At 34.9% G+C, this 85,261-nt stretch carries 72 protein-coding genes, 1 rRNA gene and 1 riboswitch; of the genes, 22 read left to right on the top strand and 51 right to left on the bottom strand.

From position 1 onward, the window contains the following. Window positions 1-101 (bottom strand): 16S ribosomal RNA (locus tag SM124_RS19615); the annotation flags it as partial. A gap of 649 nt (window positions 102-750) precedes the next feature. Between SM124_RS19615 and SM124_RS19620 the strand changes: the two genes are divergently transcribed. Beyond that, window positions 751-2,094: a flavin monoamine oxidase family protein gene (locus tag SM124_RS19620; protein ID WP_322448235.1), complete on the top strand. Its 1,344-nt coding sequence runs from the start codon at window positions 751-753 to the stop codon at window positions 2,092-2,094. A gap of 51 nt (window positions 2,095-2,145) precedes the next feature. Here SM124_RS19620 and SM124_RS19625 read toward each other — a convergent pair whose 3' ends face one another. The 3 genes from SM124_RS19625 to SM124_RS19635 all read right to left on the bottom strand — a co-directional run bounded on the left by SM124_RS19625 (window position 2,146) and on the right by SM124_RS19635 (window position 5,099). Beyond that, window positions 2,146-3,561, bottom strand: coding sequence for a SpoVR family protein (locus SM124_RS19625; RefSeq protein ID WP_322448236.1), 1,416 nt, complete (start codon window positions 3,559-3,561; stop codon window positions 2,146-2,148). A gap of 188 nt (window positions 3,562-3,749) precedes the next feature. Next, window positions 3,750-4,079: a DUF3889 domain-containing protein gene (locus tag SM124_RS19630; RefSeq protein WP_322448237.1), complete on the bottom strand. Its 330-nt coding sequence runs from the start codon at window positions 4,077-4,079 to the stop codon at window positions 3,750-3,752. 21 nt (window positions 4,080-4,100) lie between these two features. Beyond that, on the bottom strand, window positions 4,101-5,099 hold the full coding sequence (locus SM124_RS19635; RefSeq protein WP_322448238.1) for a M14 family zinc carboxypeptidase: 999 nt from the start codon (window positions 5,097-5,099) through the stop codon (window positions 4,101-4,103). A 193-nt stretch (window positions 5,100-5,292) separates the two neighbouring features. On the opposite strand from SM124_RS19635, the gene SM124_RS19640 reads away from it, so the two are divergent. After that, window positions 5,293-5,544 carry a YhdB family protein gene (locus SM124_RS19640; protein WP_322448239.1) on the top strand — a complete coding sequence of 84 codons (252 nt, stop codon included), beginning with the start codon at window positions 5,293-5,295 and terminating at the stop codon, window positions 5,542-5,544. A gap of 75 nt (window positions 5,545-5,619) precedes the next feature. Here SM124_RS19640 and SM124_RS19645 read toward each other — a convergent pair whose 3' ends face one another. From SM124_RS19645 to SM124_RS19660, 4 genes are all read right to left on the bottom strand, one after another. Next, window positions 5,620-6,153 carry an NADPH-dependent FMN reductase gene (locus SM124_RS19645; protein ID WP_322448240.1) on the bottom strand — a complete coding sequence of 178 codons (534 nt, stop codon included), beginning with the start codon at window positions 6,151-6,153 and terminating at the stop codon, window positions 5,620-5,622. Between the two features lie 131 nt (window positions 6,154-6,284). Further along, window positions 6,285-6,929 carry a response regulator gene (locus SM124_RS19650; protein ID WP_322448241.1) on the bottom strand — a complete coding sequence of 215 codons (645 nt, stop codon included), beginning with the start codon at window positions 6,927-6,929 and terminating at the stop codon, window positions 6,285-6,287. Window positions 6,930-6,943: 14 nt separating this feature from the next. Further along, window positions 6,944-8,062: a GAF domain-containing sensor histidine kinase gene (locus tag SM124_RS19655; RefSeq protein ID WP_322448242.1), complete on the bottom strand. Its 1,119-nt coding sequence runs from the start codon at window positions 8,060-8,062 to the stop codon at window positions 6,944-6,946. A 206-nt stretch (window positions 8,063-8,268) separates the two neighbouring features. After that, complete coding sequence (locus tag SM124_RS19660) at window positions 8,269-10,008, bottom strand: phospho-sugar mutase (protein WP_322448243.1); 1,740 nt, start codon at window positions 10,006-10,008, stop codon at window positions 8,269-8,271. Window positions 10,009-10,401: 393 nt separating this feature from the next. On the opposite strand from SM124_RS19660, the gene SM124_RS19665 reads away from it, so the two are divergent. The 3 genes from SM124_RS19665 to SM124_RS19675 all read left to right on the top strand — a co-directional run bounded on the left by SM124_RS19665 (window position 10,402) and on the right by SM124_RS19675 (window position 12,050). Continuing rightward, window positions 10,402-10,998 (top strand): TetR/AcrR family transcriptional regulator, encoded by a 597-nt coding sequence (locus SM124_RS19665; protein WP_322448244.1) that lies wholly within the window; start codon window positions 10,402-10,404, stop codon window positions 10,996-10,998. Between the two features lie 144 nt (window positions 10,999-11,142). Continuing rightward, window positions 11,143-11,583 (top strand): disulfide oxidoreductase, encoded by a 441-nt coding sequence (locus SM124_RS19670; RefSeq protein ID WP_322448245.1) that lies wholly within the window; start codon window positions 11,143-11,145, stop codon window positions 11,581-11,583. Then, window positions 11,580-12,050 (top strand): thioredoxin family protein, encoded by a 471-nt coding sequence (locus SM124_RS19675; RefSeq protein ID WP_322448246.1) that lies wholly within the window; start codon window positions 11,580-11,582, stop codon window positions 12,048-12,050. Before SM124_RS19670 ends, SM124_RS19675 begins: the two co-directional genes overlap by 4 nt. A 39-nt stretch (window positions 12,051-12,089) precedes the next feature. Here SM124_RS19675 and SM124_RS19680 read toward each other — a convergent pair whose 3' ends face one another. Further along, window positions 12,090-12,485, bottom strand: coding sequence for a YhcU family protein (locus SM124_RS19680; RefSeq protein ID WP_322448247.1), 396 nt, complete (start codon window positions 12,483-12,485; stop codon window positions 12,090-12,092). Between the two features lie 532 nt (window positions 12,486-13,017). On the opposite strand from SM124_RS19680, the gene SM124_RS19685 reads away from it, so the two are divergent. Then, window positions 13,018-13,938, top strand: coding sequence for an RluA family pseudouridine synthase (locus SM124_RS19685; protein ID WP_322448248.1), 921 nt, complete (start codon window positions 13,018-13,020; stop codon window positions 13,936-13,938). 92 nt (window positions 13,939-14,030) lie between these two features. Here the strand turns inward: SM124_RS19685 and SM124_RS19690 are convergent, their stop codons facing one another. The 4 genes from SM124_RS19690 to SM124_RS19705 form a co-directional block, all read right to left on the bottom strand. Beyond that, a complete protein-coding gene (locus tag SM124_RS19690) occupies window positions 14,031-14,288 on the bottom strand; it encodes a GlsB/YeaQ/YmgE family stress response membrane protein (protein ID WP_322448249.1) in 258 nt (85 codons plus the stop codon). Window positions 14,289-14,736: 448 nt separating this feature from the next. After that, the gene (locus tag SM124_RS19695) at window positions 14,737-15,135 is read right to left on the bottom strand and encodes a VOC family protein (RefSeq protein ID WP_322448303.1); all 399 of its coding nucleotides are present in this window, start codon (window positions 15,133-15,135) and stop codon (window positions 14,737-14,739) included. Between the two features lie 12 nt (window positions 15,136-15,147). Continuing rightward, window positions 15,148-15,906, bottom strand: a complete 759-nt coding sequence (locus tag SM124_RS19700; RefSeq protein WP_322448250.1) for a phosphosulfolactate synthase — start codon at window positions 15,904-15,906, stop codon at window positions 15,148-15,150. Then, window positions 15,903-16,595 carry a 2-phosphosulfolactate phosphatase gene (locus tag SM124_RS19705; protein WP_322448251.1) on the bottom strand — a complete coding sequence of 231 codons (693 nt, stop codon included), beginning with the start codon at window positions 16,593-16,595 and terminating at the stop codon, window positions 15,903-15,905. Before SM124_RS19705 ends, SM124_RS19700 begins: the two co-directional genes overlap by 4 nt. A gap of 256 nt (window positions 16,596-16,851) precedes the next feature. On the opposite strand from SM124_RS19705, the gene SM124_RS19710 reads away from it, so the two are divergent. The 4 genes from SM124_RS19710 to SM124_RS19725 all read left to right on the top strand — a co-directional run bounded on the left by SM124_RS19710 (window position 16,852) and on the right by SM124_RS19725 (window position 21,360). Further along, a complete protein-coding gene (locus SM124_RS19710) occupies window positions 16,852-17,562 on the top strand; it encodes a phosphoadenylyl-sulfate reductase (RefSeq protein ID WP_322448252.1) in 711 nt (236 codons plus the stop codon). A 26-nt stretch (window positions 17,563-17,588) separates the two neighbouring features. Then, window positions 17,589-18,755 carry a sulfate adenylyltransferase gene (sat, locus tag SM124_RS19715; protein WP_322448253.1) on the top strand — a complete coding sequence of 389 codons (1,167 nt, stop codon included), beginning with the start codon at window positions 17,589-17,591 and terminating at the stop codon, window positions 18,753-18,755. After that, complete coding sequence (gene cysC / locus SM124_RS19720) at window positions 18,748-19,341, top strand: adenylyl-sulfate kinase (RefSeq protein ID WP_322448254.1); 594 nt, start codon at window positions 18,748-18,750, stop codon at window positions 19,339-19,341. The genes sat and cysC overlap by 8 nt, the downstream gene beginning before the upstream one ends. Before the next feature lie 246 nt (window positions 19,342-19,587). After that, complete coding sequence (locus SM124_RS19725; RefSeq protein ID WP_322448255.1) at window positions 19,588-21,360, top strand: SLC13 family permease; 1,773 nt, start codon at window positions 19,588-19,590, stop codon at window positions 21,358-21,360. An 81-nt stretch (window positions 21,361-21,441) separates the two neighbouring features. Here SM124_RS19725 and SM124_RS19730 read toward each other — a convergent pair whose 3' ends face one another. The 4 genes from SM124_RS19730 to SM124_RS19745 form a co-directional block, all read right to left on the bottom strand. Beyond that, complete coding sequence (locus tag SM124_RS19730; protein ID WP_322448256.1) at window positions 21,442-23,169, bottom strand: DL-endopeptidase inhibitor IseA family protein; 1,728 nt, start codon at window positions 23,167-23,169, stop codon at window positions 21,442-21,444. A gap of 86 nt (window positions 23,170-23,255) precedes the next feature. Beyond that, entirely contained in the window at window positions 23,256-24,632 is a 1,377-nt protein-coding gene (locus SM124_RS19735; RefSeq protein WP_322448257.1) for a HAMP domain-containing sensor histidine kinase, read from the bottom strand. Next, a complete protein-coding gene (locus SM124_RS19740; RefSeq protein ID WP_322448258.1) occupies window positions 24,632-25,336 on the bottom strand; it encodes a response regulator transcription factor in 705 nt (234 codons plus the stop codon). Before SM124_RS19740 ends, SM124_RS19735 begins: the two co-directional genes overlap by 1 nt. 147 nt (window positions 25,337-25,483) lie before the next feature. Then, window positions 25,484-27,139 (bottom strand): M20/M25/M40 family metallo-hydrolase, encoded by a 1,656-nt coding sequence (locus tag SM124_RS19745; protein ID WP_322448259.1) that lies wholly within the window; start codon window positions 27,137-27,139, stop codon window positions 25,484-25,486. A 229-nt stretch (window positions 27,140-27,368) separates the two neighbouring features. Here SM124_RS19745 and SM124_RS19750 point away from each other — a divergent pair, with 229 nt between their 5' ends. Together SM124_RS19750 and SM124_RS19755 are read left to right on the top strand one after the other, a co-directional pair. After that, the gene (locus SM124_RS19750) at window positions 27,369-28,670 is read left to right on the top strand and encodes an NCS2 family permease (RefSeq protein WP_322448260.1); all 1,302 of its coding nucleotides are present in this window, start codon (window positions 27,369-27,371) and stop codon (window positions 28,668-28,670) included. A 106-nt stretch (window positions 28,671-28,776) separates the two neighbouring features. After that, window positions 28,777-29,352, top strand: coding sequence for a YitT family protein (locus SM124_RS19755; RefSeq protein ID WP_322448261.1), 576 nt, complete (start codon window positions 28,777-28,779; stop codon window positions 29,350-29,352). A gap of 67 nt (window positions 29,353-29,419) precedes the next feature. On the opposite strand, the gene SM124_RS19760 is transcribed toward SM124_RS19755, so the two are convergent. The 14 genes from SM124_RS19760 to SM124_RS19825 form a co-directional block, all read right to left on the bottom strand. Beyond that, window positions 29,420-30,292, bottom strand: coding sequence for a hypothetical protein (locus SM124_RS19760; RefSeq protein WP_322448262.1), 873 nt, complete (start codon window positions 30,290-30,292; stop codon window positions 29,420-29,422). 158 nt (window positions 30,293-30,450) lie between these two features. Next, window positions 30,451-31,986 (bottom strand): sensor histidine kinase, encoded by a 1,536-nt coding sequence (locus SM124_RS19765; protein WP_322448263.1) that lies wholly within the window; start codon window positions 31,984-31,986, stop codon window positions 30,451-30,453. 55 nt (window positions 31,987-32,041) lie between these two features. Then, a complete protein-coding gene (locus SM124_RS19770; protein WP_322448264.1) occupies window positions 32,042-32,695 on the bottom strand; it encodes a response regulator transcription factor in 654 nt (217 codons plus the stop codon). 157 nt (window positions 32,696-32,852) lie between these two features. Beyond that, window positions 32,853-33,755 carry an aldo/keto reductase gene (locus SM124_RS19775; RefSeq protein WP_322448265.1) on the bottom strand — a complete coding sequence of 301 codons (903 nt, stop codon included), beginning with the start codon at window positions 33,753-33,755 and terminating at the stop codon, window positions 32,853-32,855. Between the two features lie 317 nt (window positions 33,756-34,072). After that, window positions 34,073-35,389, bottom strand: coding sequence for a protoglobin domain-containing protein (locus SM124_RS19780; protein ID WP_322448266.1), 1,317 nt, complete (start codon window positions 35,387-35,389; stop codon window positions 34,073-34,075). 130 nt (window positions 35,390-35,519) lie between these two features. Then, a complete protein-coding gene (locus SM124_RS19785; RefSeq protein ID WP_322448267.1) occupies window positions 35,520-36,053 on the bottom strand; it encodes a protoglobin domain-containing protein in 534 nt (177 codons plus the stop codon). A 185-nt stretch (window positions 36,054-36,238) separates the two neighbouring features. Then, on the bottom strand, window positions 36,239-36,556 hold the full coding sequence (locus tag SM124_RS19790) for a nuclear transport factor 2 family protein (RefSeq protein ID WP_322448268.1): 318 nt from the start codon (window positions 36,554-36,556) through the stop codon (window positions 36,239-36,241). A gap of 106 nt (window positions 36,557-36,662) precedes the next feature. Next, on the bottom strand, window positions 36,663-39,530 hold the full coding sequence (locus SM124_RS19795; RefSeq protein ID WP_322448269.1) for an ATP-binding protein: 2,868 nt from the start codon (window positions 39,528-39,530) through the stop codon (window positions 36,663-36,665). After that, on the bottom strand, window positions 39,520-39,882 hold the full coding sequence (locus SM124_RS19800) for a response regulator transcription factor (RefSeq protein ID WP_322448270.1): 363 nt from the start codon (window positions 39,880-39,882) through the stop codon (window positions 39,520-39,522). The genes SM124_RS19795 and SM124_RS19800 overlap by 11 nt, the downstream gene beginning before the upstream one ends. Beyond that, window positions 39,879-43,145, bottom strand: coding sequence for a hypothetical protein (locus SM124_RS19805; RefSeq protein WP_322448271.1), 3,267 nt, complete (start codon window positions 43,143-43,145; stop codon window positions 39,879-39,881). Before SM124_RS19805 ends, SM124_RS19800 begins: the two co-directional genes overlap by 4 nt. Next, entirely contained in the window at window positions 43,142-44,554 is a 1,413-nt protein-coding gene (locus SM124_RS19810) for a glycosyltransferase family 2 protein (protein ID WP_322448272.1), read from the bottom strand. Before SM124_RS19810 ends, SM124_RS19805 begins: the two co-directional genes overlap by 4 nt. A gap of 3 nt (window positions 44,555-44,557) precedes the next feature. Further along, window positions 44,558-45,595 carry a HEAT repeat domain-containing protein gene (locus SM124_RS19815; protein ID WP_322448273.1) on the bottom strand — a complete coding sequence of 346 codons (1,038 nt, stop codon included), beginning with the start codon at window positions 45,593-45,595 and terminating at the stop codon, window positions 44,558-44,560. Window positions 45,596-45,597: 2 nt separating this feature from the next. Further along, window positions 45,598-47,217: a diguanylate cyclase gene (locus SM124_RS19820; RefSeq protein ID WP_322448274.1), complete on the bottom strand. Its 1,620-nt coding sequence runs from the start codon at window positions 47,215-47,217 to the stop codon at window positions 45,598-45,600. A gap of 318 nt (window positions 47,218-47,535) precedes the next feature. Further along, entirely contained in the window at window positions 47,536-48,552 is a 1,017-nt protein-coding gene (locus tag SM124_RS19825) for a phosphotransferase enzyme family protein (RefSeq protein ID WP_322448275.1), read from the bottom strand. Between the two features lie 202 nt (window positions 48,553-48,754). On the opposite strand from SM124_RS19825, the gene SM124_RS19830 reads away from it, so the two are divergent. Next, window positions 48,755-50,011: an ATP-binding protein gene (locus SM124_RS19830; protein ID WP_322448276.1), complete on the top strand. Its 1,257-nt coding sequence runs from the start codon at window positions 48,755-48,757 to the stop codon at window positions 50,009-50,011. A 69-nt stretch (window positions 50,012-50,080) separates the two neighbouring features. Here SM124_RS19830 and proC read toward each other — a convergent pair whose 3' ends face one another. Then, window positions 50,081-50,890, bottom strand: coding sequence for a pyrroline-5-carboxylate reductase (gene proC / locus SM124_RS19835; protein WP_322448277.1), 810 nt, complete (start codon window positions 50,888-50,890; stop codon window positions 50,081-50,083). Between the two features lie 400 nt (window positions 50,891-51,290). Between proC and SM124_RS19840 the strand changes: the two genes are divergently transcribed. Continuing rightward, window positions 51,291-51,980, top strand: coding sequence for a DNA-3-methyladenine glycosylase (locus tag SM124_RS19840; RefSeq protein WP_322448304.1), 690 nt, complete (start codon window positions 51,291-51,293; stop codon window positions 51,978-51,980). Between the two features lie 83 nt (window positions 51,981-52,063). Continuing rightward, window positions 52,064-52,717 carry a spore coat protein gene (locus SM124_RS19845; RefSeq protein WP_407691428.1) on the top strand — a complete coding sequence of 218 codons (654 nt, stop codon included), beginning with the start codon at window positions 52,064-52,066 and terminating at the stop codon, window positions 52,715-52,717. 67 nt (window positions 52,718-52,784) lie between these two features. Here the strand turns inward: SM124_RS19845 and SM124_RS19850 are convergent, their stop codons facing one another. Continuing rightward, complete coding sequence (locus SM124_RS19850) at window positions 52,785-55,835, bottom strand: efflux RND transporter permease subunit (RefSeq protein WP_322448278.1); 3,051 nt, start codon at window positions 55,833-55,835, stop codon at window positions 52,785-52,787. A 386-nt stretch (window positions 55,836-56,221) separates the two neighbouring features. Here SM124_RS19850 and SM124_RS19855 point away from each other — a divergent pair, with 386 nt between their 5' ends. Together SM124_RS19855 and SM124_RS19860 are read left to right on the top strand one after the other, a co-directional pair. Then, window positions 56,222-57,052 (top strand): DUF2935 domain-containing protein, encoded by an 831-nt coding sequence (locus SM124_RS19855; protein WP_322448279.1) that lies wholly within the window; start codon window positions 56,222-56,224, stop codon window positions 57,050-57,052. An 81-nt stretch (window positions 57,053-57,133) separates the two neighbouring features. Beyond that, on the top strand, window positions 57,134-57,859 hold the full coding sequence (locus tag SM124_RS19860; RefSeq protein ID WP_322448280.1) for a DUF421 domain-containing protein: 726 nt from the start codon (window positions 57,134-57,136) through the stop codon (window positions 57,857-57,859). Between the two features lie 102 nt (window positions 57,860-57,961). Here SM124_RS19860 and SM124_RS19865 read toward each other — a convergent pair whose 3' ends face one another. The 8 genes from SM124_RS19865 to SM124_RS19900 form a co-directional block, all read right to left on the bottom strand. Next, the gene (locus SM124_RS19865; protein ID WP_322448281.1) at window positions 57,962-60,259 is read right to left on the bottom strand and encodes a glycoside hydrolase family 65 protein; all 2,298 of its coding nucleotides are present in this window, start codon (window positions 60,257-60,259) and stop codon (window positions 57,962-57,964) included. A 95-nt stretch (window positions 60,260-60,354) separates the two neighbouring features. Continuing rightward, a complete protein-coding gene (locus SM124_RS19870; RefSeq protein WP_322448282.1) occupies window positions 60,355-61,188 on the bottom strand; it encodes a carbohydrate ABC transporter permease in 834 nt (277 codons plus the stop codon). Window positions 61,189-61,203: 15 nt separating this feature from the next. Continuing rightward, window positions 61,204-62,418 carry a carbohydrate ABC transporter permease gene (locus tag SM124_RS19875; protein WP_322448283.1) on the bottom strand — a complete coding sequence of 405 codons (1,215 nt, stop codon included), beginning with the start codon at window positions 62,416-62,418 and terminating at the stop codon, window positions 61,204-61,206. Window positions 62,419-62,538: 120 nt separating this feature from the next. Continuing rightward, entirely contained in the window at window positions 62,539-63,804 is a 1,266-nt protein-coding gene (locus tag SM124_RS19880) for an extracellular solute-binding protein (protein WP_322448284.1), read from the bottom strand. Window positions 63,805-64,052: 248 nt separating this feature from the next. After that, window positions 64,053-64,370 carry a hypothetical protein gene (locus SM124_RS19885; protein ID WP_322448285.1) on the bottom strand — a complete coding sequence of 106 codons (318 nt, stop codon included), beginning with the start codon at window positions 64,368-64,370 and terminating at the stop codon, window positions 64,053-64,055. A gap of 151 nt (window positions 64,371-64,521) precedes the next feature. Next, entirely contained in the window at window positions 64,522-66,030 is a 1,509-nt protein-coding gene (locus SM124_RS19890) for a glycoside hydrolase family 32 protein (protein WP_322448286.1), read from the bottom strand. A gap of 75 nt (window positions 66,031-66,105) precedes the next feature. Then, the gene (locus SM124_RS19895) at window positions 66,106-66,723 is read right to left on the bottom strand and encodes an NUDIX hydrolase (protein WP_322448287.1); all 618 of its coding nucleotides are present in this window, start codon (window positions 66,721-66,723) and stop codon (window positions 66,106-66,108) included. 25 nt (window positions 66,724-66,748) lie between these two features. Continuing rightward, window positions 66,749-67,312, bottom strand: a complete 564-nt coding sequence (locus SM124_RS19900) for a flavin reductase family protein (protein ID WP_322448288.1) — start codon at window positions 67,310-67,312, stop codon at window positions 66,749-66,751. A gap of 161 nt (window positions 67,313-67,473) precedes the next feature. Here SM124_RS19900 and SM124_RS19905 point away from each other — a divergent pair, with 161 nt between their 5' ends. Together SM124_RS19905 and SM124_RS19910 are read left to right on the top strand one after the other, a co-directional pair. Then, complete coding sequence (locus SM124_RS19905; protein ID WP_322448306.1) at window positions 67,474-68,994, top strand: GGDEF domain-containing protein; 1,521 nt, start codon at window positions 67,474-67,476, stop codon at window positions 68,992-68,994. Beyond that, on the top strand, window positions 68,987-69,484 hold the full coding sequence (locus SM124_RS19910) for a hypothetical protein (protein ID WP_322448289.1): 498 nt from the start codon (window positions 68,987-68,989) through the stop codon (window positions 69,482-69,484). The genes SM124_RS19905 and SM124_RS19910 overlap by 8 nt, the downstream gene beginning before the upstream one ends. Before the next feature lie 100 nt (window positions 69,485-69,584). Here the strand turns inward: SM124_RS19910 and SM124_RS19915 are convergent, their stop codons facing one another. Both SM124_RS19915 and SM124_RS19920 read right to left on the bottom strand, forming a co-directional pair. After that, entirely contained in the window at window positions 69,585-70,997 is a 1,413-nt protein-coding gene (locus SM124_RS19915; RefSeq protein ID WP_322448290.1) for an ATP-binding protein, read from the bottom strand. Beyond that, window positions 70,987-71,691: a winged helix-turn-helix domain-containing protein gene (locus tag SM124_RS19920; protein WP_322448291.1), complete on the bottom strand. Its 705-nt coding sequence runs from the start codon at window positions 71,689-71,691 to the stop codon at window positions 70,987-70,989. The genes SM124_RS19915 and SM124_RS19920 overlap by 11 nt, the downstream gene beginning before the upstream one ends. A gap of 225 nt (window positions 71,692-71,916) precedes the next feature. Between SM124_RS19920 and SM124_RS19925 the strand changes: the two genes are divergently transcribed. Further along, window positions 71,917-72,981, top strand: coding sequence for a lactonase family protein (locus tag SM124_RS19925; RefSeq protein WP_407691429.1), 1,065 nt, complete (start codon window positions 71,917-71,919; stop codon window positions 72,979-72,981). Between the two features lie 690 nt (window positions 72,982-73,671). Here the strand turns inward: SM124_RS19925 and SM124_RS19930 are convergent. The 5 genes from SM124_RS19930 to SM124_RS19950 form a co-directional block, all read right to left on the bottom strand. Then, window positions 73,672-74,640 carry a siderophore ABC transporter substrate-binding protein gene (locus tag SM124_RS19930; RefSeq protein ID WP_322448293.1) on the bottom strand — a complete coding sequence of 323 codons (969 nt, stop codon included), beginning with the start codon at window positions 74,638-74,640 and terminating at the stop codon, window positions 73,672-73,674. A gap of 125 nt (window positions 74,641-74,765) precedes the next feature. Further along, window positions 74,766-75,524 carry an iron ABC transporter ATP-binding protein gene (locus SM124_RS19935; RefSeq protein ID WP_322448294.1) on the bottom strand — a complete coding sequence of 253 codons (759 nt, stop codon included), beginning with the start codon at window positions 75,522-75,524 and terminating at the stop codon, window positions 74,766-74,768. After that, window positions 75,518-76,468, bottom strand: coding sequence for an iron chelate uptake ABC transporter family permease subunit (locus SM124_RS19940; RefSeq protein ID WP_322448295.1), 951 nt, complete (start codon window positions 76,466-76,468; stop codon window positions 75,518-75,520). The genes SM124_RS19935 and SM124_RS19940 overlap by 7 nt, the downstream gene beginning before the upstream one ends. Next, a complete protein-coding gene (locus tag SM124_RS19945; protein WP_322448296.1) occupies window positions 76,461-77,411 on the bottom strand; it encodes an ABC transporter permease in 951 nt (316 codons plus the stop codon). The genes SM124_RS19940 and SM124_RS19945 overlap by 8 nt, the downstream gene beginning before the upstream one ends. Before the next feature lie 246 nt (window positions 77,412-77,657). After that, on the bottom strand, window positions 77,658-78,098 hold the full coding sequence (locus SM124_RS19950; protein WP_322448297.1) for a MarR family winged helix-turn-helix transcriptional regulator: 441 nt from the start codon (window positions 78,096-78,098) through the stop codon (window positions 77,658-77,660). A gap of 294 nt (window positions 78,099-78,392) precedes the next feature. On the opposite strand from SM124_RS19950, the gene SM124_RS19955 reads away from it, so the two are divergent. Beyond that, window positions 78,393-79,421, top strand: coding sequence for an STAS domain-containing protein (locus SM124_RS19955; RefSeq protein WP_322448298.1), 1,029 nt, complete (start codon window positions 78,393-78,395; stop codon window positions 79,419-79,421). A 136-nt stretch (window positions 79,422-79,557) separates the two neighbouring features. After that, entirely contained in the window at window positions 79,558-80,388 is an 831-nt protein-coding gene (gene pgoN / locus SM124_RS19960; protein ID WP_322448299.1) for a glyoxal/methylglyoxal reductase, read from the top strand. 233 nt (window positions 80,389-80,621) lie between these two features. On the opposite strand, the gene SM124_RS19965 is transcribed toward pgoN, so the two are convergent. The 3 genes from SM124_RS19965 to SM124_RS19975 form a co-directional block, all read right to left on the bottom strand. Continuing rightward, window positions 80,622-81,860 carry a hemolysin family protein gene (locus tag SM124_RS19965; protein ID WP_322448300.1) on the bottom strand — a complete coding sequence of 413 codons (1,239 nt, stop codon included), beginning with the start codon at window positions 81,858-81,860 and terminating at the stop codon, window positions 80,622-80,624. A gap of 82 nt (window positions 81,861-81,942) precedes the next feature. After that, complete coding sequence (locus SM124_RS19970) at window positions 81,943-82,566, bottom strand: protein kinase family protein (protein ID WP_322448301.1); 624 nt, start codon at window positions 82,564-82,566, stop codon at window positions 81,943-81,945. A gap of 135 nt (window positions 82,567-82,701) precedes the next feature. Then, window positions 82,702-84,690 (bottom strand): methyl-accepting chemotaxis protein, encoded by a 1,989-nt coding sequence (locus tag SM124_RS19975; RefSeq protein WP_322448302.1) that lies wholly within the window; start codon window positions 84,688-84,690, stop codon window positions 82,702-82,704. Between the two features lie 71 nt (window positions 84,691-84,761). After that, window positions 84,762-84,845, bottom strand: a riboswitch (cyclic di-GMP riboswitch). Window positions 84,846-85,261: the final 416 nt, after the last annotated feature.

An 85,261-nucleotide genomic window follows, 5' to 3' on the forward strand; every position in this document is an offset into this window, starting at 1 on the left:
CCGCTAAGTTTCAAAAGCAAGCTTTTAAAACTTCGCTCGACTTGCATGTATTAGGCACGCCGCCAGCGTTCGTCCTGAGCCAGGATCAAACTCTCCAATAAAGAGTAAGATTTAGCTCTTAAAATAATAAGATTAAACGTTGACGTATGATTCGTTCAGTTTTCAAAGAACAATCTTGGGTTACCTTCTCTCGAAGACAACTTTTATACTATAACATCCGCTTTACTTTTTCGTCAATAACTTTTTTAAAAAAGAATTGTTAAGATAGCGGAGTATCATCCTAACATTCTCAGTACTATTAGTCAACAAGTTATAAGTAAACACGAAAAAGGAATATCAGCTACAATTAGGAATTCCAAACTATTTCCTCTGCAGCAAGAATCTTATCTTAACAATTTAGCTCAACATATTCAACTGCGTATTTCTGGAAATTATCACTGTAATCACTGAATCTTAGAATAAAGAAGGAAAACAATTCACCTAATCTTGTTTACCTTTTATTCTTTAATATACTTATGCTACTTTCCCTAACTTTTCATTATTCTCGAAAAGAACCTATCAATCATAGCAACTAACACTACGACAACATAGAACGTAACTTTTCCATTTGCACAATTAATCCTGTTTTATTTTTCATTCCTTAGTTTAATAAATACAAAAACAATCCAATCTAAATACATATCATTGTTCTAACAAAACATTCGAAATTAAACACTTCTATATCCTAAACATTATAAATGGTGATAATTAATGAGAAATGCTTTGGATGTTTTAATAATTGGGGCAGGCTTATCTGGTCTATACTCGGCTTTTATCCTCAGCCAACAAGGAATAACAAATTTTAAAATCATTGAAGCCCAGGATCGCATAGGCGGTAGGGTTCATACCTTAAAATTAACGGATCAACTTTTTGTGGATTTAGGCGGGCAATGGATTAGTTCAAAACAAAAACGTATTTCTAGTCTTGTAAAAGCATTTCAATTTGAAACCATTCAATCCACGGACCATTCAACCTATGATTTATTAGGTAGAAGGAAAACTAGCTATGTGAAAATTCCTCCTATACCATTTGGTGGGTTATATGAATTATGGAAAACAAGGAACACGTTTAACAAGTTATTAAAAGAAATCCCATCTGTGCCTCCCTTTCAGTCTGAAACTCTCACTAAACTTGATCAATTTTCAATGGAGCAGTGGTTAAGTGAGCATATAAAAAACAAAGGTGTAACATCTTTTTATAAAATGATGGCACTAGAAGGAAGCTGTATGGAGCTGGAACAATTATCGATGCTTGATGCCCTATGGTGTATTAAAACTACAGGTTCGATCAAAAGTATGATGTCCGCGGAAGAGAAATGGCTTAAAAAGGGAACACAAGTGATTGTGGAGGAACTTGCCCGTCCATGCTTAGATAAAATTGTGATAGGTTCCCCGGTAAAAAAAATTATTTATAACGAGGACATGGCCATTGTCGAGACTAGTAAAGATACCTTCCAAGCAAAAAAAGTGATTCTTACTGTTCCTATACACCTTATTAATAAAATTTCATTTTCTCCACCGCTTCCGAAAGAAAAGTATAGACTTATCAGTTCACTCCCTTCCTCACATGTTATTAAGACCATTATTATGTATAATCAACCTTTTTGGAAAAAAGACAGTTTTAGAGGTACTTATCTTTCTGATAATAAATGGCTTCAACTAATTGTTGATACCTCTCAACATCATTTACAATATGGTGTCTTAACTTGCTTTACTACAGGCCCGAATGCTATTGAATTAAGAACATTTAGCATGGAACAAAGAAAGTCGACTATCCTACATTATTTAGAATCCCTATTAGGACTAGGAGCAAGAAACCCCATCGAATACATAGAGAAGGATTGGGATAAAGAAGAATGGACACAGGGAGGATATGGAACCCACTTTCCTCCAGAGATCTTATCCAATTATGGCGGGGCATTATTTACACCAATTGGTCCATTGCATTGGGCAGGAACAGAAACTTCAACGGAGTGGAGACTATATATGGAGGGTGCTTTACAATCAGGGGAAAGAGCTGCCTTAGAAATCCTTGATGAATTTCAAGAGAAGTAAGTAAATCTTAACTTATAAAAAGACCCACTCCTCTCAGTGGGTCTTCATTACTTATAAATACTTCCGATGAATACCTTTCCCATCATACGTATAAAGCATATTCCTACCTTCTATCACCGTTTCCATATGGACACTTCTTCCCCAAAGCTGCTGGATATACGGCATAACTTTCTCTAAATACTTGGTGTCCAACTCTATCCCTTCATACGAATGCTTAATATAGAGTTCCCCATTTTTTAAATAGTCCCCATCGGTTACGGTTAAATAAGGGAATCCACCATTTACCCTCATGTTCACTAATTGATCTCTCACATTTTCCCATGCCTTATCCACAACTTTATAGTCCTTACCTTGCTTTTGGAATAGATACATGTCTTCTCTCATGACCAAATCTTTTGTAAGGTAATTCCTTAAAAACGAAATATCTGATTCAATCTCACGTACTTCAAACATTTTTTCCCGGCCTGAGTTTGGCTTTACTCCACGCCTTTTCATTTCCTCTGTTGGATTATCGTAACGTTCTTCAATATCTTCAAAGATTTTTAAGCCCAGATAATACGGATTGATGCTCGTTCTTGACGGTTGGACTACTCCAGCGTTTAGCTTAGCAAATTCTAATGCTTCAGCCGAGGTTAAATCCATCTCGCGTAGAATTCTTTGATGCCAGAAGGAAGCCCAGCCTTCGTTCATGATTTTCGTTTCAAGCTGTGGCCAGAAATATAGCATTTCTTCTCTCATCATCGTTAAAATATCACGTTGCCAGTCTGTTAATTCCCTACTGTAACTCTCTATAAAAAGCAACAAGTCCTTTTCAGGCTGAGGAGGAAATTTTCGTTTCTTTTTCTTTTTATCCGATTTACTGTTTTTCTTATCGTCTAGGTTCCACAAGTCATCATATGGACTCGTTTGAGTTTGCTCTTCTTCCTCATATTCTGTATCTTCTAACGTCCAAGATAATTTAGGACGCATCAACGACGGATCAATATGTTCCTCAATTGCCAAAACGGCATCTAGAAATTTTTCTACCTCTTGTTTCCCGTGTTCAATTTCGTATCTTCTAACCCTCTCAGCTGTTGCGGACATACTTTCCACCATGTCACGCTTAGTATTTTGAAAACGTATATTATTTTTGAAGAAATCACAGTGAGCTAGAACGTGAGCAACAATGAGTTTGTTTTGGATTAATGAATTAGAATCTAACAAAAAGGCATAACAAGGATTAGAGTTTATAACAAGTTCATAAATCTTTGATAAACCAAGGTCATAATGAAGCTTCATTTTATGAAATTGCTTTCCAAAACTCCAATGGGAAAATCGAGTTGGCATTCCGTATGCTCCAAATGTATATATAATATCTGCAGGGCAAATTTCATATCTCATCGGATAAAAATCTAAGCCAAACCCTTTGGCAATATCAGTAATTTCTTCAATAGCATATTCGAGTGCCTTACGCTCCTCTTCTCTCATTCGTTTCTCCCCCTTAATATTAATCACGAGGCAACTAAGCAGTAGGAAAGGTAAAAAGTTATTAACAAATAGGAAAAGTACTTATCACAATGTATGAAAAAAAACTATAAATGATGAATTAGCCGTTTCAAAAAGAGAAAATTGCTCCATAAAAAAAGGCTATCCTCACTAGAGAATAACCTTTTTGCTTACTGATTTTGTTCTATTAAAGAAATATATAGATTTTTATCGTTTTTAGGATCATGTGACACTTTAACAACAACCACTTGAGGCTTTCCAGCTTTCATTACTTCAAATCTAAATGAATCAACTACCAGTTTTTCAGGAGATGTTTCTCTGCCTAAGTATTTATACTCGACCACTTCTTCACCAGGATAATCTTCTTTAACTACCGATGTAGCAATTCTTCCATATTTCGCATAACCTGGCTGTTGTTGCTCTGCATTTACTACTGGTACTAATAAAGAAACAGTCAGCAAAAGTGTAAACATTACTGATAGAACTCGTTTTAACATCATGTTACCTCCAGATTTTTTTTATTATTTTCTCTCTATAATCCTTTTTGATTCACGAGCTAACATAATTCCAACGAATTTATTTCTAGACCACTCTTCTTGAAAGGTTAAAAGTGGGGGATTCGTTTCTTTTACAATTGGACAAATCTCAATTGTCAGTGCTGGCCTATGAAAATTAGTGATAAACCAATCTGTGTATCCACCGCCGGACGCTTTTTTAGAAGGCTTCGCTAATCTATAACCGGTCAAATTTGATGTCTTTTTAGCAAAGATGTAGTCTCTATCTAAATGTTTTCCATTTTTGTATTCCCAATATATTTCTCGGCCGGAGGAATGATAAGCTACAGCAAGCAGCGGCTTTTTTTCTTTTGTAAAATCGGTCATTATTTTCACTTCTCTTGCTTGAACCGGCTTTCTCCCTTTATAAAATTGGTAAGATGGAAAAGCTGGCTTTTCGTTTAACTGGTCCCAGCCAGCAGGGTATTGTCTATTCAAATCAATCCCTTTTCCATTTGCTTTCCATCTTGAAAAGTCTTCCTTAAACTGATTAATCATTAATAGTCTCAATTGGTAATACTTTGGAAACTCTTCTATAAATCCTTGTTGAATGGTAACTCCATCAGGGTTAAGCATCGGTATAAACCAGATTGATACCTCATCTAAGATGCTAGTCGAATACTCTCCATAATCCTTCCCTTTTGAATAAGATTTTGTATATTCCTCTAACATCTTCATGATTAACGTTGTTGTAAGCCATTCTCTCCCATGATGGGAACCAATTAGAAAAATACTCTTTTTCCCCTTACCTAGCTTTGCTGCGTAAATTTTTCTTCCAAAATGACTTTTACCGATTACTTTAACCTCTAAATTTTTATGATACTTTTTCTGAATTGCTCTAATATCTTCTTCAAGTTTTTTATATGTATATATAACAGTTGGATCTACGATATCTTTTTTATCAGCCAAAGAGATACTTGGAAAAGTTAGAATTATAACCAAAGTCATGAACCATATTTTTTTCATTTGAACACCTTTTTCCCTCTTATTCAAATATTTAATGTGCCAAATAACGAAATTTATATTCAAATTTTTGAGAGTTAGATTTATTCAGGTAAATGTTGAAAAGCTTGATATATCAAAGTGTCAACATTTGCAAAGTGATTTTCTTAACGTTACTACATACAATAAAATCAACTCCTTAAGAGGAGGAGAGACGATGAATCAAGATTATGACCGAGCGTTATATTATACCCATCGATCAGAATGGGATAATTTATTGATTTTAATGGTCCGAACAAAGGATCAGTTCCTTTCGAAGAAGATTGAACACTTCCTTCACGCCTATAACTTTGAAAAAGACTATACAGTAATTGAAAAACATTTATATTCTTTACTTCGTTACATCGACCATGCAAACGAAAATTTGGCAAAAGATGACTTGCTTGATACAACTTACACCATGGGGTAATGGTTCAAAAAGAATTCCACCAAAAAAAACACGGTTCCTATTGGAATCGTGTTTTTTAAGGTTTCTATCAAATCGTTATTTCTTTATTTCCATTTGTGAAAATGCTTGAACATACATTTTTAATTCAGAAACTAAGTTATCTACCATAACAGCAGAATCTTCATTTAATCCATCCTCTTCATAATTAAAGCAATGTGGATCTAACACTAATTGTCTAGGAATGACATTTGCGTACACGCCTCTTCCTACCGTTCTCATATTATTTAAAGCGTTAATCCCGCCTTTGCCTCCACCAGCAACAACTAATAATGCCACTGGCTTATGAGCAAATTGATCACTTCCTAAAAAGTCAATGGCATTTTTTAACGCTCCGCTCATACCGCTATGGTACTCTGGAGAAGCTAAAATAACTCCATCTGCTTCTTTTACCTGTTCACGAAGTTTCTTTACAGATGCTAGTTGACCTTGAGACTCTTCACCATTATATAAAGGAATATCACTTGTACTTAGATCAAGTAAATCCATTTGATATTTTCTTGCCATAAATCTTGTAGCAATTCCAGTTCTCCCTTTTTGACGGGGACTTCCATTTATAATAAGTAATTTCATGATAATCTCTCCTTTTCTATACTCTCATTATAAGGTAGAGATCGACTTAGTAAAATCAGATATAAGGGGGAACTTTTCCTACTTACATGGTCTAATAGTTATTCGTTCTATCTACGACTTAAGTTGTAGTTTTATGACTGCACTATGCCGTTCCTTACCGCATATAGGGCTGCTTGTGTACGATCTCCTAAATTTAGCTTGGCTAATACATTTGATACATGTGTTTTTACTGTTTTCTCCGTTATAAATAAGGAAGTTGCTATTTCTTTATTGCTTTTACCCTTAGCAATCTCTTTTAACACTTCAATTTCTCTTTTTGTTAATTCTTCAAGTGATTTTTTTTCATCGTCTTTTTTATTCGTTAAATGAGATAATAAATGAGAAGTAGCCTTAGGATGGAGTTGATTCTCACCATTCTTTAGTTGGATGATTGCCTTAACTAATTCATCCGGCTCGATGTCTTTCAATTGGTATCCTGATGCCCCTGCTTCTATAGCTGGGATTACGTGATCCTGATCTGAAAAACTTGTAAGAATCATGATTCTCACTTCTGGTTGCTTACTCTTAATGACTTTCGTTGCTTCTATGCCGTTCATAATTGGCATATCTAAATCCATTAAAATCATATCTGGTTTAAGTGATTCTGACATTTGAATGGCTTCTTGACCGTTTTTTGCTTCCCCTACCACTTCAATTTCTGATTGTGTTTTTAGAAAAAAAACAAGACCTCTTCTAACAACATGATGATCGTCTGCAATTAACAGTTTTATCGTCATCTTTCTCCCCCACCTTAGTTCGGAATGTGTATCTCTATAGTTGTCCCATCACCTGGCTTACTTTTTAAAATAAAGGTTCCACCCAAAGCTTCTGTACGGTCTTTCATGCTTTTTAAGCCCAGTGAAGGAAGCTCTTTATTTTCATCATAGTTGAATCCGCAACCTTTATCCGAGATCAACATTTTTACTTTTTGATTTTCAGAAATGAACTGAAGAGTAATATTCAATTCACCAGAGTGCTTTTTACAGTTGGCTAGTGCCTCTTGACCTATTCTCCAAAGGGTTTCTTCCGCCTTACATGGTAGACAGACAACCCCTTTAACCTCACTTATTACTTTTAGTCCCAACATTTGTCCATAGGCATTTAAGGCACTAATTAATCCATTCTCTAAGCCCCGGGGTCTTAACTGCCAAATGAGTGCCCGCATTTCACTTAAAGCTTCCTGTGACAAATCACGTATATAGGAAAAAGTCTCTTTAACATCCGGGTCGTTTGTCATTTCCATTCCGCCCCTTGCTGTAAGGCTTAACGAAAACAAAAGTTGATTAACTGAATCATGCAAATCACGAGCTAGGCGGTTTCGTTCAGCTGTTAAGGCATTTTCTTGTTCTCTAATCGTTAACATCATTCTTTTTAAAGCCGACCCTATTTGAAAAGCAATTGCTTCCAACAAATCTAATTCCTTTTTGGTGAAATGGACCTTATGTGGAGAGCCTACATTTAAGATTCCAAATTTCTCTTGACCAACTCTAAGTGGAACTGAGGCATGATGGGTTAAACCATTTGTTTCTCCTGTTTTATACTCAATGGCGTCTTCAATTCTTTTACATTCAATAATATTTGTCGCTTTTTCTAACCTGCCATCATTATATCGATCAATGCACCAACAATCCCCGTTACACATAGGTTCACAATTACTAATAGATAAAGCTGGCGGCAATGTTTCTTGAGCACTTAACACGTATTTTCCTTTATCATCAATTAAAAAAATCCAACCGGTTTCTAACCCAGTAACATGCAATAATTTTTTCAGTACTTCACTTAATGTTTGGTTGACTGCCGTACCTTCATTTAAAAGCTCCGCAATCTCTTTTAAAATTTGAACTTCGGAAAGGCCCTGCTCCCGTATCACTTTTATTCCTCCTAAAAAAGGATTTTTTTCCATTATAACTTGTTTTTTGTTTCTTGACCTTAGTCATTTGCATGAAGATTCCTACAACTAAAGTAGGAGAATGGGAAGAATGATATAGGGGATATTTAAGAAGTAAAAATGTTTAGAATTCAAATATTTCAAAAAAAAAAAACAATAAGGGTGATCTAAAAAGATCACCCTACTGTTTAGTTTACTTCTGTTATGCTTTTCATTTTCCCGTCAACCGTATTCATAAAACCGTCTTCAATCTCTTTTAACTTTTGAATACTTTCTTCTAATGTACCGCTATTTACTCCAAAGTAAAACTTAATTTTCGGCTCGGTACCTGAAGGTCTTAAACAAACCCAAGAGCCGCCTTCAAAGTAGTACTTTAATACATTAGATTTTGGTAAATCAATGTTTTCTTCCTTACCTTCCACTACTCGAATACTAGTTAAATAATCTTCATGTTTAGTCACTTTTAATGTCCCTAAAGCAGTTAATGGTTCTCTTCTAAAAGAAGCTAAAGTTTGTTGAATGGTTTCAGCTCCTTCTTTCCCTTTTAAAGTAAGAGAACGAAGGCCTTCTAGATAAACACCGTACTCTCTAAATATTTCTAGCAGTGCATCATACAAGGACAAACCTTTTTTCTTATAATAGGCACAAGCTTCTGTCGCCAATAAAGCTGCTTGCACAGCATCTTTATCCCTAGCAAAATCACCTATTAAATAACCATAACTTTCTTCATAACCAAATAAATATTGATATTCACCCGTTTTTTCATATTCATTTATCTTTTCAGCAATAAATTTAAAACCAGTTAATACATCGATGGTTTTAACACCAAAGGAGGTAGCTATTACCTGTCCTAGCTCGGAGGTAACAATCGTTTTTAACATCACACCATTTTCAGGAAGTGTTCCTTTTTCTTTTTTATTCGTTAATATATAGTGAAGTAGCAAAGCACCCGTCTGATTCCCTGTTAATACAACATACTCGCCCTCATTATTTTTCACAGCAATTCCAAGACGGTCAGCATCTGGATCCGTTGCGATTAATAGATCTGCATCCACTTTCTTACCATCTCTAATCGCCAACTCAAATGCGGCAGATTCTTCTGGATTTGGACTTTTAACTGTTGAAAACTCAGGATCCGGAAGCTCCTGCTCTTTAACAATCTGTACATTTTTATAACCTAATGCTTCCAACCCTCTTCTAACCAACTTATTTGCTGTTCCGTGTAATGGAGTGAATACAATTTGAATATCTGATTCTTCACCAATTGACGGATTTTCTGAAATGGTTAATAGCTTTTCCAGGTAAGCCTGGTCCACTTCTTCTCCAATCATTTTAATTAAACCGCTCTCTAGAAAGTCTTGTTCATTTCCTACTTCAAGTAAAAGCTCATTTTCAATCTCATTCACTTTGGATATAACGATATCAGCACTTTCAGGTGGTAATTGCCCGCCATCCGGCCCGTACACTTTATACCCATTATATTCAGGTGGATTGTGGCTTGCCGTAATAACAATACCTGAAAAGGCGTTTAAATAGCGTAACGCAAAGGAAAGCTCAGGAGTTGGTCTCAATTCATCAAATACATACGCCTGAATTCCTCTAGTAGCTAATGTCTTAGCTGATTCCATGGCAAACTCTTTAGATTTATGACGAGAATCGTATGCAATCACTACACCACGTTTTTTTGCTTCCAAACCAAATTGCTCTATGTATGCTGCTAAACCGGCTGATGCTTTTCGAACCGTATAAAGATTCATTCTGTTCGTTCCCACACCTATTTCTCCACGCATTCCACCCGTACCAAATTCTAGGTTTTTATAAAATGCTTCTTCTTTCTCTTTATCATTAAGTTTTTCTAGTTGAGTTCGTAACTCTTTATCTAATGATTCATATTGAAGCCAAGTATCAGCTACTGTTTTCCAGTTCATTTTATACCCTCCTAAGGTTATTCTCCCTAATCTTTATTTAGTTTAATAAAGAGGAAAAGCTCTCGGGTCAAACACCATTACCACTAAAAAGAGCCTTTACTCATAAATTCTCTCTTTTAAAAGAGACTCCTGTAAAAATGATTCTCATAAATGTGACAAATATCGAGTAAACCTAAAAAAATCCAATACCTACTTAATATACTGTTTAAGCTCACATGATAGAATAAAAAAGATACGAAATCATTATACCTAACATTTTAACTAGAAAAAATCATTTCAAATATTTTCACTTCGATTGAACCTCTATGTTCACAATATCTTTATATATTACCCTAAGCTGAGAAATTTGAATAAATACTCTTTATTCCTTAGAATTAATAAAGAGGTGAAAAAATGAACGGGTTTGAGCGTAGAAAACTGAATAAAATGAATCAAATAAGACAAGCCGCTTTTAGCTTGTTTACAAAATACGGGATACAAAAAGTGAACATACAGGAAATCTCCAAGAAAGCAAATGTTTCTCAAGTCACCATTTATAATTATTTTGGTAGCAAGGACGAATTAGTTTACGATGTAATGAATAACTATTTGGAGAACCAATTAACAGACTTTATTCAATTAACACAAAGTCCTCTCTCTTTTGAAGAAAAAATGGAAAAACTCATTCATTTGAAAATAGAAAGCACTAAAGAGCTCAGTCCAGAATTTTTGAAGACCATTCTTACGGAGAACCCACAAGTGGCCAAGCTCTTTCAGGAATTTGCCTATAGTAAAACCATGCCTCTTCTATATGAGTTTTTAGAAAGCGGAAAAGATAGCGGCATTATTTCAAAAGACCTATCAAAAGACACCATTTTGTTTATCCTTAATTCATTAACAAATAGCGTCATAAATCAAACAAATCTTTTTCAGTCATCCGAACAAATTAATCGTTTTACAAAAGAGTTTATGCAGTTTTTCTTTTATGGATTAACAGGTAAAAAAGAATGACCTTGTGATGTAGTTAATATACAAGTAAACTAATTGGTCTTATAATAAGAAAATGTGTAAGAGTTCTGTTGAATTTAACCCTTTTCGATAATAGGGCCTAGCAGTAGATGTCTCTTACTTACTTAACTATTTAAGGAGAAACATATGGCGCAAAACAAAAACGACAAAAGAGAAAACATCCTATTTATTGCATGGGCCTCATCAGTGATTGCTATGTTTGGAAGTTTATATTTCTCTGAAATTCGTCAATACGAACCTTGCTTGCTTTGTTGGTATCAAAGAATATTAATGTATCCTTTCGTTGTCATTCTTGGAATAGCCACTGTAAAGAAAGATTTTAAAATCGCATTTTATACAATGATTTTATCCATTATTGGTGCTGGTATTTCACTCTATCACTACTCACTTCAGAAACTAGCTTTCTTAGCTGATACCGCTCCAGCATGTGGACGAGTGCCATGTACGGGTCAATACATTAATTGGTTAGGATTTATTACAATCCCGTTTTTAGCATTAGTTGCATTTATCATTATTTTTGTATGTAGCTATATGATTTGGAAAAAGACGAAGGAGGAAACACAATGAAAAAAGTAGCAATCTTCCTAGCTATTATCATTGCATTATTCGTAGGTGTTAGTTTTTTAACTAAAATGCAAAATGAGGAAAAAGTGGCTGATAATCCATACGGTAAAGACACCTTACACCCAGAAACCGTGAAACTATTAGATGACCCAAATTACCAAAACTTAATCTTACCTGATGAATTAGATAAAAGACTTGAAAACGGTGAAGATTTAACTGTGTATTTCTATGCTTCTACTTGTCCACATTGTCAAAGAACGACTCCAATACTGGCTCCTTTAGCTGAAGAAATGGGAGTAGATGTTGTTCAGTTTAATTTATTAGAATTTGAAAATGGTTGGGATAAATATTTAATCGAATCTACTCCAACACTTGTACAATTCAAAGGTGGTAAAGAAACGGCTAGAATCGTTGGCTACCACGAAAAACCAGAATTTGAAGCTTGGTTAAACGAAAATTCCAAGAAATAAAATAAAACCGCCTACAAATTCTTTGTAGGCGGTTTTATTTTATACTAGCAATTCATTAGCTGCTTTTGTATAGACACTAAATACGTTACGTTCAAAGTTGTTTTCCTCAATAAACTGAGAAAAATCAAAAGGGAAGAAAAGTCCATACTCTTTAAGTGTAGTCACATTTTTACAAAAAATATGCTGGTATTTGTGGGATGGCTTTGTCTCTAGAATAGAAATTATAGTTTGTAAACTAGTGATGACATGATAAGCTTCCTTTAATGTACCAAAATACTCAAAGTGTCTTGAAGTTGTATGTAATACCTTTAAACGTCTAAAACTGTCTATTTCATTGTCCGAGAAGTAAAGAGGAAAAATGTTACTATAAAAAGAATTTACTAATTCCCTTATCTTTTCTTCTTGGTCTGGTGTAGACGCAAAAACAATCTTCACTAATAACCCACCTTTGGTAATCTAATCGTAATAATATAAAATAAGAATAACACAAAAATTGATTTTAGAGGGTGGTAATTATCCCCACGTACCAGGTATTTTCTTACATTTAAAGAGACTTAGTGATTATTTTGTAAAATTTTCTTAATGAATACACAAGTCTTTCTGCCCATTTATTGTATATTTAAGCTAATATTGAGTCAATTTTTGTTAATAATCTAGGCCTTTACAAAAGAAGTTAGTTCTCTTTTGTTTGGATGTTGATTTCCGCTCCTGGTGCTAACTTTCCGCGGGGCGGTCGGGGAGCCTCCTCGGTGCTGTCGCACCTGTGGGGTCTCCCCTGGACCGCTGCTCCCGCAGGAGTCAAGCACCATCCGCTCCAATCAACACGGTTAAATAATAGGAGTAGCTTAGTTAATATCAAAACCTACTTAGTTAACATTATTCTTTAGACTGAGCCAATATACTCTATGGATATATTTACCTGGCCAACAAAAATTATTTGAATTCATTCAGTAGGATAGGAGTTAGTATGATAAAAACGAGTAAAAAAGGAGAATGGTTTGAGTTAGTTATTCCAGAGGAGTGGAGTAGCTATACGTTAGATCAATTATTAAGAGATCATTGGAAGGTTTCTAAAAAGCAAATTCATTTATTTCGTATGGAAAAAAATATTCTTATAAATGGACAACCACCTCAATGGAACCGTCCACTACAAACGGGCGATCCGTTATCAATTAAATTGTTCACACCCGAGGACTATGGGGTAATCCCACAAAACATAGATATCGATATTCTTTTTGAGGATGACCACCTGTTAATTGTGAATAAACCTGCAGGCATTGATACCCATCCTAACCAACCTGAGCAGTCCAATACCCTTGCTAATGCAGTTGCTTTTTACTTACAAGTAAAGGGAGAAAACCGACAAGTTAAACATATACACCGTTTAGATCGAGATACAACGGGTGCTATCCTTTTTGCCAAACACTCCTTGATAGGTTCCATTTTAGATAAAATGCTTGAGGAAAGGAAAATCAAGCGAACTTATTTGGCCCTTGTACAAGGATTGCTAAATAAGAAAAGTGGAACTATCAATGAACCGATAGGAGCTGACCGTCACCATCCAACTAGGAGGAGAGTTTCTCCACGTGGGCAGCATGCGGTTACTCACTTCACCGTTATAGACCGTTATAATAAAGAGAAAAGGACACTTGTTAAGTGCCAGCTAAATACAGGAAGAACACATCAAATAAGAGTCCATTTAAGTCATATTGGTCATCCATTATTAGGGGATGACTTATATGGAGGAACTAGAATTTATAAACGTCAGGCACTTCATGCAGTTAAAATGGAGTTCAAACATCCATTAACTATGGAAGAAATCGAATGTCATGCCCCCTTCCTTGACCAACCACCTATTTTCAAGAACATTGATCCTTATTCTATATAGAGAAGAAGCGTGTGCCTTCCATTGACACACGCTTCTGTTATGTGTGGACTTTATTTTTTTAGCCATAATAATGGTCTTTCTTCTTTAATCAGTTAAGTGGTTTTACGCATACCTCTCATAATCAAGCTTAGTAAAAACACTAAGATAATTGCTCCAATGAGGGCAGGTACAATGGAAAAATCGGCAACTTCAGGACCTCTGTTTCCAAAAATTAATGAACCTAACCACGCCCCAATAAATCCAGCAACAATATTTCCAATCACTCCGCCTGGAACATTTCTACCGGTGATTAAACCAGCTAACCAACCTATGATACCTCCAATAATTAAAGACCATAGTAAACTTAACATAGAATCAACCTCCGTTTTTTATTTGGATTAGAAACATTCGTAAGCTTGTTGTGCTTGTACTGTTTTATACCACCTGAGAACCTCCTTAAACATTCGACCTCTTAAACGCCCATTTAAAAGGTGGGACCCTTAGGATTACCCTTTAAAAAGAAAAGTTATACATCAAAATAATTCATTATAGACTCCATCAGAGCATTCTGATCCCTAAAAAACACCAAAGAGCGTCCACAAAACTGTGTGGACGCTCCATTTATATAAACGGTTAAGGTAACCGATATTTTAACTTGTTATTTATTTATTTATTCTCTTCCCGATTAAAAATTGTCCAAAACAAAAATTAGCAAAGATTTTTGTTTCTGAACGCCCAATTTTTCTACACTTTTAAAAGCATTTATAATTGACAATAAGAAGAAAAAAGTGGTTTTACTTGAACCACTTTTAGCAACTCCTAATAAACCATTTCAACATCATGATAATATTTAAATTCTAATAAATTATTCGAAGGGTCAATCAAGAAAAAAGTGACATGCTCCTCTCTTTTACCTTCAAACCTTACCATCGGTTTTTTGAAGAATGGAAGGTTATTCTCCGTTGCATATTGTAATAATTGATCAAATTCGCTACGATTCGTAAAAGTAACTCCATAATGGCGCGGATACATTTTCGGTTCTAAGTCGATTCCCTCTGGATTCAAATGACAAACGACTTGATCGCCAAAAAAGTTAAAAGTGACTCTGTCATCGTATTGTCTGGCAAGCTTACAACCTAATTTTTCATAGAAATCCTTTGTTTCCTCTAGCTCTTTACATGGGATGGCTAGATGGAACACTTTATTTGTTTCTCTCATCATTCATCACTCCTAAAATAAATGGAAAGTATCTGACCTGAGTCCTAAGCGAAGAGTTTCTAAAGGGATAGGATGGGAAAAAGGAATATTAGCAAGGTTTGCATTTGGCCCCACTAAAGAGATAAAATACGTTTGCATTTGTTTGGTTGGTGCCTCAAAAATAATATTTTCTACAGAGAGGGAAGACGAAAGAATAGCATCAATAATGTTCCCTTTAATATCCCCGTTACTTGCGCAAATGCCACTTGTTCCACTCTCCCTTGCCTCTGTAATTACTTTTGTAGATCCAGCTTCAAGGTCTTCTTGGATATATTCAAGCCATTGCTCCGAACTAATTTGGCTAGAGGCAGCACTGTCTTTATGCCCCACTTCACTTAATACATAAAACTCTTTTGAAAATTCTGAGATGTATTTGGCTTTTTCTTTGTTTGATAGTGGGTAAGTTCCATTTGAGATTTCAATGTATTTACAATCGTGAAAGCGGCAGTAATCGTAGTATTCTGTTAACTTATGTTGACTCAGAAACTTTTCAAATAATGTACCACCAAAAAAATAGTCAATAGCGTTCTCTTTTAAACAAGCAATTTTCTCTTCTAAAGTTTTAGTAACTAATGAAGTTCCCCAGCCAAATTTCACAAAATCAACTAACTCTGAATTAGAAAGAATGGTATCTTTAAAAGACTGTAGTGGAACTCCATTATCAATTAACACGGTAATTCCAGACGTTCTTGGCTTTACATTTCGTATGGGTAAATCTAGTTTTACCTTCATACATCAATCCTCTCAATCGTAGGTATTTCATTTTTCATATTCACTCTCATCACAAAGCTACTTTCTATTTCCTTTGTACAATAAAGCAAATCAGTAGAATTGAATTCAGGCATAGTGGAGTCAAAGAACTTCTTAGCTACCTCTGATTCATTAATTCTCTTAATTACATGTTTGGGAGTTACGTTCTCATTACCTTCAAGCAATCCCTTAATATACTCAGCACAAGCAAGATCATCATCACTAGTAGGATGAGATGCAATAATATGGACAGTAGAATCTTTTTTATCTCTTAAAAGCTTTTGAATATATCTAGCTGTTGTTCTTGCGTTAGAAAAGCCAGTCACAAACACATCATCTGCGTTAAGTGAGTTCAAGGTTGCCTTTACTCCGTTTGTCGTTCTTTGGACGAGCGTTTTCCTTCTTACTTCCTCATGTTGTATACGATAGGGAGAGTTATCTAATTGAAAACCTTCTATAGGTAAGCCTTTTATTTCTCCAGCCAACAGATAATCTTGATGATCATTTTTTATTTGGAAAGCCTCTTCAACCGATTTTACCAATAATATTTTATCTACTCCCTGTAGGAATGCATGATGCGCAACGGTGAATGCTCGGATTACATCAATCACAATATTCACAGTAGAATTCTCTAACTCTATCTCATTTCCTTGAACAATCTGTATATCCATTTTCACCCTCCTTACGAAAGACAACAAACCATTCGAAAACAGCCTTAACTAAAAACAAGTATATTCACCCAGCACCATAAAGGTACCTAGACCACTAGCAATTTAATTAGGCTATTTTATTTCACACTCTCTATAAAATTGAATAATCTGCCTATAGGTCTTTTAAGAGTATTAGGCTGTTTTATTAACCACTCGCGACAAAATTATCTCAAGTCACTTCAATGATCAACAGCCTGTTACATTAACAAAAAAGGTGGTGAAAACATTGTTAACATATGAAACATGGGATAACAATGAAGCCCTAAAAATAAATAATGAGTTAAAAGATTTTATGAATGTTCTTAAGTGGGCCTACCAGGAGTACCAAGACCAAATTGTTTATGCTTGCAGTTTTGGAGCAGAAGGCATGGTGTTAATTGATTTAATATCAAAAATAAATAAGAATGCTAGAATCATTTTTTTAGATACAGATGTCCACTTCAAAGAGACGTATGAATTAATTGAAAAAATAAAAAACAAGTACCCTACTTTAAAGATTGAGCTCATTAAACCTCGTTTAAGTTTGGCAGAACAAGCAGAACAATTTGGTGAGAAACTTTGGGAGGTAAACCCTAATCTTTGCTGCAAACTTCGAAAAGTAGACCCCCTCTCTTTGCAATTATCAGGAGTTCATGCATGGATATCTGGTCTAAGGAGGGATCAGTCTGATACTAGAAGGAATGTTCAATATATAAATAAAGATGATAAATTTAATATCATTAAAGTTTGTCCATTAATCCATTGGACCTGGGACGATGTTTGGAGCTACATTCGGATCAATCAACTACCTTATAACGAACTTCATGATCAAAATTATCCAAGCATTGGCTGCAAGACATGTACCATTCCAGTTGAGGATGAATTAGATTCTAGAGCTGGCAGATGGGCTAGTACAAACAAAAAAGAATGTGGCCTACATCAGGCTTAACACTCACTAGTGGAGGGTTGGAATTAATGACGAATATACAACCACATGGTGGAAAATTAGTACAACAATTTAAGCCCCTTAAAAAGGTGGACCCGGCACTGTATGGAATCGAACTAGATTCTGTGTCCCTTAGTGACTTAGAGTTAATTGCTATTGGAGCATACAGCCCCCTTGTTGGTTTTTTATGTAGAGAAGATTACGATTCAGTTGTCACCTCCATGCGCCTAACAAACGGTCTTCCTTGGAGTATCCCAATTACACTACCAGTAAATGCGGAAGATTCCCTTAATATCTCTCTTGGAGATGACATTAAACTAATGAAGGATGGAATGGTATACGGTAAGATGACCGTATTAGATAAATATATTCCTGATAAAAACTTAGAAGCCCAATTAGTCTATCAAACGACAGACCTTAACCATCCAGGGGTAAAAAGACTTTTTGAACGTCCCTCCATTTTTCTAGGTGGACCTATCACTCTTGTGAGAAGGCCCAAGAAAGATAAGTTTTCCGAATATTACTTAGATCCTTCTAAAACAAGAGAGAGGTTCCAGGAGCTAGGCTGGAAAACGATTGTTGGATTTCAAACACGAAATCCTGTACACCGGGCACATGAATATATTCAAAAATCAGCATTAGAAACGGTCGATGGTTTATTTCTCAACCCACTAGTAGGCGATACAAAATCTGATGACATTTCTAGTGATGTTAGAATGGAGAGCTATCAAGTCTTACTAGAAAACTATTATCCAAGAAATCGAGTCTTTTTATCGGTCTTTCCTGCTGCGATGCGCTATGCGGGTCCAAGGGAAGCCATCTTTCATGCATTAGTAAGGAAAAACTATGGTTGTACACATTTTATTGTAGGAAGAGATCATGCCGGGGTTGGTAATTACTACGGAACATACGATGCTCAAACGATTTTTAATCATTTTACAAAGGAAGAAATCGGCATTGACACATTATTCTTTGAGCACAGCTTTTACTGTGAAATATGCGAAAATATGGCGTCTTCCAAAACATGTCCCCACGAAAAAAGACATCACATACATTTATCTGGAACCAAAGTAAGAGAATTGCTTCGAAACGGGGAGAGACCACCAAAAGAGTTTAGCAGAAAAGAAGTTGCCGACATTCTCATTAAAGGAATGCGTGATCAACTGGTAAAATTCGGGGTAGATTCTTATGAGTAATCATATTGTTTGGCACCAGACTATTATAAGTAAAGGGGATCGGCAATCGATAAAAGGACATAAAAGCTGTGTACTCTGGTTTACCGGCTTATCCGGATCGGGTAAATCTACACTCGCTAATGCAGTAGAGCTTAAATTATTTGAGTTAAAAAAACACAGCTATATTCTAGACGGAGACAATATCCGCTATGGCCTTAATAAAGGACTTACATTTAGTAAAGAAGACCGCTTTGAAAACATTCGCAGAATTGGTGAAGTAGCTAAATTATTTGTCGATAGCGGCCAAATTGTAGTAACTGCCTTTATATCCCCATTCCGTGAAGAAAGGGAAAAAGTAAGAAATCTTTTTGAAGACGGAGAGTTTATAGAAGTTTTTGTTGATTGTCCATTAGATGAGTGTGAGAAACGAGATCCTAAGGGACTTTACCAAAAAGCAAGATCAGGAGAAATCAGAGAATTCACCGGCATTGATTCACCATATGAGGAACCCTTAAATCCCGAAATCACCATCCAAACAAAAGATTGCACCATCGACCGAGCAACCGAGATCATAATCAACTACCTAAAAGAAAAACAAATTATTTAACCGTAAAACTTTGCCAACGTAAATTATTAATCATTACGTTGGTTTTGTTTTTATAAGGGTCGCTACCTACATCGAAAAAAGATAGGCTAGCTCATTAAGAACAAATACACAATAGGTACATATCTTGTAGGGAATATTTCAGAGAAAAAAATCGTTCACCTTTTCTACCATTCATGCAACAAGCTTCTAAAAAATTGCTAGATAGAAAGAATCACTTGAAAAAATGTTTAAGAAAGAGGAAGGTAGATGACTGTTGAAATCATTACTGTCTTAGCTATTGTGGGTGTCATGCTCATTTGTCTCATTAGGGAGGTTTTCAGACCTGATTTTATTGTATTATGCGCTTTAGCATGCTTAATGTTATTTGGGATTCTATCCCCTGCTGATGCAGTTAAAGGTTTTTCAAATGAAGGAATGTTAACCGTTGCTTTGTTATTTATAGTAGCAGGTGCAGTCCAACAAAGCGGAATTTTCACCAAACTAGCAACAGTGCTAATGGGACATGGTGATAAGCCAAGATCCTCTCTTGCTAGGATGATGCTACCTATTTCGGCCCTTTCTGCATTTTTAAACAATACTCCCATTGTTGTAATGTTCACCCCAATTATCCGGAAGTGGTGTAAGGAGAGAAACATTTCTCCATCTAAATTCCTTCTTCCACTTTCATACGCTACTATTTTCGGTGGGACCATTACACTCATTGGAACTTCAACAAACTTACTAGTCCACGGCTTAATGATTGAAAATGGCATGAAAGGTTACTCTATGTTTCAATTAGCTATCATTGGGATTCCCGCTGCAATCTTAGGTATTTTATTTATGTGTACCATTGGTTATAAAATTTTACCTTCAAGAAAAAGCTCAGAGGAATTATTTCAGAATACTAGGGAGTTCCTATCAGAGCTTTTAGTAGAATCTCACTCTCCTGTAATTGGTAAGACCATTGAACAAGCGGGTTTACGCAGGTTAAACGGTATTTACTTAATTGAAATTATTCGTGCTGATGGAGAAAAAGTGGCTCCAGTAACGTCTCATCATAAAATTAAAAGTGGGGACCGCCTAATCTTTACGGGGTTAATTTCAACCATTGTTGAACTTCAGACAATGAAGGGATTAAGAGTAGACACAGGTTCTACTATTGAACTTGAGGACTTAAAAAATGGAAATCAAATATTACTTGAAGCTGTTATATCCCATCAATCCTCTTTAGTTCATAAATCTATTAAACAAAATAGATTTCGAATGAGATATGGCGGCGGAGTGATTGCTGTTCATCGGAATGAAGAACGGATTAATAATAAGGTAGGAGACATTGTACTACAGCCTGGAGACACATTATTAATCTTAGCAGGTAGGGATTTTATTAATCGTTGGGCTAGTTCAAAAGATTTTTATATATTAAATCCTGTTGAAAGTCCAGATGTAATGGACTATAAAAGTTCCATTATCTCCATTGTCACGTTAATCGGTATGGTTTTACTAGCAGCTTTTGAAATCCTTTCTATGTTTAAAGCGGCAGTATTGGCAGTACTAATCCTTTTCTTTACAAAAGCCATTACCATCGAATCTATTAAAAAATATGTCCAGCTTAATGTCCTGCTCCTCATTGCAAGTTCCTTTGGTGTCGGGATAGCTATTGAACAATCTGGAACTGCATCATTATTAGCAGAGACACTCATACATTATACAACCGGATTGGGTTTAATTGGACTAATCACGATATTATATTTAATAACAACTATATTTACCGAAATCATTACTAATAACGCAGCAATTGTATTAATGTTTCCCATCGCACAAGCAACCGCTCAACAACTAGGCGTTGACCCTATACCGTTATTTATGGCCATTACCATTGCAGCTTCAGCCAGTTTCGCAACACCGATTGGATATCAAACCAATTTAATTGTTTATGGTCCTGGGGGATATCGATTCTCAGATTATTTAAAAATTGGTGTTCCTTTAAATATTTTATATTTATTGGTTACCGTGTTTATTTGCTACTTTATCTTGCTATAAATATGACAAAAAACAAAAAGGACAATGAGATGTCCTTTTTATGTTGCATTCTTTTTGAAAACAACATTAAATATTAAACTTCTAAAAAGTACTTGGAGCCGAAGCGATTCTCCAACCATCTATCGTCTTTTTGAAGACCATTTGTTTTACTTCATAAGTAAAAGTATCTGAAATCGGAACTCTTAAATCAAATTGTATTTCAGTTCCAAAATCCCTCACTTGTATGACTTTTGCATTCTTCCTTGCTAGCATAGAGCCCCCATCCGCGTTAGGCTGTGCCATCCTTCCATTATGTTCAATAATGCGGGCACTATCCATAAAGGATTGAATAGCATCTTTCGTGTAGTCACTAGATAAATAATTTGTAAACTTCTCTAGAGTGTTTATATCTTCCCCTAAATAACGGTAATCCGTATCCTTATAAGGAAAGTTTTCTATTTCCCCAGACTCATTACTCGCTCCACCCATTGAAATGTGTAGATATTTTTCATAAGCATTCATTAGTCTGTTAATCACAATTTGGTCCTCTAGACTGTTAAATTTCGTAAAAGACGATCCTAGACGGACACTTTCAATGATATCTTCCATTACGGCCAAGGACTCATTAAATACTTCATACCCTTTACTACTACGGTTTTCAATAAATGGATGTTCGCTTGCCCTTCGTACCCCGTAAAGATGCTGTTCGGTTTCATGAATGACACTTAAAGTTGTATCATCTAAAGTAGGGGTAAAATGTTTAGAGTAGATTTCAATCGCAAATAGGAGGCCTTTTTTGTTTTGGTCATTTACATAAACGCTCAGGATGTATTCGTTCGATTGTCCTTCCACACCTTCAATAGAAATGTATGGATAAATGTTTCTCGGTATATTCAAAGTGAGATCTGCATCCTGGACATAGTATTGAACATCCTTATCCTTTAGTTCATCTATTTTATTTAAAATCGTTGCTTGAAGAGTTTGGAACTCGCTTCTTGAAGGAAAGAGCAAATCCAATGTCATCCCCTGCTCCACTGCTTTTATGGCTTCCTCCGGCTTATTAGCTTTTAATAGTGCGTCCGCTAAATAATACCAATAGTAAGGTGCATCCGGTACAGACGTCACCCTATCTTGATAAAAGTTAGCTACCTTTAAAAAATAAGAGGGATATAATTCTGTATCGGATAAGAATTCTCCCTTATTCCATCTCAGAATATCCACCAGGTAAACCTCAGCTAATTCCCTTTTCCAAACAGCTAATCTAAAGCTTCCAGCTGATTCTTCTTCTGATTCTATTAAATCTAATTCATGATAGTTAACCTGACTAAGCTTTTTTAATTCGTTATCATCCCAACTATAAATATCTAAAATATTACCAGCAGAAACTCCTACTTTCCAACCAAGAAGTAACTCTACTACCCCATCCCCTGTTATATCGGAAGCACTAGCCCAACTAATCTCGTAACCAATCCCTTTTATATGCTGAATTTCTTTCCATCCTGCTCCCTCTTTTTGTAATACAACCGCCCCAAGCTTATCAGCGTTCAATGCTGATTTGTAAAAAGTAATCAGCTCGTTTAAGCCATCATTGTCTAAATCTGCTTGAATAACCAAGTCAGTTCCTACCGGCTCATTAGGTACAGATAAATAGGTTCCCTGCGGAATAAATGCTTTTACTTTTTGAACCATATCCCCTTCAAGGTCACTACTAGCTTTAGCTTGCTTTGGTGCTTGAATTAAAGTAACAGGCTCAGGGAAGAAATTGCACCCACTTAAAATCAAAAAACTAACTAGAATAATAGCAGTTAAATATTTGTTCTTTTTCTTCATACGAAATCCCCCATTCTTCTTCTTTCACTTTACTTTTTTAAGAAGAAGAAGTCGTTAATATTTGGTTACATATGGTTACGAATCTATTACAAAGGCAATTTAATGATGACAGACGTTCCTTTTCCTTCCTCGCTCATTAGGTCAAATGTTCCTTTATGAGCAAGAACAATCTCCTGGCAAATCGCTAAACCTAGTCCTGTTCCAGAGCCTTTCGATTTGCCTTTATGGAATTTTTCTTTTACGAGTTGAAGTTCATCCACAGGTATTCCCATTCCTGTATCCATTACTTTTATTATTCCCATGTCGTTTTCTTGTGTTAATTTTAAGGTAATCCTCCCACCTTGAGGAGTAAATTTCAAACCGTTATCTAGTAGGTTAATAAATACTTGTTTTAGTCGATTTTCATCTCCCTTTTTTAGAGAAATGAGTTCAAGAGGAATATCCGTAATTAGTTTTAACCCTTGTCTTTCTGCTCTTGGCGCTAACTGGTTTGACACTTGCTGCAAGAGTTTTTGTAATGATACTTCTGTAAATTTGTATGGTACCTTCCCAGAAGATAAACTGGACAAGTCAAGCAAATCCCCCAATAACATAGACAAACGATCACTTTCCGTTGAAATAATCTCAAGGCCTTCTTTAAAGAGCGGTTCATCTGTCATGGACTCCAGTGTTATGGCCCATCCTTTTACCGAAGTTAAAGGAGTCCTTAATTCATGAGACACAGAAGCAATAAACTCGTTCTTAAGTTTCTCATGTCTTTCAATTTCTTCTGCCATAAAGTTTAAAGTATCGGCCAGTTTTCCAATTTCATCATTTTTTCCTTTTGGTATTCTCGTATAATATTTACCTGAAGCCATTTGTTCTGCAGCCAAAGTGATACGGCTTAAAGGGTTGGTAATCGTTCTAGCTATAAAATAACTAATAAATGCAGCTAAAAGAATAACAATAACCCCAATCCCCAATAAGGCGATGGCATTTTGTTTGAGAACTGTGTTTATCTGCACCATTGATGTTGTAAATCGGATTACTCCAATAATACTACTATCAACCATGATTGGTTGTGCAACGGTTAATACACTCTCTCCATTAAGGTTTCCTGTCCAGTATCCTGTCTCACCTGTAAGAGCCGTATTGACATCCTCAAAGTTCCCTTCACTTTTTGTAAACTGATCAAACGTATCAGCAACAATTTGACCTTCAGTATTTATAATTTGAACTTGGGTGTTCACTAAAAAGTTATAACGATTTAGCAATGCCTGAGCCTTTGAATCTAAGTCCCCCTTTAATAACTCTTGTTCATAAAAGGAAATAAACATCGTTCCTTGATCTCTTAAAGTTTGCTTTACACCACCAAGGTAATACAAGCGCAACGAAGACAAAATAATACTTTCAAACATTAGTACAGTCAAAATTATTAGTAATAAATAACTCCAGACTAACCTTTTCTTGATTCCATTTTTCATTATTCCGTACCTGTTTCACCAAAACAATATCCGTAACCCCATATCGTTTTCAAATAGGCTGGATGTGATGGATCGTCCTCAATTTTTTCTCTTAATCTGCGGATATGGACATCTACCGTTTTAGGATCTCCAAAATAATCGACTCCCCATATATCATCCAATAATTCATCTCTCGTTAGGGGTTCATTTATTTTTTCAAAGAATAGTTTTATTAATTGAAATTCTCTTGCTGTGAGCTTTAGAAGTTTACCAGATTTATAAAATCTTTGAGTTTTCGTTTCTAAAATGTATGGACCTAGTTTCATTTTCTCCTGTTTGTTAGAATTGCTGCTGTTTGCTGTTCTCCTTAATATGGTGCGAACTCTTGCGACAAGCTCTAAAGGATTAAAAGGCTTAACGATATAGTCATCAGCCCCAAGTTCAAGCCCCATAATTTTATCCATATCTTGACCTCTAGCAGATAATATAATAATAGGTAGGTTAGGATAGTCCTCTCTTAATCTAGAACAAATTTCAAAGCCATCCATATCTGGTAACATTAAATCTAATATGACTATGGAAGGTTCTTCATTTTTAACCAGTTGAAGGGCACTTTTCCCTTCTCCAGCTTCAAGTACTTCATAATTTGATCTTTGCAAATTAAAGCTGATTAATTTCCGTATAGGTAATTCATCTTCAACTACTAATACTTTACCTGCTGACATTTATTAAGACCTCACTATACTGTTAATTTTATTTTTTCCATGTACAAAAAACAGCATTTATCATTAATTAGACGGAAATTAATGGTAATTAGTTTCGTTTATAAATAACAAAAAAAGCTAAGGTTTAGTCCTTAGCTTAAGCTTAATTTAATTCATTTTATTTAATATGTTCATGGTTACGTTTCTGATTAATTTTGGGAGCACTTCAAAGGTATAGGGTTTGTATACTCTTTCGGTCCATTTATGGCCTGATTTTCCGTATACTCCAAAGTTAATGGCCGGGATGCTTAGAAGGGTCATATCTTTTAAAGGTAAAGGAAATAACTGTTCCATTCCTGGGAAGTTTGCTATTAAAGATTGAATATCTTCATCCGTACCATCAAAAGAGAGGAAACTACCATCTGATAAGTATGGAAAATATCTTCTTAATTTAAACTGCTCCCCTATCTCCTTGCTTAATTCTTTTTTTATTACATTATATAGTAACTGGTTTCTTTCTTTTTCTAGTTGAAGGAAATTAGCTGGTAAATATGGTGGTGCATAGAATAAAATTACCCTCGGCCTCTTCTCCGGATCAGCATTTTGAAGGGCTTCTACCATTTGGAATGCAACCATGCGATCATCTAAGATGTCCCTATTCGCTTCATTAAATGCCACATTCATGATCTTTTTCGTTTCAATTCCAAGACCTTCTAAATAGGCAATATAATCCTCTAGAGAGATTACATCTACTTTAAAGTCTAACTCCCTTTCAGGTAAGTCATTGGTCTGTCTGAATTTCTCATAATTATCGGCCTGTCTAATTTCTATGGAGCGACAAGTGTGTTTAGAAATAGATAACAAATCATCCATGACAGCCTTAGGTGATTTTTCGTAAACAAAATAATTAAAATAAACTTTGGCACTTACAGCTGTTTGAACGTCATAGCTTTTTTTATCATCCCTTAAGTAAAGGCAGCTTGGAGGAAGTACTAGCTCATCATCCAGCTGTTCAACCAACTTAAAATTTTGGCTGATTTCTCTAACTAGCTCTGAACCAATAAGTGTAGGGTCAATAGCTGTTAGGCTGTCCCCAACATGTGCCTCCCTTCCAAAGATATAAAAGCACGGAAGTAATTTACCTGCTGTTCCTGTATAAATGTACTTCATTTCATCATGGTCAAAGAGAGGTGAGATAAAATCATTGTTAATGGCTGTTATGTATTCTAGATTTAAATGTTCTTTTAGCCTAATGAGTTCCTTTAAAGCCGAACGAATGCCAGTGTGTTGGCTTTCTTCATCCGGATTAAACATAATCAATATATTCCCCTTTAATTCCTCTAAATTCTCCGTAAAATAAAGTGCATTGACTAAATGTACGGCAATGCCACTCTGCATATCTAGAGAACCTCTACCAAATAACCAGTCACCTGATTTGGCATCTTTTTGAACCTCTTCATCTCCTTCATAAGTAGAAAAATAGTCTTGCAACTCATCTGGTTTATGTGCAATAGACTGAATGGGACCAAAATCTTCCGTACCAACTGTATCTAAATGAGCAAAATATATAATCGTTTCGGCTGTATGTTCCTTACCTTTAATAAAGGCAAAAACATTCTCTCTACCAAGTTCATCCCCAATGTTCTTTTTCCAAACTTGTTCAGGGTTAGTCTGAAAATAAGGAAAGGATTGAAGCACCTCAAATAACCAATTTGCTTTAAGAGTTTCTCCTTTTGTTCCGTTATAGCTTTCTATTTCTATTAGCTTACGAGTTAGAAATTCAACTTGTCTTTCTGTTGTTAAATGCTGTAATTCTGAGTACATATATTTCTCCTATTTTGTTATGTAAATTTTTTTTGTTTAAACTTTGATAAATACAAAATCCAGAAACATACTATAGGTTGAATACACAAAATATATCCCTAAAATTTGTAAAAATAAAACTACTATTTATAAACTTTGTAGAAATCTTGAAAAAACACTTGAAAAATGTCGAAAAAACGAATAATATTTAGTTTGTGCTTTTTATTCGTTCGCCTTTTGGAGGTATCAGATGTTTAAACTACAAGAAAATCAAACAAATGTAAAAACGGAAATCTTAGCTGGTATAACTACCTTTTTAACAATGGTTTATATTGTAATTGTTAACCCTATTATTTTATCAGATGCAGGTGTTCCTTTTGAACAAGTATTTACAGCTACTATTATTGCTGCAGTAGTTGGAACACTTTGGATGGCTCTTGCTGCCAACTATCCAATCGCTGTTGCCCCAGGAATGGGACTGAATGCTTACTTTGCTTATTCGGTGGTAGGAACTCACGGAAATATTACCTATCAGACTGCATTTGCTGCAGTATTTATCTCAGGTATTATATTTATTATTCTTTCATTAACACCGTTTCGTAAAAAGTTGATTGAAGCCATTCCTGAAAATTTAAAGCATGGTATTACTGCTGGGATTGGACTTTTTATTGCTTTTATTGGTTTAAGATTAACAGGAATTATTACTTCACATCCAACGAACTTAGTCGGTCTTGGTGATCTTCACTCACCATCTGCTTTTCTAGCATTAATTGGTCTGGCAATTACATTGATACTAATGACCCTTAAAGTAAATGGAGCCATGTTCATTGGAATGATCGCAACTGGAGCAATCGCATTCTTTACCGGTCAATTATCTTTTGATGAAGGGTTTGTTTCTTTACCTAAATTACCTGAAGGCTTAATGGTGGTTAATCCAATTACAGCACTAGGTGATGTAATTCAACACGGATTATACGCAGTAGTATTCTCATTTTTATTAGTTACTATCTTTGATACAACAGGTACGATGATCGGGGTAGCTCAACAAGCTGGGCTGATGAAGGGTAAAACAATGCCTCGTGCACGTCAAGCGTTACTTGCGGACTCTATTGCTAAAACTGTCGGAGCAATGGTTGGGACAAGCCCAACTTCAGCTTACATTGAATCATCAGCAGGTGTAGCTGCAGGTGGTCGTACTGGTTTAACAACAGTAACGGTTTCGATTTTATTTATCATCTCAGCATTTTTCGGTCCACTTGTTGGAGCTGTATCAGGGATATCAGCTATTACCGCTCCTGCATTAATTATCGTAGGAAGTTTAATGATGGGAAGTATTTCTCATATTAAATGGGACGAATTAGATGAAGCATTCCCTGCATTCCTTATTATCTTAAGTATGCCGTTAACATCAAGTATTGCAACAGGAATTGCATTAGGATTCATCTCTTACCCAATTATGAAGATTGTAAAAGGAAAATGGCGTGAAGTGCATCCATTAGTTTACTTATTCGCTGTATTGTTCTTTTACCAAATTGCATTTTTACCACATTGATGTTAAAGCTGGCTCTCTGATGAGACCCAGCTTTTTTTGTCATAATCACTTCTAAATCCTTGTCCATTTCATATTTATATACCAGTAGACAAGTTAGGGTGATGTTATGTTAGAGAAATTACTTGCTATGATTGTTGGAAGCTTTATTATTGCAGTAGGTATTAACGGCTTTATTATTCCACACCACCTATTAGATGGAGGAATAATTGGAATTGGGCTTATTATTCATTACTACTATGAACTCCCAACTGGTGTTAGCATGATTATTCTTAGTATTCCACTGTATTGCCTGGCTTGGTTTTATGAGAAAAAGTATTTTTTCTATAGCTTGCAAGGTCTTTTAGTTTCTTCTATCCTCATTGATTTATTGTCTTTTTTAAGTAATCGATTTGAACTAACCATCTTACCTAGTGCTGTTATTGGCGGACTCCTTGTTGGCTGTGGAATAGGTTTAATGCTTAGATATGAAACCAGCACAGGTGGAACGGACTTATTAGCCCAACTGCTTTCAAAGGTTGTATCCTTAAATGTTGGAATGATCATCTTCATTATTGATGGTATCGTTATTCTTTGCGGTTTAAAACTAGTTGGCTTAGAAAAATTTATGTATTCATTTATCACGATTATTTTTGTTGGTTTAATGACAACTTTCACACTTACTAGAAAAACTGAACTACAGTAAAACAGATACAATCTAATATCTTGTATCTGTTTTTTATTAGTTATACAGTGAAGTCAACAGAAACATTTTAGAAAAATGCCTTATAAAAAGTGAATTGATATTGATATTGTTTGGATGACTCATGAACGATAAAAGTGGCTCGAAGCTTTGACAACCTTTTTCTCCAGTTACTGTCTTCTATTGAACTGTTTGATAGGAATGTTTTACCTTCACCGTTGATAGTAATGTCAATCTCAGCATCTGACTCCCGAAAAATGATGCTTAATTCACTAGTTTTTGAGTTTTCCATTAATTCATGAAAAAAGTCCTGACCTAGCCTAAAAAGCTGAATTTCCACTTGAATAGGGAATCGTTCAATATCTCCTTTCACTTTGTATGGAATATTGAACATTTTCTTTTGGCTAAGATAAGCTAAATAGGATTTAACCGTTGCTACTAGTCCTAAATCTTCTAAAATTAATGGATAGATTTCAAATGCTGAATCCTTGACCTTTTTGATTGTCTCATCTACTATTACTGATAAATTTGTTAATTGGTTTTTAATTTCATCTCGAAATTGGAGCTCTTGTAATTTATATAAACTTAAATATAAACTAAACAGAGTTTGACCAATGGTATGGAAAATTTCTTCCGAGATCTGCTTTTTATAATGTTCTTTTACATTTAATTCTATCGAATCAAAGTCAATCTCAGTAATAGGTATGAATACCTTCGATAAGGTCAACTGTTGTTCCTTTGTTTGATGGATAATATCCTTAAGCACATCACTAACAAGATTGAGCTGTTTACAACTTCTACGAATTTTTTCTGCCTCGTAACCTTGACCTTCTTTTAGATAATCTAATATATACTGAATTTGCAATAATATTTTCTCGTTTAATGAGACAGCGTCTTTTAAGTAATTATTAATTAAATCTACTTCAATAAGGTTCATTCCCATGTGGGTCTCTCCCCCTTCCACTATACTCATTATTGTACTTATATTTGTTTTTTTCTAATATAGGGGGATTCCCTATCGTATGAGGAGAAATCCCCTATCCTTTTCGTTACAGCCATCAAAATGCTTAATCGAAATAGACAGAAAAGAAAAGAACCTCATTAATTTTGAGGTTCTTCTGCATATTGAATCGGGATTTCAACTTCTATGATTGTCCCTTTGTTAATTTCTGAATGAACGAAGAATTGCCCACTTAGTAATTGAGCACGCTCTTTCATACTGTATAAGCCTATTCCTTTACCCTCTTTATTCAAGACTTCTTTAATATCAAATCCATCTCCATCGTCTTCTACATACAAAATTAAATTGTCATCTTCCACTCTTAGTTCAACTTCAATTGTAGTTGCTTTTGCATATTTTGCGATATTATTAAGTGATTCTTGATAAATTCGATAAATGGCTGTTTCAATTTCAGGCAGCAGCCGTTTTGATACTTTTTCTGCTTTTAAATTTATTTTTATCTGATGTGTCTGTTCAAACTGATCTTTAAATGATTTCATCGCAGGCAACAAGCCTAAATCATCTAATGCACTCGGTCGCAATTGGGTTGCAATCCTTTTTACTTCTTCCATGGATTCACCCGTCATTTGCTCAATTAATTGAAGCTCTTCCTTTAGGTGTTCACTTTCTTTACGTTTCCGAATCATTTTTAAAGACACTAATATACTGTATAACGCTTGACCAATACCGTCATGTAATTCCCTAGATACCCTTTTTCTTTCTTCTTCTTGTGCCTGAATCACTAAAGTAGATAGTTTTTTTTCATTTTCAATTAACTTAGTTTCAGCTTCTTTCCACTTCGTTTGGGCACGTTCTTTTTCTACAAATATTTCTTCAAACTGAGGAAAGAAAATTCCTTTCATCAAATAAAAGTATCCTAGTACTTTATAGATATGTCCAAGGAGATTCATCATGCTATGAACATTATTATATAAGGTGAAAACTAACTCCCCTAATAATAGAAAAACTAGTCCACCAACAACCACTAACATGTCTTCCTTCTTTGTAATGACATACTTCTTAATAATTAATACCATAGTTATGAGATGAAACACACTAATGACATATTCTAACAAAACCTTAAATGGTGTTACCCCTTGGCCCTCAATAAGTAGAACTGGTAATTTTTCAGGGATGCTAACAACACCCGTTATGATCATTCCTGTTATGATAGAAGCACTTAGAAACAATAGATTCTTATCTGTGTTCCTTATAGTAGAGTCCTTTTTACGAGAAAATACAAATGCTAAGCCTATGCTCTCTATTAGTCTCGCAATGATCCAAAACCAAGTTGCCTTTGAAAGAGTATTAGCATCCTGGAAAAATGGCATTCCTTTATATAATAAGGTGTGAGCTAAATCAAATGCACCAACTTGAAAGAACAAAATACTTACAAAAAGCCTATGCTTAGAGGGTGCATGCTTAAACGTTAACCATCCCTGAAAGAATATAATGAATGAAACGAAGATGCTAAAAAACTCTAAAATGGTATGTAAGATTAAAAAATGAGGATGGGTATTTTCTAGATAAGAATGACTCAATCCTTGAATGATTAAAAATAATAAAACAGCTGTAATGGCTAGTATAACCGTGTTTTTTTCAAGCTTGTTCAGCTTATTAATACTCTCCAGTAACATTCTCTTCTCCCTCAAAAATTTAATGAGATTTCATTCACTAAAAAAAGAGTAGAGTCTACTCAAAGTCAAGTAACCCATGTTTTAGTGCGTACTTAACTAATTCTGGTCTCGTTCTTAAATTTAATTTTTCCATGATTTTAGATTTGTGCGCCTCTATTGTCTTTACTGAAAGATACAAGGTCTCAGCGACTTCCTTATTGGAGTAACCTTTAGCAAGCATAGACAAAACTTCTTCCTCTCTAGAAGTTAATAACGCGGTTCCGTCCTCAACTAGTCCAGATGCAATTTGATCTAAGTAGCTTTCAATTAGTAATTTTGTTGCTTTAGGATATAAATAAGCTTCACCACCAAATACTGTTCGTATCGCTGTTACTAAATCCATATCCTCAGCACTTTTTAAGATATAACCAGAAGCCCCTGCCTGCAAGACTCGAAATATATATTCTTTGTCATCGTGCATTGTTAACACAATAATGTGAACTTCAGGACAAAGCTCTTTAAGTTGTTTTGTTGCAAATAGCCCATTTTTTCCTGGAGGCATATTTAGATCCATAACGACAACATCAGGTTTCAGTTCAGTTGTTTTTTGAACGACCTCTTCACCATCCATTGCTGTAGCAATAACCTTCATATCTCCTTGACTATTGATTAGCATAGTGATTCCCGAACGAACAATAGCATGATCATCAGCAATTATTACACGTATCATATTCCGTCCCCTTTATCCTAGGTAAATGTTACTATTTTACCCCTAGTATATCAGAATATATTAGTTTAAAAGTTACTATTTAATTTGAAATTATTAATACTTTGCAACACTTTTAAAATTTATTTACAAAAAAATCGACCTCTTTGGGCCGATTTCTTTATGCTACCTCTTTTCCTAGTGAGGCAATCCATATTTTAAACCATTGCTGGCGTGTTAATGTGATATTCACAGCATGAGCTGCTGATTTTATTCGTTCTATTTTACCTGATCCTGCAATTGGTATGATTCGTGCCGGATGGTTTAACAGCCAGGCAAACATTAATTGATCTAGTTCAGTAACACCAATTTCTTGGGCAACTTCTTTTAGAGCCTTTAAAATTCGGGTAGACTTTTCATCAATCCCATTAAAAATATTCCCTCCAGCTAACGGTGACCATGCCATTGGAGCCACTCTTTTTTCGAGGCATTGTTCAATGGTTCCATCAAGGAAAGTGTCAATATGACCGACTGAGATTTCTACTTGGTTCGTTACTAGTGGAAATGGAAGATAGCTACTAAGCATATTAAACTGAGAAGGTGTAAAGTTTGAAACACCAAAATTCCGAACCTTGCCTTCATCTTTTAGTTGAATAAAAGTTTCAGCAACTTCTTCTGGATTCATATAAACATCAGGACGATGGATAAGCAATACATCAATATAGTCTGTTTGTAGCTTTCTTAATGAATTTTCTACACTTTTATTTATGTGATCCTTACTAGTATCGTAATACTTTACTTCATGCTCGGGATATTTATCAGACAATAGCTTGATTCCGCATTTAGTGACAATTTCCATTTGTCCTCTTAAGGATGGCTTTAGCGCTAATGCTTCCCCAAATAATTCTTCGCATGTATAGTTCCCATAAATATCTGCATGATCAAACGTCGTTATCCCTAGCTCTAAACATTCTTCAATGAAGCGTAGTATCTGCTCCTTACTCATATTCCATTCACTCAATCTCCACAAGCCGTGTACAATTTTTGAAAAAGATAAGTCTTCTGTTAATTTTATTCTGTCCATATTACTCTCCTATGTATAAGAAGTTTTTATCAGCAATAACTTTAACCGAAGCACCGTTTAATTGCAAATTATTAGAAAAGCGCAAGCGCCCCGTTTAGCGACGTATGGACTGGAGCGCCTCGACTGAGATAAAGGAAACACGAAGAGCGATAGCGATTCGTTGTTGACTTATCGTAGGGAGAGGAGCGAAGTCCACTAGTCGCTGGGCGCTGGAGCTAGACAGTTGTCTAACTTCAAATAGCTTATACTTTCTATAAAATTGAAAAGTGCCAGGCACCTGAAATGTTATTGAAACATTGGGTGCCTGGCACTTTCTATTATTCTTGTATTAGACTTTTACTAACTTCTCTTAAGCTATCAATAGAGGCAGAAATTTCATGGGTTGCCGATGAAATTGAGGAAAGAGCATGAGATACTTCTGTAATTTCCGTTTCCATAAGCGAATTTTTCCCTTGGCTATTTTTCATATCTTTAATAATAATATCAAAGTACTCATTTGCCCCTACCATGCCTTTGATTCCTTCATCAACAATATGATTAATCTCACTAAGTTTCTCGGTAACATTAGTAATTTGGTTATTGTTCATTGAGATTAATCCCGTTACTTTAGAAACAGAAACCTTTGTTTCTTCAGCTAATTTTCTTACTTCACTAGCAACAACTGAAAATCCTTTTCCTGACTCCCCTGCTCTAGCCGCTTCTATGGCTGCGTTTAGTGCGAGTAGATTAGTCTGTTCTGCAATGTTTGTTACGATTCCTACGATTAGGGAGATGTCTTGTGATATGGACTGCAAACGTTCTAGCTCTTTTGAAATATCGATTACTTTTGAATTAATGGTTTGCATATGTTCATTTTGATTTTCAAGTTGCTTTTTGCCTTCTATTGATTTCAAACTTGTATTCTTTGAAAGTTCTGTATTGTCTTTATAGATGGACGAAATTTGATCAGCCTGAGCTGCAAGTTCTTGGATTGAATCGTTCGTCTGTTCCATCGCTACAGACAAACTTTCCACCGTTTCATTTAATCCCGTCTTAACAAAATTTTGTTTTTCTTCAAATTCATTTCTTAAACGTTCGTTTTCCTTTTCATATGCCTCTAAAACTAGCTGCTGTTCTATACTAATTAATTTTGTAACTGTACGAATCGCTAAGAGAATGTCATCCTTCGAACTGTACTCTTCCTCAATAATAGAAATCAACGACAGAAGTAAGTCTTGAAAAGCACACATATACCACTGAGTTTCAAGTCCTATCCTTACATGCACATGTGCAATCCTTATTCTCTTTTCTACGAACTCAGCGTCTATTTTTCCATCAAATAACTCGATAAGATGCTTACGTAATGTTTGCTTCAGTCGATCTACCGTACTATTGGAGCTGATAATATTCATTAGTGAGGGCTGATTTTCAAGGTTTTTATAAAAACCAGCCACTATTGTATCTATGTTTTTTTGTACAAAAGGTTGTAAAGTCTTAGCTACTTTTAAATCAAGCTCATCTAGTTGAATCATTTTCAGCTGGGTTTTTAGATTATTTGATAAACTTGTTACACCTAATACCCCTGCTGATTGTAAAGATTGCTCTAGTAAACTCTGTTTATTAATTCTTTTCTTTAAAAATGTCGTTCTTCCCAAATCAAATCCCCCTATGAAGTCATTACCCATCCATAATTTTTATGAAATTTTAGCAATTTTCAACTTATATATAGTATAAAACAAATTTACCATATTACATGTAGCCGGTAAAACGCTTTTAGCTAAATTTTCACGATACTAAAGAACTATGTTTTTCCATATAAAGATGAACGAGCATCAATTCAAAGCTTATGATTCTTGTAATTGCCCTCGGTAGATGAGAAGGATTTGTATCGTTTAGTTTAATAATATTCCCTTTTTCGAAAATGTATTTAAATAATTCTGCAATACATTTAAAATAACCGGCTAACTCTAAGCCAAACTTTTGATGATAGAGTGCTAATTTCTTTCTGCTATTAATAAAGTCTGTATCAATTCTCCCAGAAAAAAGTTCATAAATATGACTTCTTAAAAAGTTTTTAAACTCATTGATATGTTGTAGAGACTTTGAATCACTAATGGCTAATTGATTTACGTACTCTTCCACAATGTAAAATATATCGTCTTTCATTAGGGGGCTTAAACGGTTGATTAATTGTAAATCCTGTTCATCTAGATGTATCAACATTAACTGAATTAATATATCAGCTGGTAAGGAAGGATCTATATAGCATCCGTCTTGGTTACATGTTTCACGTTCCGAAAACACCATCCGTTTATTCATCTCAGGTTCCTCCTAATTAAAAGTATAATATTACAGAGATCGTTCACATTTTTGTCAATTTCATTTTCTCTTTTTTAACGTTTTATTTATATAGGGGAACTCCCTAGCAATATTGAAAAAATTCCCTAATAAAAAAAGGCACCAGAAATGTCTAATAACATTTCTAATGCCTTTTACTCCTCATATTATAAGAACCAAACTTTCGTAATGATGTCGTCCTTTATTTCATAGATCGCTGTTGCATGAAAAGGTTCTTCCTTTCGCCCGGTAATCTTTTCATGATCAATAACATAAGGATGTTGTTCGATACGTTTCACAATCTCAGCATTCATATTTGGGTATGTATCGAACAACTTCTTGTAATGCACTCTCATCTCTTCATTTGAAGACATTCTAACGATATTTGGAAAAGCATATACATGGACATCTTCAGAGTAACATGCCATAAATGCATCTATATCTTTTTCGTTATAAGCCTTCAGCTGTCTTTCTACTACATTCATCTTTTAAACACCTTCCAATCTCTTCTTTAACTATCTACTCACTAGTATCTACAATGATTAACCTTAAAAAAGATTACGAATGCAACATACACCCGTAATCCTTTCGTTATTTCTCTTGCTCTTGCGGAACAAGTATCTGACCCTCTTTACCTATGTTTAAGAGGGTTTGCATAATCGCTCGTGATAATTGACTTGGTTTATATGGTTTTACTAAGAAATCAATTGCTCCTAGAGAGAAACCTTTTTCTTTCTCATCTAAAGCGGTTGAAACGATGATTGGAATATTTTTAAGCTGCTCATCACTCTTGAGTTGATCCATGATACTCCAACCGTCTATACTATCTTCCTCTAACATGATATCTAGAACGATTGCATCTGGTATCTCTCGTGTCATTACTTCTAAAGCTTCTAATCCTCTAATGAAATGCTGGACTTTAAATCCACTATCAAGTAACTCTTGAGTAATTAATTCTCCCAGACTCTTGTCATCTTCAATGACAAATATTTTGTACCCAGAGTGAATATTCCTTTTCTCTGTGTCAGTTTCTTTTCGTTTACCTTCTACGATTGGAAACGTTAATGTGAAAATACTTCCCTCACCATATTTAGAGGAAACATTTACTTCTCCCTCGTGAGACCTCATAATTTCTTGAACAATCGCTAATCCTAGTCCCGTCCCACCGATTTTCCTTCTATCAGAATTGTCGATTCGATAAAACTTTGAAAATACTTTAGTCAAAGCTTCCTCCGGTATCCCAAGACCATGATCTTCTACGTCTACCGTCAATTGACCTTCCTTCTCATACATTTTAACATGGATATCTCCACCATTTGGTGAATACTTAATGGCATTACTAATCACGTTTGTAAATACTTGTTCAATTTTTGACCGGTCCCCAAGGATATAGTCATTTTCCGTTAAGGGAGTAAAAGTAATATGGTGGACGTTTGTGTTGATTTGTAAGTTACCTATAACCTTATGAATAATAGGTGAAAGTTCAACATACTTCTTTTCATATGTTTGCTTTCCTGACTCCATTCTTTGGACATCTAAGAAATCATTAATTAATGCCGTTAAGCGTTTTGTTTCATTATAAATCGTGCTAAGGTACTTTTGCTGTCTATCCGGCTTTAATTGGCGATTGATTAATAGCTCTGTAAATCCTAAAATACTAGCTAATGGCGTTCTTAACTCATGACTAACTGTACTAACAAACTCTGATTTCATCTGGTCAACTTCAAATTCTTTCGTTATATCCCGATAAACAACCACTGTACCTACCCGTTTATCACCTTCGTATAATCCTTCAGAATAAACTTTAAAAACTTTATTTTCGGTTTTTCTCTTAAAAGTAAAGGTTTCTTTGTCCAATATTGCGTCATTTGAAATAGCTCTATTTATAAAATGGAAGAATTCTTCCCCACCTTCCATTGTTTCAGTAGCTACTTGAATCCAGTATTTCAACGGCTGCCCAACCAAATCAAGACCAGATTGGAACATATCACATAATTGTTTGTTGACCTGTAGAATGGTACCGTCTGTATCAACTAGTTGAATGCCCTCTTGTATTGTATTTAAAATGTTCTGATTAAGTTCTCTTGCCGTTTCAGTCTGTTCATACATAGAAATTTTATCTAATGAAATACCGATTTGTTTAGCAAGAGCCTCATATTCATCCATTGATTTCTCAGCGAATGCCCCAGAGAGCCTACTAAAAACCAAGATTGCACTTACTTCATTGGTAGATGACAGAACAGGGATATAGAGATCATAGCTAAACCCTACTAACTGATGAAATCCCTTTTCCTCTGCTACCATTTCTCTTTTGATCGTAAAAGGCTTCTTAAAAATTATCAGTCTCTCATTTAATCCACTCTTCAAGTTGTCTTTAAATTGTTTCACTCCAAGTTTAGATACACCGAAAGAGGCATAAGTGTCTTCATTTAACATTAAAATTAACCCTTTATCGGCCTCTATAATTCTACTCATGTTAATAACTATACTATCTAAGACTTCTTGCTTATTAAGAGAGTTAGATATTGTATTCGTTAGCTCATTTCTCTGTTCAAGCTTTTGCTCATTTTCTTGAATCGCTTCTAATACTTCTTCTAATTCAGTTTGCTGAGCTTGAAGCTCATCTTGCTGAGCAATCAATTCCTCATTTTGAGCAAGTAAATCTTGTTCCTTTTCCTGAACACTATTAATCATCTTTTTAAAGGCAACTGATAAAGCTCCTAGTTCATCGTCTCTATTAGAGTCCACCTTAATGATTCCATCATTTCCTTTGGCAATTTCGTTAGCTGCAAAAGCAAACTCTGAGAGAGGCGCCCCCACGTTTTTTACCATGATCCGGATAATGACAAAGAAAATAAATAAAATTAATAGGATAAATAAAATAAAGGCAGTTTGGACTAATGACTGATTATTAGTTAATTGTAAAACCTTACCGTCAAGCTGTTTATTTATACTGTTAATCTCTTTTGTTAACAAATCCTGAAATTCATTGATTCTTTCAGTTGCACCGTTATTAGCGATTTCCGTTACTTTATCTTTTTGACCCATTTCAAAATATCTAACTGCTTTTGGAAAGGTTTCAATAAAATAATAATCCGTAAATTCCCTAAGTTCTTTTAAAAAAGTCTTATCCTCATCAGTTGTTGATGTTTTTTCTAAGTCTTTGTAAAGCTTACGAATCTCAGGATGCTGTGCAAAAGTACTACTCTTTAACGATTCACTTCCAAATGCAACATATCCCCGAGCATCAAATAAAGCAATATTGAGTGACTGGTCAATCTCCACGAGTATTCTTTCTTTTTTTACTAGTTCGGCACGCTCTTCAAAATATTTATTATTCAATTGTTGCTGAGTTAAATAAATAATGGCTGTTCCTACCAGAAAAAATAAAATAAAGACACCTATCAAGGCAATAAATTGCCTTGATAAGCTTTTCTTGAAATATTGATTAATTTTCATCTAATATTTCCTCAATTTTCTCTAGTAGTTGTAACGGACTAAATGGCTTGGCCATAAAATAATTTGCCCCTGCACTTAATACTTTTTCTATTTCAAATTCCTGACTTTTTGCTGAAAGCATCATGATTTTAATATCAAGGTTGGTTTCTCTAATCTTTTCTATTAATTCAAGGCCAGTAAGAATTGGCATCATATAATCTACTATTAATAAATCGTACTCATGGTTTTTAAATAAATCTAATGCCTCTTGTCCATCAGATGCTTCGTCAACTTTGTAATCCTCATCTTCTAACGTATCAACAACTAACATTCTTAATACTTCTTCATCTTCAGCTAATAAGATTCTTTTCACTTTTTACTCTCCTCAACGTTGATAGTCTTGTATGCATCCTTCATGATATGATAAGAAGCCTTTAGCCTTTCATGATAGGTTGGCTGTTCCCACTCATCCCAAGTATAAAGAACAGTTTGACTAGATTGAATGACATCTCCATCTCTTTGAGGATATACGGAACTAATAGAATTATTATTTGATGTCACTACCGCAATCTGAATTCCTTCCATATTTACACTACCTTCTAGTCCATCTTTCCAAAAGTCACCGATTACTTCCTTCGTGCTAGGATCCTTAACATTTAGTAATAACCATGGGATTCTAAGTTCAATTGTTTTCTTATCATTGCTAATACTAATATCGGTAAGGGAGTCATGATTTTCACTCTTTATGTTTCCATCCCCAAACTTTAGCTGTCCTGTTTCGTAGGATTCAAAAGGGATCTTTTCTTTTGAGCTCGGTATCACCATTTCCTTATTTAAAGCTAGGCGAACAGGATGGAAAACTCCATTATCCTTCTTATTCGCATATTTTTCACGTGGGATCATTTTTAACATATTCCCATAGTGATAGTAAAAAGAATCGTAATAACTATCAATCAAAACTCTCGAATCATCTTCACCCGCTAGTTTCACTAAGAAGTCAATTCCAAAGTCTGTTTTTACTTGTTGATTATTATTTATTGGTACAGATGTCTGACCTTGACCATCTATCGTATTTAATAGAAGATAAGTTTGATCCTCTTGTAAGTTAATATTCTTGCTATAGTCGACCCTAGCGTATAAATATCCCTCATCAGACGTTGCGAATACCCTTTGAATCATATCATCATTTTTATTAGACTCATAGATTGGTTTTAGCCTTTTCCGTTCCCAATCATGTTTGTTCCCATCTACGACTATAGAGGATTCAAACTCACCTGGCTCAAATTTTAATAGCCCGAAATTTTGTTCATTAGTCTGAACATTCATCCAATACGGGCGTCTATCAGGATTATCATAATCCATCGTATTCCATGTTCTCTTAAACCACTCATCTTGCCATGCAAAAACGAGTCCTCCACCATATCCTTCAGAAACAATAGATTCAAATAATTTTCGATTTATTATGCCCTGCTCCTCTTCAGAGTGGAACCCTTGATTCTTTCCATGAACATTTTCATGTGTCATCCCTCTTGAAGAAGGTACTCCAAACTCAGCCACAATAACAGGCATTTCATGGGGAACGATTAAATCATGTAAATAACCAGCATAGTTATTTTTCTCACCTTGTTGATCAATATAGTTTACATATTTCTCTTCATAATTTAAGAAATCAGGATAATACGGATACACATGATAGGATGCAAAAAGCCCACCATTAAACTTGTCTGTTTTCTTTATATGGTTTGGGTTTACCTCCACCATATCTTCAGTGTCAGACGGTTCAGCTGGATGTCTTAATAAATCCGTTGTCACCCAGTTAGTAAAACTCATCGTATGCTGCCATTTATACTGCTCCGTTTCATAGCTTGCAGTATAATCCATCATCTCAGCTAACCATGCTTCAAATGGAGAAGCATTTTTTGTACTAAAATACTTGCCCATGTATGGTCCTATATTTTTGTGCTTTTTATTCGTTTGCAAAACTGCACCTGGATCCCACTCAATTCCTATCATAAATCCAAGTACATAAGGAGAAATATCATAGCTGTATTCACCTGAAGCATGTCCTCTCCTAGCAGGAATATTAGCCTTACCATGAACAATATCCACCATGTCTTTTAATTCTCGCTTAAAGTCAGCCGTTACTTCTTTCGAGAAAGCATCCTGAGTTTTTACTAGATTTTCTTCATTGACCCAAGCTCCGTGGAACAGATACAATGGTTTCTCTGCCATTTGATTATATTCATAAAAAGCTTCGTAAAAATCAGGTGGATGTAATGTATAGACCCTTATCGCATTTGCATTCATGTCCCCAATGGCTTTAAACCATCTAAAGTATTCATCCTTTGATATGGCTGTTTCTCCAGGGAAGTAACCTGGTTTTGCGATCCCCATATTTACTCCCTTAACAAGGAGATCCTTCCATTTACCGTCCTGCTGTACTTGAATATAAGTATCGTTCGTTTGACTGTTAAAATGAATTCCATCTTTCTCAACAACTGCGTTTGGCAATGTTCTATCATTCTTGTGAAGACCGTTCGATAATATGGATTTCATCATCGGAACGTATGCGCTCCAATAGAAAGAACTACTAGCTGAAAATTGTTTTTTCCAAAAAGAAAGTCCCCTAGTTTGATAGATATCAGGTACTTCCCCTTCATCAGCAAAATCTCCGGCAAAATAGTAAGAAGCGAACTTCGAGTTTTGATGGAAAGTGACAGCAGGAAATTCAGAAGGTAATCCATAGCCTTCTAATTTATTTTTTCCTTTATCCGTTAATGGTAGCTCATAAGTTGCTAAAATTTCATCGCTATTTCTTGCTTCAATAATGTCAAACCAATACTGATACTTTGATTCAATTTTTAAATCAAAATGATTACTACCTGTCTTGGTATGTTTAAAATTGACTCCTCTGTCCTTTAAGTCCTCTTTCTCAAGTACAACAACATAATCATCTTTACTAACAAAAACGAATCCTTCACCCGAGAATTCCCATTTGTCACCAGATGCCATGTAGTTCTCCTTAACCCAAACAGGAACCTCTTTGCTATTCAAATCCGAAAAATATCTACCAATCCAACCCGTCCAATCTACATTTAGCACATTCGATATTTTTTCCCGAGCTGAGTTAGAGGTTGGACTCGCAAAGGTGTTAAATTCAGCAATTAGTGTTTTCCCTTTACTATGAATTAGCTCATCTGTGATTTGATTAATTTCTTCTTCTTCTAAACCGCCATATAAATGATTGGAGCGTTCACCTAACTCGTTATCTCCATAAAACTCTTCTTCATACACACCATATTGGTCTGCAATATAGATTACATCGTACTTATCTAAATTTTGTGGCAATGGACGAATTTCGTACTCTTTTTCGTCTTTTGGAACAAAACCACGATAATCTACTTTAGATGAATATCTCTGATTATTGTCCTTCACATACTTTTCATTATTAAGGATCCAGACTAATCCTTTATGTTCTCGATAAGTATCGTCAGGAACCGTTTTGTTTAGTATTAACACTTCTAACTGATTTGAAGGCTTAATAAACCATAACCAGAAAGGGCTAGTGATTAAAAGTGTGACTAGAAACACAATAGTAAACACGATCCACTGTGACTTTGTAAGTAAATTCTTCATTTAGATACACCTTTTCTTTGCATTTCTCCCCAACTTTTATCACCAATGATCATTTGCCAGATTCCTTCACAGCGCCATAAAACAGTTAAAGGGCGGTACCATAGTGTTTCTGTTATTGAGTAGAGGAAGAGTTTAATCACATCTATTACTCGCGGATATTTCCTCAAACTCCATTCCTCAAGAAGGACCGAAGCCATAGAAAATAAGGAGCCATATAGGCAAGAAAGTAAGAAAATAATGATAGCAAACTCTAAATATACTCCTCCAAAAAATAAAGAGAAAATAATATATAGGTACCCAAACAGCTCTATAATTGGTCCAAAGAACTCAACAATCCAAAAGTATGGAAAAGAGATCATCCCAATAGCTCCGTATTTGGGATTAAAGGTAAGCCCTCGGTGATTCCAAAGGCTTTCAAATAACCCTCTATGCCACCTTCTTCTCTGCCTTCTTAAAAATTTTATATCCTCAGGCACCTCAGTCCAGCAGACTGGGTCTGGAACATAAACAATTTTTTTATTTACCCCTTTTTCTTTAATCACACGGTGAAGTCTAACAACAAGCTCCATATCTTCCCCAACTGTATCTGTTTTATATCCTCCAGCCTGAACAACCCAATGCTTAGAGAACACACCAAACGCTCCAGATACAATTAAAAGTAGATTATGTCTACTTAGACCAATTCTACCCATTAAGAATGCTCTCAAATATTCAATAATTTGCATAACCACAAGAGGGTCTCTTGCAAGCCCAATTTTTATAATATTCCCATTCTCTATATGACAACCATTTGCTATTCGAATACTCCCACCAGAGGCAATAACCTCTTCATTAGAATCAATAATTGGTTTCATCACTTTTAAGAAAGCGTCCCTTTCTAACACAGAGTCGCCATCAAGTGAGCAAATGTATGGATAATGCGAGAAGTTCATTCCCACATTTAATGCATCTGCCTTTCCACCGTTCTCTTTATCAATTAAAAATAGTTTTGGTAGAAGTCTAGATTGATAGATTCCTTTAATCGGTTTGGTTTCGACTTGTTTACGTACTACCTTTTTGATTTCAACCATGTCGTACGTTTCAATCATTTTTTGTAAAGTGGAATCTTTAGAACCATCATTTACAACAACAACCTCAAAGGTAGGATAGTTGATGCTAAGCAGGGACCGAACACTTTGAATAATTCCAGCCTCCTCATTATAAGCAGGAACAATAATAGAGACTGGCTTCGTATAAAAATCATTCATATATTCTTCGTATGCTTGGTCCCGGTCAAGTTGGTATTCTTTTCTTAGCTGAAGCATGGAAATAAAGAGAATCGTTGAGTAAAAAACAATTACAATGACCATATAAATCGCGATAAATGCGGCAAAGATAGTAAAAATATCTGTCCATATTAGGTTAAACATCCATCAATCTCCTTTATTAATCCATTCCCAAGCCATGTCCTTAGCAAAAGGATCCTTTGATGTCTGTAGGACATTTTGTAGTAGTTTTTTTCCATTTGGAAATAACAGTAATGATTGACCCGCTTGAGAACGGACCCACCAGCTTGAATCATGTAACAACTCAATTAGTATAGGAATGAGTGAGGACTCCTTTAGGGTACCAAATAACTTGGCTACGACCACTCTTTCTTGCCATTTCTCCGATTGACTAAAAGGAATATAAATTTGATAGTCCTTTACATAACCAATGGAAGCTAAAGCCTTAAGTGCTCTTAAACGCACCTCTCCCCTATAATTCTTACAAATCGATTCGATAAAACCCAAATAATGCAATTCCTTTCTTATACTAATAACTTCAAGAATGGCACATTGTAATGTTTCATGGACTTTGTGAAAGCTAAGTAAGAATTGCTCTAGCTCAAGCTGGTTTAGACGAATAAGGATGTTACGATATTCATAATCGGAGAGACTTATCTGGCCACCTTCTAACAGGTTATATAAACCTTTGTACTGGAAGGCAGCAAGGGTTCTAAGTGCAATGACTATTTCATCCTTAGTAGTCGTCTTTCTTTTAATGAGATTCACTACCTCTTCTTCAAGACTAAGCATTTTAAAATCTTCAATATGATATAAAGCATTCATCCGTTCACTCCAGCGCCTACTTTTTAAACTATCGGAGTAATAATCCTTTAAGTGGAGCTCAGCAACGGTAGCCAAATTTTTTATTTCATGTTCTCCCTCTAAAATCTCAAAGAATTTCTTCAATAACTCCTCGACTGCTTTAAGCTTAAGGGGAGATTTTGAATTCAACGAACGGGAGATGTTTCCTTCCATTATATAGTTGAAAATAATCGGACTAAATACTTCTTTATGATGTTCAATCTCTTTTCGGTTCTTAATTTCAATGGATTTTCTAATGATTAAATAGAATAGTAATGATAGCAAAGCTGCAAAAATAAATATGGTTGCACATAGTAGTATGAAGATTTCTGTTGAGAGCATATTTATTTCATCCTATTAATCAGCAAGTTAATTCTAGCTTGAAGTTCTGTTATGCTAAACGGTTTTGTTACATAATCATCTGCACCTAATTTTAAGGCACTTGCAATATCTTGATCACTTTTTCGGCCAGTTAACATCAAAATATGATACTGATTCGCATTTTTAGACTGTTTCACTTTTTGTAATACTTCGATACCATCCATTACAGGCATCACTCCATCAAGAATGAGGAAGTGCTGGCCTTTTTTATCGTTCCTTTTTGACTCAAAATATTTTAATCCATCCTCAAACACTTCAATATCAAGTTCTATATGATCAAATTCCATTGATTTTAATATTTTCATTAACATAGTTCGAATAATGGCATCATCATCTATAACAGAGACATTCAACACCTTCTTCTTCATTCCATGCTGTAAAGAGTTTGCACTCTCAACCCTTGCCCGACCATTCTCTTTTGCCATATATAGAGCCTGATCAGCTGTTTTAATAGCGGATTTTAAATCGATGTTCCCATCAAGCACCATAAAAACACCAGCAGAAAATGTAACAAAGAACGATTGACCATTTTCCTTAAATTCAATTTTCGAGAATTTTTCAATGAGTCGAGTGAGTACCTCCTTTGCCTCATAATCTCTTGTCCTAGGAAAAAGGATGATAAATTCTTCCCCACCATATCTAAAAACCGTATCGGAACTTCGAGTACTATCATTTAAAAATTGGGCAAAGGATGCTAATACTCGATCTCCCGCAATATGACCGTAAGTATCATTCACCTTTTTGAAAAAATCTAAGTCTAAAACAGCAATTGTAAAATAAGTATTTAATCTCTTTAATTCATTCGTGCTCCGGTTGAACGAATCTTCAAGGAACTTTCGATTGTAAACTTGCGTTAGCTCATCAATTAACACAGATTGATCAAATAATTGTTTCCTTCGAAGATGACGGTTCACTCGTACAATAAATTCCTCTATATCAATCGGTTTTTTAATAAAATCATCTGCTCCTAATTGATAGGCCTTTATTCTTGAGTTACGATTGTTCTCTATACTTATCACTATAGTAGGAATAAATTTCTTACTATTATGTGATTGCAGTTCTTGTAATAGTTCAAATCCACTCTTTGTAGGTAAATTAATATCAACAATTAAACAGTCTGGATGCATATCAAAATAATTCTTGGTGGCCTTCGTTGGCTCTGTATTTGTAATAACCATCCAACCTTGTTCTTCCAAAGCATCTTTAAGTAAAATTAACATGGAGACATCATCATCTATTACCTGGATAAGAGGTAAAGATTCATCTCTGTTAATCGTAGGCTTCTCTTCTATCTCATGAAAATGCTCATATTCGTAACTTAACCCAATTAATTCATATAGAAAATCTCTTAGCTCTTCTACCTTCCAGCTAACTTCTCGATTTTCAGCTACTAGCATCAACTGAGAAGCAATTTGCTCTAATCCACCTAATTGAAGGGTTCCTGAAGTCCCCTTCAAAGAATGTAAAAATCGATTAACTTCCTCTTGATCCACCTCATTAGATGGATTCATTTCAAACCATTCCGTTAGCTGATTTTTAATTTTCTCAAACAAAATGGATTTATATTTATCTAAGTTCACCATATACACCTCATCATACAGACATTTACAATTTATAGTCCGAAAAAGCTATATACCATTAATCCAAAAATAGTTCATTTGTTAACTTAACAAGGTTTCTTACTTAATATCGTAATAATTAATTTTAATCTTATTAAACGCTTAAAACAAGCAAGTGTATGTGAAAAAAGACCGGAAATTCTTGCATTCTTGTTTAGGACAAAACTACGTAAATTTCATTGTTTTTAACAATTAAAACAACCAATAATTTCACTAATTTTCGTATTTTTTCAAAAAAAACCCAACTATAATGTTTCCATTAAAGTTGGGTTTTAAGAAGAATTATTTTATATTATAATTGTCCACAAATTGCTCGAACGGGAAATCAACAATAGGGTAATCTTTTTCAATAACAACTTTAAGGTGGTTTAGGAAATCTTTCTCTCCTTCTTCCAACTGATCAAGGTCAACGGATTGTAGAAGCACGATATACTGAGTTAAATGCCTTAATCTTAAAAAGTCAGGCAATTGTTTTAACCAGTCAAGATCCAGCTCATTTTCAGATAAATAACCCGTTAAGAAACTTTTTAAGAACGAATCTACAAATTCTTGATCATCCTCATGTTCCTTTAATGGTCTCCAATAAGCATAGAATAAAATAACAGCAATATCATTAATGAAATAATTGTAGGCAATATCATCAAAATCAAAAAGATTTATATGATTATTTGAATCCACATAAAAGTTCAAATGATGAATATCTCCATGAATCACTCCATATGAAACTACAGTCTTTGGTAATTCTTTTATTCTATTAATTAATGCCTTAGATTTTTCTAACACGATATCTTGTTCCATTGGTATATATTTTTCAATTTGAAGATGTTCTTCTTCATGCCACTCATTTCTTTTATAAGTTGCATCGTTTAATTGATAGTTTTTCGTGAGCCTATGAAGTTGTCCAGTAATTCTTCCCCATTCTTCAAATAGGTCTTTATTCCAGTGACTTTCATTAGGTAATTCACCAACAGCTTTTTCATAACAAATGGCCATAAAGTAAGACACTTCATCTCCAATCATTTCAATTAAATTACCTTGCTTGGAAGGAATAGCCCTTGATACCCGAACTCCGTTATCCCCCATATAGTTCAGCCATTCCACTTCACCATAAATATAGTTTGATGTTCTACGCAAGCTGTGAGTGATTTTTAAAATAAAATCTTGACCATCTCTTTCATACTCATATACGAAGCTATCAAAACCCCCAAGCATGTTAATATCTTGAATACTAACCTCATATCGATCACAAAAACCTCTTAAAATATCTTCATTAAATAACATTTCTATCTCTTTTAACATAATATTTCCATCCTTTAATTGGTAATCCATTAAAGATTACCTAACATTCGTTAGTATGTCAATTGCATTACTGCTGCTGATCACTTGTAATACCATTGTAATAATTAGTCGGAATTTGTCTGACGAAGTGGCTTGTTGTGGAATCAAACCTTTAGGTAAAATTGGGTAAAAGTAACTAATTTTTACATATTGGAGATCTTATATGGATTATATGAAGGACTTGTTATTGAATCTTTTAATATTGTTATCCACCATGCTAATTTTCCAAGTAGCTGTTACCGATCGATATCGGTCTTTTTATGATAAAAATAAATTAAAACTACTATTCTTTATAGCTATATTTCAAATGATATTGGCGATGGTCTTTACTATTCAAATTCAAGGACAGTTCATATATGATTTTCGTTTAATACCCATTTTACTAGGTGGTTTATATGGCGGACCAAGAGTAAGTATTTTTCTATTTCTATTTTTACTAGCTATCAGGATGCCTATTGGAGGTGCAGGAGTTTATAATACCCTCTATGTTTTTGCCCTGGTAACCATAACGACTAGTTTACTATCCTCTATGTATAAAAGATGGAGAACAAAGGATAAATTACTGACCGTTATGCTTTTAACTATTCTCTTTTCTGCGGCTTCTTTCGTATTTCCAATATTCTTTATGGGATTTGACTTTGACCCATATTTTATCTTCATGTTTGCAATTACACAAACGATCGGAGCAGTTATGATTGCCTTTTCGAGTGAATTAATTATAAAAAATCATTTGCTCCACATGGCTGTTTTAAAGTCCGAAAAAATGGAGGTAATCTCTCAGCTTGCTGCAAGTATTAGCCACGAGGTTCGGAATCCTCTTACTGTTACTCGAGGATTTTTACAGTTATTAAAGGATCACAATATTGAACCTATCAAAAGAAGCTATTACTTAGATACCGCTTTAGAAGAGCTAAACCGAGCTGAAGTGATTATTAGTGACTATCTTACTTTTGCCAAACCCCACCCTTCTGATATAAATACTATTTATATAAAAGATGTTATTAATAAAGCTGTGGAACTAATCATTCCTTATGCCAATCATTATTCTGTCAGAGTCCTATTAGATGGAAAAGAAGATGCGCCCGTAAAGGGAGACGCTTCAAAAGTCCAACAATGCTTAATTAATATTTTAAAAAACGGTGTGGAAGCAATGCCTCAAGGTGGAATTTTATCTATTCGTTTAGATATAACAACTAACTTCTGTTACATTCATATCGTTGATAGTGGCATCGGTATGACAGAAGAGGAAGTAGCTCGTTTAGGTGAACCATATTTCTCAACAAAAGAAGGAAAAGGAACGGGTCTTGGTATGATGGTTGTCTTTCGAATTATTGAAGGAATGAATGGGAAAGTTGAAATTAAAAGTAAAGTTGGGAAAGGAACACATTTTATTATTTCTATTCCAACTATAAAGATTTGATATGATTTCTATAAAAAAAACAGATGCTGGTTAACATCTGTTTTTTCACTAAAAGAAATGATTTAAAAGCTATTTTTGACTAAGTGACTGGACCTTGTTCGTACAGCTTTCCATTGCACTTAACACCGCTGAACGTAAGCCCTTTTCTTCTAGGGTAGCAACAGCTTCAATGGTTGCCCCACCTGGAGTACAGACTTGGTCCTTTAACTCACCTGGATGTATTCCTGTTTCTAAGACCATCTTTGCTGCACCAAGTACGGCTTGAGCAGCTAGTTTATATGCCTGATCCCGAGCAATACCTTGCTTAACACCGCCATCGGCAAGTGCTTCAATGAACATATATACATATGCTGGAGATGACCCGCTAATGGCGGGAATACTGTCCATTAACCCCTCTTCCACTTCTTCCACTTTACCGAAACAGTTAAAAATGGTAATCAAATCTTCCCTTTCTTCAGTTGATACATAAGGATTATATGTAACAGCACTCATTCCTTCTCTTACCAAAGAAGGAGTATTAGGCATCGTTCTAACCGCTTTAATTTTTCTGCCAAATAAATTCTCAAGTGCTTCAAGTGTAATGCCCGCTGCAATAGTAATAATCACAGTGGTATAAGATAATGAATCTTTAATTTCCTTGATTACCTCTTGGTGTTGGTCCGGTTTAATAGCTAACACTAAATAATCAGCCCAACTAGCCACTTCCTTATTTTCAAGTGCAGTATGTATTGGGAAAAGTTCTTCTATTGTTTGTAAACTGTTTTCAGTTTTTGTACTTACTTTAATTTGGTCAGCGTTAATATTCCCTGAACCAATAATCCCCTCTATCATGGCCTTAGCCATCTTCCCACAGCCAATGAATCCTATGTTTTTATTCATTCATATCTCACATCCTAAAATCGTCGCTTTTGCTATTATACTTGAAAATGGTTACATAATGTATTTTGGAATGTTGAAAATAAAACTTTAAGGCTCCTTGTATAATATTTTCTCTATCAAGATGGACTTATAAACTCTGCCCGTTGATTTCCGCTCCAGACACTTGCTTTCCGCAGGGAGGGATGGGAGCCTCCTCGGCTTACCGCCTGTGGGGTCTCCCATTCCCTCTAATCCTGCAGGAGTCAAGTGTCCTCCGCTCCAATCAACTCATCTATATATTATTAATTACTTTTTTAAATTAATTCTTGTATTACCGTTACTTTAATGTGAGCGATATGAGTATTTATATCATTACTGAATTAAATAAAGTTAAAGGAGGTATCAGCTAATTTTGAGTAACATTATTCCGATTACATTAGATAATGGCATTATTGTTGATTTTACTGTTAAAGATATAGAATTTTACAGGCAACCGACTCTTGAGCTAGCTAAATCTCTCCTTGGATGTCTGTTAGTAAAACAAACAGAGGAAGGCACAGCTTCAGGGTATATTGTGGAAACGGAAGCATACATAGGGCCAGAGGATCAAGCCGCACATAGCTACTTGAATCGTCGAACGAAAAGAACGGAAATCATGTTTGCTGAAGCTGGATCTGTTTATACATATGTCATGCATACTCATTGCTTAGTGAACGTAGTTAGTGGGGATATCGATAGACCTGAGGCCGTGTTAATAAGAGCATTAGAACCTCATAGTGGAATTGAATTAATGAAGAAACGGCGTAAGATGCTAGCGGGGAAAAACCTAACTAATGGACCCGGTAAATTAACAAAAGCATTAGGTATTACAATGGAGGACTACGGTAAAACCTTTCTGAAATCTCCACTAACCATATGTGAGGGGTTTACTCCTGAAGGAATTTCTGTAGGAAAGCGAATTGGTATTGAAAACAGCGGGGAAGCGAGGGATTATCCTTGGCGCTTTTGGGTTGCAGGTAACGAATATGTATCTAGACATACAAAGGAAGCATATGAAGTGTTGTCTTTATTTTATGCTGGTATATTTCAGCTAAAATTTACTAACATCTAATCTGTATGATGCTAAAGCACATTCTACATAATAGAGACGTATGGTTTTTACTGTACAAAATACATCGGTGGGGGTAGAGACGCATGCAACAACAAACAAACATGCAAACGGCTGGTACGAACAACATGATGGGATCAGGTTCAATCGCTTCTCCTGTAAATCACGGTGCACACGAGGTACTTGATGTTCATGAAGTACTTTCTGGAACACTTGGTGCCCTTAACTCTTATTTAATGTTTGAACAACAAATTAAAGACCCAGAATTAATGGATATTTTAAACCGTCAGCGTCAATTCATTACAGATCAATATAATGTCTTGGTTGAATGTTTTAAAACTGGTCAGGACCCTTCTCATCCTACGACTAGCTATATGATGAACCAGTCTAATGATGTTATTTATGGTTTAAAACCTTCTCAACCTACTAAACCGAACCAACAAGCATCTGAAATCGGAGACAAATGTATCTCTTCACTTATGCTTAGCTGTATGAAAACGACGGCTTCATCAATGACGATGACTGCCGGTGAAGCAACAAATCCAATTGTTAGACGTGTATTACAAGATAGTATTCCTAACTATTTAGAGATGGCGTACGAAATCTTCTTATATCAAAACAAACATAAATATTATCAAGTTCCACAACTAAAGGAACAGGATATGCAGCAAATGATTAATGCATATGCACCTGCGAACGGAACTCAAGGAATGAATCCTCAAAGTAATATGATCCAGTAGTAAAAATACACAAAAGAGGCTCTACTTCACTTGAGTAGAGCCTCTTTAAATTAAAACTTAACCAATTTTATGCTACCTCTGTTACATCAGCAGATTCTAATTTACTGCCCTTTCTTTTCTTACCAAAACCGCTACCGATTGATCCAAAAATTCGATAAACAGCTGGAATTAACAATAGTGTAATTAAAGTAGCAAACATTAACCCTGAAATAATAACCGTTGCCATAGGAGCTTGATAATTTCCTGAGGTTCCCGATGCTAACGCTAACGGTAACATCCCACCAACCGTTGTTAAAGTTGTCATAAAGATTGGACGAATTCGGTTTTTCCCCGCCTCCACTAACGCATCTTGAACATTATACCCTTCATTTCTAAGTTGATTCGTTCGATCAATAAGAAGGATAGCATTATTTAGTACAATCCCAATTAACATAATAATCCCCATACCGGACATAACACTTAATTCACGTTGAGTTAAAAATAATCCAAGGATAACTCCAACAATCGTCATTGGTATAACTGACATAACAACAACTGGGTGTATTAAGTGGTTAAACTGAACAGCCATAACCATGTAAACTAAGAACATTGCAATACCTAGTATTAAAATCATTTCGTTCATTAATTCTTGTTGTTGCTGAAGGTCACCAGCAACAGAAACAGAATATCCTTTTGGCGCATTAAAATCATCAATCGCTTTTTGAACATCACGGTTAATAGCCCCTAAATCTCTACCTTTAATATCTGCAGAAACAGAGATATATCTTTCTCCATCTTGATGAGTAATCTCATTTGGTGTATCCACAGCTTTTAATTCAATAAAAGTAGATAATTTTTTCTCTCCATTTGCAGTAGGAACTTTTAGGTCGAGTAGCTTTGTTTTATTATCCGTTTCTTCTTCCCATTTAAGGATGACTGGAACATTTTCCTCGTTAACCGCTAATTCACCAACAGGCATTTTCAACATAGCTTGCTCAATAAATTGTTTAATCTGCATTTGAGTAAGACCAGCATCTTCTATTGCCTTTGGTTTTAATTCAATTACTTGTTCTATAGAAGTACGTTCAATTGAACTTTTTACTCCTACAATTCCTTTAATATCCTTCAAATCATTAGAAAAATCATTAGCAAGAGCTTTTAATTCCTCAAAATTTTCGCCTTTAATGATTACTTGAACCGGATAGCCTCCACCACCGGACATTGCCGCACTAACTCCAGTTACAGGGTGAGATTTTTCAAGTTCTCTTAATGAGCTAAGAATATCTTCATTTACCTCTTTTTGTTCTCTTGTAATATCTTCTTCCTTTGTCATATTAATAACTGTATAAAGCATGTTTCCATTATCCATTACATAGTTCGATTCTACGTCTTTAATGGACAACAACGTCTTATTCATTTCCTCTACTAATTCCTCTTTTTCATTGTTTGACAAACCTGTATCAATTTGAACCATATACTCCGCATAACGATTTAACATATCTGGCATAATGGTCATTGGAATTTTCGTCACCAATAAAAGAGAACCAGCAAACATTAAGAAGAAAATCCCTATAACAGCAAAGCTATATCGTTTCTTCTTTACAACCCAAGCTACTAAATTACTGTATCCTTTTAGAAGAGCGCCTTCTTTTTGATTTCCTTTGGCTGTTTTTCCTAGTTTTAAAAATTTCTCTGATAACGAAGGAATGAGTGTAAATGAAACAACTACAGAACTAACTAAAGTAATAGCTACAACTGCGGATAACATTATCATAAATTGACCCATTTCCCCACCTAGTAAACCGATTGGTAAAAATACTACAATCGTTGTTAACATAGACGAAATAACGGCTGAAGCTACTTCTTTCGTTCCCTCAATAACGGCTTCAAAACTTTTAATCCCTTGCTCTTTCTTTCTATATATAGATTCTAAGATTACGATAGATGAGTCTACCATCATCCCAATTCCCAAACCTAAACCAATTAATGTAAGAATATTAAAGCTATAATCGAATACCCACATGGAAGCAAAAGTTAACAATACTGATGTAGGAATAGAAAGCCCAACAATTATGGTTGCTCTTATGTTTCTTAAGAATAACAGTAGAATAACAACTGCAATTACCCCACCAATAACGATATTCGAAGTAACACCGTCAATGGACTCTTTCACATAATCAGCTTGTGCCACCATTTCATTTAATTCAAATCCTTGAATTAGCTTTTCGTCTCTAATCTTTTTAATTTCAGCACGTACTGCTTCGGCCATCTCAATTTGAGTAGCATCAGAAACTCTGCCAACTTCAACAAAGATAAATTCCTTTGATCCATTTTTCCACACATTAGATGACGCTTCTAAAGGTTTCATCGATACGTCTGCAATTTCTTTTAATTCAATATATCCCGTTTGTGTAGGAATTTTTATTTTTTTAATGTCTTCAACATTTTCTAACTTTGTGTTCCATCTTAAAGAGGAAGAATCTTTTTCAGCACTTAGCTCTCCAAGGGTTGCTTCCGTATTTGATTGTTGGATAATACTTAGAACTTGTGAAACATCTAGAGAGTTATCATTAATTTTGTTTCGTTTAATTTCAATCGTGATTTCATGTTCTTGTATTCCTGATAAATTTACATCTCTAACTTCCTTTAAATCTTCTAATCTTGGTTCTAAAACGTTTTTGGCAAATGAAGTGATTTCTTCCATGTTGCTCCCGGACACATCCATAAAGAAGTCATAGCTTTGACTAGTTCCATATTGTCCTGAGAAAACGTCTTTAACCCCTGACATGTCAGATGTTGAGGATGTTACCACTGACTCTAATTCCTTATATAGCTCTTCTCCTCTGCCGCTCTCAAAGGTAACATCTAAGTTAATTCTGCCAACATTGGTTGTTGAAGTTACCTCTTCAACCCCATCTATTCCTTTTATTTGTTTCTCTAAAGGGGTGGTAATTGTTCTTTCTACTTCAATTGCTGCCATATCTCCTGCATCAATAACGACATAAGCTCCGTCAAATTCTAGTGATGGTAGTAATTCCTTATCTAGTTTTAATACAGAATAACTCCCCACTAATAGAACTAGCACGGTCATTAAACCAATCAATATTTTTCTATTAACAATAAATTTAATTAAATTCATCTCTGTTCCTCCCAATATTATATAAACAAAATTACCTATTACTTTTAAACTATACCGTCCTCAAAAAACACACTCAGTTTAGAATTATATACATAATATGGGTATTATGTCTATAATTACATAAACTTTAATTACTACTTATATCCCGATATTCTCCTTTCATTTGGTCACCTTCATCTAATCATTATCTTATCCGACAAAAGGATTTCCAAAAACATCCTGTAGCTTTATCTTTTTCTAAGACCTGAGACTTACTTGGTTGTCAAACCGATTAAACTATCGAACTTCAAAAGCTTACATAACTTTTAAAGATAGATGGAATGAAACAAAATTTTTCTAATAAGGATTAATAAAAGTATGTAATCCGCAATAGGGAGGAAAATTAAATGGCTTATGTACCAATCAATCCCCTCGAAGAGCATCAATTTTGGTTAGAGATATTAGAGGACCATGCTTACTTTATTAGAGATTACCTATCCCCTGCCGAAACGGTATGGGTCAATCAAGCACAGCAATTTATTTACTGGTTTCAGCAGGTTCAAAGGGAGTTAGCTAATTTAAGACCTGGAATGGCCCTGAATTCACAAGAAATGATTAATTTTGCCAAAAGGGCATATGAGGTTTCTTCTCAATATTATCTTTTTGAAGGACATATGTTGAATCTCCGACTTAATAACCAAGTAAACCTAAATTTGACACCGTCCTATCTTAATGGAACATTGAGCGAAAATAGGGAGTATTTAAGAATCTTACAGCATTACATAGTGGGATCAGACTTTGAACCACTTTCTTTTACGGCCTTACTAGATCTATGGCTTCAAGACCAGCTTGGTCACGTATTACTAATTACTAGAATGCTTGATGGGGTGGAGTTTGATATTATTCAGCAAGCCAATGTCCTAAGAGGTGAATTCTCTCAACATATTGTTAAGAATACCGCTATGAAAGGTTATTTACTTTTCGCTCAACAGGGCTTCCCTATTCAAATCAGATTTGCACATGAAGTAGCTGCTTCGGTTGTAAAATTTAATCTAATCGTTCAAAGAACCATTCAGCTTTATAAAAATAATGCCCTAATTAACCAATCCACTTTACGATTTTTAGAACACCATTTCCCGGAATCCTGTTATTTCATGAAAAAGCTTTCCTACTATGCACCGCAAATTGAATATCCAGCATGTGGTTTAAGTAAGAAGGATTATCGTCAGTTAAAATAGGGAAATTTCACCTCATACCGTCTTAAATCTTGGTAGATTGGTCAACCTACTAATATTTAGGAGAATATGGGGTGTTTTTAATTGGATCATGTCATAGATTTACTAAAAGTACTGGGAAGAATTTATACCATCTTACCTTTATTATTAGTGGTTACATTAATGATGGGAAAACGTTCAATAGGAGAGCTTCCTGTCTTTGACTTTTTAACCATTCTTGTATTGGGCTCGGTTGTGGGGGCAGATATTGCGGATCCTGCTGTAAATCATCTTTTTACTTTTATTGCTGTAATTGCCATTGGACTTCTTCAATATTTCGTATCAAAACTGAAAATTAACCATAGAAAAGTTGGCAGATTACTAACCTTTGAGCCGACCATTGTGATCTATAAAGGTGAATTTCAAGTGAATAATATGAAAGAAATAAAATATTCTCTTGATAATGTCTTACAAATGCTACGTGAGGAAAATGTATTTAATGTTAGTGATGTGGAATTAGCTATTATTGAAGCAAATGGAAAACTGTCAGTCAAACTAATTCCTTCAAAGGAGGTTACGAGAGTAGAGCATCTTCACTCCACTTCAAAAAATAATGGCCTAGAACTTCCCGTTATCATAGATGGAGTGTTATATCAAAATGTATTATCTTCATTAAATTTAAATGAGCAATGGTTGAAAAAACAACTTTTCAATCAAGGAGTAACCGATGTTCAATCCGTCTTTTTTGCCTCAGTGAATCAAGCACATGAGATTCATTTTTCTTTAAAGGACGATAAAAATAAACCTACATATCCTTTAATCCTTCATTAGCATCGGGCATTTAAGGGAAAAGTTGCTTTTAATAACGTAGAAAAGTGGAACGAGTATATTAATTCCTCGTCCCACTTTAATTAGTTTCGAATTATTTTTTTGTCAGCTTCGTAATGGTACCTCTAAAGCTTTATCTCCGCTCACCTCGTAAGATTGCTCATAAATCATTACTTCTAAATTGTTTCCTTCTTCAATCGTTACGTTTACGTTGTTTTTATCAATTGATATTTTAAGCAGTCGACCTTGAAATTGAAGGGAAAATGCGAGAGAATCCCACTGTTTCGGAATAGACGGATTAAAATAGATCCCAGATTCTTTCACTCGCAGTCCAGCAAATCCAAATACAATGGCCATCCATGTTCCACCCATGTTCGCCATATGGAGACCATCTTTTGTATTTCCATGGGTATTATCAAGGTCTAGGCGTGCAGTCTCAATAAAGTAATCATAAGCCTTGTCATAATATCCTACTTTTGCAGCCATGATGCTAAATACACATGAAGATAAAGAAGAATCGTGGGTTGTAATCTTCTCATAATAATCAAATGATTTTTTAATGACCGACATATCTTGCTCGTCCTCTAATAAAAAGTGAGCAAGGACTGTATCCGCTTGTTTACATACTTGATAACGATACAATGTGAGCGGATGGTAATTTAACAACAATGGATAATGATCCTCCGGTGTATGTTCAAAATCCCAAATTGCTTTCTGTAGAAAAGTATCATCTTGGGGGTTAATATTTAAGCTTTCATCAAAAGGAAGATACATTTTCTCCGCAGCTTCTTCCCATGAAGACTCTTCATTTCCTCCGATATTTAAACGCTTTATTAATCCTCCGTATTGCTCCGGATATCTTTCTTTTAATAATGACAATGATTTAGCCGCCCATTTTAAATTATGCTTAGCCATTACATTTGTATAATAGTTATTATTTACAATACATGTATACTCATCCGGTCCTGTCACGGCATCAATTTTAAATTTCCCATCATGATAATGTCCCGTATCTATCCAAAGTCTTGCAGTCTCAATCAATACTTCCGCTCCAAAATCCCTTAAAAATTCAAGGTCATTTGTTGCTAAAAAATATTGAATATAGCTATAAGCAACATCTGCACTTATGTGATATTGAGCCGTTCCTGCCGGAAAATAAGCGGAACTTTCTGATCCGGAAATGGTTCTCCATGGAAAAAGTGCTCCTTGTTTATGTCCCATTTCTTTCGCACGGTTTCTAGCTCCATCCAAAATCGAATAGCGATATAATAGAAGTTGTTTGGCCAAGTCCGGTTTAGTCATTAAGAACACTGGGACCATATATATCTCTGTATCCCAGAAATAATGTCCTTCATATCCTTCACCTGAAAGACCTTTTGCAGAAATGTTCGAGTAACGATCACGTCCGGCTGATTGCAATAAATGATAAAGGTTAAAGCGTAGTCCCTCTTGGAGAGATTCATCCCCTTTAATCTCGATACCAGCATGTTTCCAGAAATCTTTTAAATAGTTTTCTTGGTTTTCCAACCAATGGCTAAAAGTTTGATTTCCAATCTTTGCATGAAGTTCAATAGCCGTCTGAATGGGATGATCGCCATGTCTTAACGTATCCGTAAAAACACTAGTTTTTGTAAAAGTAACCTTTTCTGCTAAATCAAAGGTAAAGATCGTTTCGATGGACTGTGTGCCTTCTTTATGGTTGATTTCTCCTTCTACAGACAGCTGATAAGAAGCAGCACATGCCGCTCTTAGCTTAGAACGATAGGTCTCCACTTCAACGGCGGCAACACTTCCCTCTAACTTACTTTCTGTTACCTCTAGCCTTTTAGCATGTCCTGAGGCAACACGAGGATCATTTTTATCAACAAAATTAGAAACATCCCCATTTACATTAGAAAAAATTTTAACAATCCCATTAAAGTTTACTGGTTCTACTTCTATTTCTTGAATAAAAAACTCTAAATGATTGAACGAAACTAATCTTTTAAAATGAATTTTCACTTCTTTTCCAGATGGTGATTTCCAGTGTATATGTCTCTCCGAATAACCTTTATCAAAGTGAAGTGCTCTTTCATAAGAAATTACTTCACCTGACTTCCCGAATAGGGAAAACCACTCTTCCTCACCATCATGAACAAGTGCCACTTTTATCGTTTGACTATCAATAATATTCAAAAGCTTTTGCTGCGTTTCCGGAAATGCATAAAGCTTCTCACCATAAGTAATATCCGTAATATCATGGAATGCATTTATGTAAGTTCCACGTATGGTCTTTGCTTCTTCTGTATAACCTTCTTCAAAGTTACCTCTAACACCTAAATAACCGTTCCCAGTAAAATATAAGCTCTCTTCTGTTAACAGGTCTTCAACATTCAATCTATTGGACTTAATACTCCACGTCATTAATAAGCCACCTCTATTGTTAATCAATCTCCACTGCTTTCAATATCTAACATTTTTTATCGTTTGTCTGAAAAGGCATTACAGAACTCCATAGATTATTCTTTTACCCCACCAGATGTAAGTCCAGATACAATCTGCTTTTGGAAAAATAAGACGATTATTAATGTTGGAATGGTAACAATCGCCGTAGCTGCTGCCACCTCTCCCCAAAGAATTTCAAATTGTGTTCTCAAAAAAGAAATAGCAACAGGGACCGTATGATACCTTTGATTTGAATTGAGGGTAATCGTTAATAAAAACTCATTCCAAGCTGAAATAAACGTAATAATAGCTGTGGTAAAAACACCTGGTGCAGCTAATGGGAAGACGATTTTATATAGAGTTTGGAATGGTGTTGCTCCGTCAATTCTTGCCGACTCCTCTAATGCAAGCGGAATCTGGTTAAAATGAGTAACCAATATCCATACGGCCATCGGTAGTGTAATGGTTGAATAAGGTAGGACAATGGCATAGCTGTTCAGTAAGTTTAAATCAAGGAACATATTATAAACTGGTCCTGTAATAATCATCTGTGGAAACATAGAAACAGCTAGTATTAATCCAAGCAGGATGTTCTTTCCTTTAAACTCAAAACGTGAAATGGCATAAGCAGTAAAAGTCGCTACTACTATAACATAAACAGTCGTTACAGTTGCTACGATTAAACTATTTTTAATTCCATTTAATATTCCTTTTTCAAATAGTACGGTAATGTAATTTCTTAAAGTTGGATCTTGAGGGATGACCCTGAATGCCCCTTCTCCAAAAATTTCACCTGATGTTTTAAACGATGTAATAAAGATCCAGAAGAAAGGAAAAACCATGATAAATAAATACAAGACCACAAATATACCAAATACAAGCAAGAGTTTTCTCTTCGATGACTCCATGTTGATTTCCTCCTCCTAGCTTTTCTCCATTAGATTTGCCCCAAGTATTTTCACAAACAGTATGGCAATAAGAGCTACACATACAAACATAAGCATAACGATGATTGAACCGTATCCAAAGTTGGTTTGGCCAAACATCACCTTGTATGTATAAATCGATAAAGTTTCGGTAGCTCCTCCTGGTCCTCCACCCGTCAAAACGAAAATCAAATCAAATACTCGGAAAGCATCTAGAGTACGGAAGAGCAATGCAACTAAAATAGAAGGTTTTAACAACGGTAAAGTGACAAGAAAAAACGATTGTATTTTTGTTGCTCCATCTATTGAAGAAGCTTCATATAAGGAGCCAGGGATGTTTTGTAATCCAGCTAATAATAACAAGGCCATATAAGGAGTGGTTTTCCATACGTCAGCTAAAATAGTCGAAAACATCGCACCTGTACCCGATAATAATAAATCTCTTGAATCTCGTACAAGACCGATATTTTCGAAAAATAAAGCAACGATTCCACTACTTCCATCATATAAGTAACTCCACATGAGAGCGGCCACCGCGGTAGGGATTGCCCAAGGAATTAATGATGTCGTACGAATAACCCCTTGTCCAAAAATAGCTTTATTTAAAATTAAAGCTAAACCAAGACCTAAGATTAACTCAAAAAATACAGACACCACCGTAAAAATCAACGTGTTTCCTAATGCAATTCCAATTCTAGAATCCGAAAAGGCACTTGTAAAACCTTTTAGGCCAACAAAGTTGGATGGAATGATACTATTCTGAAAATCATCTACTAATGCAGGTAAATCCTCTTGATAAATAAGCTCATACTTCTCATTTAGCGTGGCGACTAATGAAGAAACATCTTGATGAAGGTTCTCTATTTGTTCTCTCTGTTCCGCACTAATGGTAATAACGCCTTGCTCTTCTTTAAATTGAGTACTTACTTCCTCTATTTTAGAAATGGCATCATTTACACCCGCTTGGTCATTTGAATCTGTAATGTTCGTGAGTTCCTCTTCTAAAAACATGGAAACATACATCTGTGTTTCATTAAATAAACTGACATTGAAGCGTTCGCTTAAATATAGTCCGGCTTTTTGTTGGTTATTTAATTGGTAGTCAAAGAAGGTATAGGACAATGATTGAATGACTGGCCATAAAGAGAAGACCCCTAATAATAAAATCGTTGGAAGGATAAACAAAAATTCCTTAAACCCCAGCTTTTTCATCCTTTTCACCCTTTCCTAAGCTATTATCAATGCTTAAACAAAGAGGTCTGACCCAAACTAATAGGGTCAGACCCCTCTACAAACCAATCGGGATACAGTCAAAAAATTATAATGAAACGGTTATTCGGTTTTAACAGCCTCTTCGATTGCACTACTAGCATCATCTAGGCCTTCACCTGAGCTTAAATACTTGTGTGCCTGTACTTGAATTGTATCGGAAACTTTTGAATAGTTAGGTGAAACTGGACGAGCAATTGTTGCCTTAAGGGCATTCTGGAATCCTTCATAAGTAAGCATGTCGTTTGCTGATTTTACTTCCTCATCATCTAATAAAGCGTTGTAACCAGGTAAATATCCACCTTGAGTAGACATGATTTTTTGCCCTTCAGGACCTGCCGCAAATTTTACAAATTCCCATGCACCATCTACATTTTTTGAACTTTTATTAATACTTAATAACCAACCTCCAACTGCTCCGCCGTTCGGAAGTGGTGCAATCCCTACATTATCAACCGTTACATTTACTCCCTCTTCTTGGCCTTTAATACGTCCAAATTGATATGGCCAGTTACGTGCAAATACAGCTTTTCCTTGTTCAAAGGTTGTATGAACTTCACCTTCTGTAAAGTTTAATATGTTCTTTGGAGAAAACGCAGCTGTTGAGAACTTGCGCATCGTTTCTAGTCCACCACTGATATCAGAATATCCTTTTGAAAACTCTGTTACATTTACTGTTAATCCTTCATATTGCTTAGACTGGTAGACAAAACCAGCATCTGTTCCACCTTCACCTGTATACTTTTCAGCCATTCCATATAGATCGTCATAAGTATAGCTTCCACTATCTAATTTAGATGCATCTTCTTTACTAACAATATCTTTTCTGTAGTACAGTAAACCTAAGTCAGGGAAAAATGGTAATGTATATTGCTTACCTTTATAATTCCCAGAGGCCATTGAACCAGCATTGAAATCCTCTTTGTTCATATCGCCTTCTTTCATGCGTACATCTATCGGTTCTAAGTATCCAGCACCAGCAAATTCACCTGCCCACACAACATCTAGAGATAAGACATCATATTCTGATGAACCTGCTGAAAGTGAATTTAGTAATTGGTCATGCATTTGAGCTGAGTCATTCGTCATTTCAACCCACTCAATATCGTATTTATCATTTTGTTTATTAAACTCTTCAATTAATGCTTTTGTTGCTGGGGTATTATCATTTTGAGCAGCAAACTTTAATGTGACCTGCTCTCCCCCTCCTGCGTTATCACCTTGGTCGCCTGTATTTTCATTACCATTATCCGTTGCCGTATTACAGCCAACTAAACTAACGCTCATCGCTAACATTATAGCTAGCCATTTTGCCTTAAAACGTTTCATCCTTCTTCCTCCTAATTTTCTAAATTTAATAAGGTAAGATGTTACTTTATAAATTTCAATTGGTCATTCTCCCTAAATTGGAAGAATAAACTGCCTTTTTTACTATTTCCCTATTTTTAAAAAATATTTAGGGTTTCTTTAAAACCGGAATTAATTAGAATACCTCAATAAAAAAACTGACGCTACGCACCTCCAAATATGGAGATACATAGCGTCAGTCATTTGTAGAATAAAATTATTACTTATTATTATGAGATAAAAGAGATAACCACATTTTGTGGTAAATCATTTTCACTATATACTTCTTTCTTAATTCTTTCACAAGAAGGCATTTCATAAGAAAAGTCTTCAATTTCTTCAGGGACGATTCCATCTTTTTTTAATTGATCAAATACTTTTTGAAGGGCATCATCTGTTTCAATCTTATCTCCATTTGCTAGCTGGAAACCCTCTACACATGTTTGGACAATCTGTTCATTGATTTGTTCGTGGGCAAAAACCATTTTTGCATCTGCCATCTTTTCAACTTCTTTATTATCAAGTTCAATAATGGTCGTTATATTCACTATAAGCACCTCCTATAGGTTCACTCATATTATAAAAAATCAGTCGGACAAATTGGCTACAAATCCCATGATTTCACTATTTATTCAAAGGTTTTTGACAAACAAATGACTTTTAGTATAAATGGTTTAAAACTTAACCTAGACTGCCTCATTATTCTTCGTTACAAACGTAAGGCTTTATACTCTTATTCAAATTCCATTTATTTAAATGTGTAACTTCCACTTCTTGATCACTAAACAACATGATTCCTAACGATTTTTTTTCAGGATAAATTCGCCCTGTCATCGTTTTAGCCCCATCATTAATAAAAACTTCTATTGAGGAACGGTCTACAAAAAAATGGAGGTGAAGCTTGTTTTCTACTAAATTTACCGGAGCTCGTCTAACGCCTTTTGGCCCTTTCCCTGATTTGTTTCGGTCAAATGTAAACATTCCCTCTGAACGATTATATGTAAATACTGTTTCCTCTGTTTGGTCCTCATCCACTCTTAGCTTAATTCCAAACTCATTTGCTCCTTTTGCATCGATAACAAGTTCTAATTCATAGGAGTCCCCTTCAAAGCCTTGAAGTCTATGTTCTCCCAATATTAACTTATTTCCTATACTATCCCCTTGTTGTCTGAGGGTTTTCAGCTCCGGAACAGGGCGGCTGACGATTTGACCTTCTTCAATGGTTAGCACCCTTGGAATGGTCATAGCACCTGCCCACTTATGACTTTGCTCAGGCATTTCGCTTTCCCACATTGCCATCCAGGCTATCATGATCCTACGCCCTTCTTCATCTATTGCTGTTTGTGGTGCATAGACATCGAAGCCGTAGTCTAATAATTGAAATTCTCCGTGTTCCAGTATTCCTTTTTCATAATCCAATTTCCCTAAAACATATCCGGATTGATGCAAGTTGTGATACAAATATTCTTCCTCTTTCATTCCTTGAGGAGACATCATCAACACATCATAATCATCTAGTGGAAAGATATCAGGACACTCCCACATATAACCAAAGTTACCTTCCCCTTTAGCTGCAACATTGATAAAGTCCCATTTAATTAAGTCTAAAGAACGATAGAGAAGAACTTGTCCAACATGATCTTTTGTTCTTGAACCTAATACACAATAATAAACCTCTTCATGCTTCCAAACCTTAGGATCTCTAAAGTGAAATGGATGGATATCTCCCTCTGGTGCCTGTTCAATAACTGGATTCTCGGAAATTTTTTCAAAATGAATACCATCTTGACTAACGGCCAAACATTGGACCTGTAATAAATCAGTATCATGGTTATTACCTGTCCATACATTTCCTGTATACATTAAATAAAGCTTACCATCTTTTTCGATTGCACTTCCGGAAAAGCAGCCATCCTTATCATAGTTTTCACTAGGAGCTAAAGCGATCGGTAGGTGTTCCCAACTACTTAAGTCTTTGCTTTTAGCATGCCCCCAGTACATGGGCCCCCACTCTGGAGAAAAAGGGTGATGCTGATAAAATAAATGGTATTCTCCATTAAAATAGCAGAACCCATTTGGATCATTCATCCAATAGGACGGTGGAGCCATATGAAAGTTCATACTCCAATGATTATCCTCAACACTTTTTCTCGCTTCCTCTATTGATTGATGGGCCAATTTGATTAAATTTTTATGTTTATCGTTCATCTTTTTCACCTCATGTTTAAACTGCTTGTTGTATATAACAATATAGCAAATATAAGCTAACTTATAGAAATGAGTTTAACTATTTATTCTTTCTAGAAAGTGTTTGAGTATTTTCGCTGTTAATCCCCAGATTACCCTATCTTCATAGTAGTAAAAATACTCTTCCATCTGTCGAGTTTGCCAATTATAGTCTTCTCCGCCGCTAATTAATTCGTATGGAAAACCTTGATTTGGTTCTATTTTAAAATTAATGAAGTGAACATCCGGTTTCATCGTTTTTAAAACGGAGAGTGGGATCGTAAATATTTCTTCTACTTCATCTTTATTTGGAATAATGGAATGTTCCTTTTCAATCACACCAATATATGGATAGATAATTGTTCCAAAAGGCGAAACCATATAATCTAATGGTAATATGTCACGGATGGATTGCTCCTTTATTCCTAACTCCTCTGATGTTTCCCTGACAGCCGTATGTTGTTCGTCTCGATCACTTTTGTCTAGTCTCCCACCTGGAAAACAAATTTCACCAGGCTGTCTCCTTAGCTTTAAGGAGCGAACTTCAAATAGTATATGAGGTTCTTGATTAATTTCAACTAACGGGACGAGAACAGAGAACTTTGTAAATCCTTCACTCCCAAGTATTTTAGGAGCCCTTGTATTAATTTTAGATACAATATTGCCTATTTCCATCGTTTCTCCACCTCGTTTACATAATTTATTTTTCACTCATGCGGTGTTCGATAAAGGGACTATCTACTGTAACAGCAGAATAAGTAGAACGGCCAATATACAATGGTATGGACAGTTCTTTAAAATTAGGAAGACCGTTCGTTAAAAACTTCTCTTCATCACGGTAAAATTGGACGATCTCTCCTACAAAAAAGTCGTGATCCCCATATGTATTTCTATCAAGTGTTTTACATTCATACGCAACATAGGCATTTTTTAAGATAGGTGCACCCGTTTCTACACCTTCTACATAATCCATGTTTCCAATATCAAACTTATCTACATCTTTCCCTGAAAATACACCTGCTTGCTGAATAAAGCCAGCATATTCAAGTGATAGAAAATTAATAGCAAAAGCTCCTTCTGCTTTTAACAATTCAAAAGTATAACGTTCACGACCTATTGCAACTCCATAAATAGGTGGTTCGTACGAAATATAGGTATGCCAGCCTGCAGCCATTATATTTTTTTCATTTTGGTGATTTACTGTAACAAGTGCTACCATCCCAGGATAACTGTGCATAACAGTTTGATTCACTCGTTGTAACATTTTATCGCCTCCTACATTTTATTTATTTTTTCTATCTCTTTGCTACAAAACGATTCACCTTTAAAAATTTTTTATAATATTTTTAAATAGACTATTTTCCTATATTAAAAACTTGGTAAAATTAATTATATAGAAGATGGATTTGGGGTGTCATTTTGGAGATGTACGTTCTCTTTTTATTCTTATCAATTGTTCTAGCTTTATCAATTAACCTAATTCGTTTTCATTTTAATCCAATTACAAACAAAATTATATTTACCTTTTCCTCATTATTCCTAGTAGAGGTTTATGCAACATTCATTGATGTAAGCCCTCTCACTTGGATGTTATTAATCTTTATTTTTAGTTCATCATATGCTTTTCAAATATGGGGAGGTATCGGCTCGGCTAGTATTAGTTACGCATTCCTACACCTTCAAATAGGTGAGGAGTTACTAGTGTTACCACTCTATTTGTTGTTTGGTGTAGTTATTGGATTTGCCGTTAAGTACATTAATAAACAAAAAGAAGAGAATGATCAGTGGAATAAGGTACTTTTAAAACAATCTAAATATTTCCACGTTTTCAGTGAAGTCAGCGTCCGAATGCAACAAACGCTACAAAGAGACAAGCTCTTAACGACCATATTAACCTCAGTTACAGCTGGTCACGGTCTTGGGTTTAATAGAGCTATGATTTTTCTCCATAATGAAGAGACAAATACACTAACCGGAATCCTTGGTGTTGGTCCAATGGATATTGAATCAGGTTACAACGTTTGGGAAGCGATTTCAGCTGAAAAACTAAAGCTTAAAGATTTAATTACATACAATTTTCAGCATAATTTAACCGACCCAGAGTTAAATAGTATATTAAAAACAATTGAAATTCCCTTTGATAAAAACAACATTTTTGGCCAAGCTCTCTTAACTCATCAACCGATACTAGTCGATCGAATAAATGAAAAGGATGAGATACAAGTATTCTTTAAAAATATTTTTAACACAAAAGAATTTGCCGTTATTCCGTTGATCACTCAAGGGAAGAACATCGGTATCTTATTCATTGATAATATTGTAAATCAAAAACCCATTACTTTACTAGAATTAGAGTATGTTATCCCGTTAGCGAACCAAGCAGCTATTGCCATTAATCATACAAGCCTTTATAACCAAATTGAAGAAATGGCTTTAAAAGATGGATTAACGGGTCTACATAATCAACGAGCTTTTCAGTCTATTTTTGAACAGTATTTTCAAAGTATCTCAATAACTAATCCACTTTCACTAATTATTTTCGATATAGACTATTTCAAAGTCTATAATGATAAAAATGGGCATTTACTAGGAAACGAAGTCTTAATGCAACTAGCAAAAGTATTCCACCAATCAATTCGTACTGGAGATTACTCTTTCCGCTTTGGCGGTGAAGAGTTCGTTGCCTTACTACCCAATACCACTCTTGAAGAAGCCTACCTTATTGGTGAGACTATCAGAAAAAATGTTGAACAAACTGTTTTTCCAGGTGAAGAAAAGCAACCTACTGGTACACTCACCATAAGCTTAGGAATTGCTTCTACTGAAAGTCTAATGATTCAGTCTAAAAACGATTTGATTGATGCAGCTGACCGTGCTCTATACAAGGCAAAGGAAACAGGTAAAAATAAAGTAGTTTTATTAAAGGAGTATGTTCCTCATGAATAATCTATATTTTTTAATAGGCATATTACTCTTTTTTCTGACGATGATCCTATTCAGCTCACAGTTTTACATTTTTGCTACTAGGAATTATACAAAAGCGGTTAGTAAGAGATTAGGATTTAAAGTGAAGGAATTACATTATTCCTTGGATCAAATTATTTATTTTATCTCATTACCTAGTAACTTACCTGAGGTTAGAAATGCAAAAATAGAGGATTTAGTAATAGAACAAGATTATTCCTGTTACCTTTTTCCTAAATTAAAGGGCATAAAAATTTGGATTCATTCAAATAAGAATCGATTAGAACTTGGTTATTTACCAATTGAAAACTTTAGATTACCTTCTCTCGATAAATGGGAAAACGAAGGTAAAATATCAGATGAAACTAATTTCAAGATTAGTATTTGTAAGCTTATCCACCCTAAAACCATTAAGGAAATTCGTGAAGAAGTATTTAAGCAAATACAAATAGGAAGATATGAAATTTCTTGATTGTCTTAGTTTTACTGACAAGATAAAGAAAAGAACCATAAACCAAAAGTGGCAGAGTTCAATTAAGACTCCGCCACTTTTGGTTATAATTAAGCAGTGGTTACTTCATCAGAGGCAACCTAATGGTAAACTTGGCGCCTTGATCTATCTTACTTGTAACCTCTACTTGCCCATCATGTAAATCAATTAACTTTTTCACAATCGACAACCCTAGACCAAACTCTCCATAAGGAATGGTGGTCCTCGATAAGTCTGCTTTATAGAATCTTCTCCAAATGTTTTCAATATCTTCCGGATTAATACCTATGCCCGTGTCTTCAATTTCAATGACACACTCCCGATTTTCCGCTCTTCCTTTCAACCAAATGGTCCCGTCTTGCGTAAATTGAATACTATTTTTCGTAATGTTAATTAAAATTTGTATCAGTCTATCATAGTCGGCATAAACCGTAATCTCTTCATGAACATCAATCATAATTTGATTATTCTTATCTGCTGCTTGACTTTCTAACTGTTCTTGAATGATTTCAAAAGCCTCTAGCAACTGAATTTCTTCCTTAAACAATTTTACTTGATTGGATCTAATCTTTTCATAGTCAAGGTTTTCGTTTACTAATCGTATTAACCTCTTTGTTTCTTTACTTACTAATTGAATGCCTCTTTCCTTTTCAGACTCTGGAATCATATCACTACGAAGTCCCTCAATAACGCCACTAATTGTGGTTAAAGGCGTTCTCATCTCATGGGAAACATCAGCCATAAACTGTCGTCTACGATTCTCTAAGCTTTCAATTTCCTCCATTGAGGCATTCAACTTTTTGACCATTTGATTGAAGTCTTCTGCTAATTCTCCTATTTCGTCAAAATTACTAGAGGGAACACTTACATTATAATTCCCAGCTGATACTAGTGAAGTAGCCTCCTGAATACGTTTAATACGATTCACATGTATTCTGGATAAGATTAAACTTAATAAAAATGATATAGAAAGAGCGATTAGAATGGTGTATATTAAAAACTGATTAAAATCCGTAACCATTTCCCTTGATCCACTTATAGGAGAAGTAAGTAATATTCCCCCAATAAACTCTCCATTGACAATATAAGGGAGAGCCACCAAAGACACTTCTTGTTCAAACCTCTTTAAGTCCTGTCTAACTACAACGGTCTCTCCATGGGTAATTTTCTCCCATTCATCTTCGGTTAACTTCATCGCGGGGGCATGCTTACCAGTGCTAGGGTTTAGAATTTTAGCATTTAAATCAAATACACTAAAGTGAATATTTCTACCGATAAGCACATTCTCATATTGATAAATAATTTGCTCCGTCCTTAGTCTGCTAAATTGTATATCCTTTAGGATGTTCTCACCGTAAGTCATCAGTTCTTCTGTTTTGTTTTCATACACAAGTCTTTCAACATAGTGAGAAAACAACAAGCTTAAGATTAAAAAAGCTACCACAATGATGCCTATATGACTGCTAAACTGTTGATAAAAATATTTAATTCTCATCTTCCACCCTAGTTTCATCAAACTTATACCCTATTCCCCAAACCGTATGTAAAAACGGCTGAGTGGCTGTACCTATTTTTTTTCTTAAACGTTTGATATGAACATCTACGGTTCTTTCATCTCCATAAAACGAATAGCCCCACACTCTTTCTAAAAGCTGTTCCCTTGTAAAAACCTGGCGAGGATGCTGGATGAAATAATAAAGCAAATCAAATTCTTTTGGGGTTAGATTCGTCACCCTTTCTCCATTAAGGGTTACTTCTCTAGATTCCTTACTAATCTTAAAATGCTGAGTTTGTATTAGACCAGGCTCAACACTTTCCTGACTTGAACTATTATATCTACGTGTAACAGCTCTAATTCGGGCCATTAAAGCTAAAGGACTAAAGGGCTTGGTTACATAATCATCTGCTCCCATTTCAAGACCTAACACTTGGTCGGACTCGCTATCTTTTGCTGTCAGCATAATAATCGGAACATGGCTACCTTCCATTCTAATTTTCCTACAAAGTTGAACCCCATCCATACTAGGTAACATCCAGTCTATAATTAAGGCATCCCAGTTATCCGATTTAAACTGATTAAACCCTTCTAAGCCATCATGAACAAAGGTTCCTTCAATTCCTTCCTTTGCAAAAAACATCTCAATCATTGAACAAACACTTTCGTTATCTTCTATCACTAATATTTTCATTCACTTCACTCCGTGTTCAGTACAATTAAAAAAGTCTTATTTCCTATAACTTAAAACTATTTGTCTTGTTTATCAACTAATAAACTAAATCTTCCCCTTTTGTTAATATCTACGAAATATATCGGCCATAGTTTGTTCATAACTATTTTTGTTACGAAAGGGATTCTTTAGGAAATAATATTGAAGATTACTTATGTTATGATAAAAGAAATCATTTTTAGGAGGATTTACAGCATGTCTCAAAGTTCGTATATCGGCTATGTCGGTACATATACCAAAGGTGAAAGTGATGGGATTTATTCTTTCACTTTAGATAAAGAGCAAGCAACAATTAAAAATGTAAAACTAGCAGCTACAATTGACAACCCTACCTACTTAACCATCAGTGAAGACAATCAATCTTTATATTCGGTTGTTAAAGAAGGTGAGTCAGGCGGAGTCGCAGCGTTTTCTCTAAAGAGTGCAACGGGAGAACTCCAGAAGTTAAATCAGCAAGTGTTAGAAGGGGCACCACCTTGCCATGTTAGTGTTGGAATTGCTAACCGAAATGTGTTTTCTGCAAATTACCATAAAGGAACAGTAGAATCCTATTTGGTCAGTGAAGATGGAACCATTAATCTTCCTTCCTCCATTGTCTATCACCATGGCTCTGGCCCAGATGAAAGACAAGAGAAACCACATACCCATTATGCAGCATTTACACCTGATGAAAAATATGTCGTGGCTGTTGATTTAGGGACTGATCAAGTTATATCTTATAGCCTTAATGAAGGAAACCTTGTAGAAAAAAGTATATTTACAGTAAAACCTGGAAGTGGTCCTAGACACTTAGTTTTCCATCCCTTAAATCAGTCACTTGCTTATTTAATGACAGAATTTAGCTCTGAGGTAGTTGTGTTAAAGTACCACTCAGAGGATGGACATTTTACGGAGATTCAAACGATTTCTACACTTCCAACCGATTTTACTGAAAATAACCAAGGAAGTGCAATCCATCTATCTTCTGATGGACGATTTGTTTATGCTGCTAATCGTGGACATGATAGCATTGCTGTATTTTCTGTGAATGCTGACAATGGAACCCTTACTTTTATTGAGCATACCTCTACTTACGGCAACTGGCCGAGGGACTTTGTATTAGACCCTTCCGAAGACTTCCTAGTTGCGACAAATCAAAACTCCAGCAACCTTGTCCTTTACTCTCGAAACAAGGAAACTGGATTACTTACAATGTTACAGTCTGATGTAAAAGTACCAGACCCTGTTTGTGTTAAATTTATTAAGATTTAACGATTAATAAGCCTCGGATGTTAAGCTCCAAGGCTTTTATTATTTTTTAACAAGTGGATCACAATAGCTATAAAAATGGATAGAGTGGTAAACATGAGAAAGGTATTAATATTAAAGTATTGATTATTCACATGAATAGACATAAAACTCGTAATCTGATTAATGTATTCCCAATCAGTGAAGCCGAAGTTTTGTTTATAAACTTCCGCTAGAAAATCTCGATAATTACGAAAACTAATCGTTTGGTAGAGTGTTCCCCCAATTATATGTAAAAGGATTACTAGTAGCCCTAGTTTCATGTGTTTGGGTTTAAACATATATGAATTTAGTATTTGTATCCACAAATACACACTATAACAAAATAAAAATACTAGCCCTATCAAGATAATTATGGCAGGATTCCCATTTCCAGAAGACTGTCCTGCGTTTGGAGTCATGAAATTGCAAAACCAAAAAAGTAACATCCCTATCCCCTTGACTGCTAATAGTAGAAGCTTATGTTTAGTGATAATTAGTCCCCCTTAGAGTTAGGTTAAAATTTTACAAACGCTGTAAAAAGTACTTAATGTAATATTCGAAATGAAAGATCGATAAACCTTTTTGACAGAAAAAAAAGAGCTGTAAAAATCAGCTCTATAAATAAAACTACCTGTCATGATCTTCAAACAGGTAGTTTTCATAATAGTTCGTTTACTCTAGACCTTTTTCAATTTCCTTAACCATTTCAGCTACAGAAATTAATCCGCCACCTGATAAGTACCAGAAATCTGGGCTTAAGTATACAATATTGTCATTTTTGAATGCTTTTGTATTTTTCACTAAGTCATTTTCAATCGTTTGTTGACCTGAAGACTGACCGCCTACAGCTGCTCCTCTATCAATTACAAATAGATAATCTGGATCTTTTTCTACAATATACTCAAAAGATACCGTTTGACCGTGTTGTGATACTTCAATTTTTTCATCTGCTGCAGCTACACCAAATACATCATGAATGACACCAAAACGAGAAGCTGGTCCATATGCACTTAGGTTTCCTTCATTAGCTAAAATAATTAAACCATTCTTACCACTAGCAGTGGCTTTCTCTTTTAAAGCGTTGATTTGTGTTTCTACACTAGCAAGCTCAGTTTCTACTTCTTCTTCTTTACCAAAGATTTGACCTAGTGTTTTTGTGTTTTCAGTAAAAGAATCCATATATTTCGATGCATCTAGACCCATAAAGATCGTTGGTCCAATTTTGCTTAACTCTTCATATGCCTCTTGTTGTCTTCCAGAGATGATGATTAAGTCAGGTGATAACTCACTTATTTTTTCAAAATCTGGCTCTTTTAAGCCTCCAACATTCTCATATTTAGAATCTGCATATTTTGATAAATATGTAGGAATATTCATTTGAGGAACACCAGTAACTTCTACACCAAGCTTATCTAAAGTGTCTAAAACTCCAAAATCAAATACAACCACTTTCTCTGGGTTTTGCTTAACAACGGTTTCACCTAATTGGTGCTTAATTGTAATTTCTTCTACCTTTGACTCTTCCGTTTTTGTTTCACTACCAGTTGAACCGCTAGTTTTTTCACTTGAACTATCTGAACCACATGCTGCAGTAATGATAGTTAATATAGCAATAATGCAAAATAACATTATTTTTTTCATTTTATACACCTCTATCATTTATTTATATTTATATTGATGGCATTATTCAGTAGAGATATCTATTTCAGGGCCCTAATTGAAATATCAAAACTCTCCTAGTTTAGGCCGTCAATGAAATACCAAGATCAAGAATAGAAAATACACACTTTCTTACAATTAAACTCTTCAATTTGAATGTCCATCCCATACACTTCTTTTAAAGTTGGGCTGTTAATAATACTCTCTGTACTACCTTCTTTCACTACTTTTCCATCTTTTAAAGCTACAATATAGTCAGAGTATGATGAGGCAAAATTGATATCGTGTAAAACAATAACCACTGTTTTCCCCAACTCATCACATAGCCTTCTAAGTACCTTCATAATTTGAACCGAATGTTTCATATCCAAATTATTTAGAGGTTCATCTAATAGGATATATTCTGTGTTTTGAGCAATAACCATTGCGATATAAGCTCTTTGCTTTTGACCACCACTTAATTGATCAAGAAATTTATCTTGCATCTCAGTCAATTCCATATAATCAATAGCTTCTTCTATATGCTTTTTATCTTCTTTTGTCAGTCTTCCTTGTGAATATGGAAATCTACCAAAAGAAACTAATTCCTTAACCGTTAAACGCAAATTAATATGATTAGATTGTTTTAATATTGAGATTTTTTTAGCTAAGTCATTACTTTTCCACTTGCCAATCTCTTGGCCATCAATTAATACTTCACCCGTTTCCCTAGCAATCAGGCGACTAACGATTGAAAGGAGTGTACTTTTACCAGCCCCATTCGGACCGATAAAAGAAGTAATTTTACCCTTAGTAATTTTCAAAGAAACATCTTCAACAACCATTTTGTTACCATATTTTTTTGAAATATTTCTCACTTCTACCATGATTTACTCTCCTTTAACAATAGGAATATGAAGTATAAGCCACCGACAAAGTTAACAATAACGCTTAAAGTTGTTGAGAAGGTAAACACTCTTTCAACGATTAGTTGCCCTCCTACTAAGGCTACAATGCTAATTAAAATGGAACCTGTTATGAGCAACGAATGTTTATATGTTTTTAGAAATTGATAAGCAACATTAGCTACTAATAAGCCTAAAAATGTAATTGGACCTACTAATGCGGTTGATACAGAAACAAGAATGGCAATCACGACTAATAGCCTTTTGACGATGTAATCATAGTCAACCCCTAGATTAATCGCTTGTTCTTTACCAAGAGCCAATACATCTAGATATTTTAAAAATTGAAAGCTATAGATAGTTGCTAAAATCACTGTCCCTGTTGCAATCATTAATACATCCGTGTTTACATTATTGAAACTTGCAAACATTCGGTCTTGAACTATTTGAAACTCGTTGGGATCAATCAATACTTGTAGAAAAGTAGAGATACTTCCAAAAAAAGTCCCAAAGATGATTCCTACTAATAATAGAAAGTAAATATTATTTCCTTCCCTCTTAAAGAGAAGTCGATACAGTACACCGGCGAATATTACCATTAATAAAACAGAAATCATAAAGTTCACATTTTTGTTCATAACGGTTAAGCTAGTTGAACCCAAAACGAAAATGAGAAAAGTTTGTATCAATAAGTAAAGAGAATCTAAACCAATAATACTTGGTGTTAAAATTCGGTTGTTTGTAACTGTCTGGAAGATTACTGTAGAAAAAGCAATTACCGCTCCAGTTAAAACGATTGCAAATATTTTCTTTCCTCTTCTAGGTAGCACGTAATCCCAGTTAGAACCTAAATCTATAAAAAGGAATGCCAGTACCAATAGGATAGCTAATAAACTTAAGGAAATTATTTTTAATTTATTACTCATATGCCTTTCTCCTCATGATTAAGTAAAGAAATATACCGCTTCCAATTACTCCTACGGTTAATCCAATTGGAATCTCGTAAGGATAGATAATGACTCGACCGAAAATATCGCAAAACAGTACGAATACAGCTCCTAACAAAGCAGTATGAGAAAGGCTATTTCTCAAGTGATCACCACGATACATCGTGACAATATTCGGAATGATTAGGCCTAGGAACGGTATCATTCCTACCGTTAACACAACTACTGTTGTAACTAAGGCAACAATGACTAATCCAATATTCACTACCTGCTGATGATTAAGTCCTAAATTTTTCGAAAACTCTTCTCCCATTCCGGCAATCGTAAATTTGTCGGCATAGAAATAGGCGATTAAAACGAGCGGTATACTTAAGTATAAGAGCTCATATCTACCTTGAATCATCATAGAAAAGTTCCCTTGTAACCAAGAAGACATATTCTGAATGAGGTCATTTTTATAAGCAAAAAAAGTAGTTGCTGAACCAACAATATTACCAAACATGAGTCCTACTATCGGAATAAAGATAGCATCTCTATATTTAATCCGGTCTAGTATTTTCATAAAAATGAAGGTTCCTAGAAGTGCGAAGACGAATGCAACCAACATTTTTTGAATAGGACTTGCTGAGGCAAACAGCATTAAGGATACTAAAATTCCAAATCTGGCAGAATCCATCGTACCTGCTGTAGTTGGAGAAACAAACTTGTTTCTCGTTAGCTGTTGCATAATCAATCCACAAATACTCATACTTATTCCTGCAATGATGATACTCATTAACCTTGGAAATCTACTAATTAATAAAATTTCTAATTGTTCTTCACTTAATTGAAATAAATCAAAAGGAGTAATATCTTTAACTCCGATAAAGAGTGAAGTAATCGATAATAAAATTAGTGCTATTAGCAAGTAACGTTTTTTCATTTTTAGTAACCCTGCCTCTTTATTCACAGAAGGAATGCAATAGATAATCATTCTCATTTGAAAACAAAAAAAATTACCTCTGTAACCAAAGAGAATCATTATCATTTAAATCCAAAAAAAATTTCATACCTTCTATAATTAATATGATAATGATATTCATTATCATTTGTCAACAGTATTTGTTAAATTATTTAATATTTTTTAATAATGATATTGTTTAAACAAGTATACGTTTACACAAGAAAACTATTTCAAGTTTTCTCGTATTTGATCTAAAATGGCTAGTGTACGCTCTAGGTCTTGCTTACTTATACCAAATGAAGCTTCATCGATTGTCTTAAGGGCTAAATTTTCTAAGCCTAATTGAATCCTTTTTCCCTCTTCAGTTAAATAAATTAAGTTAATTCTTCGGTCCGTTTGATGAGGGCGGCGCATAACTAGCCCCCGCTTAATTAAATTATCAATTAGCCTCGAAACACTTGCTTGGTCTCTCTCGTTGATTTGTGCTAAGTGGTTCTGAGTTTGGCCATCCTGCTCGTAAAGCCGGCTTAAAATCTGCCACTGTTCATAGGTCACATTGAAATCGTTTTCTTTAAAATTTTGATTAAGCCTATTTGACATTAAACGTGAAGCATGGAAAAGTTTATATCCTAGAGATTCATCTAACTGATACTTGTTAAAACTCATCATTTTCTCCTTAAACTTAACTGTCCTACTTTATATTATTTTAATATACTTGTTCATGCAAGTATATTTTTGTGCACATTTTTAGTCTATTCGTTTAATAAAAGTTCATGCATACCTAACTGTAAATAATCCTGCATAAACTACGTGTTTCTTGAAATATAATCAAAGAGTAAAAATTTGTTAACATCATTTATAAAATTTAAGGGTTTAATTTAATTGTATTCAGGGTAAAGGTTATCTATTTAAGATTGATGATATATACATACTATCAAGCTATGAAAGGTGATTTTACATATGAGTAACGAAAATACTTTAAATTCTAAAACGTGTATTGAAGGAATTAATTTTGAGTGGCAAATAGAAAATGGGAGATTTTTATTTGAAAAGGATGATGCCGTTTTATTCTGGATTTCCACAGCAATGAAGTCTTTTTTTGACACGTTAGAAGAAGTTGCTGGTCAGGATGCATCAGATGTCGTTTTAGAAACAACGGGATTTAGACAAGGTTTGGTAGTTGGAACCTATTTTAAAAGTTTAAATAAAAGTCTATCAGAAATTGCTGATAACCTAACACTTATCTATGGATCTGCCGGATGGGGTTATTTTACTATCACACAAATTGATAAGGAGACTACAACGGCAACATTAAGATTAAAAGATAGTTGGGAGTACAAAATAAATAGAGAACAAGAGAAAGAGAAATCCGGAAATTTTCTTCCTGGTCACTTCGCCGGCTTACTTACTGGACTATTTGAAACCAACATGGGTTATAGGATTCTAAATGACCAATTGAACGGTCATGACTTTACTGAAATAGAGTTCTTTCCTTCAATTAAAACGGTAGAGAATAATATTCATGATTTAGCACGACGTAAGCAAGCTTTACAAATTCAACATCTGGAAGAAGCTGTTGAAAAAAGAACGAGAGAGCTAAATGAGTTAGTCAATGAACTCTCATCCCCTATTATCCCTGTGCTAGATGGAATAGTCGTTGTTCCTTTACTGGGAAAATATGATGAAATTCGTTCAGAAGTGGTGATTCAAAAGACTTTAACCAATCTACCAAAGCTACAAGTGGATTATCTTGTTTTAGACTTGACCGGCTTGAGTAAAAATATCTGCAGTTATACGGTTGAATTTCTGAATAAGCTTGCAAGCGCTGCATCACTAATTGGTACAAAAACGATTCTTGTAGGTATTTCTCCTGAATTAGGAATTGCTATTTCATCTACCAATTTTGAGCTATCAAAATTTAATTGTTTTACTAATTTACAGCACGGAATATACTATGCCTTGTCTCAGCAAGGTCGACAAATTCTATAATAAGCAAAAAAATTAATATTACCTAACTTTTATGAGAAAATATTCTTGTTGCAAGTTATATCTGTATACTTTATCAATTAACCAGATATATTTGAGGACGACAATAGACTTTGTTTAATATTCAGGAGGAGTTAGTATGCCAAACAGTTTGCAGGACACAACTACACTACATAATGGAGTAAAAATGCCTTGGTTTGGTCTTGGTGTATTTAAAGTCCAAGAAGGTGAAGAAGTGGTTGAATCCGTAAAGGCTGCAATTAGAAATGGCTATAAAAGTATTGATACTGCAGCTGTTTACAAAAACGAAGAAGGTGTGGGCCAAGCGATTAAAGATTCTGGCGTTCCACGTGAAGAACTTTTCATTACAACTAAGGTTTGGAACTCTGACCAAGGCTATGAAAACACCCTTCAAGCTTTCGAAACTAGCTTAGAAAAACTAGGTTTAGATTATCTTGATTTATATTTAATTCATTGGCCAGTTGCTGGTAAGTATAAAGATACTTGGAAAGCTCTTGAAAAGCTTTATAAAGATGGACGTGTTAAAGCGATCGGAGTTAGTAATTTCCATGTTCATCATCTTGAAGATCTTTTAAGTATTGCTGAAATTAAACCAATGGTTAACCAAATCGAATACCATCCACATCTTACTCAGAAAGAAGTACATGATTTCTGTAAGAAAGAAGGTATTCAGCTCGAGGCTTGGTCACCACTTAAACAGGGTGTATTATTGGATGAGCCTGTCATTGTTGAAATTGCTGAAAAGCATCAAAAGTCTCCAGCACAAATCATTTTACGTTGGGACCTTCAAAACGAAGTAGTAACCATCCCTAAATCAATTAAAGAAACTCGTATTATAGAAAATGCTGATATTTTTGATTTTGAGTTAACATCCGAAGATATGGAAAAAATTAGCTCACTGAATAAAAACGAGCGTATTGGACCAGACCCTGATAATTTTAATTTTTAATAACAATAGTAAGAGGTTGCTAAAAAATTTAGCAACCTCTTTTATTTACTTGATAAAATATATAGGTTCTCTGAAGTTAGACTACTGTCTAGCTCCAGCGCCCAGCGACTAGTGTACTTCGCTCCTCTCCCTACGATAAGTCAACATCGAATCGCTCACGCTCTTCGTGTTTCCTTTATCTCAGTCGAGGCGCTCCAGTCCATACGTCGCTAACCGGGGCGCTTCCGCTTTTCTTAATCAACAGGTGCAACCTTCTTTTTTATTTCCACCTGTAAAATCTTATTAGATTCAATTTTCTTAATTTCAAAGTGTAAATGATGGTATTCTAGAGTATCTCCCTCTTTTGGAAAATGACCGAATTCTTTTAATAAAAAACCAGATAGCACATCTTCCTCTTCCGGAATTTTCACTTTAAAAACTTCATTCAAGCGACGCAATGCTAGTTTTCCATTACAGATAATCTGGGAATCTGTTAGTTCATAAATCAAAATCTCTTCGTTTTCATCTGTTTCATCTTTAATGTCTTGGCCAATCATAGCCTCGATGATGTCTTCGTGAGTGATGATTCCTCGATTCCCACCATATTCATCAAGAACAATGGCTATATGCTTACGTTCTTTTAGCATTAATTTAAATACTTTATCAATCGCATGGAATTCAAATATGAATAGTGGCTTCTTATCCATAAAGTCACTAAGATTTTTACTAAGATCTAAAGACCAAGATAACAATTGCTTTGAATGAAACACTCCAACAATATTATCCATATTATCTTTATATACAGGATATCTCGAATAATTATTTGCGAGGATAATATCCCTAACTTCTTCATAAGATGATTCAACTGGGACACCTACAATATCCGTACGTGGAGTTTTTAAAGCATCACGAACATCTAATTCATGAAAATCTATAACCCCTTTTATTCTCCGAGTTTCCTCATTTCGAAATGTCCCCTCAGAAGCAGCAATGTCAACCATCGTCATTAACTCTTCTTTAGAGAATGAAGTTTCTTCCTCATGCCCCTTGGAAATTATTTTGATAATAGCTCTTGTAAATTTTGATAATAAAAAAGTAAATGGTTTTAATAAAAACATTAAAGCTCGAATGACCGGAAAAACCATATAAGCTATCTTTTCAGAAAATGTTGCTGCTATGGATTTCGGTAGTACCTCTGCAAAAATAATGAGAACGACGGTTAAAACAGCAGTGGCAATCCCTACATTAATTCCATAACTTAAGGCAATTATGGTCACTAAGGTCGGTAACATGATATTCGCTATGTTATTTCCTATAAGGATAGCAGTAATAAATTCATCAGGTTTAGAAACTAAATCTAACAGTCTTTGCGAACGTACGTCATCGTTTTCAGCTCTTGTTTTTATTTTCATTTTATTAACAGCGGTTAAGGCTGTCTCACTTCCAGATAAGAAAAAAGACATAAATAAGAAAAACAAAATGGCTATAAACACTTTTATCCTCCAAAAATCAATTTTTACTATTAAGCTTAGTATTACATATACTCAATTTATTTATCAAAGCCTACGCATTTTTTTACTTCTGTATTAATAAAAACTGCTTGTATCTTTTCTTATAAAAAAAAGCAATAAGGTTTAATAAGTACTTGGGTATTTTTTTAGGGAAAAAGGAGTACTGATATAATCGTTCAAAAGCCATTTTCAAATGAACCCACTGGGAGCACTCCTTAGTTTGTTTAAAACGAGCAACATCAATAATTTTAATCCTTCCACCTGGTGAAACTAGTATATTCCTTAAGTGAATATCGGATGGATTTAAACCTTCTTGCTTTGCCAGCATAAGTGCTTGATCAATTTCTTTAATATAACTAGACCTTATAGTAACACCTTTTACAAGACAATTAAAAAGTGTTTCACCCGGAATGTAATCAATGACAATGTAATTAGTCCCCGATTCATATAATTTAGGATAATAAGGTATTTTGGACAATCGATTATATATTTCAGCTTCTTCACAAGCTAACTCACTAAATCTTGGATAGTAAACCTTCATTACTTTACTTGTCGACAAAATTTTAAATACAGCAGCACTTCTTCCTTTACCAATAAAGAGTAAATTCTTATTTAGATCATTCAGTACAACACTAGTACCCTTGCGATTAAATTTTATACTACTCGCTAATTCACTGAATGACTCCAAGGTTATTACTCCTTTCAAAAAGCTATAATCCTTCTTCTTATAAAATATGACTTTCTATACTGGATTCATGTATTAGTTTAACATTTTTATAGTTATATTATAATAAATAGCCCCGATTTCTCGGAGCTAGCTTTATTACTGAATAGTAAACTTATTAAGTTCCTCTCTCATTTTTCTAGAGAATGCCTCAAGTTCTTCAGCTAAATTATTTAGCTGTTCCATGGATGCTGCTGTTTCTTCAATTGATGCCGAAACTTCTTCTGTGCCTGCAGAAGTTTCTTGACTAATGCCCGTTATATTTTCCATGTTTCGAAGTAATAAGTTTTTTTGAGAAATAATCTGCTTCACTGATTCATTTATTCCCTCAATATTGGTTTTACTAGATGAAATCGTCTTTCTAATGTCTTCAAAGGCTTCTTCTGTTTCTTTAACAGCTTTTCCTTGTTCTTCAACAATCTCAATGTTTTGGTCCATTAGTTGTACCGTTTGCTTCGTTTCTCCTTGCATGAATGAAATAATTTCAGAGATTTCCTTTAAAGCTCCCTCAGATTGTTCGGCAAGTTTTCTAACCTCATCAGCAACAACAGCAAAACCTTTCCCGTGTTCTCCCGCTCTCGCTGCCTCAATAGCCGCATTAAGGGCAAGCAAATTGGTCTGATTAGCTATTTCTGTAATTTTCTTTACAATCTCATTTATATTATTGGAACGATCGTCTAATTTATGAATGGCAGTAACCATTTCAGAAGTCATTTTACTAGTACGATCAAACTGTTGAATAAGAAAATGAACTTTTTTCATTCCATCTTCAGAAGACTGTAGCATCAGATCTGACTCATCTGCCATATGCTCTGCCTGATTCTCAATTATCTTAATTTGGTCAGATAATTGATCCGTTGCTTTTGAGCTCTGATCAATAATGGCGGATTGTTTACCCGCACCTGCAGAGATTTGCTCCATTGTAATCGCTACTTCATTCGCTGAAGCTGTATTCTCTTCTGCACTGGAAACTAATGTTTCAGCAGCTTCTGAAACTCGTGTGGACAGAGTAAATATATCCCCCATCATACTTCTCATGTTTAAAAGCATGTGCTCAAAACTTTTTGAAAGTTTACCAATTTCGTCTTCCCTTTCAATCCTAACTGCTGTGAGTAAATTTCCCTCTTCGACTTCAACCATGCTCTTTTGCAACTCTGAGATAGGTTTAGTAATTCGTCTAGCAATAAAGATAGAAGCTAGTAGGGCAACAATAATAACACAAACTAAACTAATGATAATTGGAAGAAGAATATTGTCTGCTTCTGATTCTAGTTCTGACTTATTTACCGTACCAGCTAGCACCCATCCTGTAGTTGGGTTTTTAACAAATGCCATGATTTTGTTATCACCATTATGACTATAGTTAACAATACCCTGGTTTGATTTTTGTAATTCCTTATAGAAAGACTTCTTTGTCTGGTCTTGGCCAATCATTTCTTTATCAGGATGAGCCAACAATTTCCCGTTACTATCAAATAATACAGCATAACCAGTTTTACCTATTTTTGTTTTATTAATCATAGCTGATAATTGATCAACAGAAAAATCTAAGGATAGTACGCCAATCTTGTTCCCATTTATTTCTATTGCCTTAGCAGCACTTACAATGATTCCACCTGTAACAGAATCCACGTATGGCTCTGTCCAAATTACTTCCCCTTTATTTTCAAAAGCCTGGCTATACCAAGGTCTTTGTCTCGGGTCAAATCCATCTGGTAATTCGGTAGGTGGTTGAATAATCATATCCCCCTCTTTTTCCGTACCGAGATAGACAAATTGAAGACTTGAATTTGTTTCCGTCATCTCTCTGAAAGATTCTTCTAGACTTAGGCGGTTCTCATTATAATTCTCTAACTCTTTCATTTTTCCCAATCGCTCAACTGTCATGATGGTATTTTGAAAAAATACCTCGAATGAGTCATTCATACTTACCATTTGGCTAGATACAGCATGACTTAATAATTTTCCTGTATTATTCACCGTAAATATATAACTAACGGTGGAAATGACAACTCCCGCAATTATGATAAGAATTAAAAATGGTACTAAAATTTGTTTTTGAAGACTCTTATTTATATTTTTAAACATATTCTCCTCCTAATGATAAGCGTATTTTAATCAGAATGTATTACTTATCAATTAACGATGAACCGTTAGCATATGGCAGCCCGGCGATCATAGCATTCTGCCTTAGACCCGTAGCTTTGCGCCACCACCTTTCAATGGATTAGCCTTTTTTCATATTTATTACTTTTTTACCATGTATATAGTACCATGAAGTTTCAATTATGGTAATATGTTACTTTTATTGTAAAAATTAAAAGTTTATTTTAAATATACTGAAACTTGAAACTATAATTTTAATAATTATAGTTAGATAATTTTTCACAAAAAAAGGACTGTCCATTAAGTCATTATAATAATGATTTTTGAGGACAGCCCCTGTCTTTAAGGCTTAGATATTTGAATTGTCTAGTAATTTCGTCCGTTGATTTCCGGTCCAGACACTTGCTTTCCGCGGGGAGGAAGTCAAGCCTCCTGATATGAACGAAACTGTCAAGGCCCCCACTCAACATTGGTATATAGGTTGTTTTTAGGCATCTTTAATAAGAGAAGCTATATTCGGCTTCTTTACTAAGTTAAGCTATGAGCCTTTAGG

Origin of the sequence: Robertmurraya mangrovi, assembly GCF_034427655.1 — a bacterium.
Lineage (GTDB): Bacteria > Bacillota > Bacilli > Bacillales > Cytobacillaceae > Robertmurraya_A > Robertmurraya_A mangrovi.

Excerpts from the sequence above, each read along its gene's own strand:
- cysC (WP_322448254.1), top strand. The coding sequence starts at position 18,748 with ATGAGTAATCATATTGTTTGGCACCAGACTATTATAAGTAAAGGGGAT.
- SM124_RS19830 (WP_322448276.1), top strand. The coding sequence starts at position 48,755 with ATGGATTATATGAAGGACTTGTTATTGAATCTTTTAATATTGTTATCC.
- SM124_RS19635 (WP_322448238.1), bottom strand. The coding sequence starts at position 5,099 with ATGAAAAAAATATGGTTCATGACTTTGGTTATAATTCTAACTTTTCCA.
- SM124_RS19910 (WP_322448289.1), top strand. The coding sequence starts at position 68,987 with ATGAATAATCTATATTTTTTAATAGGCATATTACTCTTTTTTCTGACG.
- SM124_RS19975 (WP_322448302.1), bottom strand. The coding sequence starts at position 84,690 with ATGTTTAAAAATATAAATAAGAGTCTTCAAAAACAAATTTTAGTACCA.
- SM124_RS19935 (WP_322448294.1), bottom strand. The coding sequence starts at position 75,524 with ATGGTAGAAGTGAGAAATATTTCAAAAAAATATGGTAACAAAATGGTT.
- SM124_RS19890 (WP_322448286.1), bottom strand. The coding sequence starts at position 66,030 with ATGAACGATAAACATAAAAATTTAATCAAATTGGCCCATCAATCAATA.
- SM124_RS19625 (WP_322448236.1), bottom strand. The coding sequence starts at position 3,561 with ATGAGAGAAGAGGAGCGTAAGGCACTCGAATATGCTATTGAAGAAATT.
- SM124_RS19785 (WP_322448267.1), bottom strand. The coding sequence starts at position 36,053 with ATGAATAAACGGATGGTGTTTTCGGAACGTGAAACATGTAACCAAGAC.
- SM124_RS19700 (WP_322448250.1), bottom strand. The coding sequence starts at position 15,906 with ATGAAGGTAAAACTAGATTTACCCATACGAAATGTAAAGCCAAGAACG.
- SM124_RS19805 (WP_322448271.1), bottom strand. The coding sequence starts at position 43,145 with ATGAAGAATTTACTTACAAAGTCACAGTGGATCGTGTTTACTATTGTG.
- SM124_RS19640 (WP_322448239.1), top strand. The coding sequence starts at position 5,293 with ATGAATCAAGATTATGACCGAGCGTTATATTATACCCATCGATCAGAA.
- SM124_RS19820 (WP_322448274.1), bottom strand. The coding sequence starts at position 47,217 with ATGGTGAACTTAGATAAATATAAATCCATTTTGTTTGAGAAAATTAAA.
- SM124_RS19950 (WP_322448297.1), bottom strand. The coding sequence starts at position 78,098 with ATGAGTTTTAACAAGTATCAGTTAGATGAATCTCTAGGATATAAACTT.
- SM124_RS19930 (WP_322448293.1), bottom strand. The coding sequence starts at position 74,640 with ATGAAAAAAATAATGTTATTTTGCATTATTGCTATATTAACTATCATT.
- SM124_RS19750 (WP_322448260.1), top strand. The coding sequence starts at position 27,369 with ATGTTTAAACTACAAGAAAATCAAACAAATGTAAAAACGGAAATCTTA.
- SM124_RS19945 (WP_322448296.1), bottom strand. The coding sequence starts at position 77,411 with ATGAAAAAACGTTACTTGCTAATAGCACTAATTTTATTATCGATTACT.
- SM124_RS19740 (WP_322448258.1), bottom strand. The coding sequence starts at position 25,336 with ATGTCAGCAGGTAAAGTATTAGTAGTTGAAGATGAATTACCTATACGG.
- SM124_RS19695 (WP_322448303.1), bottom strand. The coding sequence starts at position 15,135 with ATGAGAGAAACAAATAAAGTGTTCCATCTAGCCATCCCATGTAAAGAG.
- SM124_RS19920 (WP_322448291.1), bottom strand. The coding sequence starts at position 71,691 with ATGAAAATATTAGTGATAGAAGATAACGAAAGTGTTTGTTCAATGATT.
- SM124_RS19735 (WP_322448257.1), bottom strand. The coding sequence starts at position 24,632 with ATGAAAAATGGAATCAAGAAAAGGTTAGTCTGGAGTTATTTATTACTA.
- SM124_RS19865 (WP_322448281.1), bottom strand. The coding sequence starts at position 60,259 with ATGACGTGGAGTATTAAGTCCAATAGATTGAATGTTGAAGACCTGTTA.
- SM124_RS19665 (WP_322448244.1), top strand. The coding sequence starts at position 10,402 with ATGAACGGGTTTGAGCGTAGAAAACTGAATAAAATGAATCAAATAAGA.
- SM124_RS19895 (WP_322448287.1), bottom strand. The coding sequence starts at position 66,723 with ATGGAAATAGGCAATATTGTATCTAAAATTAATACAAGGGCTCCTAAA.
- SM124_RS19790 (WP_322448268.1), bottom strand. The coding sequence starts at position 36,556 with ATGAATGTAGTAGAAAGACAGCTGAAGGCTTATAACGAAAAAGATATA.
- SM124_RS19770 (WP_322448264.1), bottom strand. The coding sequence starts at position 32,695 with ATGATACGTGTAATAATTGCTGATGATCATGCTATTGTTCGTTCGGGA.
- SM124_RS19685 (WP_322448248.1), top strand. The coding sequence starts at position 13,018 with ATGATAAAAACGAGTAAAAAAGGAGAATGGTTTGAGTTAGTTATTCCA.
- SM124_RS19755 (WP_322448261.1), top strand. The coding sequence starts at position 28,777 with ATGTTAGAGAAATTACTTGCTATGATTGTTGGAAGCTTTATTATTGCA.
- SM124_RS19815 (WP_322448273.1), bottom strand. The coding sequence starts at position 45,595 with ATGCTCTCAACAGAAATCTTCATACTACTATGTGCAACCATATTTATT.
- SM124_RS19630 (WP_322448237.1), bottom strand. The coding sequence starts at position 4,079 with ATGATGTTAAAACGAGTTCTATCAGTAATGTTTACACTTTTGCTGACT.
- SM124_RS19905 (WP_322448306.1), top strand. The coding sequence starts at position 67,474 with ATGTACGTTCTCTTTTTATTCTTATCAATTGTTCTAGCTTTATCAATT.
- SM124_RS19650 (WP_322448241.1), bottom strand. The coding sequence starts at position 6,929 with ATGACGATAAAACTGTTAATTGCAGACGATCATCATGTTGTTAGAAGA.
- SM124_RS19645 (WP_322448240.1), bottom strand. The coding sequence starts at position 6,153 with ATGAAATTACTTATTATAAATGGAAGTCCCCGTCAAAAAGGGAGAACT.
- SM124_RS19620 (WP_322448235.1), top strand. The coding sequence starts at position 751 with ATGAGAAATGCTTTGGATGTTTTAATAATTGGGGCAGGCTTATCTGGT.
- SM124_RS19725 (WP_322448255.1), top strand. The coding sequence starts at position 19,588 with ATGACTGTTGAAATCATTACTGTCTTAGCTATTGTGGGTGTCATGCTC.
- SM124_RS19810 (WP_322448272.1), bottom strand. The coding sequence starts at position 44,554 with ATGTTTAACCTAATATGGACAGATATTTTTACTATCTTTGCCGCATTT.
- SM124_RS19940 (WP_322448295.1), bottom strand. The coding sequence starts at position 76,468 with ATGAGTAATAAATTAAAAATAATTTCCTTAAGTTTATTAGCTATCCTA.
- SM124_RS19730 (WP_322448256.1), bottom strand. The coding sequence starts at position 23,169 with ATGAAGAAAAAGAACAAATATTTAACTGCTATTATTCTAGTTAGTTTT.
- SM124_RS19745 (WP_322448259.1), bottom strand. The coding sequence starts at position 27,139 with ATGTACTCAGAATTACAGCATTTAACAACAGAAAGACAAGTTGAATTT.
- SM124_RS19880 (WP_322448284.1), bottom strand. The coding sequence starts at position 63,804 with ATGAAACGTTTTAAGGCAAAATGGCTAGCTATAATGTTAGCGATGAGC.
- SM124_RS19870 (WP_322448282.1), bottom strand. The coding sequence starts at position 61,188 with ATGGAGTCATCGAAGAGAAAACTCTTGCTTGTATTTGGTATATTTGTG.
- SM124_RS19915 (WP_322448290.1), bottom strand. The coding sequence starts at position 70,997 with ATGAGAATTAAATATTTTTATCAACAGTTTAGCAGTCATATAGGCATC.
- SM124_RS19670 (WP_322448245.1), top strand. The coding sequence starts at position 11,143 with ATGGCGCAAAACAAAAACGACAAAAGAGAAAACATCCTATTTATTGCA.
- SM124_RS19875 (WP_322448283.1), bottom strand. The coding sequence starts at position 62,418 with ATGAAAAAGCTGGGGTTTAAGGAATTTTTGTTTATCCTTCCAACGATT.
- SM124_RS19855 (WP_322448279.1), top strand. The coding sequence starts at position 56,222 with ATGGCTTATGTACCAATCAATCCCCTCGAAGAGCATCAATTTTGGTTA.
- sat (WP_322448253.1), top strand. The coding sequence starts at position 17,589 with ATGACGAATATACAACCACATGGTGGAAAATTAGTACAACAATTTAAG.
- pgoN (WP_322448299.1), top strand. The coding sequence starts at position 79,558 with ATGCCAAACAGTTTGCAGGACACAACTACACTACATAATGGAGTAAAA.
- SM124_RS19705 (WP_322448251.1), bottom strand. The coding sequence starts at position 16,595 with ATGGATATACAGATTGTTCAAGGAAATGAGATAGAGTTAGAGAATTCT.
- SM124_RS19955 (WP_322448298.1), top strand. The coding sequence starts at position 78,393 with ATGAGTAACGAAAATACTTTAAATTCTAAAACGTGTATTGAAGGAATT.
- SM124_RS19765 (WP_322448263.1), bottom strand. The coding sequence starts at position 31,986 with ATGTTACTGGAGAGTATTAATAAGCTGAACAAGCTTGAAAAAAACACG.
- SM124_RS19825 (WP_322448275.1), bottom strand. The coding sequence starts at position 48,552 with ATGTTAAAAGAGATAGAAATGTTATTTAATGAAGATATTTTAAGAGGT.
- SM124_RS19850 (WP_322448278.1), bottom strand. The coding sequence starts at position 55,835 with ATGAATTTAATTAAATTTATTGTTAATAGAAAAATATTGATTGGTTTA.
- proC (WP_322448277.1), bottom strand. The coding sequence starts at position 50,890 with ATGAATAAAAACATAGGATTCATTGGCTGTGGGAAGATGGCTAAGGCC.
- SM124_RS19660 (WP_322448243.1), bottom strand. The coding sequence starts at position 10,008 with ATGAACTGGAAAACAGTAGCTGATACTTGGCTTCAATATGAATCATTA.
- SM124_RS19690 (WP_322448249.1), bottom strand. The coding sequence starts at position 14,288 with ATGTTAAGTTTACTATGGTCTTTAATTATTGGAGGTATCATAGGTTGG.
- SM124_RS19775 (WP_322448265.1), bottom strand. The coding sequence starts at position 33,755 with ATGGACAGAATAAAATTAACAGAAGACTTATCTTTTTCAAAAATTGTA.
- SM124_RS19760 (WP_322448262.1), bottom strand. The coding sequence starts at position 30,292 with ATGGGAATGAACCTTATTGAAGTAGATTTAATTAATAATTACTTAAAA.
- SM124_RS19845 (WP_407691428.1), top strand. The coding sequence starts at position 52,064 with ATGCAACAACAAACAAACATGCAAACGGCTGGTACGAACAACATGATG.
- SM124_RS19675 (WP_322448246.1), top strand. The coding sequence starts at position 11,580 with ATGAAAAAAGTAGCAATCTTCCTAGCTATTATCATTGCATTATTCGTA.
- SM124_RS19900 (WP_322448288.1), bottom strand. The coding sequence starts at position 67,312 with ATGTTACAACGAGTGAATCAAACTGTTATGCACAGTTATCCTGGGATG.
- SM124_RS19795 (WP_322448269.1), bottom strand. The coding sequence starts at position 39,530 with ATGAAAATTAATCAATATTTCAAGAAAAGCTTATCAAGGCAATTTATT.